Below are 115,343 nucleotides of genomic sequence, written 5' to 3' on the forward strand. Positions count from 1 at the left end.
TTATTGAAATTGCAGGTACTGAGAAAACATGGAAATGTGATTTAGCATTATTAGCTTTAGGTTTTACAGGTCCAGAAAGCACTATTGCAGATAAATTAGGCTTAGATAGAGATGTTCGTTCTAATTATAAAGCAACCTACGGAAAATATCAAACTAATATTCCTAATGTTTTTACTGCAGGAGATATGCGTAGAGGTCAGTCTTTAATCGTTTGGGCAATATCTGAAGGAAGAGAAGCAGCACGTCAAGTAGATATTTATTTAATGGGAAAATCTGATTTGGCAACTAAAAATGAAGAAGGAGATTTAGTAGGTCTTTAAATTGATAGAGAAACTAAATATTTTATAATAAAAAAAGCATCTGATTTTCAGATGCTTTTTTGTGTTTATATTTTTTTAAAAACAATTACTTCGGATATTTCTCAGCAATTTTATCCAAAGATAAATTATGAATGCTACCAACATGAGAATGTTGTTTTCCTAAATCTGGTTTATAAGTTCCTGCTTGTACTTGTCCGCCAATTTGTTGATACGCTTCTCTAAAAGACATGCCTTTAACTACTAAATTATTGATAGAATCTACTGTAAATAAGTATTGGTATTTCTCATCATTCAAATCAATATCTTTTACAATTACTTGCTGAATTGAGTAATTAAAGATGTCTAAAATATCTTTAACATCTTCAAAAGCAGCAATAATATTTTCTTTTAATAATTGAAAATCTCTGTGATATCCTGTTGGTAAATTATTGGTGATTAATAACATTTCTGAATGTAAAGCTTGAATTTTATTGCATTTTCCACGAATCAATTCAAAAACATCAGGGTTTTTCTTGTGTGGCATAATGCTACTTCCTGTTGTTAATTCATCTGGAAAAGAAATAAACCCAAAATTCTGACTCATATACAAACAAACATCCATTGCAAAACGAGACATTGTATTACACAACCCGCCTAAAGTAGCAGCAATAGAGCGTTCACTTTTTCCACGACTTAATTGCGCTGCAACTACATTGTATTTTAGTGTTGCAAACTCTAATTCTTTTGTTGTTAATTCTCTATCAATAGGAAAAGAAGAACCATAACCAGCTGCAGAACCTAAAGGATTTTGGTCTACAACTTTAGAAACTGCATTTAGCATATATACATCATCAATTAACAGTTCTGCGTATGCAGAAAACCATAATCCAAATGATGACGGCATTGCCACTTGTAAATGCGTGTAACCTGGTAAAAGACTTTCTTTGTGAGTTCCTGCTAAACCTAACAGTGTATCAAAAAGTGTTTTTACTTTATCATTAACAATAGCTAAATTCTCTTTATAATACAATTGAAGCGCTACTAAAACTTGATCGTTTCTAGAACGAGCAGTGTGAATTTTCTTACCAACTTCACCTAGTTTATTCGTTAATTCCCATTCAATTTTAGAGTGTACGTCTTCAAAAGAAGGTTCAATAACAAAGGTTCCGTTTTCGATATCAACAGCTAATTCTTGCAAACCTTTTTTAAGGTCTTTTAATTCATCAGTAGTAATAATACCAATAGACTCTAGCATTATTGCGTGCGCCAAAGAAGCCTGAACATCATATTTTGCAATGTGAATATCAATTTCTCTATCATTACCAACTGTAAAGTTTTCTATTTGTTTATCTATTGAAAATCCTTTATCCCAAAGTTTCATAATTCTTGATGTTTAATCGTGTAAATGTTTATTTGTGTAATTGTTTTCGCTTTGTCTTTTAAGCAATTACTCTATTTAACAACTCAACGTATATTTTAATTCCTTCTTCAATTTCAGCTAAATAAATAAATTCATTCGCAGAATGTGAACGTGTGCTGTCTCCAGGACCTAATTTTAAAGATTGACAGGTTAATACTGATTGATCTGATAAGGTTGGAGAACCATAGGTTTCTCTTCCCATTTCAATTCCTGCTTTTACTAAATCGTGTTCTGTAGAAATAGAAGACGAATTTAATCGTAAACTTCTTGGTGTTATTTTGGTGCAAGGTGATTGTTCTTGTAATAAATCTGCAATTTCTTGATTAGAATATGCATCATTTACACGAACGTCCACAACCAAATCTACATGTGCAGGAACAACATTGTGCTGTTTACCAGCGTTAATTTGAGTAACAGTCATTTTTACATCGCCTAAAGCTTCAGAAGTTTTCTCAAACTTAAAATCTTTAAACCATTGTAAAACTTCAATGGTATTGTAAATTGAATTGTTATTATTTGGATGTGCTGCATGACTTGGAGTTCCTTCTACAACAGCATCAAAAACAACTAAACCTTTTTCTGCAACTGCTAAGTTCATTAAAGTGGGTTCTCCAACAATGGCAACATCTACATGCGGAATTATAGAAAGCATACTGTTTAATCCATCTGGACCACTACTTTCTTCTTCCGCAGAAGCCACAATTACCAAATTGTATTTTAGGTTTTCTTGCGCGTAAAAATTGGTAAAAGCTGCAATTAAAGAAACCAAACAACCACCAGCATCATTTGAACCTAAACCATATAATTTACCGTCTTCAACAATCGCTTTTAAAGGATCGTTTGTATAAGCAGAATTAGGTTTTACTGTATCGTGATGAGAGTTTAGTAATAATGTTGGTTTGCTTTCATCAAAATATTTATTGGTTGCCCAAACGTTATTTTTAGTTCTTTTAAACGGAATTTCGTTCTCTATAAACCAAGTTTCAATAAGTTTGGCTGTATTTTCTTCTTCGGAAGAAAATGATTCTGTTTCAATCAAATTCTTTAAAAGTGAAATTGCGTTTTCTGTTAATTTTTCGATATTCATTTTATAATGTAATAGTTGTAAAATTGTCGTTCTCTTTTGTTAACATAGCAGTGTTTCCAATATGTACTTTAGATACTCCATTGTTTAAAGCATCAAAGCAATTATCTATTTTCGGAATCATTCCGTCAGTAATAATTTCAGTCGCTAATAATTCTTTATAGGTGTTAGAATTAATAGTTTTTATAACTGAATTTTTATCATTAAAATCTTTTAAAACACCGTTCAATTCAAAACAATAATAAATTGATGTATCATAAATTTTACTCATTCCAACACCAATTGTACTTGCAATAGTATCTGCATTTGTGTTTAGTAATTGTCCGATTCCATCGTGCGTAATCGCACAAAAAACAGGCGTAAAATCCGCTTTAATTAATTTGTCTATTGAGTTAGTAGCAACCTCTTTCACATCACCAACAAAACCAAAGTCAACCTCTTTTACAGGTCTTTTTTCTGATTTTATACTATTAATATCTGCACCTGTTAAACCAATAGCATCAATGTTTAAAGCTTGTAATTTAGCCACTACATTTTTATTAACCAAACCACCATAAACCATGGTAATTACTTCTAAAGTTTCTGCATCTGTAATGCGTCTACCATTTACCATTTTAGATTCTATGCCCAATTTAGATGCAATGTGAGTTGCACGTTTTCCTCCACCATGAACTAGAATTTTATTTCCTTCTAGATTAGAAAACAATTTAAGAAAAGCATTTAAAGAAGTTTCATCTTCAATAATATTTCCCCCAATTTTTATGATTGATAGTTTTTCCATAAGTGCTGAACTTGTTTCAGTATCTTTTTTTTATTGTTAGATTCTGAATCAAGTTCAGAATTACGAAGACTTTACAAGTCTTCTAGAATTTTTTTCAAAACCAATTGTGCAGCAAAAGTTCTATTATTTGCTTGTTCAATAACCAAAGAAGAATCACTATCTAAAACAGCATCTTCTACAACAACATTTCTTCTAACAGGCAAGCAATGCATAAATTTAGCTTGACTAATTTTTTCTTTAGTAATTAACCAATCTGAATCGGTTTTTAAAACCTTTCCGTATTCATCATAAGAACTCCAATTTTTAGTATACACAAAATCTGCATCTTTAAAAGCTTCTTCTTGATTATGATAAATAGGTATGTCTTTCGTGATTTCTGAATTCAAATTATATCCTTCAGGATTCGCAATTACAAAATCAACATCCATTTTTTGCATTACTTGTGTAAAACTATTGGCAACTGCATGTGGTAAAGCTTTAGTGTGTGGCGCCCAACTTAAAACAACTTTTGGCTTCTTTTTTGTTGAATTTTCAGCAATTGTAAGTGCATCTGTTAAACCTTGTAACGGATGACTTGTTGCGCTTTCCATATTTATAATTGGTACAGAAGCATATTTTACAAAAGAATTTAAAACCTGTTCAGATTCGTCTTTCTCTTTGTCTGTTAAACTAGGAAAAGCCCTTACAGCAATAACATCACAATATTGAGAAACTACAGCTGCAGCTTCTTTAATATGCTCTGCAGTATTTCCATCCATAACGGTTCCATCTCCAAATTCTATTCCCCAAGCATCACCATAAACATTCATAACAATCGGATCCATTCCTAAATTTAAAGCTGCCTTTTGTGTACTTAAACGTGTACGTAAGCTTGAATTAAAGAATAATAAACCTAACGTTTTATTTTCACCTAATTCTTTATCCTTTAAAGGATTTTCTTTTATTTTTTTAGCATCTTCAATCCATGAATTGATGTCGTCAATATCATTTATATGTGTGTATTTTTTCATGATAATTCGATTTTCAAAGCTTTAAAAAATTGATCGATATGTTCTTTTTTAATCGTTAACGGTGGAAGAATTCTTAATAAATTAGGGTTCTTTGCACTTCCTGTAAATATTTTATGCTGAAAAATTAAGTTTTTACGAAGTTCTGCAACTGGAAAATCAAACTCCAATCCTAACATTAAACCACGCCCTTTTATATTTTTTATTTCAGAAATTTCTTTAGCTTTTTCAATAAAATAAGTTGAAATTTCTTTAGCATTTTGCATTAAATTTTCTTCCTCAATTACCTCTAAAACAGTTGAAGAAGCTACACAAGCTAAATGATTTCCACCAAAAGTAGTTCCTAGTAGACCAAAAGAAGCTTTAACATCTGGATGAATTAAAATTCCGCCAATCGGAAAACCATTTCCCATCCCTTTTGCTATAGAAATAATATCTGGAGTAACATTGTATTTTTGAAAGGCAAAGAAATCTCCAGTTCTACCAAAACCAGATTGTACTTCATCTGCAATAAAACACGTACTGTATTTTTTACAAAGCGTGTTTATAGCTTCGTAAAACTCTGAGGTGCTTTCATCTAAACCACCAACACCTTGTATAAATTCTATAATTACTGCACAAACATCGTTTTTAGCTAAAGAATTTTCCAGAGATTTTAAATCTCCTAGTTCTAAAATTTCAACTTCTTGCTGTGCGTTAATTGGTGCAACAATTTTCGGATTATCTGTTGCAGCAACAGCTGCAGATGTTCTACCATGAAATCCGTTTTTAAAAGCAATCACCTTTTTCTTTCCGTTATGAAAAGAAGCTAGTTTCAAAGCATTTTCGTTTGCTTCTGCTCCAGAATTACATAAAAATAATTGATAATCTTTACAACCGGATAGTTTACCAAGCTTAGCTGCTAATGCTACTTGTAACGGATTCTGAATAGAATTACTATAAAACCCAATTTTAGCAACCTGTTCGCTAATGTTTTTTACATATTTTGGATGCGAATGCCCAATAGAAATTACAGCGTGTCCGCCATATAAATCTAAATATTCGGTTTCATTTTCATCAAAAACATACACATCTTCTGCCTTTACAGGAGTAATGTCGAAAAGTGGATACACGTTAAATAAACTCATATTTGTTCTTTTTTGATGTTATTAATTTTATTAAATGAAGCAACCATTCCTTGAATTAAAGAAGAACTTAACCCTTTATGTTCCATTTCATTTAAACCTTCAATAGTACAACCTTGTGGTGTAGTAACTCTGTCAATTTCTTCTTCAGGATGATTTCCATTTGTAATCAACAAATTAGCAGCTCCTTCACTTGTAAACATTGCCAATTCTTGTGCTTCTTTTGCATCAAAACCTAACTGAATTGCAGCTTGTGTGGTTGCTCTAATTAAGCGCATCCAAAAAGCAATTCCACTTGCACAAACCACGGTTGCTGCTTGCATTTGGCTCTCAGGAATACTCAAAGAATGTCCTAAACGATTAAAAATAGCTTCCGCAATCTTAATACGTTTTTTACCTTGCTCATTACTACACAAACACGTCATCGATTTACCAACAGCAATTGCTGTATTTGGCATAGCTCTGATAATAAATTTGTCTGCACCAACTATTCCTTCTATTTTAGGAATTAAGAAACCTGTAATTGTAGAAATTAAAACATGTTTTTCGGTTAAAAAAGACTTTACGTCATTTAAAATTGCTTCAAAATGAACAGGTTGAATTGCAAAAATAATAATGTCAGATTGTTTAACAGCTTCAATATTATCTGTAGTTAAACGCACATTTTTATAACCATCAAACTCCTTTACTCCATCCAAATCTCTTTTGGTTAAGTATAAACTTGTAATTGCATTATTGGTAATTAAACCTTTTGCAATAGATTTACCTAAATTTCCTGTTCCTATAATGGCTATTTTCATAGTTATATTCTTTAAAAATAATTCGCTTTTAATTGCAATCCTTCCGTTTCTTCAAAACCATACATTAAATTTAAATTCTGAATTGCTGCTCCAGAAGCTCCTTTTAAAAGATTGTCTATTGTACTTGTTATTAGTAATTTATTGCCGTGCTTTTCTAATTGCACCAAACATTTGTTTGTGTTTACAACTTGTTTTAAAAAGATGCTTTCATCAGAAACAATGGTAAAAGCAGCATCTTTATAATATTCTTTATAGATTTTTTTAGCGTCTTCAAGAGAACCATCAAATTTTGTGTACGTTGTTGCAAAAATTCCTCTAGAAAAATCTCCTCTATTTGGCATAAAATTAATTTCAGAATTAAAATCACTTTGTAACTGATTTACAGTCTGATTAATTTCTCCTAAATGTTGATGATTGAATGCTTTATAGTGAGAAAAATTATTATCTCTCCACGTAAAATGTGTTGTTGCAGAAAGTGAAGTTCCTGCACCAGTTGCTCCTGTAACTGCATTAATATGAACATCATCTTTTAACAAACCATTTGCTGCTAAAGGTAAAATTGCCAATTGCAAAGCCGTTGCAAAACAACCAGGATTTGCAATGTATTTAGCCTTTTTTATAGCTTCTTTATCTAGTTCAGGTAAACCATACACAAATTCTTTTCCTTCAAAATTCTTATCGGCAAGTAATCTAAAATCGTTACTTAAATCAATGATTTTTGTGTTATCAGAAAAGCTATTTTTTTGTAAAAAAGCAGTTGAATTTCCGTGTCCTAAACATAAGAATAAAACATCTACATCGGCATTTATTTCACTTGTAAAGCTAATTTCCGTTGAACCTACCAAATCTTGATGAACTTTATATAATTTGTTGCCAGCATTAGAAGTACTAAACACAAAATTAATGTTCGTTTCTGGGTGATTTAACAACAATCTAATTAATTCTCCAGCGGTATAACCTGCTCCTCCTATAATTCCTACTTGTAACATAGTTATGAGTTGTTTACTTGTCTATAAATTTTGTTCTGATTTCCTATAATTTTGATAAAACCTTTAGCATCATCTGCTGTCCAAGCTTTATTTTCTTCACCATACGTACTAAATGCGCTAGACATTAAATCGTGTTTTGATACAATACCATCTAAAGTAAAGTGATACGGTTTTAAAGAAACTATAACATTACCAGAAACCATTTTTTGCGAACTTTGTAAAAAAGCTTCCGTATCTCTCATTACAGGATCTAAATATTGACCTTCGTGTAAATGCATTCCGTAAAAACTAGATAAATATTCTTTGTGTTGTAATTGCCATTTTGTTAAGGTATGTTTCTCTAATAAATGATGTGCTTTTACTGTAATTAAAGCAGCTGCAGCTTCAAAACCAACTCTACCTTTTGTACCAACAATAGTATCTCCAACATGAATATCTCTACCAATTGCAAATTTTGATGCAATATTATTTAGGTTTTCTATATTCACTTCTGGTGCATTTTCTTGTCCGTTTAAAGCAACAAACTCACCATTTTTAAATGTCAATGTTACTTTTTCTTCACCTTCTTTTTCTAATTGAGAAGGATATGCTTCACTTGGTAAAGGCTTTTCAGACTTTAAAGTTTCAACGCCACCAACACTTGTTCCCCAAAGGCCTTTATTTACAGAATATTTAGATTTTTCCCAATTCATGTCAATTCCTTCAGATTTTAAGTAATCTATTTCTTCTTGTCTGGCTAGTTTTTGATCTCTAATTGGTGTAATAATTTTAATATTTGGTGCCAATGTTTGAAAAATCATATCAAATCTTACTTGGTCGTTACCAGCTCCAGTACTTCCATGTGCAATATATTCTGCATCTATACTTTTTGCATATTCAATAATTTCAATGGCTTGTATAATTCTTTCTGCACTTACAGAAAGCGGATAGGTACTATTTTTTAATACGTTACCAAAAATTAAATACTTAACTACTTTGTTATAAAATGTTGCAACCGCATCAATATTTTTATAAGTTGTAACACCCATTTTATAAGCGTTACTTTCTATATGTTTAATCTCCTCAGTTGTAAAACCTCCTGTATTTACACTAACAGCGTGTACATCATATTCTTTTGATAAACTTACTGCACAATAAGAAGTGTCTAAACCACCACTGTAAGCTATTACTAATTTTTTCATTTTTTATCTTTTTTAAGGAACATAGATTGTTTAATGTTTTTTAATCTTGTCCATACTTTTTTATCGTGTTTTTTTGTTTCATTACCTGCTTTTTCTTTTTTAGCAGGATCGAACAACATTCCTGTACACAAACACATTTTTTGTTCAGTTCTGGTTAATACATCAAAATTTTTGCACGTTTGACAACCATTCCAAAAGGATTGATCATCTGTTAGCTCCGAAAAAGTTACAGGTTTGTAACCTAAATCACTATTTAATTTCATTACAGCTAAACCTGTGGTAATACTAAACACTTTAGCATTGGGGAATTTAGTTCTAGAGTGTTCAAAAATTTTCTTTTTAATTTTTTTAGCTAAGCCAATATTTCTAAAATCTGGATGAACAATTAAACCAGAATTAGCTACAAATTTTCCATGACTCCATTGTTCTATATAACAAAATCCAGCAAATTTTTCGCCATCTAAAGCAATAACAGCATTACCGTTTTCTATTTTAGTAATAATGTATTCTGGTTTACGTTTTGCAATACCAGTTCCTCTAACTTTTGCTGCGTTTGCTATAGTGTCGCAAATAATTTCTGCGTAAATACTATGTGATTTATTAGCAATAACAATTTCCATTGTAATTGATGTTTTAAATTAATTGTAATTGGTTCTTTTGGGTAGTAGAACTGGACTCGCCTAAGCTCTGTAGATAAAAATACACCCTAAGGGCGGCGGCGAAAAATTGGTCGAATACCTTCTCTGTTATTATTTTTAATAACAGTGTTTAATAATAAGAAGAAGTGTGATGAATTGTTCATTGTGAAAAAATAAAAAATAAAAACTATTAACTAAATTGCATGTAAAGTAGTGCATTAGCGGCGTCGTTTACCTGTTGGTAAATATGCGGGTATTATGTTTTTATTTAATGATTTAATCATGCTGTAAATCTATAACGTTTTTTTTTCTAACAAAAATAAATCTAATTTATTTTTCATAAAACATTGATTTTTACGAATATGAAAAAAAATAACCTCTTTTTTAATTAATTTAAAAATAAGAAATGATATTTAATTATTTTTTTGAGAAATTAAAAATAATTCACTAAAATATTGATATTGGTTAGGATTTTTAAGTTATTTATTTAAATATTTGCCATATCAAATGAAAAATCGAATAATAAATATCATTTCTATTATTGTCTTTGTAATTTTTTTGCAAGGATAGGAAATGTCGTTTTAAATTATGAAAGGCTTCCTGTATTTCAGGAAGTCTTTTTTGTTTATTTAAAAGTATTTTTTACAAAATTAGCAACCTTTTTGTTGTTTTGAGTATTACAATTTATTGATTTTAAGTCACTGTAATATAGTTGTTTAGGTTTTAAAATCAAATAATAGATATCATTTAAAAGTATAATAAGACGAGTTAATAATAAGAGAATAAAATAATTTCGAAAAACCAAAGCTATAAAGCTGTTTAAAAATGAACTTAAATAAACACAGTAAAAGATTAACACAAGATGAGTCTCAACCAGCATCGCAAGCAATGTTGTATGCAGTAGGCTTAACAGATGAAGATATGAGCAAAGCTCAAGTTGGTATTGCAAGTACTGGTTACGATGGTAATCCTTGTAACATGCACTTAAACAATTTGGCTGCAGAAGTAAAAGTGGAATCTAAAATTGCTGGTTTAGTAGGTTTAGGATTTAATACAATTGGAGTTTCAGATGGGATTTCTATGGGAACTTCTGGTATGAATTACTCATTAGCATCTAGAGATATTATTGCAGATTCTATAGAAACAGTAATGAACGCGCAAAGTTACGATGCATTGGTTTCTATAGTTGGTTGCGATAAAAATATGCCAGGAGCAGTAATTGCAATGTTGCGTTTAAATCGTCCGTCAATTATGATGTATGGAGGTACAATTGCATCTGGAAATTACAAAGGAAAAAAATTAAATATTGTTTCTGCTTTTGAAGCTTTAGGCCAAAAAGTAGCAGGAGAAATAGAAGAAGAAGAATATAGAGAAATTATAAAAAGAGCAATTCCAGGAGCTGGAGCTTGTGGAGGAATGTATACAGCAAATACAATGGCTTCTGCTATTGAGTGTATGGGTTTTGCGTTGCCTTATAATTCATCTATACCAGCAGAAAATCCTAATAAATTATCTGAAGCAGAAAGAACCGCTTTAGCAATTAAAAACTTATTAGAATTAGATTTAAAACCTTTAGATATTATTTCTAAAAAATCATTGGAAAATGCAATAGCAATTGTAAATGCTTTAGGAGGATCTACAAATGCAGTATTACACTTTTTAGCAATTGCACATGCAGCAGATATTGAGTTTACATTAGAAGATTTTCAAAAAGTAAGTGATAGAACTCCATTAATTGCAGATTTAAAACCATCAGGTAAATATTTAATGGAAGATGTTCATGGAGTTGGTGGTACACCAGCAATAATGAAATATTTATTAGATAACGGTTATTTACATGGAGATTGTTTAACAGTTACCGGTAAAACTTTAGCAGAAAATTTAGCAAATGTTGAAGCTATGGAGTTTGAAGACCAAGATGTAGTTTTTCCAAAAGATAAAGCTTTAAAATCATCTGGTAATATTCAAATAATTTATGGAAACCTTGCAGAAGAAGGAGCTGTTGCAAAAATTTCTGGAAATGAAGGTTTACTTTTTGAAGGAAAAGCAGTTGTTTACGACGGTGAACAAGCAGCAAATACAGGTATTTCTAACGGAGAAGTAGAAAGAGGAGATGTAGTCGTCATTAGATATGTTGGACCTAAAGGAGGACCAGGAATGCCAGAAATGTTAAAACCAACTTCATTAATTATGGGAGCAGGTTTAGGAAAATCTGTAGCTTTAATTACAGATGGCCGTTTTTCTGGAGGAACTCATGGTTTTGTGGTCGGACATATTACACCAGAAGCACAATCTGGAGGAACTATCGGTATTCTTAAAACAGGTGATAAAATTAGAATTAGTGCAGAAGACAATTCCATAAATGTTTTACTTTCTGAAGAAGAAATTGCAGAAAGAAAAGCAAAATGGGTTGCACCAGCTTTAAAGCATAAAAAAGGAATTTTATATAAATATGCTAAAATGGTAGCATCTGCATCTAAAGGATGTATAACAGACGAATAATAAAAGAAACAAGAAAATAGAGAAAAGCAGAAGATTGTAAAAGTCTTTATTCTATTATCTATATTCTTTCATCTCAAAACATAAAAATATGGAAACACAAACCATAAAAAACAATCAAACGGCAAAAAAAGTTACAGAAAAAATTTCTGGTAGCGAAGCAATTGTAAGGTGTTTAATTGAAGAGGGAGTTAAGATTTTATACGGTTATCCTGGAGGCGCAATTATGCCTGTATATGATGAGTTGTATAAATATCAAGATAAAATTCATCATGTATTAACACGTCATGAGCAAGGTGCAACACATTCTGCACAAGGTTATGCGCGTATTTCTGGTGAAGTAGGAGTTGCAATGGCAACTTCAGGACCTGGAGCAACCAATTTAATTACGGGTATTGCAGATGCGCAAATAGACTCTACACCAATGGTGTGTATTACAGGTCAAGTATTTTCTCATTTATTGGGAAGTGATGCATTTCAAGAAACAGATATTGTAGGTATTTCTACACCAGTTACAAAATGGAATTGCCAAGTAACAAAGGCTTCTGACATTCCTGAAGCTATTGCAAAAGCATTTTACATTGCAAAAAGTGGAAGACCAGGACCCGTTTTAATTGATGTTACTAAAGATGCACAGTTAGAAGAGTTCGATTTTTCTTATGAAAAGTGTACGAAAGTAAGAAGCTATAATCCAATACCAAAGACAGCTATTTCTTCTGTAGAAGAAGCTGCAAAATTAATTAATTCTGCTAAAAAACCATTAGTAGTTTGGGGGCAAGGAGTAATTTTAAGTGAAGCTGAAGAAGCATTTAAAGCAGTAATTGAAAAAGCAGGAATCCCTGCTGCATGGACAATTTTAGGAGCTTCTGCAATACCAACTTCGCATCCATTAAATGTTGGTATGGTTGGTATGCATGGTAATTATGCGCCAAATGTTTTAACAAACCAATGTGATGTTTTAATAGCAATTGGTATGCGTTTTGACGATCGTGTTACAGGAAAGTTAGATACGTATGCTACGCAAGCCAAAGTAATTCACTTTGAAATTGATCCTGCAGAAATAGATAAAAACGTAAAAACAGATGTTGCAGTTTTAGGTGATGCAAAAGCAAGTTTAGAGTTGTTATTACCATTATTAAATGAAAATAAACATCCAGAATGGCGTAAAGAATTTGCAGATTTATACGCTATTGAGTATGAAAAAGTAATTAAAGGCGATATTCATCCAACGAAAGAAGGATTAACAATGGGTGAAGTTCTTCATCAAATTAACGTTCAAAGTAAAGGTAACGCTGCAATTGTAAGTGATGTTGGTCAGCACCAAATGATTGCTTGTAGATATGCAGAATTCAACAAAACCAAAAGTAATATTACTTCTGGTGGATTAGGTACAATGGGCTTTGGATTGCCAGCAGCAATTGGTGCAAAAATGGCAGCTCCAGAACGTGAAGTTGTTTCTATTTCTGGCGATGGTGGTTATCAAATGACAATTCAAGAATTAGGAACTATTTTTCAGCAAAAAGCAGCTGTAAAAGTGGTGGTTTTAAATAACGATTTTTTAGGAATGGTACGTCAATGGCAACAATTGTTTTTTGACAAACGTTATGCGTCAACAGAAATGGTAAACCCTAATTTTGTTGCAATTGCAGAAGGTTATTACATCAAAGCAAAGAAAGTTACTAAAAGAGAAGAATTAGCAGATGCTGTTAAAGAGATGATGGAAAGTAAAGAGGCTTACTTTTTAGAAGTTTGTGTAGAAAAAGAAGGAAATGTTTTTCCAATGATTCCTACAGGAGCAAGTGTTTCAGATATAAGACTAGAATAAGATGAATACAGAAAAACAACTTTATACAATATCAGTTTATACTGAAAATAATATTGGATTGTTGAATAGGATTTCAGCAATTTTTCAAAGAAGACACATTAATATAGAGAGTTTAAATATTTCTCCTTCAGAAATAGATAATGTGTCTAGATTTACCATTGTGGTAAACATGATTGAGGTTAATGTTAAGAAAATTATCGGGCAAATAGAAAAACAAGTAGAAGTAATAAAAGCTTATTATCATACACTAGATCAAGTTATTTATCAAATATCTGGTTTGTTTAAGGTAAAGTCTGAATTGTTATTTGAAGAACCTCAAATTCAAAATATTATTAAAAATAGTCACGCAAGAATTGTAACTGTTAATACAGAATTTTTTGTGTTAGAAAAATCAGGAAAGAAAGAAGAAATAGCAGAATTACATGAGCAATTAAGTGTTTATGGCATTATGCAATATACACGTTCTGGTCTTATCGCAGTAACTAAAGATGAGATGAGAATATCAGAATTATTAGAATCATACAACAACTAAAATAAAATATAGAGCAAAGAAAATAGAGCAAAGAAAAAAGACATATTATCGAACAGAATTAGTCTTTACTCTCTACTCTTTTTTCTCTTTTCGAATTATACACAACTAAATAAAAAAAAATGTCAAATTATTTTAACACATTAACATTAAGAGAAAAATTAGAGCAATTAGGAAAATGCCGTTTTATGGACGCTTCAGAATTTGAAGACGGAGTAGAAGCATTAAAAGGGAAGAAAATTGTTATTGTAGGTTGTGGTGCACAGGGTTTAAACCAAGGATTAAATATGAGAGATTCTGGATTAGATATCTCTTATACATTAAGACAAGCAGCAATAAATGAAAAAAGACAGTCTTATATTAACGCAACGTCTAATAATTTTACAGTTGGTACTTATGAAGAGTTATTGCCAACAGCAGATGTTGTAATTAATTTAGCGCCAGATAAGCAGCATACAAATGTTGTAAATGCTGTAATGCCTTTAATGAAAAAAGGAGCTACTTTATCGTATTCTCACGGTTTTAATATTGTTGAAGAAGGAATGCAAATTCGTGAAGACTTAACAGTAATTATGGTCGCACCAAAGTGTCCTGGTTCTGAAGTTAGAGAAGAATATAAAAGAGGATTTGGAGTACCAACATTAACGGCAGTTCACCCAGAAAATGACCCAGAAGGAAAAGGTTGGGCACAAGCAAAAGCATATGCAGTGGCAACTGGAGGTAACAGAGCAGGAGTTTTAGAATCTTCTTTTGTTGCTGAAGTAAAGTCAGATTTAATGGGAGAACAAACTATTTTATGTGGTTTGTTACAAACAGGAGCAATTTTATCTTTTGATAAAATGGTAGAAGAAGGAATTGAACCAGGTTATGCTGCAAAATTAATTCAGTATGGTTGGGAAACTGTAACGGAAGCTTTAAAGCATGGTGGAATTACAAACATGATGGACAGATTGTCTAATCCTGCAAAAGTAGAAGCGTTTCGTTTATCAGAAGAATTAAAAGACATTATGCGTCCGTTGTTCCAGAAACATATGGATGATATTATGACAGGTCATTTCTCAAAAACCATGATGGAAGATTGGGCTAATGATGACATAAATTTATTAACTTGGAGAGCTGCAACAGGAGAAACTGCTTTTGAAAAACAAGTAATTACTACAGATGAAATTCCTGAACAAGAATATTTCGATCATGGAACTTTATTAGTTGCTTTTGTAAGAGCTGGTGTAGAGTTAGCTTTTGAAGCAATGACAGATTCTGGAATTATAGATGCATCTGCATACTATGAATCTTTACACGAAACTCCGTTAATTGCAAATACAATTGCAAGAATGAAATTAGCAGAAATGAACCGTGTAATTTCTGATACTGCAGAATATGGTTGTTATTTATTTGACCATGCTTGTAAGCCTTTATTAACAGACTTTATGAAGGATGTAAAAACTAATATTATTGGTAAATCATTTAGCTCAGAAAATGGAGTTGATAACCAAGAATTAATTAGAATTAATGCTATTATTAGAAATCATCCAGTAGAAATTGTAGGAGCAAAATTAAGAGCTTCTATGACAGCAATGAAAGTAATAAAAACCGAAGCATAATTCCATTGATGGAAACCAAAACCACTTTTTTTCCGAGTATAAAAAATATAGAAGCTGCTTCTTTAAAATTAAAAGACGTAGCTTCTATTACTCCATTAACTCAAAATTTACAGAATTCAAAAAAGTTTGATTCAAATATTTTGTTTAAAAGAGAAGATTTACAAGTTGTACGTTCTTATAAAATTAGGGGTGCTTACAATAAAATTTCTTCTTTAACTGCTGAAGAAAAAGCAAATGGAATTGTTTGTGCAAGTGCAGGAAACCACGCGCAAGGTGTAGCTTTATCATGTAAATTACTCCAAATAAAAGGTACAATTTACATGCCTTTACCTACTCCAAATCAAAAGATAGAACAAGTAAAAATGTTTGGTGAAGAGTTTGTAAATGTTGTTATTGAAGGAGATACTTTTGATGATGCTTACAATGCTTCAATTATAGAATGCGAAGCAAAAAGTAAAACATTTATTCATCCGTTTAACGATGAAAAAGTAATTGAAGGTCAGGCAACAGTTGGTTTAGAAATACTAAATCAAACTGATAAAAAAATAGATTATGTCTTTGTTCCAGTTGGAGGTGGAGGTTTATCATCTGGTTTATCATCTGTTTTTAAACATTTATCACCAGAAACAAAAATAATTGGTGTAGAACCAGAAGGAGCACCTTCTATGTTAACATCATTAAGAAATAAAAAAAATACTGCCTTAGAAAAAATTAATGCTTTTGTAGATGGAGCAGCGGTTAAGAAAGTGGGCGATTTAAATTTTGCAATTTGTCAACAGAATTTGCATGATATGATTACTGTTCCAGAAGGAAAAATCTGTCAAACAATTTTAGATTTGTATAATAAAGATGCAATTGTTGTAGAACCTGCAGGAGCTTTAAGTATAGCTGCTTTAGATTTTTTTGCTGATGAAATTAAAGGTAAAAACGTAGTTTGTATTGTTAGTGGAAGCAATAATGATATAACAAGAACTGCTGATATAAAAGAGCGAGCACTTTTGTATGCAAACCTAAAACATTACTTTATTATAAAATTCCCTCAAAGAGCAGGTGCTCTTAGAGATTTTGTGGTAAATATTTTAAACCCAACAGATGACATTACACATTTTGAATATACAAAAAAAGTAAATCGAGAAAATGATGTTGCGGTAGTTGGTTTACAACTTAAGTCTCCTGAAGATTTAGATCCTTTAATTTTAAAAATGAAAAAGCACAATTTCTTCGGTGAATATCTAAATGATAAGCCAAATTTATTTGAATTTTTAGTTTAAAAAAAGCAACTCAATCGAGTTGCTTTTTTGTTTTTCTTAACAAAACTTTAAGTTTAAATTTCGCATATTTGTAAACGATGAAAATTTATCCAATAGAAACAGGTAATTTTAAGTTAGATGGAGGTGCAATGTTTGGCGTTGTTCCAAAATCTATTTGGCAAAGAACAAACCCTTCAGACGCTAATAACATGATAGATATGAGTATGCGTTGCATGCTTATTGAAGATGGAGATAGACTTACATTAGTTGATACTGGAATGGGAAATAAACAATCTGAAAAGTTTTTTGGATATTACTATATGTTTGGAGATTTTTCTTTAGATGCTTCTTTGGCAAAACACGGTTTCCATAGAGATGACGTTACTGATGTTTTCTTAACACACTTACATTTTGATCATTGTGGAGGTTCAATACAATTTAATAAAGACAAAACCGGTTACCAACCTGCATTTAAAAACGCAAAATTTTGGTCTAATGATCGTCATTGGAACTGGGCAATTGAGCCAAATCCACGCGAAAAAGCCTCATTTTTAAAGGAAAATATTTTACCTATTGAAGAAAGTGGTCAATTAAACTTTGTACATAGAAATACAAAAGATCAAGTAGGTTTTGATGTGCTTTTTATGGATGGACACACCGAAAAACAAATGCTTCCGAAGATTCAATATCAAGGAAAAACTATTGTTTTTATGGCAGATTTGTTACCAACTGTTGGTCATATTCCTTTACCATATGTAATGGGTTACGATACACGCCCGTTATTAACAATTAAAGAAAAAGCAGATTTTCTAAATGAAGCTGCAGATAGAGACTACTTTCTGTTTTTAGAACACGATGCTTACAATGAAATTTGTACAGTACAACATACAGAAAAAGGAGTTCGACTAAAAGATAGCCATAAATTTACAGATGTTTTCAATTAAAAAATTATATAAATACATAGATTAAATTAAGAATATAAATATGAGAGTTTTAAAACCAATTTTTTATACAGCTATTGCTGCTGTTGCTTTTACTAGTTGTAAATCAGTTAGTAATTTAACTAATGTTGCAGTTCCTGCAGGAATGGAAAATGCAGTATTAATTTCAGCAAAAAAGGCAAAATTAACAGATGCCGAAAAAGACAATTGGCAACATTTAGATTTAGCTACAGATACTATTCCTGGTATGAGTGTAGATAAAGCTTATAAGTTTTTAGCAGGTAAACAAGGAGTTGAAGTTGTAGTTGGAGTTGTCGATTCTGGTACAGATTTAAAGCATGAAGATTTAAAAGATGTTGCTTGGGTAAACAAAGGAGAAATTGCAGGTAACGGTAAAGATGATGACAATAATGGTTATGTAGATGACATTAACGGTTGGAATTTTTTAGGAGATACGTATAAAGAACATTTAGAGTACGAACGTATTTTAATGAATCCTTCTATTGCAGATGCGGCTACACTTGCTGAGGTTAAAGCATATCAAGAAACTAAAGTTGTTGCAGCTAAAGGAGATAAACAACGTTACGGCGGTATGTTAGATAATGTTAATTCTGCAACAGCAGTTTTAACAAAACACTTTGGGAAAGAAGATTTTACTCCTAAAGAAATTGAAGCAATAAATACTACAGATGAAGAATTAAAAGGAGCCATTGGTATTGCAGCATTTGCAAAAAGAAATGGACTTACTTTACAGAGTATTTCAAAAGAATTAAACAAATTAGTTAGTAGTGCAGATGCAACTATCAATGGAGATAATCTAAAAACAGATTATAGAACTCCAGTTGGCGATAATGCGTATGATATTAAAGATAAACCAGGATATGGAAACGGAAATTCTGGTCATTCTATAAAAGATGAAGCACATGGTTCTCACGTATCAGGAATTATTGGAGCTACGCGTAACAATGGTGTTGGAATGAATGGTGTTGCTAATAATGTAAAAATAATGGCAGTTCGTTCAGTTTCTGATGGAGATGAGTATGATAAAGATGTTGCTTTAGGAATTAGATATGCAGTAGATAACGGAGCAAAAGTTATCAATACAAGTTTTGGTAAAGCATTTTCACCAAACAAAGAATGGGTTTACGATGCAATTAAATATGCAGCTTCTAAAGATGTATTAATTGTAAATGCAGCTGGTAATGACGGTAAAAATATAGATGTTGAAAAAACATTTCCTAATGATGCACCAGATTTATTAACTGAAGTTTCTGATAACTTTTTAACAGTAGGTGCAATGAGCGCTAATTATGATGAAAATTTACCAGCAAGTTTTTCTAACTATGGTAAAATAAATGTAGATGTTTTTGCACCAGGAGTTCAAGTACATTCTACAACGCCAGAAGGTGAGTATAAAAAATTCAGTGGAACTTCAATGGCTTCTCCAGCTACAGCAGGTGTTGCAGCATTAGTACGTTCTTACTACCCACAATTATCGGCTAGTCAAGTTAAACGTATCTTAATGAATTCTGGAACTAAAATTGATTTAGAAGTTTTACAACCAGGTTCTAGAAGTAGAGAAACTCCAAAAGGAAAATTAGTTCCTTTTTCTACATTATCTGTTTCTGGACGTGTTGTAAATGCATACAATGCTTTAAAAATGGCAGACCAAATGGTTAACGGTAAATAATAAAAACAGTCCGCAGACTGATTTTTTAAATAAAACGTCATTGTGCACTGAAAACATTCAGCAAACAATGACGTTTTTTATAATAAAAATTTTTAAAAATGAAAAAAACACTTTTCTTCGGATTGTCTTTATTGACAATGCTATCTTGTGCAACTACTACTAAAAATGTAGACAATAGCATACAACAATCTACAGAGCCAAGCTCAACAAATAAAACTGCATCAAGTTATTGGCAACAACACGTAGCTTATAAAATGGATATTGATATGAATGTAAATAACTATCAATATAAAGGAAAACAAGAGTTGGTTTACACCAATAATTCTCCAGATGCATTAAATAAAGTATATTATCATTTATATTTTAATGCGTTTCAGCCAGATTCTCAAATGGATGTTCGTTCTAGAAACATTAAAGATCCAAGTAAAAAAATTGGAGACAGAATTAGTAAATTAAGTCCATCAGAAATTGGATATATTAAAGTAAATACACTTTCTCAAAACGGAACTTCAGTACAACATGAAACTGTAGGAACAATTTTAGAAGTAACATTAAATACGCCAATTCAGCCAGGAGAAAGTGCAACTTTTTCTATGAACTTTGATGCGCAAGTACCTGTTCAAATTCGACGTTCTGGGCGTAATAGTAGCGAAGGTGTTGCTTTATCTATGAGTCAATGGTATCCTAAAATGGCAGAATACGATTTTGAAGGTTGGCATACACCACCTTATATAGCGCGTGAGTTTCACGGAGTTTGGGGAGATTTTGACGTAACACTTCATATTGATAAAAATTATGTAGTTGGAGGAAGTGGATATTTACAAAATCCGCAAGAAGTTGGTCATGGTTATGAAGATAAAAGTAAACCATTAAACCTTCCTTCAGGAGAAAAATTAACATGGAATTTTAAAGCACCAAATGTGCACGATTTTACATGGGCAGCAGATCCAGAATATATTCATGATACTTTTAAAATGGATAATGGTATAGATTTACATTTTTTATACAAGAAAACTTTAGAAGCTAAGTATTTAGAAAACTGGAAAAACTTACAGCCTAAAACAGCTGAATTAATGACTTATTTTAGTGAGCATGTTGGTCAATATCCATATAAGCAATATTCAGTTATACAAGGTGGAGATGGTGGAATGGAATATGCAATGTCTACATTAATTACAGGGGAACGTTCTTTTGGAAGTTTATTGGGAGTAACATCTCATGAATTGGCGCATACGTGGTTTCAATTTTTGTTAGCTACAAATGAAAGCTTACATCCTTGGATGGATGAAGGTTTTACAACGCATATTTCTAACAAAGCAATGAATAAAGTTAGTGGTAGAAATGCTGAAAATCCACAAGTAGGTTCTTACAGACATTATTTTGGTATTGTTGCTAATAATATTGAAGAATCTATGAGTACTCATGCAGATAGGTATAATACAAATGCTGCTTATAGTATGGCAAGTTACTCTAAAGGAAATCTGTTTTTAAGTCAATTAGAATATGTTATTGGAAAAGAAAATGTAGCTAAAGGATTAAAAAAATACTTTACAGATTTTAGTTTTAAACACCCAATACCAAATGATATTAAAAGAAGTATGGAAAAAGTTTCTGGTATTCATTTAGATTGGTATTTAAACGAATGGACGCAAACAACACATACAATAGATTATGGTATTAAAGCTGTAGAAGGAAACAAAGTAACGTTAGAAAGAATTGGTAAAATGCCAATGCCAATTGATGTTTCTGTAACGTATGCAGATGGTTCTTCGGAAGAATTTAATATTCCATTACGTATTATGAGAGGTCAAAAACCAACTACTGCAACTGTTTTAAAAGATTGGACTTGGGCACACCCAACATATACATTTACAACTTCTAAAACAGTAAAATCTGTTGAAATTGACAAATCTAAATTAATGGCAGACGTTAAAATGGATAACAATACTTTTGGAAAGTAAAAACTAATTTACATTTCAAACAAAAAAATAAGCGAAGTGAAAACTTCGCTTATTTTTTTATCTCAACTTTGTCAATCAAGTTGTCTATTTTTTCCTTCGGAATAAAGCCTTTTAGCATTAAAATAGCGCCAAAAACAATGAGCATTATTCCCATTCCGCGTTTTATTCTATAAATAACTAAAGGTGTCATTTTATCTCTAAGTTGTTTTGCTAGTAGTATTTTACCTAGATCTGTAACTGCATAACCTAAAATAACTACAACAAAATACCAAAAAATTGAAACAGGATTCATATCTAAAGTAGGACCAACAATAACCATAATTCCAAGCCAACCTGCTAAAACACCAATATTAATAAAGTTTAAGAAAAACCCTTTAATTATCAACTTAAAGTAGTTGTTTTCTTCTGGGACTTTTACTTCGGATTCATCAACTTCCTTCTTGTTACTTTTATCTAAGTAGGTTATTAAGCCGTAAACAACCAATACCAAACCGCCAATTAAGAATAATCTTGGATCGTCTTTTATTTTCTCTAATAAGCTTCTGCTTCCAAAATATGCAATGGATATAAATGTTATATCACCTAAGATTACTCCTAAATCAAATGCAAAAGCAGCTCTTGCACCTTTTAAAATACTGGTTTTAATCAGCATAAAAAATACAGGGCCAATCATAAAAGCCATAAAGACTCCTACAAAAAAAGCATTTTTAAAATCGTAAATATCCATAGAAAATAATCAAAGAGAATCCAAATATACAACTTATAAAACTCAGGTTTTTACTTACATATTAACCGTTTACTGCTAACTGAAAACTGAATTACACATCATCAAAATCTACCACAATTTTTGGAGTAGTTGGGTGTGCTTGACAAGTAAGTATAAAGCCATCTTCAACTTCATCATCTGTTAAGATTGAGTTCTTAACCATTACAGCTTTTCCTTCAGTAACCTTTCCTAAACAAGAACTACAAACACCACCTTGACAAGAATAAGGAGCATCAACTTTATTACGTAAACTAGCTGCTAAAATATCGTCAGTTTGTTTCATAGTGAAGGTTGTTTCTTCATCATCTAACAAAATAGTAACGGTAGTTTCTCCATCTTTAACTTCGGAAGTGTCTCCTTCATCTGAAGAAGCTGTAAATAATTCAAAATGAATATTTTCTGAAGTAAAGTTGTTTTCCTTTAAAGTTTCGGTAACAGCAGTAATCATTTCTTCTGGACCACATAAATAAGCCGAATCAAAAGAAGTTTCTTTGTACATATTTTTTACAAAATACTTACAAACACTACTGTCAATTCTACCTTGTAAAGCATTTTTAACTTTATCTCTACTAAAGATTGTATGTAGTTTAAAGTTGTTTGGATATGCTGCAACAAGATGTTCTAATTCATCATTAAAAATAACGCTATCTGCCATTTTATTTCCGTAAACCAATGTGAATTTAGATGAAGACTCTTCCTCTAAAACTGTTTTTATCATTGATAAAACAGGTGTAATTCCACTTCCTGCTGCAAACGCAATGTAATTTTTATTTGCTTTTGGTTCTAAGATAAACTTCCCTTCTGGCGGATGTACTTCTAACTTATCACCAGCTTTTAGTTCTGTAGTTGCGTAGACAGAGAACAACCCGTTTTCTACTGCTTTTACAGCAACTTTTAAATCGCCACTTTTTGGCGAAGAACAGATAGAATAAGCTCTACGAACTTCTTCTCCTTTAATTACTTTTTTGATTGTTATGTATTGTCCAGCCTTAAATGAAAAAGTTTCTTTTAATTCCGATGGAACTGAAAATAATATAGAAACCGCATCTTTAGTTTCTTGTATTAGTTCTTTTATTTTTAGTTTGTAAAATGTATTCATTCTTAAATTTTGAATTGCAAAAATAACGAAGTTCTAACAAACCAAGTGTTAGTGTTTTAATAAATGTATACCTAAGAATTTTATACATAAGAAAATTATGTATATATTTGACGGCGAATCGTCGCCGATATTTTATTTATTAGCAAGTTCTAAATATTACTCAAAGTGACAGAACGATTAAACAAATAAACAAATAAACAATTACACGATTAAACATCAGAAAAAAATGGGAAATCAGAAATTATACAAAGGTTCTTTACAAACCATCATTTTAAAGCTTTTGGCACAAAATGATAAAATGTACGGATACGAAATAACACAACACGTAAAAGAATTAACCAAAGGCGAACTAAAAATTACCGAAGGCGCTTTGTATCCTGCATTGCACAAATTAGAAGCCGAAGGTTTGTTAGATGTTGAGGTTGCAAAAGTTGGTAATAGATTACGTAAATATTACAAACTAACCGAAAACGGAACCAAAGAAACTGCCAATAAATTAGCGGAAATGCAAGAGTTTTTAAAAACCATGCAGCATTTAGTAAACCCTAAATTTAGCTTGGAGTAAGATGGAGTTAACAAAAGAACAAGTTTTACAAATTGATAATTATATTTCCGCTTGCGGAATAAAATATTACGATGTAAAAATGGAGATTGTAGACCATTTTGCATCAATCTTAGAGCTCCGTTTAGAAGAAGAACCAGATTTAGATTTTAAAAAAGCAATTGTAGAAGAGCATAAAAAGTTCAGTAATAATGGATTTAAAAAACTATTAGAAATAAAGACAGATTCAGTTCATAAAAGGTTTTTTAAATCATCACTTAAGCATTTGTTTAGTTTTTTTACTCTTCCAAAAGTAATTATAACAATTGCAATATTTTTGGGGTTACAATTTATAATGAACTCTATTTCTGACACAGAAATATTCTTTAATATTTTACAAGGATTTGCGCTTCTTTTATCGTTTAGATTATTGTTTAATGTTAATATGAGAAACAATAATAAAATATCTTTTTTATCATTAAGTATAACTTTAAGGTTCTTTAATGTGTTTCACTTGTTTACTATTTTATTCCAATTTTTAGATAATATAAATGGAGAAGGTTTTAACAATATTCATCTTTTAGCTTATATGGTATTATTTCTTTTTTATTGGTCTGGAGAATATGTGTATTATCAAAACAAAAAAGAAGTACAAGAACAATATCCTAACGTAATAGTTTAGCTATGAAACTAACAGAACAAAACATACAAAATCTATATAAATTTACGCGCCAACATTACGTATATCATTACGATGTGCAAACGGAATTGGTAGATCATTTAGCAAACGATATAGAACAAATTTGGGAAGAAAATCCAACACTTTCATTTGAAAAAGCAAGAGATACATCATTTAAGAAATTCGGTGTTTTTGGTTTTATGGATGTTGTAGAAGCTAAGCAAAAGCAAATGAGTAAAAAGTATTGGAAAATAATTTTACGCTTTGCTAAAGAATGGTTTACGTTTCCTAAAGTTGTAACTACAATAACTATTTTCTTGTTGTTCTTTTTAGTGCTTCAAATTCCGTATTCAGAATATATCTTTTTAACAACTATACTTTCTTTAATTACTGTTGAAATGGTTATTCTGTTTAAATCTAGAAAAGAATATAAAATTAAAGAAAAGAAAAAAGAGAAAATATTTCTGTTAGAAGAAATGCTTGGTGCTACTAAAAACAGTTATACAGGTTTTACAATGGTAAATCTATTTAATTTTGTAAACCTAACAAGGTTCGATTTTAGTAACTTAACTATTTATTGGATTTTCTTTCTTTCAATAACGTTAACCTTATTATGTATTCTGTTTTATATAACAAATTATGTTATTCCACAAAAAGCAGAAGAATTACTAGAAGAAACCTATCCAGAATATAAAATTGTTAAAAATATGTAACAAACTGAACTGGTTTGCTACTTATTAGATAATCAAACTAATTTACTACCAATGATTTCACACTTTTTAAACTTAGAATGGAAACAGTTTTTTAGATCTGCTTCATTTGGAAAAAATGTAGGAATAAAAATCCTAATGGCTTTTTTTGCTATCATTATTTTAATAAACTTTTTATTCTTAGGAGCTGGAGGTTTTTTTATACTAAAAAAAGAATTCCCAGATAAAGATCCATTTGTTTTGGTAAATCAGTTTATGATTTTCATGGTTATTTCCGATTTAATTTTCAGGTACTTAATGCAAAAAATTCCAGTAATGGATATTAAGCCAATGTTGGCTTTGCCAATTAAGAAAAACAAACTGGTAAATTATGTATTAACAAAATCAGTTTTTTCATTTTTTAATTTCGGTTCCTTAGTTTTATACATACCTTTTGCAATTGTATTAATTATGGAAGGTTATACTGTTGCAGGTGTTGTTAGTTGGACTTTTTTTATGATTATGTTGGCAGTTTGCCTCAACTTCACTAATTTTTTAATCAACAAAAACAACATTGCATTAGGTGTTTTAGTTGCTCTTTTAGGTGGTTTGTGGCTCGCTTTTAAATATGAATTAGGAAACGTAACAGGTTTCTTTGGCGATCTGTTTTATGCAGTATATGAAAACCCATTATTATCGATTATAGGAGTAATTTTTGCAGGAATTTTATACTATTTAAATTTTAAACAATTATCTAACGTTATATATTTAGATGGCGCAGTAAAAACAGAAAACCAAGAAGTTAATACTTCGGATTTATCTTTTGTAGATCGTTTAGGTAGCGTTGCTCCGTTTATTAAAAATGATATGCGATTAATTTGGAGAAACAAAAGAACAAAAACCGTTTTTCTTATGTCGTTTTTCTTTCTACTCTTCGGATTAATGTTCTTTACAATGGAAGGTTATAAAGACAAAGAAGTAATGCAATTATACGGAGCTATTTTTGTAACAGCTGGTTTTAGTATGAATTACGGCCAATTTGTTCCCGCTTGGGACAGTGAACATTACAGAATGTTAATGACTCAAAATCTTTCGTACAGAAAATTTCTAGAAAGCAAATGGTATTTAATGATTGTAATGACGGTTATTTTATTCGTTTTATGTACGCCTTATTTATACTTCGGAATACATAAATACTTATTAATTGTTGCCGGTTTTTTCTTCAATTTAGGTTTTACACCTTTAATAATGCTGTATATGGGCGCATTTAATAAAAAACGTATTGAACTTTCTTCAGGAGGATTAACAAATACACAAGGAACAAGTGCAGCACAATTTTTGGTTATGATTCCGGTACTTGTTTTACCAATAATAGTATATGCAGTTGTAAATCATTTCTTAGGTTTTAACGCCGCAATTATTGCAATTGCACTTATTGGAGTTGTTTCTTTACTCTTGAAAAACCCAATTATGAGTTTTATTGAAAAGAAATATCAAGAAAAGAAATACGCAACCATTCACGGATTTAAACAACAAGACTAACCAACTTTAATTCAATATATAAAATGATACAAGCAAATAACATCACCAAAAAATACGGAAAAGCACAAGTTTTAAATATAGAATCGTTAGAAATTCCTAAAGGACAATCTTTTGGATTGGTTGGTAACAACGGAGCAGGAAAAACAACCTTTTTTAATATGTTATTAGATTTAATTAGACCAACATCTGGTGAAATTATTAATAACACAGTTGTTGTAAATAAAAGTGAAGAATGGAAAACGTTTACAAGTTCTTTTATAGATGAAAGTTTTTTAATTGGATACTTAACTCCAGATGAATATTTCGATTTTATTGGCGATTTACGTGGAATGAACAAAGCCGATGTAAAATCATTCTTAAGTCAGTTTGATGAATTTTTTAATGATGAAATCATTGGAAAGAAAAAGTATTTAAGAGATTTAAGTAAAGGAAATCAGAAAAAAGCAGGAATTGTTGGTGCAATGATGGGAAATCCAAAGGTTGTAATTTTAGATGAACCTTTTGCAAATTTAGATCCAACAACGCAAATCCGTTTAAAAGCTATGATTAAAAAGCTAACGGAAGACAAAGAAATTACCGTTTTAGTTTCTAGTCACGATTTAACACATGTAACCGAAGTTTGCGAACGAATTGTAGTTTTAGACAAAGGAAATGTGGTAAAAGATATAGCAACTTCTCAAGAAACTTTAACAGAATTAGAAAGCTATTTTTCTGCGTAAGCAAAAAAATCCTTTTTTATTCCTATTTTTACGCTCTCATTACAATAATAATCATTGATTTTAGTTGTATGTAAGAGCGTAATTTTTTTATGAAAAACCTTAAGAAAACAGTCTTTTTAGTAGTGCTTTTAATTGCAACCTTTTCTTGTAGCACAAGAAAAGATACTCTTGTTAGTCGTAATTTTCACGCATTAACAACAAAATACAACGTGCTTTTTAATGGAGAACAAGCGTTTATTAAAGGCTTGGAAGAAATAAGTAGTAAGCATAAAGATAATTACTGGAAACGCTTACTAATTGAACCAATAACGTTTGAAGAAAATAAAATTCAAGCGCCAAAATTTAATAACGCTTCAAAAGAAGAAGACGAGAATAAAAACCTTACTTCATTTGAATTAGCTGAGGAAAAAGCTATAAAAGCGGTTCAGAAACACTCTATGAATATAAAAGGTAGAGAACGCAATCGTCAAATTGATGATGCCTATTTACTTTTAGGAAAATCACGTTATTATACACAGCGTTTTATTCCGGCTTTAGAAGCCTTAAATTATGTGATAGCAGAATATCCAGATGCTAATTTAATTAACGAGACAAAGATTTGGAGAGCAAAAACTAATATTCGTTTAGAAAATGAAAAATTAGCAATAGAATCTTTAAAACTGTTGTTAGATGTTCAAGAAGGAGATGATAAATTAACTGACGAAATTAAAGAGCAAGCGCACACAGCAATGGCAATGGCGTATGCAAAAACAGATACAATTCAGAAAGTAATAGAGCATTTAACACTAGCAACTAAAACACATGAAAATAGAGAGCAAACTGCTCGTAATTTATTCATTTTAGGGCAAGTTTATAGTGAGTTAGATAGAAAAGATTCTGCAATTGCAGTATTTCAGAAATTGGCAGATTTTAAGAAAATGCCTTATAAATATCGCATTCATTCTAACATAGAATTGGTTAAAAATACATCGGCGGATTCTTCTTCAGTAGCGTTAATAAAACGTTTTGAAAAATTGATTAAGAATAGAGATAATCGTCCTTATTTAGACAAATTGTATTATCACGTAGCGGTTTTACATGAAAATCAAGATAGTATTTCAGATGCAATTTCATATTATCAAAAATCGTTAAGAGCAAAAGATGCAGATGATTATCAGAAAACATATACGTTTGAAAAGTTAGGTGATATTCATTTTAAAAATGCTGAATTTATAAAAGCAAGTGTTTTTTATGACAGTGTTTTACAAGTAGCAACTGAAGATGTTGTAAATGAAAAACGTATTAGAAAAGTAAGAAGAAGGCATAAATCTTTGGCTTCATTAGGTAGATATGAAAACGTTTTAAAAATAAACGATAGTATTTTACATATTGCTAATTTACCAGAAGGTGAACAAAAAACATATTTCGAAAACTATATTGCTAAGATTAAAAAGCAAGATGAAGAAAATGCGCAACAACAATTAAATGCACTTTCTTTTGGAAATTCTTTTGGCGGTGGATCTTCAATAGCAACAACAAACAATAGCGGAAAGTGGTATTTTTATAATACACAAGCAAAGGCTTTTGGCGAAGCTGAATTTCAAAGAGTTTGGGGAACAAGACCTTTAGAAGATAATTGGCGTTGGAGTGATAAAACAACAATTTCATCTGGAGATACTGATGTTGATGCTGATAATCAGATAAATAAACGTTACGAGTTGGCAACATATTTAGAAACAATTCCAACAGATAAAGTAGCTATTGATAGTTTAACGTTTCAACGAAATGATGCATTGTATCAATTAGGATTAATTTATAAAGAGCAATTTAAAAATCCACAATTAGCAATTAAAAACCTAGAACGTTTGCAAACCGTTAACACAGACGAACGATTGAGTTTGCCAATAAATTATCATTTATATCAAATTTATTCTGAGTTAAATAGTTCTAAAGCAAATCAATATAAAAACGTTATTCTTACGAAGTATCCAGATACAAAATACGCTCAGATAATAAAATATCCTACCAAAAAATTAGCACAAGAAAATGAGGTAGATAAGGTTGAAGAAGCTTATAAAGAAGTTTATTATTTATACAAAGAGAATAAGTTTGATGAGGTTTTTGTTAAGATTGATGCGCTTTTACCAAGTATACAAGAATCTAACTTATTGCCAAAATTCGATTTATTAAAAGCTTATGCTATTGGTAAAATAAAAGATAAAGAAACCTACAAAACAGCTATGGAGTTTGTAGCATTAACATATGCAAATACAGAAGAAGGGAAAAAAGCTAAAGAAATAGTAAAACAATTAAATTAACCCTTACAATTATTTAAAATGTTTAAAAAAGACCAAACTACTAACGAACCAAAAAAATCCTCTGAAAGAAATATTTTAGCACAAAACACACAAATTATTGGTAACATAACTTCTGACGGAGATTTTAGAATTGACGGTACATTAGAAGGTAATTTAACTACTGATGGACGCGTTGTAATTGGCGCAAAAGGACTTGTGAAAGGAGCTGTAGTTTGTGCCAATGCAGATATAGAAGGTAGATTTTCTGGAGATTTAAAAGTATCTAAAACCCTAACAGTAAAAAGTACTGCAACTATTTCTGGAGATGTTATTATAGGTAAACTTTCTGTAGAACCAGGAGCAACATTTAATGCAACTTGTAGTATGAAAGGTGCTGTAAAAGAATTAAAAAATGACAAAGAAAAGGCAACCGCTTAATAAATTTGTTCGCTTTACAGGAATTGCTTTTCAAATGGGATTAACAATTTATTTAGGTAATTTGTTAGGTGAATATTTAGATCAAAAATACCCCAATGAAAATGATGCTTACACCAAAGGAGTTACATTACTCGCTGTGTTTGTCTCAATGTTTTCTGTAATTATGCAGGTTTCTAAAATTTCTAAAACTAATGATTAAAAAGACACTTCCTTTTTTAGCGGCTATTATAATTGTATTTTTAATAAGTTATTTAGGTCATAGTAAGTCACTCGATTTATTTAATTCTCATTTATCATATTCACTTTTAAAAGTTTATTTATTTCACCTAATTGCATCTGCAATAGTGTTTACTTTAGTGGTTTTAGTGTTTTTTAAAATACCAAATCAAGCAGGTTATGCTTACTTAGCATCAGTATTTTTAAAACTAGGTTTCTTTGTTTTAATTTTTAAAGCGTCAGTTTTTACGGAAGTAGACTTAACAAAAGTAGAAAGGGTTTCTTTAGTGATTCCGTTATTTATCTTTTTAATTAGTGAAGCAATAGGAGTGTCAAAACTATTGAATAGCAAATAGTTCGCTGTTTTTCTTAGTAATTGTAGGGTGTAAAAAAAAACTCTTAAAACTAACTTAAAAAACCTACCGTATTTTTAATTTATTATGTACCTTTGCACCGAATTTTAGGAAGCATAATTCTATATTTAATTTAAGGTATGGCGATAGCAACAAAATCTATCAAGTTTTTAGTATTATTTACAATAGTGTTTACATCTTTTACAGCTTTTGCTGGAGGGGATTCTCCTTCTTCTGATAAAGATGGTGAAATTAATACTCCAAAAGGTATTAAAGAGTATATAAAGCACCACCTTAAAGACTCTCACGACTTTTCGTTATTTTCATATTCAAATGATGCGGGTGAAAGAAAACATATTGGTTTTCCACTTCCAGTAATTGTTTGGACAAGCAATGGTTTAAAGACGTTTATGTCTTCTGAATTTCATCATAATGATGATGGTCATGTATTAGTTGAAAAAGGTGATACAAAATTAACTAAAATTCACGGTAAAATTTACGAATTAGACGCAGGCGCTTCTATCGTTTCTTTTGATGCGGAACACCACGCAACAAACGCACATAAAGTATTGGATTTCTCAATTACTAAAAGTGTTTTTGGAATTTTATTAGCGGGCTTATTAATGATTTTAGGTTTTGGTTCTTTAGCTAAAGGATACAAAAAAGGAGCAATTCCTACAGGAGTTGGTCGTATACTAGAACCATTAGTACTTTATGTTCGTGATGATATTGCAAAACCAAATATTGGAGAAAAGAAATATAGAAAGTTTATGCCTTATTTATTAACGGTATTTTTCTTTATCTGGATATTAAACTTATTAGGTTTAACTCCGTTAGGTTTTAACGTAACAGGTCAAATTGCAGTAACAGTTTGTTTAGCTGTAATTACAACTATAATATACATAACTAACGGTAGTAAAGATTTCTGGGCACATACATTATGGATGCCAGGTGTACCAATGTTATTAAGACCAATTTTAGCAGTATTAGAATTAGCAGGTTTCTTGTTAATTAAACCGTTTTCATTATTAGTGCGTTTATTTGCAAACATTACAGCAGGTCACTCTGTAGTAATGGGTATTGCAGCATTAATGATTTTGTTAAAAGCGCAGTTTGGAACAGTTGGTGCAACAGGAATATCATTTGTATTAACGTTATTTTTAACAGTAATAGAATTATTAGTAGCTTTCTTACAAGCTTATATCTTCACAATGCTTTCAGCATTATTTATTGGTATGGCAGTAGAAGAGCACGATCATGCACATGATCACTAAGAAATAAAAGAGTAAGTAAAAAGAGTTTGTTTAATTTAATAAAAATCAATTAGTATGTACAATTTAATTGGAGCAGGATTAATCGTAATCGGTGGAGGAATCGGACTAGGTCAAATTGGAGGAAAAGCAATGGAAGGAATTGCTCGTCAACCTGAGGCTGCTGGTAAAATCCAAACAGCGATGATCATTATTGGAGCATTATTAGAAGGTTTAGCATTTGGTGCTTTACTTTTAGGAAAATAATTTTTCAATACACAGAAACAAAAACACACTCTGTAGCGGTTGGTTACAGAGGTGTTTTTTAAAAAATTAAACAGCATAAAAATTTAGTAGTATGGATATTTTTAATGATTTTTCAATAGGATTATTTGCAATGCAACTTGTAATCTTACTTGTATTATTATTTTTATTAGCAAAATTTGCTTGGAAACCAATTATGAATTCTCTTGAAGAAAGAGAATCAGGTATCGAAGATGCATTAGAAGCTGCAGCAAATGCACGTAAAGAAATGCAAAACTTACAAGCAGATAACGAAAAATTAATCAAAGAAGCACGTGCAGAAAGAGACGCAATGATGAAAGATGCTCGTGAGATTAAAGAAAAAATGATTGCAGATGCAAAAGAAGATGCAAAAGAAGTAACTTCTAAATTAATTGCAAGTGCACAAGCATCTATAGAACAGGAAAAACAAGCTGCTTTAGCTGAGATAAAGAAGAATGTAGCTGATTTATCTATAGGTATAGCAGAAACAGTAATCAAAAAAGAATTAGCTTCTAAAGACGAACAAATTAAGTTAGTAGAAGGTATGTTAAAAGAGGTTACTTTAAACTAAGAAGCGGTAATGAAACAATCTAGACCAGCATTAAGATACGCAAAAGCTATATTAAATATTGCTAAAGATCATTCTAGCGAAGCAGAAGTAAATGATAACATGAAAGTTATTGCTGCAACTATAGATGAAAGCAAAGATTTAGCAACAATGCTTGCAAGTCCAGTTATTAAAGCTTCAGATAAAAAGAAAGTATTAGACGCATTATTTTCAGAAAACTCTAATAGTGTTATAGCAGGTTTGTTTAATTTATTAGAAGAAAACAAACGTTTGTCAATGTTACAGTCAATTGCAAAGCAGTATACTGTAATTTTTGAGCACTTTAGAAGCACGCAAGTAGCTAAAGTTACAACAGCAGTTGCTTTAACTCCAGAGATGGAGGCTAAAGTACATGCTAAAATAGAAGAACTTACAGGTAATAAGTCTAGTTTAGAAAATACTATAGATCCAAATATTTTAGGTGGATTTATACTAAGAGTAGGAGATGTGCAGTATGATGCAAGTATCTCTAATCATTTAAACGAATTAAGAAAGGAATTTGACAACAGTCATTATATTCCAAAAATTTAATTATACATCAAATTATAACAGATGGCGGCAATTAAACCAGCTGAAGTATCAGCAATTTTAAAACAACAATTAACAAACTTCGAAGCAAAAGCTACGTTAAATGAAGTTGGAACTGTATTACAAGTAGGTGATGGTATCGCACGTGTATATGGTTTATCTAATGTTCAATATGGTGAATTAGTAGATTTCGGAAACGGACTTGAAGGTATCGTATTAAACTTAGAAGAAGACAACGTTGGAGTTGTATTATTAGGTGCTTCTACAGGAGTTAGTGAAGGATCAACAGTAAAGCGTACAGAACGTATTGCCTCTTTAAGAGCAGGTGAAGGAATTGTAGGTAGAGTTGTAGATACTTTAGGAAGTCCAATTGATGGAAAAGGTCCTATTGAAGGAACAACTTACGAAATGCCATTAGAGCGTAGAGCTCCAGGTGTAATTTATCGTGAGCCTGTTACAGAACCATTACAAACTGGTATTAAATCTATTGATGCAATGATTCCTGTTGGTCGTGGTCAACGTGAGTTGATTATTGGAGACCGTCAAACTGGTAAATCTACAGTTGCTATTGATACCATTTTAAATCAAAAAGAATTTTACGATGCTGGTGCGCCAGTATACTGTATATATGTAGCTATTGGTCAAAAAGCTTCTACAGTTGCAGCAATTGCAAACATGTTAGAAGAAAGAGGAGCCTTAGCATACACAACAATTGTAGCAGCAAATGCATCTGACCCAGCAGCAATGCAAGTTTATGCACCATTTGCAGGAGCAGCAATTGGAGAGTACTTTAGAGATTCAGGAAGACCAGCTTTAATTATTTATGATGATTTATCTAAACAAGCTGTTGCCTACCGTGAAATTTCTTTATTATTAAGAAGACCACCGGGACGTGAGGCATATCCTGGAGATGTATTTTACTTACACTCAAGATTATTAGAACGTTCTGCAAAAGTTATTAATGATGACAAGATTGCAAGTGAAATGAACGATTTACCAGATTCTTTAAAAGGAATTGTAAAAGGTGGAGGTTCTTTAACTGCATTACCAATTATTGAAACACAAGCAGGAGACGTTTCAGCATATATCCCAACAAACGTGATTTCTATTACAGATGGGCAAATCTTCTTAGATGGAGATTTATTTAACTCTGGTGTACGTCCAGCAATTAACGTAGGTATTTCTGTATCTCGTGTTGGTGGTAACGCTCAGATTAAATCAATGAAAAAAGTATCTGGTACTTTAAAATTAGATCAAGCTCAGTTCCGTGAATTAGAAGCGTTTGCTAAGTTTGGTTCTGATTTAGATGCAGCAACTATGAACGTAATTTCTAAAGGACAGCGTAACGTTGAAATTTTGAAACAAGCACAAAACGATCCTTTTTCAGTAGAAGATCAAGTTGCAATTATCTATGCAGGTTCTAAAAACTTGTTAAAAGATGTACCAGTAAACAAAGTAAAAGAGTTTGAAAAAGATTTTATTTCTTACTTAAATGCTAAACATAGAGATGCTTTAGATACTTTAAAATCAGGTAAATTAACTGATGAAGTTACTGATACATTAACAGCAGTAGCAAAAGAAATTTCAAGTAAATATTAAATTAGACTTTAGTCGTTAGTCTATAGTTTTCTAGACTATAGACTAACAACTACTAATCACTAAAGACTAAACAATGGCAAACTTAAAAGAAATACGTAACAGAATTACTTCTATTGGTTCAACAATGCAAATTACAAGTGCTATGAAAATGGTGTCTGCTGCAAAGTTGAAAAAAGCCCAAGACGCTATTACGGCAATGCGCCCTTATTCTTCTAAGCTTACCGAATTGTTACAGAACTTAAGCGCAACATTAGACTCTGATGCTAGTGGGGCTTACTCTGAACAAAGAGAAGTAAATAAAGTGTTATTAGTTGCAATTACCTCTAATAGAGGTTTATGTGGTGGTTTTAATTCTTCTATTGTTAAGAAAACAGTTAATACGATTAACGAAAAGTATGCAAATACAGCTGTAGATATTTTTACCATTGGTAAAAAAGGAAATGACATTTTATCAAAAGAACACAATGTAATCGAAAATAGAAACGATATTTTTGATAACTTAACTTTTGATAATGTTGCTGAAATAGCAGAAAAGTTAATGGCTTTATATGTAGATGGAACCTATGATAAAATAGAAATCATTTACAATCAATTTAAAAATGCCGCTACTCAAATTACACAGGTAGAGCAGTTTTTACCTATAAAACCTATTGAAGGAGGAGAAGCAATTACAAATTCAGATTATATTTTTGAGCCGTCTAAAGAAGAAATAGTATTAGCATTAATACCAAAATCTTTAAAGACTCAATTATACAAAGGAATTAGAGATAGTTTCGCTTCAGAACACGGTGCTCGTATGACTGCAATGCACAAAGCAACAGACAACGCAACAGATTTACGTGATGAGTTATTATTAACATATAATAAAGCACGTCAAGCAGCAATTACCAATGAAATTCTTGAAATTGTTGGTGGAGCAGAAGCTTTGAATAACTAAAAAAAATATTTTTATATATAGAAAAGCGAACCATCTGGTTCGCTTTTTTTATTTTTGAATATGTCAATTAACAAAAAACTAAACGAAGATTATTTTAGAACAAAGAAAGTTCATAAAGAAAATAATGATAGGGGGAAAACATATAAAAGAATGGTAAAGAGAGATCTTATAGCTTTTATTGTTTTAATTTTAGTCTTGATTGTTATAAATTTATTCAAGTAAACCTTCTATTTCTTCTTGAATAGAATCCACATCCAAACCACAAATTTCTTGTAATTCTTCAACAGTTCCATGTTCAATAAAAATATCAGGAACACCTAATAACTTTATTGTGTTTGAATAGTTGTTTTCTGAAGCAAACTCTAAAACTCCAGAACCAAATCCACCTTTTATGGTTCCGTCTTCAACAGTAAGTATAGTTTTGTGTTTTTTGAAAATAGTATGCAATAATTTCTCATCTAAAGGTTTAATAAAACGCATGTCATAATGTGACACTTCAATTGTGTTATTTAGCTTTAAAATAGCTTTAGAAACGTTATCAGACATAGTTCCAATAGATAAAACAGCAAGAGAATTCCCTTCTTTTAAACAAACACCTGTTCCGATCTCAATTTTTTGAAAAGGTTGTTGCCAATTCGCAATATTTCCCTTTCCACGTGGATATCGAATTGCAATTGGTTTTTTTAAACCTAATTGAGCAGTGTACATTATATTACGTAGTTCAACTTCATTTCTTGGTGCAAAAACTATTAAATTTGGAATACAACGTAAATAGGTAATATCAAAAACACCATGATGCGTTGCGCCATCTTGCCCAACCAAACCAGCTCTGTCTAAACAAAATATAACAGGCAAATTTTGCAAGGCAACATCATGTATAATTTGATCGTAAGCACGTTGTAAAAAAGTAGAATACACATTACAAAATGGAACTAAACCTTGGGTTACCATTCCTGCAGAAAGTGTAACAGCGTGTTGCTCTGCTATACCAACATCAAAAGTTCTATTAGGAAACTCTTGCAACATTAATTTTAATGAGCTTCCTGTTAACATTGCTGGTGTAATGCCAACAATTTTATCATTCTCTTTAGCTAATTCAACAATCGTTTTTCCAAATATATCTTGATACTTTGTAAATTCACTTGCTGTTTTTGGTAATACATCACCAGAAATTTTATCGAACTTTCCTGGAGCGTGATAGGTGACTTGGTCTTTTTCCGCTTGCGGTAAACCTTTCCCTTTTGTAGTAATTATATGTAAAAACTTAGGTCCTTTTACCGATTTTAGGCGTGTTAATTCAGCAATTAATTCATCAAAATTATGACCATCAATTGGGCCAGAATAATCAAAATTTAAAGCTTTTATAATATTATTTTGAACTGCTAACCTTTTATTGGTTTTAACCTTTGTTAAATATTCTTTTAACGCACCAACCGAAGGGTCAATTCCAATGGCATTATCATTTAAAATAATTAACAAGTTTGCATCACTAACGCCAGCATGATTTAAGGCTTCAAAAGCCATTCCGCTTGCAATAGAAGCATCTCCAATAACTGCAATATGTTGTTTTTCCGTTTCACCTTTTAAGGCGGAAGCAATTGCCATTCCTAAAGTTGCAGAAATTGAAGTTGAAGAATGTCCAACGCCAAAAGCATCGTATTCACTTTCATTTCTGTTAGGAAAACCAGCAATACCGTTTAATTGTCTGTTTGTATGAAAAACTTCTTTTCTTCCTGTTAAAATTTTATGTCCGTATGCTTGGTGCCCAACATCCCAAACTAATAAATCTTTAGGTGTGTTAAACAAATAATGCAATGCAATAGTCAATTCTACAACACCTAAACTAGCTCCTAAATGACCTTCTTTTGTGGCAACAATGTCAATAATAAATTCGCGTAATTCTTTTGCCAATTGTGGCAATTGTTCAGGTTGTAATTGGCGTACATCTGAAGGAAAAGAAATAGTATTTAATAAGTTCTTCATTCGAAAACAAAAATACAACATCAAATTTTGTAATATTGATTTTTATATTCAAAAATATGATACAACCTTTTGACGATACTTATTTTATGAAAAAAGCTTATCAAGAAGCAGAAATTGCTTTTGATAAAGGTGAAGTTCCCGTTGGCGCAATTGTGGTTTTTAAAGATCAAATTATAGCAAGAGCTCATAATCTTACAGAAACTCTAACTGATGTTACAGCACATGCAGAAATGCAAGCTTTTACTGCTGCCGCAGATTTTTTAGGCGGAAAATATTTAAAAGATTGCACGTTGTATGTAACGTTAGAGCCTTGCCAAATGTGTGCAGGCGCAAGTTATTGGACTCAAATTGGTAAAATAGTTTATGGAGCTTCTGAACTAGAACGTGGTTTTAAGAATCTAGGAACAACTCTTCATCCGAAGACAAAAGTTGTTTCTGGTATTTTAGAGACTGAATGCTCTCAATTATTAAAACGCTTTTTTATAGAAAAACGAAATTTAAATTAATACAAAAAGCCAACTATTTAGTTGGCTTTTTAGTTTCCAAAAGAAGAATTTTAGTGTCCTGTAACGTTTACATTATCAATTTGAAAAGTTGTAGTAACACCACCATCTGCGCCTAAATATTTAAAGGCAACGTGTACGTTTCCAGACAAGCAAGAAATGTTTAATTCTCCCGAATGTGTATTATTAGCTTGATAATCATTGGAAGGACCATCTGCAAGTTCTGCATCTAATTGAACCCAAGTTGCTGTGCTAAAATTTCCTGTAAAATCTGAAGAAATCCACACAGACAATGCTGCTCCGTTATTATAACCAGTTCTTGTGTCAAAAGATAATATTTCATCTGAAGAAGTATCTAAATTAATAGCTGGTGTTACCAACCAAACTTCCATTGGATCTTCACCAGAATTATAAGCGGATATTTCTACATATTTATTTCCGCTTCGTGTTCTTACATTATAAGAATTACTTCCACCATTTGTGTTAGTATTTGTCCAACCAGCACTTGATAAAGCCGAAGTAGAAGAAATACCATCAAAATTTTCATCATAAACAATTAAACTTCCATTAGGGTTTACCATTCCACATTCTAAAACAGGAGGATCACATCTATCAGGATTTGAAAAATCTAAATCTGCAGGATTAGCAGCAATTAATACAAACAATTCTGCTCTATAATCTTTTGATAAAATTGCAGTAGCTTTTCCTTTTCCAGACGGAATTGTGTTGGAATTAAAACTAGCAAATGTGCTTGTTTGTAAAAATATTGTTGCTTGAGATTCACATTCAAAAATGGTTCTAAATCCGTCAAAAGTATCGTTTAGTTCATTAGAAAAAGTTTTTCCTATTTGGCTTTTTTCAAACTGAGCGTTTTCTAATGTAACCAAGGTATTTATATGTTTTTGCTCAATCTCTTCTAGTTTTATTGAAGTTGGAATGATCGTTTCAATTATTGGTGATTTAACAACATAATCTCGATAGGTTGTTGAAGGAATACTTTCAACTTGACCTGTATGATCTATTAAACCCAAAGAGAATTTTCCTGGAACATTAGAACTTCCTGTTGCACCAAATAGATTTGGATCAGCCTCAAATTCGCCATCATCATAACTTACAGATAATCCGTCTAGTTTAATGTATACTTTTTGCCCAAAAGAGTAAGTTTCGCTTAAGGTATTGCTGCTTATCATAATTTCTATTCCAGCAGTTGGATTTTCAATTTTATCTTGTACAATTAGAGTTTGATAAAAATTACCTGCTGCAGAATTAGAAACTACGTAACCACTAATAAAAGTTGGTGTATCGTTTTCTCGATAGGTGTAAATAATACTTCCGTTTAAGTTATATTCTTGAATTAAATCTGTTTGAATTTTTGAAATGGAACCATTTAAAGCTGCATTTGCTGCAATTTCAGTTGGTTCTGTTATTGTTATTTCTGGATTGGTAAAATTATCATCTTTAACACAGTTGGTAAAAGTGATTATTAGAATTGAAAGTACGATATATAATTTTTGAGTTTTCATGTTGAATTTTTTAAATTGTTGATGTTGTTTTATTAAAATCGGTAGTTAACATTTAAGAAATAGGTAGTTCCTCTTCCGTACCAGTATTTGTTTCCAAAGACTTGTTTTTCGAGCGCTTTATCATCCCTTAGTTGTCTGTAATTCGCATTTCTGCCTTGTTCAAATCCGCCAGACTTGTATTTGGTGTCAAAAATATTACCAATGCTTGCAAAAAAGCCAATATACTTTTGGTTACCAACTCTCCAAGATTTCCCTCCAACAGCATTTATTACTGTGTAATCCTCAAACTTTTCTTGTTGCAATAATTGTCTAGCAATTGTTTCATCATAATCATTAAAAGGAGTTCCGCCATCATCTGCAAAGTTGCTAGTTCTTGTTAGTGGAGCAACATCTACATAGGTATTACTTAATAAATTTGCCGTTGCGCCAAAGAACCAATAATCTGGATCTCGATAATCAAAACCTATGGAATATGCGCGTTGCGGACCAACGGCTAATTTGTAATCTTTTAAGTTTGCCTTTCCTAAATCTTTTCTTCCGTTAATAAAACCTGCTGATTTTGAGTCTTCATTATTTTCGGTAGTTAAATATAAATTAGGATTATTATCATACGTATATTGACCAAAATTTGCGGCACCTTTTAAGGTAATAGTTGGTGTTATATTTACTTCAATACCTAATTCTGCTCCAAAACGTTTTTTACTAATGTCAGATAATATTTCTTGTACAAAAGCAGTATTGTCTCCACCAATTCCATCAGCAAAAAAGAAGGAAATTTCAGTTGCATCATCCGTTTTAGCATAAAAACCTGTAAGTTTTGCTTGTACAATTGGAGTTCTTAAAATATAACTAGCATCTACAGAAATAAGTTTTTCACTTTGTAAATTATCTACAACATTGTTGTTTTCTCTAGAGTTAGAAAATGTGTTTTGTAAAGTTGGTGCTTTACTAATAAAAGCTGCGTTAAAGTCAATTAAATGGCGACCCGTAATTTTATAGGTTAAACCTCCTTTTACTCCAAAATTGGTGAAAGATTGTTCTTCAGATTTACCCAAAGAGTTTTTTGAAAATCCGCCGTTTTGGAATAATCCTTCTCGTTGATGTTTGGTTTGAGAAACATTTCCTGCAACATAATAATCTATCTTATTGTATTTAAATTGCGCTTGCCCAAAAGCACTTAACACGCTTGAAGTAAGGTTGAAATTGTATTTAAATGTATCTCCAACTTCAGCAATATGTAATGGATTTAGTAAGTTGTTTTGTTTGCCATCAAATGAATCTGCAAAAGTATCAACATCTAAATATCCATTTCCTCCTAATAAATCTAAGACATTTGCAAAGTTTTCAGATTTTAGTTTTTTGTAATTTACAGCACCATTAAACGTAATATTATCGGACAATTCTGTGCTAAATATTGTGTTTATAGTAATTTGTTTATCATCATTTCTGTCTTCATAAAGCACATAAGCCGAATTACCGTTTGCATTTGCTGCATATAAATCGTTCCAGTTTATTTGTCCGTTGTTAAGAAATTCCTGTTCCATTTCATAGACATTAGAAAAACTTTCGCGCAAGCCATAACTTGGTAGTTTTTGATAATAGGTTGGATCTGGATTTGCGCCGCCTAAATCGAGAATATAAGGATCTCCATTTCCATCAACAATATTAGAATCGAAAGTACTTCCGTTATAATCTAGTCGGCTATTTCCTATTTCTCCAAACTGATAAGAAATGTTTGTATTTAGTGTGGTTTTATCAGAAATTTTCCAATAATGATTCAACATTAAAATAGGTTCTTCAATTCTTTTTAAACGAGAATTTCTTTTTTCTCCATTCTGAAAGCCCCAATATGCGTTGTATTTTATACCTCTTAAATCGAAAACTTCTTGTGTATTTGGAGACGATTTTCCTCTTTTGTTTTGAGCATAAATTCCTGTGAAATTTATACTATGTTTCTCGTTTAGCTTCTTTTCAACTGAAGCAAAAAATGAGTTTGCATTATAAGAAGTAGCGTCTACAAAACCGTCGTTTCCAAATCTTCTTCCGGCCGAAAATGTAAACGCCCAACCGTTTTTATTTACACCAGAAGCATAAGAAGCCATAATTCTGTTACTGTAACTTCTGTTGGAAGAAGAATAGGTAATTCTACTTCCTGGCCTTGCTTCTGAAGCTCGAACATTAATGTTGGTTGTACCCAAAACGCCTCCAAATGTATGCGAAGAAGGCGTTAAGAAATTACTCAATTCTTGGTTACGTAAAACATCGTTTAAACCACCCCAATTACTCCATTGCGGTCTTCCGTTGTAGAGTTTGTTCATTTCTAAACCGTTTATTAGAAGTTTTCCGTTTTCGGAACCTAAACCACGAACTTTATAAAAGGAGGAAGACCATTCAAAAGCAGCTGTTTTTAAATAGACATCTCGAGATGATTGTAGTAAACCAGAAATATTATCAGCAGCACTTGCGTCATCATTTAGTTCATCATCAGAAATTGTAATTGTGCTTAAATCTTGTACTTCTAATACATCTAAATAGAGCATAATTGTACCTAAATCTATTGTTTTACCAGATAATTTTATAGGATATTTTTGAGTTTCGTATCCTTTTTTGGTAATTACTAGTAAGTGTTCGCCGTTGGGTAAATTTTGAAGTTGAAAAATACCATTTGTAGTTTTTATAGTATTTTCATTAATACGAACAAGAACATCTTGTAGTGGTTTTTCTGAATTATTATCTAAAATAATTCCTTTAACAGTGTTTTGGGCAGTTGCGCTTAAACATAAGGCACCCAAAAACACTGAGAACATAAATTTTCTCATAGTTTTTTCTTTTTTATAGCACTCTAAATATAGTTAAAAAATAATAATGTTTAGTTAATGTGCTTATTATGTGAATTTTAAAAATGGTCTAAAATTTGTTTTATCTTTGTTATCCTATAATTGAAAAAATGAAAAAAATACTTTTATTTTCTATAGCATTTTTAACAGTGTTTACTACTCTTTCTCAAGAAAAGAAAGACAAAAAATATACTATAAGAACTGTTGGTTTTTATAATCTTGAAAACTTATTTGATACAGTAAATGACACTTTAAAAAATGATGAAGCAAGTCCGATAATGAAGATTAAAGGAGATAAAACAACTGTTTATAAAGATAAATTAAACAAGTTGGCTTCAGTAATTGAACAATTGGGTAAAGAAAAGGCTAATACAAGTCCTGCTATATTAGGTGTTGCTGAAGTTGAAAACAAGCAAGTTTTAGAAGATTTAACAAAGACCGATTTCATAAAGGAAAAAGGATATGAAGTAATTCATTTCGATTCTCCTGATGAGAGAGGAATTGATGTTGCTTTATTATATCAATCAAAATATTTTAAGCCAATTCATTATGAGGCTTTTAATCCGAATATTTATGCAGATAATTTTAAGAAGAACACAAGAGATATTTTATTGGTTACTGGTTATTTAGATGAAGAATTGATACATGTAATTGTAAATCATTGGCCATCTCGTAGAAGCGGACAAGCAAAAAGTAATCCGTATCGTGAAAAAGCAGCCTATAAAGTTTCTCAAATAATAGAAAAGATTAAAGAGAAAGAAGAAAACCCGAAGATTATAATAATGGGAGATTTTAACGATGATCCAACAAACTCTAGTTTTAAATCGGTTTTAAAAACAAAAACTAAAAAGAGTAATGTAAATGAAGGAGATATTTACAATCCTTACGAAGACATGCTTCGCAGAGGTTTTGGTACTTTAAGTTTTAGAGATAAAGTTTATTTATTTGATCAAATTATGTTTACTTCTCCGTTATTAGATAAAGGAGAAAAAGATTTTTCTAGTTATAAAATGTTTAAATCGGGCATTTTTAACAAACAGTTTTTAACCACTAACAGCGGAAAATATAAAGGCTATCCAAAAAGAAGTTTTTCTTACGGAACTTACACAGGCGGTTATTCAGATCATTATCCTGTTTATATGTATTTAATTAAAGAAGCTAAGTAGTTTAAGATTGTATAAAATTAAAAAATATATCATTCTGAACTTGTTTCAGAATCTAAAATAATGAGAAGCTGAAACAAGTTCAGCTTGACAGTAAATAAGAGCTTTTTTGACTCTTATTTACTGTAAATCTTTTAGCATTAATTGAATAGATTTTCTGCCTTGCCATTCGTTTTCATCTAAGGTATAAACAATATCAAAGTCGTTTTGTACTTCGGATATTTTTTTGCCTAAACCAAAACCAATTGCATTAAAAGTGTGCTTATTATCACCTTGAAAAACATTTAATTTTAAATGACTTTTATCTGCGCCAACTTGTTTTCCATAACCATTATCTCTTACAGCTGAAGTTTTAAAAACTGGTTTCATATTTTGAGGACCAAAAGGTGCCATTTGACTAACAATGTTAAAAAATTTCTGATTTATTTCTGATAAATCGATCTCTGCTGCAATTAAAATTTCTGGAGATAATAATTTTTTATCAATGGTATTGGCAACAACTTCTTCGAACTTATTTTTAAAATTCTCGTAGTTTTCTGGTAATAATGTTAAACCTGCAGCATATTTATGTCCGCCAAATTGTTCAATAAATTCAGCACATTGTTCTAATGCATTATAAACATCAAATCCTTTTACAGAACGTGCAGAAGCGGCTAATTTATCGCCACTTTTAGTAAAAACTAATGTTGGTCTGTAATAGTTTTCTATTAATCTAGAAGCAACAATTCCAATAACACCTTTGTGCCAGTTTTCATCAAAAACAACACTTGTAAAACCTTCTTGTTCGTTGTTTTCTTCAATTTGAAGCAATGCTTCTTGTGTTATTTTTTTATCTAAATCTTTTCTGTCTGAATTAAATTTTTCAATATCACCAGCAAATTTTACGGCAGATTCAAAATCTAATTCCGTTAGTAATTCAACAGCGTAATTTCCATGTTTCATTCTTCCTGCGGCATTAATCCGCGGAGCGATAATAAAAACCACATCTGTTATGGTTAATTCTTCTTTTTTAACTTGGTTGATAATGGCTTTTATTCCATTTCTTGGTTCCGAATTTATAACTTCTAATCCAAAATACGTTAAGGTTCTATTTTCACCAGTCATGGGAACAATATCTGCTGCAATTGCTGTGGCAACCAAATCTAAATACGGAATAAAATCTTCAATAGTTTGGTTTCTTGTTGTACCTAAAGCTTGTATTAATTTAAAACCAACTCCGCAACCACATAACTCATCATAAGGATAAGAACAATCTGTTCTTTTTGCATTTAAAATTGCCACAGCTTTTGGCAATTCTGCTCCAGGTTTATGGTGATCGCAAATAATAAAATCTATATTTTTCTCTGTTGCATAGGCAACTTTGTCAATAGCTTTTATACCGCAATCTAAGGCAATAATTAAAGAGAAATCATTGTCTTGAGCAAAATCAATTCCTGCATAAGAAACACCATAACCTTCTTTGTATCTGTCAGGAATATAGGTTGCAATATTGCCGTAAATAGTTTTTAAATAGGATGAAACTAAGGAAACTGCCGTTGTTCCGTCTACATCATAATCGCCATAAATTAAAATATTTTCATTGTTTGCAATTGCCTTTTCAATACGCGCAACCGCAAGATCCATGTCTTTCATTAAAAACGGATCGTGAATGTTTTCTAAACTTGGGCGAAAGTAGTTTTTAGCTTCAGCAAAAGAAGTAATACCGCGTTGTGCAATTAATTTTGCTAACGTTGGGTTTATATTTAATTCTTTAGATAAAAGTGAAACAGTTTCTTTGTTTGGTTCGGGTTTTAAAGTCCATCTCATAGCAATTGAGAGTTTTATTTTTTGTGTAAATGAATCGCAGTTTTTACATCAGCAAATTGGCGAAACATTTCCATTACACCACAATATTTTTCTACAGACAAATTAACTGCTTTTTCTATTTTTTCAGCTTGTAAATCGCTTCCTGTAAAATGATAATCAACCTGTACTTTGTTGTAAAATTTAGGATGTTCATCTGTTAATTCTGCGGTAATTTCAATTTTAAATTCTTCTGCTTCAGCTCGCATTTTTTTCAATAAAGAAACAACGTCTAATCCAGAACAACCTGCAAGAGAAGATAACATTAATGCTTTTGGCCCAAAACCAACTGTGTTATCATTTTCTTCATCTGAAGTAGAAAACATGGTTAGTTTATGTCCACTTGGATTGTCAGATTCAAATTGTACTTTTTCTGTCCAAACGGTAGTTACTGTATTTGTATTCATAATTGCTGTTAAATTCTCGGTTATTAAAAATTGATGTATTAAATTGTGCTTTCATACAAAAATAAGATAATTAAAAATATAAAATATGGCATTAGTAACACCATTATCAGCAGAACACGATTTAGAAACAAAAGAATTAGCAGAATTTTTTAATGAAACCTTGGGTTTTTGTCCAAATTCGGTTTTAACTATGCAAAGAAGACCTGCCATTTCTAAAGCTTTTATCAATTTGAATAAAGCCGTTATGGCAAATGAAGGAAAAGTAACTTCGGCTTTAAAACGTATGATTGCTTGGGTTTCTAGTAACGCAACAGGTTGCAGATATTGCCAAGCACACGCAATTAGAGCAGCCGAACGTTATGGAGCAGAACAAGAGCAATTAGATAATATTTGGGAATACAAAACACACGCAGCATTTTCTGATGCAGAGAGAGCTGCTTTAGACTTTTCTTTAGCAGCTTCTATGGTTCCTAATGCTGTTGATGCAAAAATTAAAGAGGAATTGTATAAATATTGGGATGAAGGAGAGATTGTAGAAATGTTAGGTGTAATTTCTCTTTTCGGATATTTAAACCGTTGGAATGATTCTATGGGAACAACGATGGAAGAAGGAGCAATTGAAAGTGGAAATCAATATCTAGGAAAGCATGGTTTTGAAGTTGGAAAACACGATGGTTCTAAGTATTAATTTACTTTTTTAAATAACTTATAAGCCTTGCCTTTTGGTGAGGTTTTTATTTTAAAACTGAAGCAACTTTTTTTTGTAATTCCGGAATTACATTTTTCTCAAACCAAGGGTTTTTAGTTAGCCAAAAACGGTTTCTTGGACTTGGATGCGGCAGTGTAAAGTACTTTGGTAAATACTCAGGATAATTATCTACAGTTTCTGTAAGTGTTCTTTTTGCGTTGTCTTTTAAATAATAGTTTTGTGCATACATTCCTATTAAAATTATCAATTCTAAATTTGGCATGTTGTCGAATAATTGCTTGTGCCACTGTGGAGCACATTCTTTACGTGGCGGTTTATCTCCACTTTTTCCTTTTCCGGGATAACAAAAACCCATTGGTACAATGGCAAACTTTTCTACATCGTAAAAATCTTCATTAGAAACATTTAGCCATTTACGTAATTGTTTTCCACTTGCATCATCCCACGGAATTCCAGATTTGTGAACTTTTGTTCCTGGAGCTTGCCCAATAATTACAATTTTAGAATTTTTATGACCTGTAATAACAGGATTTGCGCCCAAATCTAAATGAGGTTCGCAAATGGTACATTGTTTTATTTCTAATAATAGGTTTTGCATTTTTATTTCAACGCCAAAGCTTCACCATTAAAAGATAAACCTTCGAAACCAGACTTCATAAAGTTTCTAATATTCTGATGAGAATCTCCATTTTTATCTTCTAATACACTTTTATAATGTTCGCCAAAACAAAATAAGGTTTCTTCTTTTTGTAGTTTTTGAAGCTTTGCAAACGCAAATAATTTACAAGAACCAGAATTTTCTCCAGCGTTGTTTTTAATGTCTCCGTTTGTAAAAGCTGTTGGCGTAAACGTATAGTTGTTTTCAATTACTTGCATGGTTTCTACAAAATTAATTGATGTTGGATTCGCTTTTAATTTTGTTTTGAATTCTTGGATTATCATTGTTATTTTTTAAACATTAACAAAAATAGTGAATTCACGTTATATAAGTATGAAGAATTAATTATCTAAAGAACAGTTTAAATCTGTAAGCATTGTTTTTAAAGGGAATTAGGTGAAACTACAGATTTACGGTTTCAAAAAAAGAATAAATAAGTAAAGTTGAAATTACTTTAGTAAAAAAAAATTATAAATTATGGAATTCTGGCAAATATTGATGATACTTTTTATATTATTAGGTTTTTATTTGTACAATAAACAGCTTAATCAAAATCATGAAATTAGTGTAATAGAAGCTTTACAAAAAGAAAAATCTAAAAAAACAATTGCAATTTCCCAGTATATGGATAAAACTAAAAGTTATAACGGTTCTTTTTCAAAGTTTATAAAAAAAGTTTTGCCCTTTTTATTTTGAAGACTTCCCTTCAACCACAACAACAATTTCACCTTTTGGTGGTTTGTTTGTGTAATACGCTAAAACCTCAGTTGCAGTTCCTCTAATAGTTTCTTCAAACATTTTTGTGAGTTCTCTAGAAACAGAAACTTGCCTATCTGCTCCAAAATATTCAATAAAATGCCCTAAAGTTTTTATCAATTTATGTGGAGATTCGTAAAAAATCATGGTTCTGGTTTCTTCTGCTAACAATAAAAAACGCGTTTGTCTTCCTTTTTTAACGGGTAAAAAACCTTCAAAAACAAATTTATCATTCGGTAAACCAGAGTTTACCAAAGCTGGCACAAATGCCGTTGCACCAGGTAAACATTCCACTTCAATATTATTTTGAACACAAGCTCTGGTTAGTAAAAAACCAGGGTCAGAAATTGCGGGAGTTCCAGCATCAGAAATTAGGGCGCAAGTTTCTCCGTTTTTTAATCGGTTTAAAACACCATCAATAGATTTATGTTCGTTGTGCATATGATGACTATGCATTTGCGTAGCAATCTCAAAATGTTTTAAGAGTTTTCCGCTTGTACGTGTGTCTTCAGCTAAAATAAAATCTACTTCTTTTAAAACTCTAATAGCTCTAAAAGTAATGTCTTCTAAATTACCAATTGGTGTTGGTACTAAATATAATTTACTCATAATTAAATAGATTCATAAGTTTCCACGGTAATATCAGCAATTATATCGCCAGTATGTTTTATGGAAAGTGGTTCAAACAGCATAATATGTACTTCTTCTTTTGCAATAGGTTTGTGTTCTACTCCTTTTGGAACAATATAGAACTCACCTTCGTTTAAAGTTACTGTTTTATCGCGCAATTCTATATCTAAAGTACCTTTTATTACCATAAAAAGTTCGTCTTCATTATCGTGTTTATGAAAAACGAATTCTCCTTTTAGTTTAGCTAATAATATTTGTTGTCCATTTAATTCACCTACTTTTTTAGGCGACCAATGGTCTTGAAACAACTTAAATTTCTCTTGAAAATTAATTACACTCATAAAGACAAATTTACAAAGATTTAGACGGATTTTGCGTTACCGATTGCAGCAATTGTTTGAGCTCTTTTGAGGAACGAAAAAAGCGAGTGCGAAAAGCGGGACATTTCTGAGAAGAAATGAACGCCCAAAAAATAATTATTCTACTTAATTTACGTAATTTTGCACTTCAATTTTTTAACAATGTATAGAAGTCATTCTTGTGGCGAATTAAGAGCGTCACACATAAATAACGAAGTTACTTTAGCAGGTTGGGTACAAAAAAGCCGCGATAAAGGTTTTATGATTTGGGTAGATTTACGTGATAGATACGGAATTACACAATTAATTTTTGATGAAGAACGTACTCCAAAAGAAATGATGGAAAAGGCGAAATCTTTAGGAAGAGAATTTGTTATTCAGGTAACCGGAACTGTTATTGAGCGCGAATCTAAAAACGCAAAAATGTCTACTGGAGATGTTGAGGTGTTGGTTTCTAAATTAGAAATTTTAAACGAAGCAAAATTACCGCCGTTTACTATTGAAGATGAAACGGATGGAGGAGAAGATATTAGGATGAAATACAGGTATTTAGATATTAGAAGAAATCCTGTTAAAGACAGCTTAATCTTCCGTTCTAAAGTTTCTATGGAGGTTAGAAAATACTTAACTGATAAAGGTTTTATTGATGTGGAAACACCATATTTAATTAAATCTACGCCAGAAGGAGCACGAGATTTTGTGGTGCCTTCACGTATGAATTCGGGTCAGTTTTACGCATTACCACAATCGCCACAAACCTTTAAACAACTCTTAATGGTTGGTGGAATGGATAAATATTTTCAGATTGTAAAATGTTTTAGAGATGAAGATTTAAGAGCAGACAGACAACCAGAATTTACACAGATTGACTGTGAAATGGCGTTTGTTGAACAAGAAGATATTTTAGAAATTTTTGAAGGATTAACACGTTACTTATTAAAAGAAGTGAATAATGTTGAGGTAGAGAAATTTCCAAGAATGTTATACGATGATGCTATGCGTTTGTATGGAAATGACAAACCAGACATCCGTTTTGGAATGGAATTTGGCGAGTTAAACGCGGTTACACAACATAAAGATTTTGGCGTTTTTAATAGTGCTGAATTGGTTGTTGGTATTGCTGTTCCTGGCGGAAATGCATACACAAGAAAAGAAATAGACAATATTATTAAGTGGGTAAAACGTCCTCAAGTTGGTGCTTTAGGAATGATTTATGCGCGTGTAAACGAAGACGGAACATTCAAATCTTCTGTAGATAAATTCTACGATCAAGAGGATTTAGCAAAATGGGCAGAAATTACAGGTGCAAAACCAGGTGATTTAGTATGTGTTTTATCTGGAGACACAAATAAAGTTAGAGCACAAATGTCTGCTTTACGTATGGAATTGGCAGAACGCTTAGGATTAAGAGATCCTAAAGTATTTGCTCCACTTTGGGTAATAGATTTTCCATTATTAGAATTAGACGAAGAAACGGGTCATTACCATGCAATGCACCATCCATTTACATCACCAAAACCAGGTCAATTAGAATTGTTAGATACAAATCCTGGAGACGTAAAAGCAAACGCGTACGATTTAGTTTTAAACGGAAACGAAATTGGTGGAGGTTCTATAAGAATTCACGATAAAGAAACGCAGGCCATAATGTTTAAGCATTTAGGTTTTACGGAACAAGAAGCTAAAGAACAATTTGGTTTCTTAATGGATGCTTTTGAATATGGAGCGCCACCTCACGGAGGTTTAGCTTTTGGATTGGATAGATTGGTTGCTATTTTGGGAGGTCAGGAAACTATTAGAGACTTTATTGCGTTTCCAAAAAACAACTCAGGACGTGATGTTATGATTGATGCTCCAGCAGTTTTAGATAACGCACAATTAAAAGAATTGAGTCTTCAGTTAGATATTGAAGATAAAGAGTAAACATAAAGTTGAGCTTGTTTCAACTTCTTAGTATATATTAAAATCCCAATCTTTTTAGGTTGGGATTTTTTGTTATTTTTATGGAATGAAAAAATTAATCACAATTTTACTTTTAGCATTTGCTTTTCAAGGGTTTTCACAAGAATTAACAGGAGAACAATTATTAGAAAAAGCGATTGAATATCACGATCCGAATGGAAACTGGAACACTTTTAATGGCGAACTTTTTGTTACCATGAAAACTCCAAAAAGTGATGCGCGAAAAAGCCAAATTAAAATAAATCTTCCGCAGGAATACTTTTATGTAAAAGCATCAAGAGGAGAAAATACTACAGAATATACGGTTGAAAAAGAAAACTGTACAATTGGTTTTAATGGAGAAGTTCCTTCTGCAGCACTTAAAAAAGAGCATAAATTAAGTTGCGAACGCGCTAATTTGTTTAAGAATTATTATACATATTTGTACGGTTTACCAATGAAGTTAAAAGACAACGGAACTATAATTCACCCAAAAACCGAACGTAAAACCTTTAAAGGAAAGGAATATTTGGTTTTAAAGGTATCGTATGAAAAGGAAGTAGGTAAAGATACTTGGTACTTTTATTTCAATCCGAAGAATTACGCAATGGAAATCTATCAGTTTTTTAAAGACGAATCTAAAAACGATGGAGAATATATTTTATTAACTGAAGAAGAAACTATAAACGGAATAAAATTCCCAAAGAACAGAGCGTGGTATTATAATAAAGATGATGGTTATTTAGGAACCGATTTTCTGACTAAGAAATAAGAATTCAAAAGAGAAAATAAAAAATCCGTTCTAAGTTTTAGAACGGATTTTTTATGTTTTATAAATATACTTGAATCGTTAAAACGATCATTGTAAAAATGGTAAGAATTAGCACTAAAGGCAATACAAATTTCAGCCATTTATCATAGCCAATTTTAACAATTGCTAAAGAAGCTAATATTAATCCGGTTGGATTTATAAATGCAAATAAACCCATTCCGTATTGATATGCGTTTACAATAACTTCTCTACCAACGCCAACAGTATCTGCTAATGGAGACATAATTGGCATTGTTAAAACGGCCATTCCTGAAGAACTTGGAATAAAAAACGACAATCCAGAATAGATAAAAAGCATAACGTTTGCAAAAATTCCTTTTGGCATTCCTTCCGTAATTGTACTTGCGTTGTACAAAAGTGTGTCGCTAATTAATCCGCTTTCCATAATTACTGAAACGCCTCTTGCTATACCAATAATAAAGGCAACACTTAATAAGTCTGTAGCTCCTTTTATAAATGTATTTACAAATGCAGTTTCTTTAATTTTAGCTAAAATTCCAATTATAATTGCACCAACTAAAAAGACAGCGGTCATTTCTTCGAACCACCAACCTAAACTAGAAACTCCGTAAATCATTACTACAAAGCATAGCGCAAAAATTACTAAGATTAAACGTAAACGTCCGTTTAATTTTTGATTAGCATCTGTTGAGCTTCCAAATAAATTTTCAATCATTTCCTTTTGATCAAAAATGATAGATTTCGATGCATCTTTTTGAACCTTATTTGCATATCTAATAATGTAAATTAAGCAAATTATTACGCCACCAATTAACATTAATAATCTTCCTGTAAAACCAGTTGTCCAATTTATTCCTGCGGAATCAGAAGCTATAATTACACTAAACGGATTTACAGTTGAGCACATTGTACCAATACTAGAACCAATATAAATACAAGCTAATGCTACAATAGCGTCGTATTTTGCGGCGAGAAAAACGGGAATTAAAATAGGATAAAAAGCAATGGTTTCTTCCGCCAAACCAAAAGTTGTTCCACCTAAAGCAACCAATGTTGTAACCACAATAATCAACCAATATTCTCGTCCTTTTAAAGAGGAAGCTAAACTTGCAATTCCGGCGTCAAAAGCTCCTGAAAAGTTCATAATTGCTATCATTCCGCCTAAAATTAAAACAAATAGAATAATGTCAGACGAAGCTATAATTCCTTTAATAGGTGCTTTTACCAAATCAATAAAACCTTGTGAATTGGCTTCTAATTGGTTGTATGTTCCAGGAATACTAATGGGTTTGTAAATTCCGCCTGAAACAAATTTGTCTAACGGAATTTTAATATTTAAACTTTCCAAGGTTTCTTGCGTTCCGGGTAAGTTTTCGGTTACTTCTAAATGTGTTTTTTCAAACTGTTTAGAAGTTGCGTTGTATTTTAAAGTATCATACTTACCAGCAGGTACAAACCATGTTAACAGAGTAACAGCAGCAGTAATTATTAGTAGAATTGTATGTGGCGTTGGAAGTGATAATTTTTTAAGCATAAAAATATTTTATAACCATAAAAGTAAATAAAAGATTTTATAGAATGTTAACTTACCACTTGTAAGTTTATATTTGCATAGATGTTATCAATTAAAAGCATATTTAGAAAAATTTTAGTTTGGAGATATAAACATATTTCTGAACATCAATTTATGTATGTTTTAAGCATTCTGGTAGGTTTTTTAGCGGGTTTAGGAACTTTGGTTTTAAAGAACTTAACCTTTTTCTTTCAAGATGTTTTAGAAGGAAACTTAATTAAAGAATACCATTACTCTTTGTATTTTATATTTCCAATTATTGGTTTGTTTCTAGTCTTTTACATCAAAAAATACGTCATCAAAAAAGAAATTGGTCATGGTATTTCTACAACTTTACATTCCATTTCTAAACGCAGCGGAATTATAGAAAAGTATAAAATTTACGCATCTTTAATTACTGCGCCAATTACGGTTGGTTTTGGAGGTTCTGCCGGTTTACAAGGTCCAGCAGTTAGTACAGGAGCCGCTTTAGGTTCTACTGTTGCACAATTGTTTCACATGAATACCAAAACACGTATGTTGTTAATTGGTTGTGCAACTGCAGGCGCAATGTCTTCTATGTTTAAAGCACCCGTTGCTGCCATTATTTTTGCTGTAGAAATCTTTAGTTTAGACTTAGCTTTTGCAAGTTTGGTTCCGTTATTATTAGCATCGGTTTCCGCCGTAGTTACTTCGTATTTTTTCTTAGGAAAGGATGTTTTATTAGGTGTAGATTTACAAGAAGGTTTTGCAATTCAAGACATATTATTTTATGTTTTATTGGGTATTGGAACTGGATTTGCATCAGTATATTTTTCTAGAATATATTTTAAAATCACACATTTTTTTGAACGATTTAAAAACCCTTTTCACAGATTAGTTTTTGGTGGAATTGTAATTGGATTGTTGTTATTTTTAATTCCGCCTTTATACGGTGAAGGTTACGGTTTAATAAATAATTTACTAGAAGGTAATGCAGCCGCCGGATTAGAAGATATTCCGTACAATATAGATTTTTCTAACGTTTGGATGGTTATAATTTTTCTGTTAATAGTTACACTGTTTAAAGCAATTGCAATGACAACAACCTTTGCTGCAGGAGGAGTTGGAGGTATTTTTATCCCAACTTTAGTAATGGGAAGTGCGCTTGGAAACGTATTTGCAAAAATTATAAATCAATTTGGTTTCAATGTTTCCGAAACTAATTTTACCTTAATTGGAATGACTGGTTTAATGGCAGGAGTTTTACACGCGCCCTTAACAGCCATTTTTTTAATAGCAGAAATTACTGGAGGTTACGATTTATTTGTGCCCTTAATGTTAGTAGCTGCAATATCTTTTGCACTTACAAAATACTTTGTTTCCAACTCAATTTATACCGTAGAATTAGCTAAAAAAGGAGAGCTTATAACACATAATAAAGATAAAAACGTGTTAATGATGATGCGTTTAGAAACTTTAATAGAAACCAATTTTAAAGTAGTACATCCAGAAATGAAACTTGGTGAAATGCTTAAAAAAGCAGTTGCAAATTCCACTAGAAATATTTTTCCAGTTATAAATAATGAGCAACAATTTTTAGGAATCGTCTTGTTAGATGACATTAGACCCGTAATGTTTGAACAAGAAATGTACAATAGTTTAACTGTAGAAACCTTAATGAAAAGCGCACCAGCAATCATTAACTATAACGATACTCCAGAAAAAGTAATGCAAAAATTTAAGCAAAGTGATGCTTGGAATTTACCTGTTTTAAAAGACAGTAAGTATGTAGGTTTTATCTCAAAATCAAAGCTATTAACTGCATACAGAAATAAATTAATCGAAGTAACAAGTTAGTTTTTTAGAAGCTATTTCCTGCTTTTGCTACTCGCTTTTTTTCTTTCCTCAAAAGAGCTCAAACAAGCCGCTCAATCAGGGCTAAACCTGTTTGCTAACTAATTGTCTTTTCGAGGCACAAAACAATTACTTACTTAAAAATGCAACCATCTTATCAGGGAAATCTGTAAAACCTCCATCAGCATTTGCATCAAAAAGGATTTTTTGCATCATTTCATCAAAAGAAGAAAACTCGTCTAAACTATCTGCTCTAAACGTATATGGATGCACAACTAAATCCAATTTATGCGCATCAGAAACTAAAGAAGTAAATGTCCATTTATTTTCAACTTTATTATTTAATATTTGTTTGTACCAAGGTCCAATTCCATCAGCGTAGGTTGCAAAATGCTTCAATTGTTTTGTTTCTTCAGGAAATTCTATTAATTGCACTAAGAATAATTCCGAATTATATGTCTTTCTAATTTTCTCTAATTCTTTAGCATCAAAACATTGTAAAATACACTTATCTTTTTTGGTTTTGTAACCATATTCAGAAAGTATATTTAAAACAATTTTAGAAATATCTTTTCCTTCAGAAAGGTGAAAAGCAGGGTTTTTAATTTCAGGGTATATTCCAATATTTTTTTCAGTAGCGGAATTTAAACCCTGTATCAATTCAATTTCTTCTTGTAAAGAGTGTAGTTTAAAGTTTCCTTTCCCTTTCGGAAACCGATCTTTATAAACTTGTTCGCCAGTTTTTGGATTAAAACGCTCACTAACTTGTAGTGTTTTTAGTTCTTCAAACGTAAAATCAATTACATAAAACCGGTTGTCTTTTCTACTTCTATTAGAAAATTTTAGCGCAACGTCTGTTACGTCATCTAAGTAAATATCATGTATTACAATAGGTACATTATCTTTACTTAATACCAAATCTTGCTCAAGATAATTAGGATTCATAGCAAAAGCCATCGCTTTAGAAGCTAGTGTATGTTCAGGTAAATAACCGGATGCACCACGATGTGCAATTACAGTTTTTGGTGTCATATCCGTTTCTTTTTTAGGTTGTTTACAAGCGCAAATTAGCAATAATGTTAAAAGTAATTTTATTTTCATCATCTAAAAGTATAACTTTTGTAGCTTTGCAATATGAAGTTACTATTAAAAATTTTATTTGTCATTTTTATTCTTTGGATGTGTACAGGTTTCTATTTAATAAAAACCGAACATGAAAAAGCGCAAATTGTAATGGGTTTAGGAGTATTCTTTTTATCGTTTATTCTAATGCCTTTGTTTATTTACTATCGTTATAGAGATAATAAATACAAGAAATACATTCTAAACGATCAGAAAATCAAAGAATGGATTGATAATAGCAATAAATAAAATCACAAAAAAAAGGCTTCATTTTAAAATGAAGCCTTTTTAGTTTTATAAAAATGTACTCTTAGTTATTAATTGTCCAAGAAACAAAGTATTGAGAACCAATAGCTCCAACACCTGGTGCACTAAAGTATTCTTTACCACCAATATTAGCAGCACCTACTTTTAATACAGATTTCCAAGAAGGAATTCTATAGTTAATTTGAGCATCAACTACAGTTCTAGCATCTACAATTCCGTCATAGAAAGCAGATTGCCATAAGAATTCATCTTGCCATCTTAAGTTTACATTGAAACCTAAGTTTTCAATTACACTAGTTTTACCAAATTGTAATTTTACCTTGTGCTCTGGAGTGTTAAATCCAGCTTCAAAATCAGAAGCTTCATCAATATTAAGTTTAGAGTATGTATAGTTTAAACCTAAGTCAAAACCGTTTAATACTTTTGTATTTAAACCAATTGTAGCTCCGTATGAACTTACATCTTCTTCTGAGTTACTATCTAAAGCTACACCTTTAAAGTCACCATTTTGTAAAGCTACTAAACTAATTGGTGTACCAGCAGCTCCACCTAAAGGAGTTAAATCTACTTGATCCGCTAATGTAACACTACCATATAATGGAGCTACAACATTTTGAGAAGCAATAAAGTCTTTGTAGTTGTTATAATACACGTTTAAATCTACAGTAACACCTTCTATAACGCCTCTATAACCAACTTCAAAAGCAGTTACATGTTCTGGTTTTACAAACTCTACGTCAGATTTAACTAAGTCAGCAGGATTTCCACTTGCAACAAATGCACCTACAGAAGCTGCTGTCCAAGAATTGTCATAAGCCATTCTACCTGTTAATGTACCAGTTGCTCCAATAGAAGAACCAGTTGTTCCATTAATATAACCCGCTAAACCAGCAGGAATTCCTAAATTATAAGGATTAGAAGTATATCTATCAATATTATCTGGAGCAGTACCTAATAAAATACCACTACCTGCATCTAAACCAATGTATTGATCTTGTGTTGTTGGGTTTCTAAAACCTGTTTGTACAGAAGCTCTAAAGTTATGGTTTTTGTCCTCACCAGCAGCATAGGCTAAAGATAAACGAGGAGAAATATTTCCATCAAAATTTTGAGCTTTGTCATAACGAGCAGAAGCTGTAATCTTTAAACGGTCATCTAATACTTTCTTTTGTAATTGCGTATATACACCATATTCATCATAATCAATAGGACCATCATAATCTGTAAAGATTGTACCATTAGAATTTAAAACATATTGTCTATAAGAAGCACCAACTTGTATTTCTGCCCAATCGATGTAATCTTGTAAGTTTAAGTTAGCATCTGCGTGGTATAATTTTGTTTGGTCTTGAAACTTAGAACCAGTAGCTAAAGACGGGTCTTGTTTTACTTCACTAAAAGCCTTTGAAAAACCTCCAGTACCAGGAATTAATCTTCCTGTATCTGCAACTGATCTTGAAATTGAGTGTGCTACATCTGCATTTCCAGCTGGAACACCAGGGATGGCACCTGCAATTGCTTGAGCATATGTACCTACATACTGTCCAAACCAATTTGAATCAGATTTCCATCTTCTATTAATGTTAATTGCAGCAAAACGAGTATCATAAGAATCTCCAGCATCTTCAGAAGTAACGTAACCACGTACCATAAAGCTTTTACCTTTTAATTCTAATTTATGTTGCTCCATAAAGAAGTTTTGGATGTTGTATCTGTTTTGTCCTTGATAAATTGTGTTACCAATACCAAACTTAGAATTCCAAATAATTTCTAAACGATCGTTACCCCAAGGTCTATAATGTAATGAACCTCCAAATTTTACACTTTTAGCTTCATTTGTCATTAAGTCTACATCATTATATCCTGTTCTACTAACTGCTTGGTTAGGTATAAATGGTAGTAACGCTGCTGGTAATACATTTGCATCTACTAATGCTTGACCAACTGAAGCCATATTTGTAGAAACTTCATCACCATAAACATTTAAACCGTTATAGTTTGGATTTGTAGAATGATCTAAAGATGTCATGTCTGTTTCATCTCTATAATCAGTTGCATGCCATTCTTCACCTTTTAAGAAAGATAAAGTAGCTTTTGCAGCAAACTTATCATCAAAAGCATACGCCATTCTTAAACTAGAATCATAAAAAGTATTATTTCCAGCTGCTTCCTGGCTAGTCATTCCTGTTTTAAAAGAAAAACTAATTCCACCGTCATCAAAAGGGTTTTTACTTCTCATAAACATAATACCGTTAAAAGCATTTGCTCCATATAATGCAGAAGATGCTCCTGGTAATAACTCTACTGTTTGTACATCTAATTCAGACATACCAAGTAAATTACCTAATGCAAAGTTTAAGGCTGGAGATGAATTATCCATTCCATCAACTAATTGCATGAAGCGTTCGTTTGCAAATGTTGCAAAACCACGTGTGTTTACAGATTTAAATGTTAAACTATTAGAGTTAATGTCTACACCTTTTAAGTTTTCTAATCCATCATAAAATGAAGGAGAAGAGGTGTTTCTAATTGCTCTAACATCCATTCTTTCTACTGTAACCGGAGACTCCATAATACGTTCTGGAGTTCTAGATGCAGAAATTACAACTTCATCTAAAGCTGTTGCATTTTCTTTTAAAGTAACAGTAACAACTTGGTTGTTTTTAGTTATTTCAACAGAACTTGTTTGGAACCCAATAGAAGAAACTTCTAATATAAAAGGTGGAGTATCCGTAACTTTTAATGTAAACTTACCATCAAAATCTGTAGATGTTCCAACAGCTTTTCTGGCAACCTTAATGTTAGCTCCTGGTAAAGGACCAGTAGCATCACTAACAACTCCTGTAATAGTAGTCTGTGCAAACATTGCAGCACTACCAAAAAGGACAAATGCAATCAATAATATTTTTTTCATCATAATGTTTAATAATTTGTTAACTATTGCGCAAAATACAATTTTTTTTCATTTAAGAAATATTTAAGACATTATTTTGTTTTTTTAACAGTTTTGAGGGGGTATTTTTATCAGAATGACAGATTGATAATAAATGTATATTATTCTTTTTAGTTGTATTTTTGTAGAAAATATACTCCGGATTTGGAAATTATTCATTCAGTTTTTGATTATAAATCTACCCAAAAAACCTTTGTTACCATTGGTACTTTTGATGGTGTACATATTGGGCATCAGAAAATTATTGAGAATTTAGTTGCAGAAGCTAAAGAAAAAGGACACAAATCTGTTGTGTTAACTTTTTTTCCGCATCCAAGAATGGTGCTACAAAAAGACGTTTCTATAGAGCTTATTAATTCTATAGATGAACGTGCTAAGTTTTTAGAAAAAACAGGTTTAGATTGTTTAATTATTCACCCATTTAGTAAAGAATTTTCTCGTTTAACAGCGTTAGATTTTGTACGTGATGTATTGGTGAATCAACTTAATATTTCTAAACTAGTTATTGGTTACGATCATCATTTTGGAAAAAATAGGGAAGGAAATATTACTCAACTTACAGAATATAGCCATTTATATAATTTTACGGTTGAAGAAATTCCGGCTCAAGATATAGATTCTGTTTCGGTGAGTTCTACTAAAATAAGAAAAGCATTGGTTAGCGGAAACCTTAAAACGGCGAATAAATACTTAGGATACAATTTCTCAATTTTCGGAAAAGTAGTAAATGGTAAGCAATTAGGTGGTAAAATAGGTTTTCCTACAGCTAATATTAGTGTTGCTGAAACTTATAAATTAATACCTAAAACTGGTGTTTATGTGGTAAAATCAGTAATTGGAGGTGAAACTGTTTTCGGGATGATGAATATTGGAACAAGACCAACTGTAAACGGAATACACCAAACAATTGAAGTCCATTTTTTTGATTTTAATGAAGATTTGTACGGCGAAAATTTAAACATAGAACTACTTTATTTTTTACGTGACGAGCAAAAGTTTGACTCCGTTGAAACGTTAATTATTCAGCTTAAAGAAGATGAAGAAACTTCTTTATTATATATTAAGGACAATTTTTAGCATTGCTCGGATTGCGTTAAGGATTGCAGTGAAAAGCCCACAGTGAGGAACGAACGAGGACTTACAACGAAAAGCCTGACCCTTGTGGTAACGCCAAAAAAATAATTCTAAAATTTAGAAACACCTTTTTATTTATAATTTGGTGGTAAAACAGCGTTACAATTTCTATCTTTGCCTTCTTAAAATTTGAACAAAAATGTTACAAGTACAATTTATTAGAGACCACAAACAAACGGTTTTAGACGGATTAGCAAAACGTAATTTTGCAAATGCCGAACAAATTATTAACGCTGTTTTAACTGCTGATGAAAATCGTAGAGCAACGCAAGTTTCTCTAGACAATGTGTTGGCAGAATCTAATAAATTATCGAAAGAGATTGGTGGTTTTTTTAAGTCTGGTGAAGTGCAAAAAGCTAACTTATTAAAAGAAAGAACAAGTCTTTTAAAAGAGCAATCTAAAGAGTTTACGGAGACATTAAATAAAATTTCTGAAGAGTTACAAGACTTATTGTATCAGATTCCGAATGTGCCACATGCTTCTGTAAAAGCGGGTAAAAATGAAGAGGATAATGAAGAGGTTTATAAAGAAGGTACAATACCAGATTTAGGAGAAAATGCCTTGCCTCATTGGGAATTGGCTAAGAAATACGATATAATCGATTTTGAGTTAGGAACTAAAATTACGGGTGCAGGTTTTCCTGTTTATAAAGGAAAAGGAGCAAGATTACAACGAGCATTAATCAACTATTTTTTAGATAAAAATATTAAAGCGGGTTATACGGAAGTACAAGTTCCGCATTTAGTAAATACAGCATCGGCAACTGCTACTGGACAATTACCAGACAAAGAAGGACAAATGTATCACGCGGAAGTAGATGATTTATATTTAATTCCAACTGCCGAAGTTCCAATAACAAATATGTTTAGAGGAGATTTAAAGCAAGAAAGTGATTTGCCAATTTCTGTAACAGGTTACACACCATGTTTTCGTCGCGAAGCGGGAAGTTATGGTGCGCATGTTCGTGGATTAAATCGTTTACATCAATTTGATAAAGTGGAAATTGTGCGTGTAGAGCGTCCAGAAAATTCTTACCAAGCCTTAAACGGAATGGTAGAACATATTAAAGATATTTTACGTGAGTTAAAATTACCGTACAGAATTTTACGTTTGTGTGGTGGCGATACTGGTTTTACTGCAGCTTTAACGTTTGATTTTGAACTGTATTCTACAGCACAAGAGCGTTGGTTAGAAATAAGTTCTGCGTCTAATTTTGAAACTTTTCAAGCAAATAGATTAAAACTTCGTTATAAAAATAAAGATGGAAAAACGCAATTAGTACACACCTTAAATGGTAGTTCTTTAGCGTTGCCAAGAGTTTTAGCGGGTATTTTAGAAAATTATCAAACAGCAGACGGAATTAAAATCCCTGAGGTTTTAGTGCCTTATTGTGGGTTCGATGTTATAGATTAATGCAATAAGCTATAGCTTTTTTAATTTGCCACAATAGCAACCATTAATTGCTTGTATTTTTTCATTTCTAAAAGTGCATTGAAATAAGCGGTTATTTGTCCGTTTTTCATAAATTCTATTGAATTTCTCTTAGCGGTTTCGTATTGTTTAGTTAGGTTTTTCATAATAAAATTGTTAGTTATAGTATATGAAAGACAATTTCCATGCCAAAATGTTACAAGAGTTTTTAAAAACGGAGTTGTTTTAGTAGAAATTTAACATTTTTGTTACCTATCTTTGATTTGATGATGAAACGATTTTTAATACTTTTTTTTCTGATAATTAGCCAAATAGCATTGGCTCAATCCGACTATCCGTTGGCCGAAAACTATTATCGAAATAATGAATATGAAAAAGCGCTTCAGATCTTTCAAAAATTAGCAGATAAAAGTCCATATAACACAACTTATATTCAAAGATTGGTGGATTGTTATCAAGAATTAAACAGGTTTTCTTCAGTAGATAGTTTGTTAACGTTAAAACAAAAGAAAAATAAAAGACTTACCTTTTATAATGTTTTGTTAGGTTATAATTATGAAAGACAACAACAACCAGAAAAAGCAATTAAATTATATAAAAAGGCAATAAAATCTATTGATAAAAATGCAAATTATGGTACTACAATTGCTGGTTTATTAAAGAATTACAATCAGTTAGATTTAGCAATTGAAGCCTATAATGCAACTGCTAAAAAAAGACCAAAATCCAGTTATGGATTTCAAATTGCACAAGTTTATGGGGAAAAAGGAGATTTTCCTAAGATGTTTGAATCCTATATAGATTTGGTAGATAAAATTCCGAGTCGATTAAAAACGGTAAAAAGATATACAGCAAAATATATTACTGACGATAGTGAAAGCGAAATAAATATTGCGTTTAAAAAAGCATTGTTGCGCAAGTCTGCCAGTAATCCAAAAGCAATTTGGAATAGCTTATTAAGCTGGTTGTTTGTACAGCAAAAAGAGTATAATAAAGCTTTAATACAAGAAAAAGCACTGTTTGCAAGAAACGCAGATGAATTGGCTAATGTTGTAAGTTTAGGAGAAATTACATTCTTTAATAATGATTTTGAAACAGCTCAAAAATGTTTCAACTTCATCTTAGAAAAAACAAATTATCCAGATGAAAAAGTAAATGCTCATTTGTATTTATTAAAAATAGCAATTAAGCAAGAGCAACCAAAAATTGAAGACGAATTTCAAGCAGTTTTTAGTGAATTTGGCAAAAATGAAAACACGCTTCCTATTCAAGTTGAATATGCAAATTATGTAACATTTGTTAAAAATGAACCTGCAAAAGCGCAAGAAATTTTAGAAGAAGCAATGCGTTATGCAAAATCTAAATTTCAACAAGCACGTATAAAATTAAAGTTGGCTGATGTTCTAGTGTTTACAGGGAAATTTAATAAAGCGTTGATTTATTATACTCAAATACAAAGTAAGTTAAAAAGTCATCCGTTAGCACAACAAGCACGTTTTAAAGTGGCACAAACTAGTTATTTTAAAGGAGATTTTGCTTGGGCAAAAGCACAATTAAAAGTATTAAAAGGTTCTGCAACACAACTAATTGCTAATGATGCGGTAGCTTTGTTTTTAACAATTTCAGACAATGAACCTAAAGATTCAATTCCATCTGGATTAAAACAAATTGCACAGTCAGATTTGCTTAGTTTTCAGAATAAAAACGCAGAGGCATTAGCTGTTTTAGAACAAGTATTTGTAGATTTTGGAGGACAACCAATAGAATACGAAGCCTTGTTTAAAAAAGGAAAACTGTTGGTAAAGCTAAAAAAATACGATGAAGCTATTTTAACTTTTGCAGAAGTAGTAGCAAATGATGCAGAAGGTATTTATAATGATGACGTCTATTATGAAGTTGCGGAGTTATTCAATAAATTAAATAAACCCGAAAAAGCTCAAGAATACTATCAAAAGATTATTTTTGAACATCCAAGTAGTATTTATTTGGTAGATGCTCGTAAGAAATTTAGAAAATTACGCGGAGACGATATTTAGTAAGCAGTATTCAGTTATAAACCTGTCATTTAGAGTAAAGTTGATAACTAAACAAATAAACGCATACACATTAAACAATTACACAGTAAAATGTACATATACAACGTAACAATAAATATAGACGAAAGTGTTCATCAAGAATGGTTACAGTGGATTCAAAACCATATTCCAGAAGTTTTAGATACTGGAAAATTTTTATCAGCAAAACTAACACAGGTTTTGGTTGATGAAGAAATGGGCGGCGTAACTTATTCGGTACAATATACAGCAGCAACAAGAGAAGATTTAGATGCATATTATAATGAACATGCAGATAAACTTCGTGGAGACGGATTTAAAAAGTTTGCCGATAAAATGTTAGCTTTTAGAACCGAATTAAAAATAATTAACGAGTATTTTCCAACAGCAGTAAGTAATTAATATGACTGTACGTGCCAAAAAACATTTAGGACAACATTTTCTTAAAGATGAAGATATTGCAAAAAAAATTGCAGATGCTTTAATTGGAGAAAACTATAATAATGTATTAGAAATTGGTCCAGGAATGGGTGTTTTAACAAAGTATCTGTTAGAAAAAAAACCAAAAGTAACTGTTATGGAACTCGATCGAGAATCTGTAGCTTATTTACAAGAAACATTTCCATTAGAGCATATAAAATTAGATACAACTTCAGATAAATTTAAAATTATTGAAGGCGATTTTTTAAAGAAAGATTTAACCGAAGTATTTAACCAAGAACCAGTTGCTATTATCGGTAATTTCCCTTACAATATTTCTACACAAATTGTTTTTAAAGCAATTGAAAATAGAGAATTTGTGCCAGAATTTGCAGGTATGTTTCAGAAAGAAGTAGCCATGCGAATTGCAGAAAAAGAAGGCTCTAAAGTCTACGGAATTCTATCAGTATTAACACAAGCATTTTTTGATGTAGAATATTTATTTACGGTTCCGCCAACGGTTTTTGATCCGCCACCAAAGGTAGATTCTGGCGTTATTCGATTAATCAGAAAAGAAGATTATTCACTTCCAGTTGATGAAAAATTATTCTTTAGAGTTGTAAAAACTGCATTTCAGCAACGTAGAAAAATGTTGCGTTCAAGTTTAAAATCTTTCAATCTTTCGGATTCTTTAAAAGAAGAACCTATATTTGCGAAGCGACCAGAACAATTATCTGTAAATCAGTTTATAGAATTAACAAAAAAATTGTCTGAACTAAGTGCTGATTAATAATATATAAGAACAAATCTCAATTACCGAGAAAAATAGCTAACCATGGCATTTGAAATTTCAGATCTATTTCTAGAAAATCTTACAAGTTTTATCTTAAATAAAGATGATAAAGCAATATCATTGGTGTTTGAAGATGTCCATTTTGCAGATATTGCAGAGGTTTTAGATGAAGTAAATTTTGATGAAGCTATTTATATTATTAAACTTTTAGACAGCGAAAAAACATCTGAAATTCTAACAGAATTAGACGAAGATATTCGTGAAAAAATTCTTGAAAACTTATCTGCTAAAGAAATTGCAGAAGAAGTAGAAGAGATGGATTCTGATGATGCTGCAGATATTATTGGAGAACTTTCAGAAGAGCGTCAAGAGCGTGTAATGAACGCTTTAGAAGATGATGACTTAGCTGCAGATATTAAAGAATTACTGTCTTATGAAGACAATACAGCAGGTGCTTTAATGGCAAAAGAATTAGTAAAAGTCTATGAAACTTGGACTGTTGCTGGTTGTATGCGTAGAATTAGAGGGCAAGCAAAAGAAGTAACAAGAGTACACTCTATTTACGTTGTAGATAAAGAAGATAAATTGGTTGGTAGGTTGTCTTTAAAAGATTTAATCATAGCCAAATCAGACCAAAAAATTGCTGACATTTCTAAATCAAAAGTAGACGCGGTAAATGTAAACGAAGACGATGAGGAAGTTGCCAAAATCATGGCAAAATACGATTTAGAAGCAATTCCTGTAGTAGATGATAATATGGTTTTATTAGGTAGAATTACTATTGATGATATTGTAGATGTCTTAAAAGAAGAAGCCGACAAAGATTACCAAATGGCGGCAGGTTTAACACAAGATGTAGATTCAGATGATAGTATTTTACAACTAACCAAAGCGCGTTTGCCTTGGTTATTTTTAGGTTTATTGGGTGGAATTGGCGCTTTTTTAATCATGGAAGGCTTTCACGGAGTATTTGCAAAATATGCAGCATTATTTTTCTTTACGCCTTTAATTGCGGCAATGGCAGGTAATGTTGGTGTACAATCTTCGGCAATTATTGTGCAAGGTTTAGCAAATGATGACGTAAAAGGAAGTGTAAATAGTAGGTTGATAAAAGAAATGCTGTTAGCACTTTTAAACGGAGTGATTTTAGCGCTATTTTTATTCGTTTTTGTTTGGATTATTAAAGGAAAAGTAGACCTTGCTTTAGCAGTTTCAGTCTCACTAGTCGCCGTAATTGTCATAGCCGGTTTAATAGGAACCTTTGTACCGTTATTTTTAAACAAACGCGGTATAGATCCAGCAATAGCAACAGGACCATTTATAACAACATCTAACGATATTTTCGGAATTCTTATCTATTTTATGATTGCAAAAATGATTTTAGGAATATAATTTTCTGAAGCTATTTCCTGCTTTCACTACTCGCTGTTTCGTTCCTCAACGAGCTCAAACAAACCGTTCAATCAGGGCTAAACTTGTTTGCTAACTTTCTGTAATTCTCGAGAAATTTGGGTATAAAAAAAGACTGTCTTTTCAGACAGCCTAACTTTTTCTTTTAGCATTAAGAGTATTATCCCCTACAGTAACACTCTTAATTATTTTTTGTCAAAAGTACTATTACTTTAAGGTCGTCTTTTTGTAAAAACCACAATTTAAAATGTGGGTTTCCGAAAAGATGTTAATCTATAATACCTAGTTCTTTGGCTTTTAGTACTAAATCTGTATTATTATTGGCATTTAAATCAATTCTAAGAGACGATAATTTATTCTCAATTGAACGAAGTTTTAAATGCGTTCCATTGTTTTTTGTTATCAATCCTTCTAAATTATTAATTTTTGGATGTTTAGGTAATTCTTTTAAAATTTGAATAGCAACATCATCCATTTGAATTTGAATAATGTTTCTACGCATAATTTTTTGATGAATTTCATGCGTATAATAATAATCGTTAGTTAACATTTTCTGAATAGCAAAACCAATTTCTTTGGCATCGCATTTACTTTTTAATAAATACGCATTTGGGTTTAAGTTACTAATAACATTATAAACTCTATTGGTTTCTGCATGGCCAGTAATAATAGCTATTTTAATGTCAAAATTGTTATTTCTAATGGCTTTTATTAATTCTTCGCCACCGTCTAAATTGGTGTCTTCAGTAGCATTATCAAAACTTAAATCTGTAAACAATAAGTGAAAAGGATTGTTGTTTTGATGTGTTTTTATCAACTGAAATGCATCGTCGCAATTATTAGTTGTAAGCACATCAAAATCACCAATTTCTTTTAAAGAAGATAAAATTCCTTGAATTACAAGTTGATGATCGTCAGCAATTAACACTCTTATTTTACTTTCCATTTTTAGGTATTTCAATTTTTATAGTTGTTCCTTTTTCTAACTCACTTTCAATAGAAAAAACACCATTAATTTCTTCCGTACGTTCTTTTATGTTTTTTAGGCCAATTCCGTTTTTCTTGTCATCAACATTAAACCCTTTTCCGTTATCAGAAATTGTTAAAAAAACGGCCTTTTTTGTTTCACTAAAATGCAAAGTAACCTTTTTTGCAGTTGCGTGTTTTTTTGCATTTTGAATACTTTCTCTTATTGTTAAAAACAAAGTTCTTTTAATGGCATTGTTAATGTTTTTCCAATTTACACTATCTATTTTTTCTGCTTTAATTCTAAAATCGCTGTCAAAAAAATCTGATATTAAATTAATTATTTGATCTTTAAAAAACACTTCATTAAAGCTTTCACTACTTAATTGATGCGATAAGTTTCGTACTTTTTCATTAATTACATCTAATTTTTTAGTTTCGTCTAATAGATTTGTTTTTGCCAGTTTTAAATGCAACATTCTTATATCTCCAGCAACTTCATCATGTAAAGATTTTGCAATTTGCTGGCGTTCTTTTTCTCTTGCTTCTATCTTTTGTAATTTAGAATCAAATAATAACTTCTTTCTTCTATTGGAAGCTATTGTAAAACCAAAAGCTAAAAACAAAATACTCGCTCCGGCAATTAGCCAACCTATAATTTTTTGTTGTTGTTCACTTTCTAATAATAACTGTTTTTCAGTATTTTCCTGCTTTAAATCAGCATTTTCTTTATCTTTTTTATCAGTTTCGTATCTAACTTTTGCAAATTGGTTTTTTAAGTTTCTCTCTTTAGTAAGTAAACTGTCGCTTAATTTTATATATTCTTCTAAATACTTCTTAGCGGTTTTCTCATTAGTAAGCTCCGATAAAATTTTCAAGCACCCTAAAACTTGTTCATTATTTCTTGTTTTTTTACCTAATTCTAAACCTGTTTTTGCATGTTTTTTTGCCAATTCATATTGTTTGTTTTTTAAATAGGCTTCTGCTAAAAGACCATTTGAAACACTTTGTGCATATAAATTTTTAGTTTTTATTCTGCTTTTTAAAACGGTTTTATAACCTTCTATTGCTTTTTTTGTGTATCCTTGCCTAAATGATATAGAAGATAAATTCCCTAAAAGATTTTGGTATTGAGTAGGATGTTTTGTTTCTATACTATCAAAGTTTAAACCCTCTTTAAATAAAGATGCTGCTTTTTTAAACTTTCTTTCATCTTTAAAAGTTATTCCAATATTACTTAATAAGTTAAGGTAGTTTCTTTCTCTTCTACTTTTTACATTATTGAACTTAACAATTTCCTGTGCTTTTGTGTAGTAATTTCTTGCCTCTTTGGGTTTTTTTAAATGACCTAAAGCGTTTCCTAGGGTTTGGTATAAAGAAATTAAAGTTCTATATTCTTTAGTAGGTTCTATGTATTTTAAACCTTCAATCGTAGTAATTTGACAACCTAAATAGTCTAATTCTTTTACTTGAAGAATAGCCATAGATAGTAGCCTTCGTCCAATTTCAATAGAATCTTTTAGTGCAATAGAAACATTTTTTGATTTATGATGATAATAAAAAGTACTATCTAAATTATTCTTTATCTTATGATTTAAAGCTTCTAAATGATATGCTTTTGCTAGAGAAAAAGAATCTTTTTTAAGTTGAAAGTGTTTTAGTAATTTGTTTGTAGAAAATGTTAAGCCTAGTGTGTCTTTGGCAAAATAACTATGTTTTGCATACTCAAGGTTTGTTTGCTTTATAAGAGAGTCTATTTTTAATTCTTCAGAGAGTAGCACCGCTCTTTTTAAATATGAAAACTTGTTTGCTCCTTTTGCGTTCTTTAAATAGAAAGTAATAGAGTCTTGTTGTTTTTGAGAAAAAACAATAAATGCAGAAAAAAATAAAAATAGGAAGAGGGTTTTTTTCATAGAGTAAAAAAAGTATAAACTTTTTAGGGCCTTTAAGTTTATAAAAATAGGGATTCTATTTTTTTTAAAAAAGGTTTCTACATCATTTTTTGAAACAAATCCCATAAAACAACTCCTGTTGTTACAGAAATATTTAAGGAATGTTTAGTCCCTAATTGCGGAATTTCAATACAACCATCAGCAGCAGAAACCACTTCTTGTTGTACGCCTTTTACTTCATTTCCCATTACAATTGCATACTTCTGATTTTCTTCAGGAAAAAATGTATTCAATTTCGTGCTGTTTTCAGCTTGTTCAATAGCCAAAACTTTAATATTTGAATCTTTTAATTTTTGAATAAGCGTAAGCGTATCTTCCACATATTCCCAGTCTACAGATTCAGTTGCGCCCAAGGCAGTTCTATGAATGTCTTTGTTTGGAGGCGTTGCGGTAATTCCGCAGAGATAAATTTTTTCAATTAGAAAAGCATCTGAAGTTCTAAAAACAGAACCTACATTATTTAAACTTCTGATATTGTCTAAGACAACAATTATAGGTGTTTTTTCAACAACCTTAAATTCATCAACTGTAATTCTCCCTAATTCGTTATTTTTTAACTTTCTCATATCTTGTGAATAAGTTCACTGTAAACTGCTACTGATTACTGCTTACTAATTTTTATCTTCGCAAAACTAACTGAAAATTTCCGAAAACTTGGCAAAAGCGAAACCAAAAAAGGTAACTCCTTTAATGAAACAATACAATGCAATCAAGAATAAATATCCTGATGCAATGTTGCTATTTCGTGTTGGAGATTTTTATGAAACCTTTGGAGAAGACGCCAAAAAAGCGGCGCAAGTTTTAGGAATTACATTAACTAAACGTGGTGCAGGTAGCGATAGCGAAACGGCTTTAGCGGGTTTTCCTCATCATTCTTTAAATACGTATTTACCAAAGTTGGTAAAGTCGGGTTTACGTGTTGCAATTTGCGATCAGTTAGAAGATCCAAAAATGACCAAAACTATTGTAAAACGTGGTGTTACAGAGTTGGTAACTCCTGGAGTTTCGTTAAATGACGAGGTTTTACAAAGTAAAACAAACAACTTTTTAGCGTCGGTTCATTTTGGTAAAAAGTTACTTGGAGTTTCATTTTTAGATGTTTCTACAGGTGAGTTTTTAACAGCACAAGGAAACGAAGAATATATAGATAAGTTGTTGCAAAATTTTAATCCAAGTGAAGTTTTGGTACAAAAACAAAACAAGCAACGCTTTTTAGAACTTTTTACAGATAGGTTTCACACATTTTATTTAGAAGATTGGGTTTTTCAATCGGAATATGCGAATGAAACATTACAAAATCATTTTGAAGTAAAAAACTTGAAAGGTTTTGGTGTTGAAGAGTTGAATTATGGAATTGTAGCTTCGGGCGCAATTTTATTTTATTTATCAGAAACACAACATAAAAAGCTATCTCACATACAAACTATTAGTAGAATTGCTGAAGATAATTACGTGTGGATGGATCGTTTTACGGTCAGAAACTTAGAATTGTACAATCCCAATTCGGTAAACGCAGTTACACTATTAAATGTAATTGATAAAACCATTTCGCCAATGGGCGGACGTTTATTAAAACGTTGGTTGGCGCTTCCGTTAAAAGATATTGAAGCTATAAAAAATCGTCATGAAATGGTGAAGTTTTTTATAGATTCAGACGAGTTTTTTGAGACTGTAACCTATCAGTTAAACCAAATTTCAGACATAGAACGTTTAATTTCTAAAGTAGCAACAGGTAAAGTATCACCAAGAGAAGTAGTTAATTTAAAAAACTCACTCAAAGCAATTTTACCGATTAAAAATTCCGCAGAAAACAGTAAGAATGTAGCTGTTCAACAAATTGGAAAAGCATTACATGAATGTGATGATTTAATTACCAAAATTACAGAGACTTTAGTAGAAGATTCACCTGTAAACATCAATAAAGGAAACGCAATTGCCAACGGAGTTTTACAAGAATTAGACGATTTACGAGCAATTTCTAACTCAGGAAAAGAATATTTAGATAATATGTTAAAGCGTGAAACGGAACGAACTGGAATTACCAGTTTAAAAATTTCGTTTAACAACGTTTTTGGCTATTATATTGAAGTTAGAAACTCGCATAAAGACAAAGTTCCAGAAGAATGGATCAGGAAGCAAACACTTGTAAATGCTGAGCGTTATATTACTGAAGAATTAAAAGAATACGAAACAAAAATATTAGGAGCAGAAGAGAAAATTCAAGTTTTAGAGCAAGAAATTTTTGCCAAACTGATTCAATATATCGTTGGTTTTGTAAAACCTGTGCAGCAAAATGCACAAAATATAGCGCAAATAGATTGCTTGTTGTCATTCGCAAAATTAGCGATGGACAATAATTATGTGCGCCCAATGATGGATGAAAGTACCGATATTGAAATTAAAAATGGTCGTCATCCAGTAATTGAAAAGCAATTACCAATTAGTGAAGATTATATTGCAAATGATGTTGTTTTAAATAGAAATCAGCAGCAAATAATTATGATTACGGGACCAAATATGTCTGGTAAATCTGCAATTTTACGTCAAACTGCATTAATTGTTTTGTTGGCGCAAATGGGAAGTTATGTTCCGGCTCAAAATGCAAGAATTGGAATTGTAGATAAGATTTTTACCCGTGTTGGCGCAAGTGATAATATTTCTATGGGCGAATCTACTTTTATGGTAGAAATGAACGAAACTGCTTCTATTCTAAACAACATATCTGAACGTAGTTTGGTGTTGTTAGATGAAATTGGGAGAGGAACTTCAACCTATGATGGAATTTCAATTGCTTGGGCAATATCTGAATATTTACACGAACATCCTTCAAAAGCAAAAACGTTGTTTGCTACTCATTATCATGAGTTAAACGAAATGACAACCACTTTTGAGCGCATTAAAAACTTTAATGTTTCGGTAAAAGAACTAAAAGATTCTATTATTTTTCTTAGAAAATTAGTTGCTGGCGGAAGTAACCATAGTTTTGGAATTCATGTTGCAAAATTAGCAGGAATGCCAAGTATGGTAATTCATAGAGCAAATAAAATATTAAAGCAATTAGAAGAAAATCATTCACATTCCGAAGTAAAAGAAACCTTAAAAGAGGTTCAGAATGAAGAAATGCAGATGAGCTTTTTTCAGTTAGATGATCCTTTGTTAGAAGATATTAGAGAAGAAATTTTAGCAACTAATATAGATACGTTAACGCCAATTGAAGCCTTAATGAAGTTGAACGAAATTAAGAGAATGTTGATTAAAAAGTAGAAACAATAGGAAAAGAACTAAACTTTATTTCTTTTCCTATTGTTGGATATTAATTATTTTTTATAATCTTTAACTGAAAATATTAATAGGATTAAAATAAATAATAAAACTATAATTAATCCAAACTTATGATATAAATTCATATCACTAAAACCGTTTTTGATTAGTGAATAAATTGAACCAATTAATAAAAATAAATATAATAAAAATCTATATTTTGTAAGTTTTAAACTTTTCATAATTATTTTTTTAATACCAGCCCATACAATCTCCAAATTCATAAGCAGCCCAAGCTGCACCAATAGGTCCTAAAGCTCTTTTTGCTAATTTTCTTACCAATTTAGAAACTGCTGCTTTACTAATCCTTCCTTTTACCATATCTACAACAGCATCAATACCAACAGACCTTATTAAACAATCAAATGTATCTTGCGCATACATAGATGAGGCAAAAAATGAATCAATATTCATAGAAACTTCATTATTTTTAGTTTCTGCTTTTAAAATTGCAAGTGCAATTATAACCAATTTAGGGTCATTAACAGTTCCCATTTCTGCTGTTAGTTCATCATTTGTGAAACCATAATTTTGTAACAGTTCTACACTGCTATTTACTAATGGGTTTAGTTTATTTATAAGTATTTCAATACTTTCATTATTCATTTCAGAATTCGAAGACTTGTTAGATAAACTCATTTTTTCAAGACTTATCTTTAAGTCTGGTAAAACTTCTTTAGACATATTTTCAAACCTCTCTAAAGCTAATTCTTTTTCAGATGTAGAAAAGATATTATCATCTGTTTGACAAGATTGATTTAGAAACATCATTCCAAAGAATAATAATTTAATTGTAAAGATTGCAAACATTCCTTTTGCAAATTTATTTAAACCTTTTTTCATTTTAATTTGTTTTGAGAGTTTGTTTATTTTTTATGAAACTCTCAGTTAATATATTGTATTTTGTTTATTCTACAAGGTGTATTAACTTTGTAATACTTACCTCTACTTATTTATTGTTTATATTCTTATAAGCTATGGGTTTAAATTATACATCGATTTTAGACAAGTTTTTGTTATTTAAATTTTAAGTAGAGGTTTTTTTAGTAATTTACAGCTGCAAACATATAAAGAGATAAAGTAGTATACAATGGTCTTTTTACGCTACGTAATTGCGGTTTTACCGCAATTGATCTTCGGTAAAACTGTAGTTAAATTGATAATATATTATTTATTAAGCAGTTATAAAAAATAAGTATTTGTAATAAAAATTCTTATTTTTTTTGAAGTTATTTAAAACTTCTTTGTTTCAACAACAATCTTTATCTTTGCAGTAATGAACACAACTTTTTTATTTATTGGAGGTCCAGAAATATTTGTAATTCTATTAATAGTAGTTATGTTTTTTGGTGCAGATAAAATCCCTGAGATCGCTCGTGGTTTGGGTAAAGGAATTCGTCAAGTTAAAGACGCAACCAACGATATTAAAAGGGAAATTAATGACAGCGCAAAAAAGCAAGGTCTTGACACCGATTTTGTAAAAGACATTAATAAAGAAGTGAACAAAGTAAAAGACAATATTGACGATTTTACTGGACCAATAAAACGTAACCTTTAATTATTTCACTCTACTAATTGTTAAGCCATCTCTAATTGGCAACAATACAGTTTCCACTCTTTCATCAGTATTTAAAAGCGCATTGTATTCCAAAAGTACTTTTGTGTCTACATCTTTAGGGTTTAATTCTTCAACAACTTTTCCGCTCCACAAAACGTTATCTGATAAAATTACGCCTCCAGGATTCATTTTATCAATAATTAAGTTGAAGTAATTAACGTAGTTAGATTTGTCTGCATCAATAAAAACTAAATCAAATTTCTCTTCAATCTTAGGAATAATTTCAATCGCATTTCCTGAATATTGCTTTATCTGATTGTTATAATCCGATTTTTGAAAATATGTATGTTGTAACGTTTCTAATTCTTCGTTTTTGTCAATAGTATGTAACGTTCCGTTTTTAGCTAAACCTTCTGCTAAACACAAGGCAGAATAGCCAGTATATGTTCCTATTTCTAAAATTGTTTTTGGTTGAATTAATTTAGAAATCATTGATAAAACTCGTCCTTGAAAAGCACCGCTTAACATACGCGGATTCAATACTTTTTGCCAAGTCTCTTTACTTAACTCTTGTAAAAGTTGAGGTTCTTGTTGCGAGTGTGCAACAACATAATTGTCAATATTTTCAGGTAAAAAGTGCATCAATAATAAATTTAAAACAAATGTATAAAAAACGGAGTTCACTTACAGCAAACTCCGTTTCAATCTAACAAAAAATCAAAAATTCGGTTTAACACCGAAAATCTTCTATGCTTTCATTTTTTCTAACTCCCTTTTAAATGCTTCTTTATCCGCATTAGAAAGGCATTTATTATCTTCTTTACAATCTGAGGCTTTCATTTTTAAAACCTTTGTCATTGTACGATTTTGTTTTACATATTTACTGCAAATTTTACAGACGAATATGTGCCAGTTTAATTTCAATTTTTCTGAAAATGAAGCTTCTCCATATTGACTTTTGTCGCAAATTGTAGTTGCTTCGTCGCAGCTTATTATAAAGTTCTTAAACATAATATTAATTATTAAACCAATTCTCTTCCATGCATTTTCTTAACTGAGTTCTGGCTCTATGGATTATTACCCAAAGGTTTGACGCAGTAATATCTAGCTCCTTACAAATTTCTTCAGTTTCAAATTCTTGTATAGTTTTCATTCTAAAGACCATTGCGTATTTTTCAGGCAAAGCATCTATACACTTATCTATTTGAGTTTTTAATTCTTGAGTTTCAATAATCTTTTCAGACTCATTTTCCCAAGATTGTGGTACACGTTCTTCTATCCAATTACCTTCATTTTCTCCACTATCATAAAAATTCATTCTAACTTCGGCTTGTCCTTTTTTAGAATTTATTTTTCTATAATGATCAATTATTTTTCTCTTTAAAATTGAGATAAGCCAAGTTCTTTCCGTTGATTTTCCTTGAAAATTCTTAGCCGATTTTAATCCAGCAAAAAACGTTTCTTGAACCAAATCTTTAGCAATATCACTATCATTAACTCTAACAACAGTATAGTTAAATAGGTAATCGGCATATTTATCTATCCAAGTATCTGGCGATAAAGTAGGTTTGTTGTTAGTAGAATTCATTGATGCCAAATATACGCTATTTTTTAACTTTTAAAGCATCGCAATTTTCACGTCTTCTCATATCAACAAGGTAAATTATTTCCCATTTACCGTTATTATTAAATAGCTGAAAAGAATTTGCTCCACAATGGCTAAATTTATCATTAAGATAAAATTCATAAGGCGTCCAAACAGAAGCTAAATTTCCATCAATTTTTATATCCCAAGATAATAGTTTTTCAAAATATTTGTTTTCTGGCTTTTTATTTGCAATTCCTGTAAGTATTTTTTCTCTACTATCAGTTACTATGTCTTTTTCACCTTTTCTGTTAAATGTGGTTTGAATTTTTATAGATGAATGCATTGTAGCGCTAACAATTGTGCTATCACCTTTATGTAAACCATCAAAAAAAGTTTCTATTGTTTGTTTTATGGCTTTTTCTTCGGAAGAATTTTGAGCTGTAAGAATTGAACTTAAGCCTAAAGTAACAAGTAAAATAATTATTTTATTCATCTTAAAAAGTTTGGTTGAAAGGTGAAATTATACAAAAGTTGATACAATAAAATGAAATAAAAGAAGATTAACACAAGATTAACTTGGTAAAAATCTATTGAAATTGTCTATTTTTACCCAATTCTAAAATTAAAATTGATGTCAGTAGCAAAAAAAGAATATAAAAGAGTTACCGTAAAATCGTTAGTAGAAATGAAAGCTAACGGAGAAAAAATATCTATGCTTACAGCGTATGATTATACAATGGCAAAAATTGTAGACAACGCAGGTATAGATGTAATATTAGTTGGTGATTCTGCATCAAATGTTATGGCTGGTCACGAAACTACGCTACCAATAACTTTAGATCAAATGATTTACCACGCAAGTTCTGTTGTAAGAGGTATAGATCGTTGTTTGGTTGTGGTAGATTTACCTTTTGGTAGTTACCAATCCGACCCAAAAGAAGCATTGCGTTCTGCCATTAGAATAATGAAAGAAAGTGGAGGACACTCAATAAAATTAGAAGGAGGAAAAGAAATAAAAGAATCTATAAAGCGTATTTTAAATGCGGGAATTCCTGTTATGGGACATTTAGGTTTAACACCACAATCTATCTATAAATTTGGAACTTACACTGTAAGAGCAAAAGAAGAAGAAGAAGCGGAGCAATTAATGGAAGATGCATTATTACTAGAAAGATTAGGTTGTTTTGCATTGGTTTTAGAAAAAGTTCCTGCAAAATTAGCTCAAAAAGTAGCAGAAGCTTTAACAATACCAGTAATTGGAATTGGAGCTGGTGGAGGTGTTGATGGGCAAGTTTTAGTTACGCATGATATGTTAGGAATGACACATGAATTTAATCCGCGTTTTTTACGTAGATATTTAGACTTATATACTGAAATGACAGGAGCTTTTGAGCAATATATTACCGACGTAAAATCTAGAGATTTTCCAAGTAATAAAGAGCAGTATTAAAAGTTAATGTATCAATTATTTAATTTAAAAATGTAGCAATGCGCATTTTACATCTCGATACAAATCATTCACTTTTACTAAGTCAATTAAACGGTTTGGGTTATAAAAATGAAGAAGATTTTACTTCTTCAAAAAGTGAAGTTGAAGCAAAAATTCATCAATACGATGGAATAATTATTAGAAGTCGTTTTTCTATTGACAAAACCTTTCTAGATAAAGCAACAAATCTAAAATTTATTGGAAGAGTTGGCGCAGGTTTAGAAAATATTGACTGCGATTATGCCGAACAAAAAGGAGTGTATTTAATTGCAGCTCCAGAAGGTAATAGAAATGCTGTTGGAGAACATTCTTTAGGAATGCTTTTATCACTTTTTAATAAACTAAACAAAGCAGATAACGAAGTTAGAAGCGGTAAATGGTTGCGCGAAGAAAACCGCGGAATTGAACTTGACGGTAAAACGGTTGGTTTAATTGGTTACGGAAATATGGGGAAATCCTTTGCCAAAAAACTACGTGGTTTTGATGTTGAAGTACTTTGTTACGATTTAAAACCAAATATTGGAGACGAAAATTGCAAACAAGTTTCCTTAGAAGAATTACAAAAAAAAGCAGATATTTTAAGTTTACATACACCACAAACATCATTAACTATTAATATGGTTAACGAAGCTTTCATTAACAAATTCAAGAAAAATTTCTGGTTGATTAATACAGCAAGAGGAAAATCGGTTGTTACAGCAGATTTGGTTTCAGCTTTAAAATCTGGTAAAATTTTAGGAGCAGGTTTAGACGTTTTAGAATATGAGAAAAAATCATTTGAAAACTTATTTACCGAATCAGAAATACCAGCAGCTTTTCAATATTTAATTAATTCAGAAAATGTAATTTTATCTCCACATGTTGCAGGTTGGACAGTTGAAAGTAAAGAAAAACTGGCCCAAACCATTGTAGATAAAATTAAAGTAAAATTTTGTTAACTTGTAGGCATTAAAACATCTACAATGCAATACAAAGCCACTTCACCAGAAGACTATATTAGTCAAGTTCCAGAAGAACGTAAAGAAACGCTACATAAATTACGTAAAACCATAAAAGATAATTTACCAAAAGGTTTTGAGGAAGGCATGCAATATAGCTTTCCTAGCTATTTTGTGCCGCATTCAATGTATCCAAATGGCTATCATTGCAAACCAGAAGAACCGCTTCCTTTTATGAGTTTTGCTTCTCAAAAAAACTCAATAAATTTATATCATATGGGTATTTATGCAAAACCAGCATTGTTAGATTGGTTTGTAGCTGAATATCCAAAACATTGTAAACGCAAGTTAGATATGGGGAAAAGCTGTATTCGATTTAAGAAGATGGAGGAAATTCCGTTTGATTTAATTGCAGAATTATGTACAAAAATGACGGTTGAAGAATGGATAGCTATTTACGAAACTAATACAAAGAAGTAAGATGAAAAAAGGTAAAGTAACAGGAATTGGTGGTGTTTTCTTTAAAACCGAAGACCCAAAAGCAACAAAAGATTGGTATAAAAATCATTTAGGTTTTAATACAGACGATTGGGGTTGTTCATTTTGGTGGAAAGATGAAAACGGAAAAAAAGCAATGACACAATGGAGTCCTTTTGCAAAAGATACAAAACATTTTGAGCCTTCAAAAAAAGACTTTATGTTTAACTATCGTGTAGAAAACTTAGTTGAATTATTGGAGGAGTTAAAAGCCCAAGGCGTTACTGTAATTGATAAAATTGATGAATATGACTACGGAAAATTTGGTTGGATTGTAGATTTAGATGGAAATAAAATTGAACTTTGGGAACCAAAAGATGAAGCTTTTTAGTATTGAAAAATTTAGTATTTTTGAAGCTATCTAATTAAAAATCAATATTAAATGTCTGAAGAAAAGAATAATTTAGAAGAAAACCTTAATGAAGGAGTAGAAAACGCAAAAGATATGGCAAGCGATGCCGCAGAAAATGTAAAAGAAATAGTATCTGAAGCTTCTGATAAGGCTAAAGAAATTGCAGGCAATGTAGCTGAAGAAGCAAAAGAGGCTTTAAATACAGCAAAAGAAAAATTAAGCGAAGTAGTTTCTGAAGAAACTATCGATAATGTAAAAGCTAAAGCAGGTGAGTTTGCAGATGATGCAAAAGAAGCACTTTCTGGAGCTGCAGACAAAGCCACTGAATTAGCAGGAGATGCAAAAGAAAAAATTGCGGAAGTTTTATCTAGTGAAAGTGTTGAAAACATTAAAGATAAAGCTACAGAATTAGCAGGAGATGCAAAAGAAGCTTTAGGAGATTTAGGAGAAAAAGCGAGTGAGTTTGCAGAAGATGCAGAAGAGGTAGCAGAAGAAGTAGTTAAAAAAACTAAAAACTTTTTTCAACGTTTATTTGGTAAATAAACATTCTTATAAAATAAAAAAAAGCGACCAATTGGTCGCTTTTTTTTATTTACTATATTCATTTTTCAGCAAAGAAATATCATCAATAATTTTTTGCATATTTTCTTTCTCGGTTCCGTCATACATTCCACGAATACGACGCTCTTTGTCTATTAAAACAAAGTTTTCTGTGTGTATAAAATCGTTTTCATCTCCATTTCCTTCATCTAAAACAGCAAAATAACTTTTACGAGCTAACGCATAAATATGTTTTTTACTTCCAGTAGTAACGTGCCATTTTTTATCAATTACTCCTTTTTTATCAGCATAATCTCTTAATACAGAAACACTATCAATTGTTGGTGTTACCGAGTGTGATAAGAACATAATATCAGTATCATTTTTATAGTGTTCTTGTAATTCACTCATGTTGTAAGCCATTGCAATACATATGGTTTGGCATCGTGTAAAAAAGAAATCTGCTACATAAATTTTGCCATCAAAATCTTTGTTGGTAATAGTTTCTCCATTTTGATTTATCAATGAGAAGTCTGCAACTTTATGATTCTTCTTTTTGTTTCTAATTGAAGCATCAACTAGTTTCGGATTTATATCAGCAGGACTGTAAACAGGTAGTTTTTCATCAACTTTTACTAAATGATAAAAAATTGGAATTGTAATTGCTGAAAAGACCAACAAAAAGAATAAAGTGTATTTAGATTTCTTGAAAAATTTTGCTTCCATAAAGCAAAAATACGGCTAAAAACACATCTTTAAAACAGATTTTCTAAATTCTTTGTTAAAAGAGTTTTGTCAGTAAAAACAATACTTTTACAACTGTTTCTAAAAGCGTACATTTGCGGGATTATAAATTTTAGATTGATTACGTAGATGGAAATTTTAATAAAAGCATCACAGTTTATTTTAAGCCTTTCTTTATTGATTGTGTTGCACGAATTGGGGCATTTTATCCCCGCAAAATTGTTTAAAACAAGAGTAGAAAAATTCTACTTATTTTTTGATTATAAGTTCTCACTTTTTAAAAAGAAAGTAGGAGAAACTGTGTATGGTATTGGTTGGATTCCGTTAGGTGGTTATGTTAAAATCTCTGGAATGATTGACGAAAGTATGGATACCGAACAAATGGCTTTACCGCCACAACCTTGGGAATTTAGGTCTAAACCAGCTTGGCAGCGTTTAATAATTATGTTAGGTGGTGTTATTGTAAATTTTGTGCTTGGAATACTAATTTACATCTGCCTAATGTGGGCTTATGGAGAGCGTTTTTTACCAAATGAAAATGTAAAAGATGGTGTTTGGGTAGAAAATCAATTAGCTACAGATTTAGGTTTGCAAACTGGAGATAAAATATTAACTGTTGATGGAGAAAAGGTTCTAAAATTTAATCAATTACCTATAGAGTTTATCAATGGAAATAACTATACGATTGAAAGAGATGGTGAAGTTCTTGAAAAAGAAATTCCAATTGATTTTATTTCAAAATTAGTAGATAGAGGTAAAAACGCAGGAAACTTTATAAATACTCGTTATCCATTTTTAATTAGTGGAGTGCAACAAGATTCTTTAAATGCATCTTCAGGTTTAAAAGCAAAAGATATGGTTGTTGCTATAAATGGAGCTCCTATTAAGTATTACGATCAAGCTAAAGTAGAATTTCATAAGTTAAAAGGACAAGATATTTCTCTTACCGTAAAAAGGGGTGAAGAAACTAAAGAGGTTCCTGTAAAAGTTTCTGATTTCGGAAATATAGGTGTTGTTTTTGGTGGAGCATCTTATAACGATTTAGAAAAACTTGGATATTACGATCTAGAAAGAATAGATTATTCATTTACAGAAGCTATTCCTGCAGGTTTAAATAAATCTTGGGATACTTTAACGAGTTATGTAAAACAACTTAAAAAGATATTTAATCCAAGTACTGGAGCTTATAAAGGTTTAGGTGGTTTTATTTCAATCGGAAGTATTTTTCCTTCAGAATTTAGCTGGGAAACGTTTTGGAACATTACAGCATTCTTGTCAATAATGTTAGGGTTTATGAATTTATTACCAATTCCTGCCTTAGATGGAGGTCACGTATTGTTTACCCTTTGGGAAATGATTACAGGTAAAAAACCAAGTGATAAATTTTTAGAACATGCACAAGTAGTTGGTTTTATTCTATTACTAGCATTATTAATATTTGCGAATGGTAACGATATATTTAGATTGTTTAAATAACGTTAGTATTTAAAACATAAAAAAAAGAGCAACCAATTTGGTTGCTCTTTTTTTTATGATGTTATTTTTTGTCGTTAATCTCTAGACATAAATATTTGTAACACATACCAAAATAGTAGCATTAAAGAAGCAAATAAGCCTAAAGCAGCAGGAATATAATCTTCTGTTCCAAATTTGTGAACTAAGTTAGAAGTTTGATATAAAATAGAACCTCCGGCTAATAAACACATTCCTACAGAAAACCATAAACCTAAGTTAAATCCAAATAAGGTTCCTGCAATAATTAAACCTATCGCAATAAAAAATCCTATTGTTAAAGCAGATCTTAAAAAAGAGAAATCTTTTTTAGTTAGCAAAACTACAGCAGATAAACCAGCAAATAAAGTAAGTGTAACTATACCAGCTTGTTGAATTAAATCGAAATTTCCTGTAAACGAAATTGCTATATAAATTAATGGAATAAAAATAAAAGCTTCCGCAAAAATGTAACCTGCATAGGCTAAATATTGTAAGTTTTTATCTGTAGTTCTTAAGGCAGTACTTTCTGCATAATTGGTAATTAGCATAAACCCGCCTAATAATAATAGCCATTTATAGCCTTCTGTCATAGAAAGCATAAAATTTACTATTGTAGCGCTTTGTAATAATAAGTATTCAAAAAGAATAAATAATAGAACGCCACCAGCAACATGTGCATACGTTTTCTTGTAAAATACAACTCTTTGTACATCTGTTCCTTCAGCTAAAAGTACGTTGTTGTTTAATGTGTTTTCCATAGTTTTATTTGTTTTTAAGCAATTTTATTTTCTTTATTAGTTCTAACAATAGCTTGTTCGTTTTTCCAATCAATCCATTTTTGACCTTTAATTCTACGCATTAAATTATCATAATTACGCATTATAAAAATATTGTACATCGCTTTTCCAAATCTACTAGGATTTCTTGCTAAAGCACGTAAACTCATTGAGAAACCAGGTGTTATATAACGCATGTAATGCCAATAACCTTCTGGCATATACAATACATTTCCGTGTTCAAGATGTGTAATATGTCCTTTTGCTTTTTTTAATGCTGGCCATTTTTCAAAATCTGGATTCGAAAAATCAATGTCTTCTCTTACAATTAAAGAATGTGGAATTTTATATAAATACCTATTCTGTTTTTGATCAAAGAGAATTACCTCTTTTTTCCCTTCAAAATGAAAGTGAAAAATATTAGCTAAATCAATATCGTAGTGCATAAACGTGTACGAATCTGTTCCGCCAAAAAACAACATTGGCAACCCTTTTAGTAAACGCAGGCCAAAGTCAGGAAACGTAAAGTCTTTCTGTAAAATAGGGACTTCTTTTAAGACATTCCATAGAAAAATTCTGAATTTAGTAGGTTCACGTTTCAATAAATCTACATATTCACCCATTTTCATGGTTGCATGTGGTTCGTTAAAACCATCTTTAAAATCTACCGGTCTATCGTCGTATAAAGGCACCGTTTTATCACCTGCAACCTCTTTCATATATTCTAAAGACCATTTAGAATGTGCAGGCCAATCATTAACAAAATTCTCTATAACCACAGGTTTTTGTGGTTTAAAGTAGTTTTTGATAAAGTCTTCTTTGGTAATCGTTTTTACGCGATCAATTGTGGTAAGATCTAATCCCATTTTTCAATTTTAAAGTACAAAGTTAAGAAAATGGAACGACATTATTTTTAAAACCAAAACCATTAGAATTCTAATGGTTTTGGTTTTAAAATTATAAGTGGTTTATTTTTTATCTAGAAACCATAACGCAAGCCAAATAAAATGTTGCTTGGTGGCATTGGTACAAAACCAGATTCTATATATTCTGCATCAAAAATATTGTTTGCAGTAACTGTAAAACTGAATTTATTAACATCTACAATTACAGAAGCATCCCAAACGTTGTAGCTTGCTCCAACAGTTCTTTCAGCATGTTTGTAAATAATATTTTGTCTTACGTTTTTAAATAATTTACTTGTAAAACGAGTTATAAATTGGTGTTTTAAAGTATTTAAAGAATAACGAGATAAATCTTTATCTTGATCTAAAATATCATCATCTAAAAAATTATAACCAAAAGATAAAGTCTGGTTATAGTCTTTTATTTTAAAATTATAATCTGCATTTAACTCAAAACCTTTTGTATTTACTTTTGCAATGTTAGTTGCTACATATTTTGTTGCTGTTGCATCTGGTTTTACAAAATCAATTAAATTAGTTGCATTCCTATTAAAGATTGCTACAGAAGTTGTAAAATTACCTGAGTTATATTTTAACCCTATTTCTTGTGCAAAAGCTTCTTCTGGTTTTAAATTAGGATTTCCGCTTGTACTACTATCATTGTAATATAAATCTGTATAAGTAGGTATTCTATAAGTAATTCCTAAATTTCCATAAGCTTTTAATTTATCAGAAAATTGATACCCAATATCTAATCCTGGAAAGGCATGAAATTTAAAATCAGAGAAATAAGTAACTGCAATTCCTGGAGTTATGTCTAGTTTCTCATTTGCTAATTTAAAACGATGTTCTAAAAACAAATTTGCCATTGTTCTATCTCTTTTTCCTAAATTATTACTGCTAATAAAAACTCTAGAAATATCGATACCAAAACCTGTAATTCCTAAGTTAGAAGTATATGAAGCATTTGTTTCTACACCAACTTTATTTGTAATGTGTAAGTTTCTATAAAAACTAGGGTCATCTCTTTTTAATAAAAAAAGATCTTGACCTCTTTTCCAATATACTCTTGGTGTAATTTTTAAATCTCCTTTTTTGAATGTAGATGAAACTCCTACTAAACTACTCTGTGTTTCTTCATATTCATTAAAACCCCAAGAAGGTGGTGTGTAAAAATTTTGTGCTCCAAACTTCTTATCAAAAAAACTAGCTAGTACTTCTATAGGTTGTTTTTTCTTATTAAAAACACCTTTTATAAAGTAATTGTAGTTAGTATAATCAGAATTATCTCTGTAACCATCTGAACTTAATGCACCAACATGTGCAATTATTGTTGAATTTTTAAATTCTTTACCAACAGTTACTGAACCGTTTAATTGTCCAAAAGAACCTGCTTCAATATTTGCTGAAACTGTATCTGATAATTTCTTTTTAGTAACAATGTTTATAGCTCCAGTAAATGCATTTTGTCCAAAAACTCTTGCTGCTGGTCCTTTAATAATTTCTATTCTTTCAATTACTTCAATTGGTAAAGCAGCATTTAAAGTATGATGACCTGTTTGTGCGTCATCCATTTTTATACCATCAATTAACAATAATGTTTGGTCAAAACCACCACCTCTAATATATAAATCTGCTTGACTTCCAGCAGTTCCTCTTCTTCTAATATCTACACCTGCAACTTGTTGTAATAAGTCAGCAACATTTGTTGCAGCACTATTCTTAATGTCTTTTGATGAAATAACATCGATAGTTCTAGAGTTTTCTTTAAAAGGTAAATCTATTCTAGACGAAGTAATAATAACTTCTTTTAAAGTATCTTTTTTTATTGTATTGTCTTGTGCTTTCAACTGAAAAATAGTTGAAAATATGATAAGTATTAACGTGATTTTAATTTTCATAAATAGTGATTTTATTATGTTGCAAAAATCGTAACTTTCCGGACGATTAAACTAGTCCAGTTTTAAAATGAAAGATAGTCCGGTTAGTGCGCTTTTTAAACAATTAATAGATTTTGATAAATCTACATCACAACCTGTTTACATACAGGTTGCGCAACAAATTATAAATGCTATACAGCGTGGTTATTTAACTAAAGGAACTCTTTTACCAGGAACACGCGTTTTAAGTCAGATTTTAAAAGTTCACAGAAATACCGCAGTTGCAATTTATGAAGAATTAGCATCGCAAGATTGGGTAGAAATAATTCCTAATAAAGGAACATTTGTTATAGAACCTGCATTAAAAACCACTAAAATAAAAGCAAGTTCTCAAAAAGTTAATGAAGCGTATAATTATGCTAGCACAACTGGATTTCCGTTTCAAAAGTCGTTTCATCTAGCATCTACAACACAATTAACTACATCAAAATATACTATTAATGATGGTAAACCAGATTTACGTTTGCACCCTGTTCATCAATTTTCCAGATGGTATAGTGCTGCTATGAAACGTAAAACACTCATCAAAAAATGGAATAGACCAAATGAGTCTTTTTATTCGTTATTTGAAACACAATTGTGTAATTATTTAAATGCTACCAGAAATTTCCATATAAAACCTAACAATTTAATAAGTACAAGAAGTACAGAAATGAGCTTGTACATTGTTTCTCAGCTATTAATTAAACAAAATGACGTTGTTTTAGTTGGAAGTTTAAGTAATTATGCTGCAAATATGATTTTTCAAGAAGCAGGTGCAAGTATTAAAACAATTCCGGTTGATGCTGATGGTTTAGATGTAGATTATATTAGAAAACATTTTATTAAAAAAAGCATTCGTTGCATTTATATTTGTGCACATAGAGATTATCCAACAACGGTAACCTTAAGTACAGAGCGTCGTTTAGCATTGTTGCAATTGGCAAAAGAATACGGTTTTGCAATTATTGAAGATGATTACGATTACGATTTTCAGTACGAAGGTTCTGCCATGTTGCCAATGGCAAGTGCAGACGCTAACGGAATGGTTATTTATTTAGGTAAATTAGGGCAATCTTTATTTCCAAGTTTTCAAACTGGATTTATGGTTGCACCAGAAAATTTAATTTCTGAAGCGCAAAATTACTTACAATTGTTAGATGAACAAGGCGATTTAATTCAGCAACAAATGTTGTCTGAATTGATTAATGAAGGTGAAATTCATCGTTTAATGAAAAAAAACATTGTTGTTTATAAACAAAGAAGAGATTATTTGTGCGAGCTTTTAAACGAACATTTTTCTAAGATTGCTAAATGGAAAACACCTTCTGGAGGATTAGCAATCTGGTTAGAATTTCAACAACAAATATCTTTAGTTAAACTCGCTTCAGCAGCAGAGAAAAACGATTTATTTTTACCAAAAACAATTTTATATCAAGATAAAAATACTTGTGCAATTCGTTTAGGTTTTGGCCATTTAGAAATGGAAGAACTCACGTTAGTAATCAAAAAAATGAAAAACGCTTACAACAAGGTAGTTTCTATTTAAAGATTGTTTTGCAATCATTACAAATTAGCTTTCTACTTTCAAAAAAAGGAAAGAGCATATAAAAGATGTTTTTTCGCTGAGGTGGAGCAACTAAAATTTTGTTAGATTTACATTTAGGACAAGAAATTTCATTTCCTTTTTCATCTGTTTGATAGACTCTTATTTCATTGTAAACTTCAACAGCTTTTTCAAAATAATTTTTATGAACTAATAGTTTTACACCACCAATTGCATTGCTAATTAAAGGGTCAGAATCAATGGTTTTTTCATCCATTAACATGGTTTTAAAACCGTCAGCATCTAATCTAGATTTTATTACATGTGCTTCTGTTGAATACTCAAAAACAGCTAAAATTTTATAATTATCGTTCATAATAAGAGGTTAAAATATAATTGAATCAATTATCAATATGTGTAAAAATACTTAACAATTATATCACTTTACTAATATCTTCAAAAGAATTATAACTGTCGAGAAAATGTACCAAATTAATAGAAATATATATTTTGTTTAGAATCATTCTAATTTAGTATCTTTGTGCTCCTAAAAATAGATTTTTGAACACTATTGCATCTTTACATATCGGCGAAGTTGGTTACATTTCTGAAGACACTTTAGAGAATATTCCGCTTAAATTATTAGAAATGGGCTGTATTCCTGGAGCAGAAGTAGAACTCATTCAAATTGCACCTTTAAAAGACCCAATGTACATTTGCGTAAACGGAAGTCATTTGGCAATTAGAAAAGAAACTGCACAACAAATTGAAATTTTAAAAGCAAATTAATAATGTCTAAAAACGCTATAAAAGTTGCTTTAATTGGGAACCCAAACACAGGAAAAACCTCACTTTTTAATCAATTAACAGGTTTAACACAAAAGGTAGGAAACTATCCTGGAGTTACTGTAGATAAAAAAGAAGGTGTTTGTAAATTATCGGAAAAACAAACTGCTATTATTACAGATTTACCTGGAACGTATAGTATAAATCCTACTTCCTTAGACGAAAGTATTGTTTTAAAAACCTTGTTAAAAAAGGATATTAAAGAATCTCCAGATGTAATTTTAGTAGTTGCAGATGTAGAAAATTTAAAGAGAAATTTACTGCTTTTTTCACAAATAAAAGATTTAGAAATCCCGACTGTTTTGGCTATCAATATGGTAGATCAAATGCATAAAAAAGGAATTTCGATAGATTTAACCGCTTTAAAAGAGGAGTTAAATTCAGAAATTGTTTTAATAAGTGCAAGGAAAAACGAAGGAATTGATGCTGTAAAGGCAGCAATTATAAAAAGCTATGTTTCTGCAAAAGCATTACCAATGTGTGCGGTAAATCATAAAATTGATCCAGCTTATTTTGATAAATTAAAAGAAATAAGTTCAGAACATTCTTTGTATGAATTATGGTTAATGGTAACTCAGAAAAACTTTCCAAATTCAATTTCTGAAGATCAAAAACAACAATTATTAGCGTTTAATAAAGACGTTTCTAAGTTGAAAAAATACCAACATAAAGAAACCATTTATCGTTATCAAGAAATTAATAAAATTCTTAAAAAAACCTATATAGTTGATAAAACTAAAGCTACAGATTTACGTAGCAGATTAGATAGAATTTTTACACATAAAATATTTGGGTACGTTATTTTCTTTGGAATTTTATTGTTGATATTTCAATCAATTTTTGATTGGGCGTCTGTTCCAATGGACTTTATTGATGGCGTATTTGCTGGTATAAGTCAAGGTTTAAAAGATTCTTTAGCACCTGGAGTTTTTACAGATTTATTAACGGATGGAATAATTCCTGGAATTGGTGGAGTTGTTATTTTTATTCCGCAGATAGCCATTTTATTTATGTTTATTGCAATCCTTGAAGAAACAGGTTACATGAGTCGTGTAGTGTTTTTAATGGATAAAATTATGCGAAAATTTGGAATGAGCGGTAAAAGTGTAATTCCGTTAATTTCTGGTACAGCATGTGCAATTCCTGCAGTTATGGCAACAAGAACCATTGCTAATTGGAAAGAAAGATTAATAACCATTTTAGTAACGCCTTTTACAACCTGTTCTGCACGTTTACCGGTTTATGCAATATTAATTGCATTGATAATTCCTGACAAAAAAATCTTTGGATTCTTAAATTTACAAGGATTAACCTTATTACTTCTGTACGCTTTAGGTTTTGCTACGGCAATAATTTCTGCCTATATTTTACATAAAACCTTAAAGATAAAAAACACTTCGTTTTTTGTAATTGAAATGCCAGATTATAAAAAACCATCTCTTAAAAATGTGTTTTTTGATGTTTGGGAAAAAACAAAAGCATTTGTTTTTGGAGCAGGAAAAATAATTTTAGCAATCTCAATTGTGTTGTGGTTTTTGGCTTCAAGTGGGCCAACAGCGTATAAGAATGCTGAAAAAAATGTGATTGAAAATGTAGAGAATCAACAACTTTCTGAAAAAGAACTGTCGCAAAAAGTAGCTTCAGCAAAATTAGAAAACTCATACATTGGTATCGCAGGAAAAACTATTGAACCAGTAGTAAAACCGTTGGGTTACGATTGGAAAATAGGAATTGCATTAATAACATCTTTCGCTGCGCGTGAAGTTTTTGTAGGAACTTTAGCAACAATTTATAGTGTGGAAGCAGATGATGAAAATACAACTACCATTAAGCAAAAAATGGCATCAGAAATAAATCCAACTACTGGAGAAAAACGATTCAATTTTGCAACAGGAATGTCGTTGTTAGTTTTTTACGCTTTTGCGATGCAATGTATGGCAACTTTAGCCATTGTAAAACGAGAAACTAAAAGTTGGAAATGGCCTTTAATTCAGTTGTTTGGTATGACTTTTTTAGCGTACATAACGGCATTTATAACCTATCAAATTTTGAGCTAATGCAAGAAGTTTTAATGTACATAACCGTAATTTTGGCAATTGCTTTTTTGGTAAAAAAGTTCTTTTTTAAACCAAAAGATAAAAAAGGTTGCAGTACAGATTGTGGCTGTTAATAATTTTAACAAAGCATTAATACAATTTCCTGTAAGGAAACTTGTTTTAATAGAACTAATCGGAAATAATTAAAATCAATATAAAATGAAAAAATCAATATTTACAATTGCAATCTTAGTAATTGCTTTAGTGTTTACAAATGAAACTTTTGCACAAAAATTCTCTCCTTTAGATAAAAGTCCAATGGATGCAGCTTCTTTTCCAAGTAGTTATAGAGATTCAGATAAGTTAGTGAAAGTTGTATACAGTCGTCCACAATTAAAAGGAAGAGCTTTAGATAAATTAGCGCCAAAAGATAAAGTTTGGAGAACAGGAGCAAACGAAGCAGCAGAAATTACTTTTTATAAAGATGTAACTTTTGGAGGTAAAGAAGTAAAAGCAGGTACATATACTTTATTTACGATTCCAGGAGAAAAAGAATGGACAGTAATTTTAAGTAGTGCAAGTAATGTTTGGGGTTCTTATTTTTATAAGCAAGAAGAAGATGTTGTTAGAGTTAAGGCTGGTACAACAAATTCTCCAACAAGTATAGAGTCTTTTTCATTAGTTTTTGAAGGAGATGATTTAAAAGCAGTAATGTATTTAGGTTGGGGAAATGTTATAGTTAATGTTCCAATTCAAGGGTAATAATTAATAATTACATTTGTATCTAATTTTTTAAGCTAATAAACAGTTGTTTAGTAGGCGTAAAATCAATAATTATGAGAAACTATATTAAGAATATTTTTATCTGCTTAACTCTAATAAGCGCAATCGCATTTACAAGTTGTGATAATTCAGAAGATGGTCTTCCTGTAGAACTTACAATTGAAGAAAAAGTACAAGTATTAGAAAGTGATGAGTGGCTTTTAAAAGGTTTTGAAGATAGGGTAATGCATACTTACGCTGACGGAAAACAATTTACATTTTATGGTACAGATAGCGTATTTGGGCAAGCAATTCCTGTTACAGAAGCATATGTTATTGAAGGAGATCTTTTAACGTTCGATTTTAATTTTGGTAATATTTTTACATATGATTTAAAAGTTTCTTGCGATAATAATATTGTTGAGTTTTTTAAAGATGGGGAGTTAAATAAAACTTTGTACAAAAGAGGTTCTAATTACGAGGAATGCTTATAAAAATAAAAAAATAATTTTAAAAAGAGGCTTGCAAAAAAAATGTAAGCCTCTTTTATTTTAGGAGAATTACACTTTTTGCTTAAAAAGATTAAACGTAAATTTGCAACTTAAATTTTAGAAGTTAGAGATGCAATACAATCACCAAGAGATAGAAAAGAAATGGCAAGAATTTTGGGCAAAGAACCAAACATTTAAAGCCAGTAATGAAAGTGAAAAACCTAAATATTATGTACTAGATATGTTTCCTTATCCTTCTGGAGCAGGTTTACACGTTGGGCATCCATTGGGTTATATTGCAAGTGATATTTATGCGCGTTACAAACGTCATAAAGGGTTTAACGTATTGCATCCGCAAGGATATGATTCTTTTGGTTTGCCAGCAGAACAGTATGCAATTCAAACTGGGCAACATCCAGCAAAAACTACCGAAGCAAACATTGCAACGTATAGAAAGCAATTAGACAAAATTGGTTTTTCTTTTGATTGGAGTAGAGAAGTAAGGACTTCAAGTCCAGAATATTATAAATGGACACAGTGGATTTTTATTCAATTATTTAATTCTTGGTACAATAAAGATACAGACAAAGCAGAAGATATTGTTACTTTAGAAAAAATCTTCAAAAAAGAAGGTAATGCAACAGTAAATGCTGTTTCAGATGAAGATATTACCATCTTTTCTGCGGAAGAATGGAAAGTATTTTCAAAAGCTGAACAAGAAGAAGTTTTATTACAGTACCGTTTAACATTTTTGTCGGATACAGAAGTAAACTGGTGTCCTGCTTTAGGAACTGTTTTAGCAAATGATGAGATTGTAAACGGAGTTTCAGAACGTGGAGGTCATCCTGTAATTCGTAAGAAAATGACACAATGGTCTATGCGAATTTCTGCATACGCACAACGTTTATTAGATGGTTTAGAAACTATAGATTGGCCACAACCTTTAAAAGATTCTCAAACCAATTGGATTGGGCGTTCGCAAGGAGCAATGGTTACTTTTAAAGTTGAAGGAAACGCTACAAAATCTACTTCTGAAGTAAAATTATCATACAAAGAATTAGAAGCATTAAAAGAATTAAGACAAAATTTATCGAAAGCGGAAACTACGCTTTGGAATGAAATTAAAAATAAAAAAGGCGCATCAAAATTCAGAAAAAAATATACAATTGGTACATTTTTGGTCGATTATGTGTGTTTAGCAAAGAATTTAATTGTTGAGTTTTCTGGAAAAGAAGATGAAGCAGCAAGAACGGAATTTTTCCATAAAGAAGGATTTAACGTTATTCGTTTTACAAATGAAGAGGTTTTACAAAATGTTGTAAAAGTAGTTTCTGAAATTAATTTTGCTATTCAATTTCCTAAAGTAATTGAAAAATCAGAAGATAATAAAAATGTCACTTCGAGCGCAGTCGAGAAGTCATATAAAATAGACGTTTTTACAACGCGTCCAGACACAATTTACGGAGTTTCGTTTATGACGTTGGCTCCAGAACACGAGTTGGTTTCTAAAATTACAACAGACGCGCAAAAAGCAGAAGTTGAAGCGTATGTTACTGCAACAGCAAAACGTTCTGAACGTGATAGAATGGCAGATGTAAAAACCATTTCAGGTGCATTTACAGGTGCGTATGCAATTCATCCTTTTTCTGGTGAAAAGGTCCAAATTTGGATTGGAGATTACGTATTAGCAAGCTACGGAACAGGAGCAGTTATGGCAGTTCCTTGTGGAGATCAACGTGATTATGATTTCGCAAAACACTTTGGAATTGACATTCCAAATATTTTTGAAAATGTAGATATTTCTGAAGCTGCACATGCAGATAAAGACGGAACTGTAATTGCAAATTCAGACTTTTTAAGCGGATTAAAATATAAGAAAGCATTAAAATTAGCCATTTACGAAATGGAAAAACGTGGCTTTGGTTACGGAAAAATAAACTACCGTTTGCGTGATGCTGTTTTTAGCAGACAACGTTATTGGGGAGAACCTTTTCCAGTGTATTACAAAGACGGGATGCCACAAATGATAGACGCAGAACACTTGCCAATTGTGTTGCCAGAAGTAGAAAAATACTTACCTACCGAAGATGGAAAACCACCTTTAGGAAACGCAACCGAATGGGCTTGGGATTCTCGTGCAAAGAAAGTTGTTTCTAACGATAAGTTAAAAAACAAAACGGTGTATCCGTTAGAATTAAACACAATGCCAGGTTGGGCAGGAAGTTCATATTACTTTAACCGTTATATGGATCCAAACAACGAAAATGAAATTGCGTCTAAAGAAAATTTAGACTATTGGGAAAACATCGATTTATATATTGGTGGTTCTGAACACGCAACCGGACATTTATTATACGCACGTTTTTGGCAAAAATTCTTGTTTGATAAAGGAATTGTACCTGTAGATGAGTTTGCAAAAAAACTGATTAATCAAGGAATGATTTTGGGAACTTCTGCTTTTGTATATAGAGAAGAAGGGACTAATAAATTTTTATCAAAAGGTTTAATTGAAGGAAAGAAAGTACAGCCAATACACTCTGATGTCTCTTTAGTAAATGCTTCAGATGAATTAGATATTGAAGGATTTAAGAATCATGCTTTAAATGCTGATTATAAAAACGCAGAATTCATTTTAGAAGATGGTGTTTATAAAGTTGGCCGCGAAGTAGAAAAAATGTCTAAATCTAAATACAATGTTGTAAATCCAGATGATATTGTTGCAGAATATGGAGCAGATAGTTTACGATTATTCGAAATGTTTTTAGGACCTTTAGAACAAGCTAAACCTTGGAAAACTTCTGGTATTTCTGGTGTTTCATCTTTCTTAAAGAAATTATGGAAACTATATCTTAACGGAGAAACGTTTGAAGTTTCAGACGCTGAGCCAACAAAAGACGAGCTTAAAACATTACATAAAACCATCAAAAAAGTAGAAGAAGATATAGAGAATTTCTCTTTTAATACTTCAGTTTCTACTTTTATGATTGCTGTAAACGAGTTAACAGCTTTAAAATGTAACAAACGTGCAATTTTAGAACCGTTAGCTGTATTAGTTTCTCCTTATGCGCCACATATTGCAGAAGAGTTATGGAGTTTGTTAGGAAATAAAGAAAGTATTTCTACAGCAGATTTCCCTGTTTTTGATGCTAAACATTTGGTTGAAAGTGCTAAGAATTATCCTATTTCATTTAATGGAAAAATGCGTTTTACGTTAGAACTTCCGTTAGATTTATCTAAAGATGAAATAGAGAAAACTGTAATGGCGCACGAAAAAACAATTGCACAATTAGATGGTAGAACACCTAAAAAAGTAATTGTAGTTCCAGGAAAAATCATCAATATTGTTGGGTAAACTGTAATTATAAACGAAAATATTTTCTAACTAAATTAACAAAATTTGATCTGTTGTAACCATACAAATACATCATTATATTTTTCTTCAGTAGAAGAAATTTCTGATACTATTTGGGAACAATTAGGTTGTACAAAAGAGGTTTATTTTAGTAAGAAATACCTTTCCGCTTTAGCAGAAAATAATCCACAAATTACATTTGCTTATCTTGTTTTGGTTGATGAGAATAAACTACCAACAGCATTTGCTACGTTACAAGTTGTAGATTTTTTCTTAGACAGCGTTCGTAACGATTTGGAATTGGCTGTAAGAAGAATTAAAAATATTGGTAGAAAACTTGGTGTAATTCCTGATAAAAAACCGTTTAAATTATTGACTTGCGGTAATACGTTTGTAAGTGGCGAACACGGTATTTTTATCAAAGAAAATCAAGATAAAAAGAAGGTTGTAAAAGAATTGGCAAAAGCCATTTTACACTTTGTAAGTTCTAATGCAGTTTTGAATAAGGAAATCAACGCATTTATGTTGAAAGATTTTATTAAAGAATCGCTTTTTATTACGGATGAATTACACGATTATAATTATTCGTCTTTTAATGTAGAGCCGAATATGGTTTTAAATTTAGATAAAAATTGGAGCTCTTTTGATGATTATTTAGCCGCCATGAAAACTAAGTTTCGTGTTAAAGCTAAAAAAGCACTTAAAGTAAGTTCAGATATTAAAATTGAAGAGGTTACTACTAAAAATATAGCAGCGTTATTGCCAAAAATGACTGAACTTTATAAGAAGGTTTCAGCAAATGCAGGTTTTAATTTAGGTGATTTTAACCTACAAACATATAAAACTTTAAAAGAGAATTTAGGCGATGCATATATTTTAAGAGCCTATTTAGTAGACAATAAATTGGTTGGTTTTTTATCAGGAATGATAAATCAGCATACACTAGACGCGCATTTTGTTGGAATTGACTATTCAAAAAATAGAGAATACGCCATTTATCAACGTATGTTGTATGATTATATACAAATTGCATTAGATAATAAACTTTCAACTATAAACTTCGGAAGAACCGCAAGTGATATTAAAAGTTCGGTTGGTGCCATTCCGCAAGATTTAACTATTTATTTACGACATAAAAACTCAATTCCAAATAGATTATTAAGCATCTTTTTAAAACGAATTGAACCAACACCATTTCACCAAAAACATCCATTTAAAACGGAAAAAGTTACCCTTTCATAATGAAAAATATAAACGATTTAATAGCCATTCTAGATTTAGAACAACTGTCTGAAAATACTTTTAAAGGTATAAGTAAAACCATTGGAAGCCCAAATGTTTTTGGAGGACAAGTTGCGGCGCAAGCGCTAAATGCTGCTTATAGAACTGTAGAAGACAATAGGTTTGTACATTCGTTACATTCGTATTTTTTGCGTCCAGGAAACTTGTTAAAACCTATTCTTTTTGAAGTTGAAAACTTAAGAGATGGACGTAGTTTTTCTACAAGAAGAGTAACTGCTTTACAAGATGATAAAGCTATTTTTATTATGGCAGCTTCATTTCAAATTGTAGAAGATGGTCATGATTATCAGAAAGAAATAATTACAGATATTGCTGAGCCAGAAGATTTATTAAGTTGGACAGAAATGGTAGATAAATATGAAGATATTTTACCAAAACCAATGCTTTCTTATTTAAGCATTGATAGACCTGTAGAATTTAAACCAACGCAAATTTTAAATCCGTTTGAACAAAAAGATTTACCAGCAGAAGAAAATGTTTGGTTTAAATTGAAAGGAACTATTCCTTCAGATATTTCTTTACCTTTAAAGCATCAATTATTAGCTTATATTTCTGATTACCCAATACTAAATGCAGTTTTAAAACCTCACGGAAGTAAAGCGCATTATGGAAATACACAAATGGCGAGTTTAGACCATTCTATGTGGTTTTACAGAGATTTTAACTTTGATGATTGGATGTTGTTTACTGCAGAAGCTCCAAACACTTTTGGTGCAAGAGGTTTCTCTAGAGGAAATATTTTTTCTCGTGACGGAAAACTTATAGCATCAGTAGCGCAAGAAGGTTTAATGCGACCAAAAACTTATTAATTATGAACCCATTTGTTTACGTTTTATCTATAAACGGATTATTATTTTTATTAAGTATTGTCTTTTATTTTTTTCCGCCCAAAAAAATAAATGCATTGTATGGATATAGAACTCAAAAGGCAATATTAAATGAAGATATTTGGCAATTTGCTAACTCATTTTTCACAAAACAGTTTGTGAAATTCTCTGCAATTTCTTTTGCTTTCGCTATGTTTTTAGTGTACTTAAAACCATTAATTTCTTGGCAACCAATGGCGTTAATGATTTTGTCTTTAGCTGTTTCTGTTATTAAAACAGAACAAGCTATCTCAAAAAACTTTGATGATGAAGGGAAACGAAAGTAGCTTAAAAATTAGCTAAAAAACTAATTGATAAATTACGTCCTGGAGCAGAAACACCTGAAGCAAATTCTCGATAATGTTGATCAAAAATATTGTCTAAACGTGCCATCAAAGAAAAGTTTTCACTCATAGTATAACTTCCGTTTAAACCTAAGGTAAACCAACTTGGTGAACCATAATATTTATCTGTGTCTTCTGTGGCATTTGCATCTACAATTGGCGTTAAATCGTGATTATCTATTCCTTCTGTAATATTAAAATCTGAAATATCTTTTTTGCTGTTAAATCGAATTCTAGCTCCTAAAGATAGTTTGTCTCTTTTGTAACTTACATCAAATTGACCAAATAATGGCGGAATTGAAGACATAGGTTCTTCTGTGTCATAAGTTCTACCTTTGGTATACGTAATAAAACCAGATGTTTTAAAGTTGTTGGTTATTCTTCCTTCATAGCTAGCAGTAATTCCGGTAATATAAGCAGTTCCTTTATTTTGGTTGTTAACTGCATTTCCAAACTCGCCATCAAATTCTACTTGTTGTATTGTTCCATCAGTATTATAAACGAAATCTCTTTGAATGTAATTGTCTAATAATGTGTAATACATATTTGCGCCAAAACGGAATCTTCTATCATTAAAATATTTTTGAATACCAATTTCTGCATTATATGCAAACTCTGGTTTTACATCAATATTTGGTATGGTAACATTGCCGCTTTTTTCTCTAATTCTACCAACATCATCAATATTTGGAGAGCGAAATCCAGAAGAAATTACACTATTTAGTTGCCAATTTTTATTCGGTTTATACACATAACCAATAGTTGCAGTTACTGCAGAATTGTTTGTTTCTACCTCTTTCTTAGGTATAGTAATAAAGGTTTCATCTATCCACTTTGCATTTAGTTGTGTGTTTGTAAAACGTAAACCAGTGTTTAACGTTGAAGTTTTACTTAGATCTTGTCTATAATCTATGTAAGCCGCAGAGCTAAAGTAACTACTTCCACCATCTGGATAACGAGATTGCACTTTAAAGTCATCTGAAAAACCATCAATTTTTTGGTTAGAAATATTTAAGGTTTTTCCGTAAGAACTAGAGGCAACATCATTGTATGCAAATTCAAAACCGTATCCTAAATTTCTGCTTTTCGCAAGCGGAACAGTAAAATCTCCATTTACACTAAATACATTTACAGTTTCTTCTCTGTAAGATCTATCTAGACTTCCAAATTTACGTTGAATTCTACTTTCTTTTAAGTTTTGATAAGCAAAAGTAATAGTTCCTTTATCTAACCAATTCTTCTCTGGATTTATGACTAATTGAGGTGAAATTAACAAACGTTGTTGTGGTCCGTAATACCATTCAGCAAATTTTAATGAAGAGTTATCGGTTTCGTCTGTTAACTCTGTTAACCTATCAAAACGAGGAATGTTTGATGAAGTAGAGTATTGTAGATTGATGTTTAAATCTGTCTTTTTAGATAATGGAACAAAGAATTTTTGCAACACATCTGTTTGAGAATAGCCAGTGTTTTTTTGTAGATTTACATCAGTATTTTCTGTTGGATTTTCAGCGTAATTTCCGTTTATGTTTTCTGAATAAAAGTGCACTTTTCCCCAGTTATCAAAACCATGAGATCTGTTTTTACCCATTTGTAAATCGCCAAATTCGCTATAAGAAACACTTGTTAAGCTTGCCCAATTATCAAAGCTCAATTCTGCAGTAACATTGGTTGTTGTTTCTTGATTTACTGTTGAATATCTAGAAAATAATTGACTCGATATTTCTGTTTTGTCAGATAATTTTGGAGTTTTAGTGTAATAATGAATTACGCCACCTAAAGCATCTGAGCCATAAATTACAGAAGAAGGGCCAAAAATAACTTCGGTTCTTTTTAATAAATTAGGGCTTACAGTTATAGCACTTTGTAAATGCCCTTTTCTATAAATTGCATTATTCATTCTAACACCATCTACAACCAACAAAACACGGTTGCTTTCCATTCCTCTCAGCACTGGACTACCGCCACCAAATTGAGATTTTTGAACTTTAATTCCAGGAACGGAAGCTAATAAATCTGCCGATGTTTGTGGAGATTCACTTTGAATATCTTTAAGTGAAATTACTGCAATCTGTTCAGCTATTCTGTTGGCTTTTTCTTTGTTTTTAAATACAGATAAAACAATTTCATTTAATTGTTCAGATTCTTTATTTAGATAAACAAGGTAATTATTAGCTTTTAATGTTGCTTTTTTTAGCTTGAATTCAGCATAAGAAATATGTGAAAAAAAGATAATTTCATTTGCGTTAAATGAAGTAATATCTATAAAACCATTATCGTCAGAAATCGAAGACTTTGTCTTGTTTTCGTTGAAAATAGATACATTTTTAATAATTTTACCTGTTTCTTGATCTAAAATCTTCGCTTTTTGCGAAAATCCAACAAAAGAAAAAAGTATAAAAAAAGTAATAAATAAGGTTCTCATTTAACTAAAAACTGTTTCTAAAATTGCTAAAGATTTTGGTGTTCTAAAACCGTCCAAATGTAGTTCAAAATATTGAATAATCATTTGTAGAATTACTTGTCTTTCTTGTTTGCTAAAAGACACGTTTTCTATAGCATCAAAATTTATGCCTAAAAGCTTTTTAAAGAGTGTTAATTTGTCTCCAGAAATGGTTAGTTTTTCGTGAGTTGCATCTGTAAAATTTCCTTCAAGTAAATTAAAGCCATCTCTATGTTTATTAGAAACATCTGGGTAAAATCCTAAAAAGTGCGATAAATTTAATAAAAATAACAAATGAAAATTAGAGACAGTATCATGGGTGTCTAACCATAAAAGGGCATTTTCTAAATAAGAAAAAAAACGATTGTTTTTTTCTTCTTCTTGAATACAGCTAGATAGAACTTCAGATAGGAATAAAACAATAGATTGCTTTACAATATCTTGATAAATAGTATTGTATTGGTGTAAAACCGTAGCGTCTTTTAGGGTGTGTAAAGTAGTTTTTTGTTTGTGTGTAGCTTCTATTTTTAATTGGGTAAGTGGTTGAAAATAAGCAGGTTTTAGTTTTCCTTTTTTAGATTTTAAAACACCTCTAATTAAATAAGATTTTAATCCTTCTTGTTCAGTAAAACATTTTACAATAAGACTAGAATCAGAATATTTTAGTGCACTTATAACAATTGCTTTGGTTGAAATTACAGCCATTTAATTAATAATTGCAATTTTTGTTGTGGTTGTTTCTGAACTATCATCATTAGAAAGTAAAACAATGTAAACACCAGAAGCAACTTTATTTCCTGCTAAATTTCGTTTGCTCCAAACTACTTTTCCACCCTGTAGTTCTTGTCCCTCAACAACATTAGTCTCGTAAACTAAATTACCAGCAACGTCTAAAATTTTAACATTAGTTCCTTTAGGTAAATGAGTTCCATTTCTACCATCAATTGTTACGGTACTATGAATATTTAATGCAGGATTTGGATAAGCATAGACTTCTCCTAATTCATCACCAAAAGGAGAAACATTACTATTGTAAACTACAATACCTTTATCTGTAGCAAAATATACTTTTCCAGTACTATCATCTACAGCAATTTTTAATATTTTGTTTGAAGGTAATGGTGAGTTACTTGAGTTAAAATTAGCTAAAGTGGTTTGCCCATTTGGATTTGTGTATAATGCACCAGCATTTTCGGTTCCAAACCATTTGTTGTCTACACCGTCTACAACAATGCTGTTTATGGTTTCTTCTCCTAATAATTTTTTGGCAATCCCATCATCTAAAATAATAACAGGTTCAGCATCGTAAATGTCAGCATCAAATAAACCTGCTGCGTTATTAAAAAGTGTTAAGCCTGTAAGAGTACCAATCCAAATTCTATTGCTTGCATCAACGGCAATTGTTCTAACGTTTGCGTTTGGTAAACTACCTTTTGTTGGCTCTGTAATTAAAGCTCTTTTTCTATCACCATTTTCGTTATAAACTAACGCGCCATTTCTTCTTGTAGCTATCCAGATAGAATTTGTTTTGTCTATAACCATTTCACCCAAACCAAAGGCTCCTGTTGTTAAAATGTCATTTATATTAAAACCAGTCCATTGACCAGTTGATGATAATTTTTTTAATCTATTATCAACACCAATATTTGTCAGCCAAAAATTTCCATCACGGTCAAAAATAGTTCCAACAACTCTAATTGTAACAATAGCTGGATTTGTTGCTAGAATATCTTGTATTGGGCTATTATTATGATTGTAAAAATTTATTACTTCGTCATTTTTTATTTCCAATAACCCCCCTGTTGAAACTGAGTTAACACTTCTAGTTGACCCCATTGAACTTATAAAAACATGTTGAAGGTCATTTGGGTTGATTGATATATAATTTAAATCAATAACAGGAAAATCTCTATTAAAACGAGTGTTTATCCATTCCCCTTCTTTAAAGTGGCTATAACCTTTTTCTGCTCTGTTTGGAGTGAAAGTTGCATCGTAACCTCCGTAAACAATCCATAAATTATCTTCTTTTACAGCGATTGAAAAAGGAGAATTGTTTAGCGGGCCTTCTGGATGAATTTCTTCAAAACTAGTTAAGTTATTTAGTGTTGTTTCTAAAATACCAAATTCTGTTGTACCTAAATAAACATTGTTATTTTCTGTAAAAGCGGTGTTTAAAATAAAGTTAAAATCTGTTGCTTGGTTTATTTGTGCTATTTCAACTAAAGAATCATTTAATACAAAAGCACTATTGTTAACTGCAATAGAAATATTGGTTGCAGAACTTTTTAAATCATTTATGTTTTCAAAAAAGTCTCGTATTAAAGTAATGTTATTTCCTTCTAATTTATATAAACTTGTACCAATAACGGTATAAATTGCATTATTGAAAATAGAAATATTTTTAAAAGTATTGGTTGATGAAATTTGTTGCCAATTATTAAAATCAATTAAATTAGGGTTATTAACATCAGCAAAATAGATACCTGAATTTGTTGCAGCATAAATTGTATTATTTAAAACCGAGGTCTGATTTATATTAACTTCAGATGAATTTTGACCTATAAAAAAAGTGTCTCCAAATTCTACACGTTCAATATCATATTCGATTAAAGCAAAAGGAGTTGAAATGTAAAGTTTATTATCATGTTCATAAATATCATTTATTCTTTTAGAACCGGTTTGATTAAAACCAACAATGTCTGCCGAAACCGTAATGTTACCATCTGCATCTACAACTTCTATTAATCCGTTTTCATAACCAATTACCAATCTATCAAAAGTTTTGTTATAATGAATTGCAGAAGTGGTTTCTCCAGATAAACCTTGTACAGAAGAAAGTTTATTGGTTTCTTGAGTTTGCGTATTATAAATAAAAACAGCATTATCTGCCATTGCATAAATTACGTCATCTACTTTTATAAAATCTTTTACATTATTGTAAGAAAAAAAATCTTCCCAACGATCGCTATAATCAGTTTGAGCGCTGGCTAGAAAGCTAAAGGATAGGAATATAAATAGTACTAATTTCTTCATAAAGTATTCAAAGATATTTAATATTAACGATAAAAAAGGATACATTCGTACAAATTTGATTTGCATTTTTATGGCGTTAGAAATAGAACGAAAATTTTTAGTTAATTCAGATAGATTCAAAGAAGAAGCCTATCAAAAAAACTACATAAAACAAGGGTTTTTAAATTCTAATAAAAACCGAACCGTTCGTATAAGAATTATGGATGATAAAGGTTTTTTAACCATAAAAGGAAAGTCTAATAAAAGCGGAACTTCTCGATTTGAATGGGAAAAAGAAATTTCTAAAACCGAAGCAGTTGAACTTTTTCTATTATGCGAAAAAGGAATTATTGAAAAGTATCGATATTTAGTAAAATCTGAAAAGCACACCTTTGAAGTTGATGAGTTTTTAGGTGAAAACGATGGTTTAGTGGTTGCTGAAATAGAATTATCTTCGGAAGAAGAAAGTTTTAAAAAACCAAGTTGGTTAGGAAAAGAAGTAACAGGGAAAAAGAAATATTACAACTCAAACCTTTCTAAAAAACCATTTTGTAATTGGTAATTAAAGATGAAAATAGATTGCCATAAAGTGAAAAAAGCTTCCGCCTAAAACAAAAACATGAAATATTGCATGGTTATATGGCAATTTGTTAATTGAATATAAAATTGCTCCAATTGTATACGAAATTCCACCTGCAACTAAATAAAAAAAGGCACTTTCAGAAAGACTCACCATTAATGGCTTTATAAAGAACATAACTTGCCAACCCATTAAAATATACAATGCTGTAGAAATTTTGTCAAATTTCCCTGTAAAAAACAGTTTTAAAATTACGCCAGATAAAGCAAAAATCCAAACAGCAATGAACATTTGCCAACCTAGTTTTTCAGGCAACGCTATTAAACAAAAGGGCGAATAACTTCCAGCTATTAAAACATAAATTGCTGCATGGTCAAAGATATTTAGTTTTCTTCTTACGTTAGGCTTCTTAGCTGCATGATAAAATGTTGATGCTGCATATAAAACAATTAAACTTAGACCATAAATAACTAAACTTAAATGTTGCCATACTGTAGGATAATTAAAAGATTTTAGCACCAAAAAAGGTAATGCAATTACACTAAGTAATAAACCAAAACCATGTGTAAGAATATTTAAAAATTCTTCCTTTTTACTATAAAGGTGATTTAATTTCTCGCTCATTATTAGGTCTATTTGTATCTTTCATATAAGCTTTGTTGTTTTTTAATTCATTAAAAATTAAACCAAACACTTGTTGTTTTAAAGCTTCTTTATCTTCGGTTGTTAAACCTTTAGTTTCTATCGTATTAAATTGTTTTACTCTAAAAGTTCCTGGACGCCCTTTAAAAAAATTCCAAGAAAATAAGCGTTTTGCATCGAAGTAAACTTGTGTTACAATTGGCATTTGATATTCTATAGATAAACTAAAAGCACCATTTGTAAAAGGAGCTAAGATCACATTTTCTGTTGGTACCAAACCTTCAGGAAAAATTGCAATACTTAAACCAGATTCTAATCGTTTTTTAATTCTAGCATACACTTGTTTTCTGCTTTTAGGATCATTTCTATCAACCATAACAACAGCTTTTTTATAGAAAAAACCAAAAATTGGAAGTTTTACCAATTCCTTTTTTCCAACAAATAAAAGTGGGTTTTTATTCATAGCAATCATAATCCAAGGATCTAATAAAGAAGCATGATTTGCAACAAACATATAACTTTTTTTAGGGTCAATTTTATCAGGTTTATCCATTTTTAAACGAAAACCCATTCCGTAGATTAAGAAAAAAGACCAAATCCTTATCATTTTCCAAAACGAATTATAGTACTTTTCATCAGATAAAAGCACTAATAAAAATGGAATCATTACAAGAACTGAGACAATCATAAGTAAGTAAAACCAAATTCGCCAAATTAATCGAAAAGGATAAAGTAAATATTTCATAAATGCGAATGTAGTAATTTCTTTTGTTTGATTACTTTTGCTATTCAAAATAACAGAAATGGCAAGAATATTAACAGGAGTTCAAAGTACAGGAACACCACATTTAGGAAATTTATTAGGCGCTATTTTGCCAGCCATAAAAATGGCTAATGAATCTAGCGATCAATCTTTTTTGTTTATTGCAAATTTGCATACATTAACACAAATAAAAGATGGAGATGTTTTAAGAGAAAACACTTACAGTACTGCTGCAGCTTGGCTTGCTTGTGGTTTAGATATAAATAAAACTGTTTTTTATCGTCAAAGTGATATTCCAGAAGTTACCGAATTAACATGGTATTTAAGCTGTTTTTTTCCATACCAAAGATTAACGTTAGCGCATAGTTTTAAAGATAAAGCAGACAGGTTGCAAGATGTAAACGCAGGTTTATTTTCGTACCCAATGTTAATGGCAGCAGACATCTTATTGTACGACGCAGAAATTATTCCGGTTGGTAAAGATCAATTACAACATATAGAAATGGCACGTGATGTTGCTGGTAGATTAAATAATATTGTAGGAGAAACGTTGATTTTGCCACAAGGTAAAATAGAAGAAAACGTAATGTTAGTTCCTGGAACAAACGGCGGAAAAATGAGTAAATCTGCAAATAATACTATCAATATTTTTCTTTCCGATAAAAAGTTGCGTAAACAAATAATGGGAATTCAAACTGATAGTTTAGCGCTAGAAGATCCTAAAAATCCTGATACCGATAATGTGTTTGCATTGTATAAATTATTAGCTTCAGAAGCACAAATTGCTGAAATGAGAGTTAAATATGAAGCAGGAAACTACGGTTATGGTCATGCAAAACAAGAATTGTATGAGCTAATTGTAGATAAATTTGCAATTGTTAGAGAACGTTACAATCATTTTATGGAAAATAGAAATGAAATTGATGAAGCTCTAGCTGTTGGCGCAAAAAAAGCAAGAGTTGTAGCGCAAGATGTTTTACAAAGAACTAGAGCTAAATTGGGTTATTAATTTAAAAAATAGACAATGAAAAAACTACTTTTTATATTTTTCTTCGCAGTAATAGCTTGCTCACAAAATAATAGTAAAACGCAAGTTGTTGAGGTTTCTTGTGGTCAATGTAAATTTGGATTAGATTCACAAAAAGGATGTGATTTAGCGGTAAGAATTAACGATACAGCTTATTTTGTTGATGGAGCACATATAGATGAATTTGGAGATGCACACGATATAAATATGGGTTTTTGTAATGTAATTAGAAAAGCAGAGGTTACTGGAGAAATAGTTGAAAATAGATTTATTGCCAGCAAAGTAAAACTGATAGATTAATCTAAAATTAAAATAGTAAGTATAAAAAATCCGAAGTAAAATTTTACTTCGGATTTTTTTTATACTATAAATTGCTACTGAGTACTGCAAACTTTTTAAGGAGCAGGATTTGGCATTGCGCTATGTACCGCTTCAATTTCTTTTAAAATCTCATCAGATAAATCTATATTTATAGAATTGATATTCTCTTTTAATTGACTCATTTTTGTAGCACCAATAATATTACTGGTAACAAATGGTAATTGGTTAATAAACGCCAATGATAACTCAGTTAATGTAATTCCGTGTTTTTTTGCAATTTTTTGATATTCAACAACTGCTTTTAGAGAACCTTCAGTCATATAACGAGCAATAAAGCGAGGAAATAAAGTCCCTCTTGCTCCTTCAGGTAAATTACCGTCTAAATATTTTCCAGATAAAACACCTTGTGCTAATGGAGAATATACTAATAAACCAATATTTTCTCTCATAGAAACTTCACTCATACCAACTTCATAACCACGATGAATTAATGAATACGAATTCTGAATTGTACTCATCCTTGGCAGTTTGTGTTGCTCAGAAGTATGCATGTATTTCATGGTTCCCCAAGGAGTTTCATTAGATAAACCAATGTGTTTTATTTTTCCTTGTTGAATTAAATTTTGCAGCGTTTCTAAAATCTCTAAATGATTTTCTGCTTCCTTAGTTGAATATTTATAAGGATAGTCTCTAACACCAAAACAATTTACGCCTCTATCTGGCCAGTGTAATTGATACAAATCTATATAATCGGTTTGTAGGCGTTTTAAACTTCCTTCTACAGCATCAATAATGTTTTGTTTCGAGAATCCGCCAGTTCTAATATGTTTTGTGTAATCGCCACCACCTGCAATTTTAGACGCTAAAACAACTTTGTCTCTGTTTCCTGTTTTTTTAAACCAAGAACCTATAATTTTTTCGGTTGCTCCGTACGTTTCTGGAGTTGCAGGAACCGAATATAATTCTGCTGTATCCCAAAAATTCACACCTTGTTCAATAGCATAATCCATTTGTTGGTGTCCTTCTGCTTCTGTATTTTGATTTCCCCAAGTCATGGTTCCTAAACATATTTTAGAAACTTTTACATCTGTATTTGGTAATGTTGTGTATTTCATTTTTTTTGATGTGTATACGTTTTTGTTTAATCGAGTAGTTGTTTTTACAATTGAGTGCTAAATTAAAACTTATTGGTCTTTAAAACAATAAGCGCATAATTTTTTAAATTATACGCTTAAAAGATATTTTTATTTGAAGTCTTAATTATCAAACGAACAAAGCGTTAAACAATTAAACTTTTTTAATTAAGAATTGCTTCAATTCCTGGTAATGTTTTTCCTTCTAACATTTCTAACATTGCGCCTCCACCAGTAGAAACATAACTCACTTTGTTACCAAAACCAAATTGTTTAACTGCGGCAACAGAATCTCCACCACCAACAAGAGAAAAGGCTCCGTTTTGTGTTGCTTTATCAATAGAATGACCAAGAGCAATTGTACCGTTTGCAAAATTTTCTAATTCAAAAACACCTAATGGTCCGTTCCATAAAATGGTTTTACATTTATTTACAACAGCATCAAAGTTTTCTCTAGATTTTGGCCCAGCATCTAAACCTTGCCATCCACTTGGAATTTTTGTTACATCCATTACTTGTGTATTTGCATCGTTAGAAAAAGAATCTGCAGCAATTACATCTACAGGAATATGAATTTCTACGTTTTTCTCTTTAGCTTTCTTTAAAATTTCTAAAGCCAATTCCATTTTATCATCTTCACAAATAGAATCTCCAACAGATCCACCTAATGCTTTTACAAAGGTAAAAGTCATACCACCACCAACAATTAAATGATCTACTTTATCTAAGATATTTTCAATTACAGTTATCTTAGAAGATACTTTTGCACCTCCTAAAACTGCTAAAACAGGTTTCTCAGAATTATTTAAAACTTTATCAATACTTTCAATTTCTTTAGCTAATAAGTTTCCAAAGCACTTGTTTTCTGGAAAAAATTGTGCAATAATAGTTGTTGAAGCATGTGCTCTGTGTGCAGTTCCAAATGCATCATTCACATAAATATCTCCTAATTTAGAAAGCTGGTTTGCAAAAGCTACATCGCCAGATTTTTCTTCTGGATGAAAACGTAAGTTTTCTAATAATAAAACTTCACCATTTTGCAAATTAGCAACAGCTTCTTCAGCAGATTTTCCAACACAATCAGTTGCAAATTTTACCTTAACACCAATAACATTGGTAACTTCTTCTACAATATGTAGTAGCGAAAATTTATTTTCAACTCCTTTTGGTCTTCCTAAATGCGACATTAAAACGCAACTACCGCCATCTTCTAAAATCTTAATAATAGTTGACTTTGCAGATTGAATTCGAGTATTATCTGTAACCTCAAATTTATCATTCAAAGGCACATTAAAATCTACTCTAATTAATGCTTTTTTGTTTTCGAAGTTAAAATTGTTAAGTGTTTTCATTTAATTGGTGTGTTTTCAACAAAAATACTTTTTTATTTAGGTTTATTGAAATTGAAATCCTAAAATTTAAAATATCGATTTCGTAATTTTATCTCTTATATTTGTTGCTATGTTATTTAGTGAAATTATAGGTCAAGAACACATAAAGAAACATTTGCAAACTTCTGCTGAAAATGGAAGAATTCCGCATGCACAATTATTTGTAGGTAAAGAAGGAAGCGGTACTTTGCCAATGGCAATTGCATATGCACAATTTTTATTGTGTAATTCTTCTGAAAATAATGAAGCTTGTAATATTAAATGTAACAAATTACAACATCCAGATTTGCATTTTGCTTTTCCTGTTACCACAAACGATTCTGTAAAAAAACATCCTGTTAGCAATCTTTTTTTAGAAAATTGGCGCACTTTTATAGCAGAAAAGCCTTACGGAAGTCTATTTAGTTGGTTGCAACATATTGGTGTAGAAAATAAACAAGGTATAATTGGTGTTGATGAAGCACAAGACATTGTAAAAAAATTAACACTAAAAAGTTACGAAGGAGGTTTTAAAGTGATGATAATTTGGATGGCAGAAAAAATGAACATTGCTGCCGCAAATAAATTATTAAAACTAATTGAAGAGCCACCAAAAGACACGGTTTTTATTTTAATTACGGAAGATGAAGAGCAGATTATAAATACCATAAAATCTCGTTGCCAAGCATTATATTTTTCTGCTTTAAGTGAAGAAAATATTGTTTCAACCTTAATAAGTAAAGAGCAAGTTGAAGAAAACGAAGCAATAAGAATAGCGCATCAAGCTAACGGAAATTATAATAAAGCATTACAATTATTAAACGAAAACTCTAACGATTTACAATTTGAACAATGGTTTATAACCTGGATTAGAGCAGCATTTAAAGCAAAAGGAAACGCAGCGGTAATACAAGAATTAATTGCATGGTCTAACGAAATAGCAGGAACGGGAAGAGAAACGCAAAAACAGTTTTTACAATATTGTTTGCAGTTTTTTAGACAAGCAATGTTGCTGAATTACGCTTCTGAAGAATTGGTTTTTTTAGAGACTAAAACGCCAAAATTCAATTTAAAAAATTTCGCGCCTTTTGTACACAGTGGAAATATTTTATTGATAGAAAAAGAACTAAACGACGCGCAATATCATATAGAAAGAAACGGAAATGCAAAAATTATTCTACTAGATCTTTCTATGAAATTAACGCGTTTTTTGCATAAAAAAGAAGAAAAAGTTAACTAATACTAAGTAATTATGAAGTTAAAAGTAATACTTGTAGTTTTATTCGGTACACTTTTTGTTGGGTGTAAGAAAGAAAAAACGTTATCGGAGTATATGGTAAACAGTTGGGAAACTTCCTATTTAAAAATAGAAATGCCAACGGTTAATAAAACAGATTCTTTATCTGTTTTTGAAGATAAATTCGATAATAATCCTGAAAGATTGGCGCAATCTAAATACAATAAAGACGGTACATTTTCTGCTTGGTTTATTAATCCGAAGGAAAATAATATACAGAAACAAGGAGAATCTAAAGGTAAGTGGAGCGTAGAAAAAGATTCTTTATTTATAGAATATTTTTATGGAGGTAGAGATGTAAAAGTTGCTTATCATATTTCAAAAACTGAAGAAGGTTTCCTTGGTAAAAGTAAATATGATTGGGATAATGATGGAGAATTTGATGATGTATTAATTATGAAAACTAAAAAAATTACAACTAAATAATTGCTTAATTTTAAAAACATATCATTACGAATTCGCATATTTCTTGCGATGATTCTATTGGTTTTACTGGCATCTATATTAATTGCGGCTGTTACAATTTATCAATATGACGAGCAAACAAAAGAGTATAACGAAAAACGTTTTGAACGTAAAGAAGATGCAACAAAACAAGATATAGAAATTGAGTTAACAAGAAGAACAACTTTTGCTGTAAACACGGAAAATCTTCAACATATTTTTCAGAATAGAATTTACGAAATTTCTCAAGTACATAAGTTAAACATAACAATGTACAACATGAATGGAGAGTTGCTAAAATCTTCTAAACCAATTGCCTTTGAAAAAGTTGATGAGAAACCACTTTCAACTGAAATAATAAACGAATTAGCGAATAGTTCTAACCATAGAATTTTAAAGGATGATACACGAGAAGAGGTTAATTATCAATCTTCTTATACGTACATAAACGATCCAAAATTTAAAAGGATTGGTATTTTAGAATTACAAATAGCGCAAGACAATACTGAGCAGCAAAGAGAACTCGAAGAATTTATGTCGCGTTTAGGTTTTGTGTACGTTTTTATGTTTTTAATAGCTATTGCGTTAGCCTATTTCTTGTCGAGTTACATAACACGTTCTATTCAAACAATATCTGAAAAAATTAAAGAGACACGTTTAAACAAACGAAACGAAAAAATAACTTTAGGATCTGCGAGTTCTGAGATTAATTCTTTGGTTGATGCATATAACAATATGATAGATCAATTGGAAGATAGTGCTGTAAAATTAGCCCAAAGTGAGCGTGAACAGGCTTGGCGAGAAATGGCAAAACAAGTAGCACATGAAATTAAAAATCCGCTTACTCCAATGCGATTAACAGTGCAAAGTTTTGAGCGAAAATTTAATCCAGAAGATCCTGAAATAAAAGGAAAAATGGCCGAATATAGTGAAACCCTTATTCAGCAAATAGATGTAATGAGTTCTATTGCATCTGCTTTTTCAGATTTTGCCAAAATGCCAACGCAAAGACGCGAGCAATTAGATGTTATTGACGTAGTTAAACATGCTTTAGATATCTTTACTGAAGATTATATCGAGTATATTCCTAAGGAAACAAAAATAGAAGCCAACTTAGATAAAACACAATTAATTAGAATAGTAACTAATTTGGTTAAAAATGCTACGCAAGCTATAAATATTGATAAAAACCCAAAAATAGAAGTACAAGTTTACTCAAAAGAAAATAATGTATTAATTGTGGTTTCTGATAATGGAAAAGGAATTTCTGAAGCTAATAAAAAACTTATTTTTGAGCCAAAATTTACGACGAAGACAAGCGGAATGGGCTTAGGTTTAGCAATGATAAAAAACATAATTGAAGCTTATAATGGAAGTATTTCTTTTACTTCAACAGAAGAAATAGGAACTGTATTTACCGTAATTTTACCCAAAACATAACAAAATGAATTTCGAAAACATCTTAGTATCAAATAACAATGGTCTAGCAACAGTAACAATTAATAGACCAAGTAAATTAAATGCTTTAAACAAAGCAACTATACACGATTTACATACAGCTTTCGAGGCTTTAGAAGATGATGAAACTATAAAAGTAATTGTAGTTACAGGAAGTGGAGAAAAAGCATTTGTTGCAGGAGCAGACATTTCTGAATTTGCAAATTTCTCAGTAGAAAATGGAGGTAAATTAGCAGCTTTAGGGCAAGATATGTTATTCGATTTTGTAGAAAATCTTTCAACTCCAGTTATTGCAGCAGTTAATGGCTTTGCTTTAGGTGGTGGATTAGAATTAGCAATGGCGTGTCATTTTAGAATTGCCTCAGACAATGCAAAAATGGGCTTGCCAGAAGTTTCTTTGGGTGTAATTCCTGGTTATGGAGGTACACAGCGTTTACCGCAATTAGTAGGTAAAGGAAAAGCAATGGAACTTATTATGACTGCCGGAATGATTTCTGCTGAAGAAGCTAAGGCTTGCGGATTAGTAAATCACGTAGTTTCTTTAGAAGAACTAATGCCACTTGCAGAAAAAATAGCAAGTAAAATAATGCGTAATTCCTCAGTTGCAATTACTGCCGCAATTAAAGCCGTAAACGCAAATTTTGAAGATGGTGTAAACGGATTTGAAGTAGAAATTTCTGAATTCGGAAACTGTTTTGGTACCGAAGATTTTAAAGAAGGAACAACTGCATTTTTAGAAAAGCGAAAAGCTAATTTTCCAGGAGCTTAGTATGAAAGAGATTCTCAAAAAAATAGTTCTTTCTTTTTTCTTAATTTTAATTGTTGCCAACTCTTTTGCGCAACAATTTAAAGATAGTGTGTATAAGAAAGAGTTTTTAAAACTGGTAGATTCTGTTAATAAATATCAAGACAATACAAGAGAGTCTTTACAATATATTAAAGGTCTTTTAGATTTATCAGAAAAGAACAAAGATACTTTGAGAATTATTCTAATGTTGCATAATTATGCAAGACAAAGCCAGTTTGTTAATGAGAATTACCAATCAATCAAATCATTTCAAAGAGAAATAGAATTACTTAATAATAACAGTTTATCTGAAGAAGAAAAGGCTTTTTTAAATAGAGCAGGAATTGCTCCTATTGAAGTATATGCTCAACAAGGAAATAATTACGCTGCAATTGGAGAAACAAAAATTGCGTTAGATTATTTTTATAAAAGTACTGACATAGCAAAAGAAGAAAATTTACCATTTTATAAAGCAGTACTTCCTGTTTTAATTGGTGGAATGAAATATGAAGCAGGAGAATACAAAGAAGCTTTAAAATACTATAAGAAAGGATATTCTTTATTACAAAGCACTCAAGAAATAGATGAATTAAATAGAAAGTTTAATAGTTCTCTTACAATTATTAGTATGAGTAATGTGTATTTTAAGTTAAATGAAATTGACTCTGCAAAATATATTTTAAACCTTGGTTTTAAACAAAAATTAGATACAATTTCTGGGATAACAAAGATTAATTTTCAAACTCAAAAAGCAAAAATATTAGTTGAAGAAGGTAAGTTTAATGAAGCTTTAAAACAGTTTGAATATATAAAGAAAGTGTCTAAAGAGTATGATTCCAAATCTGGAGTTTCCTACTATTATAATGACTTAGCAACGTATTATAGTAAAATTGAAAATTATGAAGAAGCTGCTAAAATAATGGAAAAAGGAATTCTTGCTGCAAAGAACAAAACCAAAGAATTTAACTTGGTTGATGATTATAAAAAGCTAGCTAAAATTTATAAAAAAGCTGGAGATATAGAAAAATCTAATGAGTATTTCGAAAAGTATGTTTTAAATCAAAAAGGATTAGAAAAGAGCAAAAACAACATAATAGATTCTTTTCATAACAAAGAAGTTTTGGATTTAGAGTTAGAAAAAAAGGCGCAAAAGAAAACTACATTATATCTTTTGTTAGGTTGTGGTTTTTTAATATCAATATTAGCTTTTTACACATTTAGTATTTCTGTAAAAAGAAAGAAAGAGACTTTAAATTTTAAACAATTACTTGCTAAAATAGAATCTGCCAAAGAAGAGGTTATAGACACAAAAGATACTATTCTAGAAGAAAAAATTACAACAGACATTGCTAAAGAAACTTTTGAAGAAATTTTAATTGGTTTAAAAAAAATAGAACAACAACATTATTATTTAAAACAAGAGTGTAGTTCTTATAATATGGCTAAAAAAATTAACACTAATACAACCTATTTATCTAAAGTGATTAATGCACATTATCAGAAAAACTTTAATACTTATATTAATGATTTGCGTATTAATTATTCAGTTTTAAAACTAAAAGAAGATACTAGGTTTAGATCCTATTCTATTCAATCTATTTCGGAAGAAATTGGTTATAAGAGCACAGACTCTTTTACAAAATACTTTAAAAGAAGAACAGGATTATTGCCTTCTGTTTATATTAAAAAATTGAATTCTCTTTCTTAAGAAAACTCTTTAAAAACGTAATAAATACTATTTTAAACCCTAAATTCAAAAATTTAGGGTTTCTCTTTTTCTCTTTTTTTAAACTCAATAAAATAAATTTAAATAACTGAATATTAGTGATTTAAACTTAATTTATTGAACCCTATTTTCTTAAAAATAGCCCAGCTTTGCTTGTAGTGTTTTTTTAAAAGTGAAATCTTTGTAGGAGAAATTTAAAATCTTAATCATGAGAAAAACAAAAAAAACCGCAGTAATTATAATTCTATTTTTATGTCTTGGAGGTTTGGTTGGTTACACAGTTGGTTCTGTAGTAAAAAGTTCAGACCGATCAACTACTATTTTACAAGTTCTAAAAGATAATTGTAATTGTAAAGAAGTAAATCAAATTATATATGCACAAGGAATTCAATTTGGCGCAAACGGATTAAGTACTGAAAAAGGAGAATTTCAATTAATAGATTGTGAATATATATCTGTAAAAGATGAGGTAACAAAAATTCAGAAATTATTACAA

106 protein-coding genes (2 of these 106 running past the window's edge) are annotated in these 115,343 nt (G+C 30.9%); 63 read left to right on the forward strand and 43 right to left on the reverse strand.

The window, feature by feature from the left end; genetic code table 11:
- On the forward strand, positions 1–320 hold the end of the coding sequence (locus tag L1S33_RS03525; RefSeq protein ID WP_240561255.1) for a glutamate synthase subunit beta. Its footprint begins 1,144 nt before the window's first position; the window shows 320 of its 1,464 coding nt (coding positions 1,145–1,464); its start codon lies beyond the left edge, outside the window; the stop codon is at positions 318–320.
- Positions 321–405: 85 nt separating this feature from the next.
- Here the strand turns inward: L1S33_RS03525 and argH are convergent, their stop codons facing one another.
- The 9 genes from argH to L1S33_RS03570 form a co-directional block, all read right to left on the reverse strand.
- Positions 406–1,680 carry an argininosuccinate lyase gene (gene argH, locus L1S33_RS03530; RefSeq protein WP_240561256.1) on the reverse strand — a complete coding sequence of 425 codons (1,275 nt, stop codon included), beginning with the start codon at positions 1,678–1,680 and terminating at the stop codon, positions 406–408.
- 58 nt (positions 1,681–1,738) lie between these two features.
- The gene (locus L1S33_RS03535) at positions 1,739–2,806 is read right to left on the reverse strand and encodes a M20 family metallo-hydrolase (protein WP_240561257.1); all 1,068 of its coding nucleotides are present in this window, start codon (positions 2,804–2,806) and stop codon (positions 1,739–1,741) included.
- Position 2,807: 1 nt separating this feature from the next.
- Entirely contained in the window at positions 2,808–3,584 is a 777-nt protein-coding gene (gene argB / locus L1S33_RS03540) for an acetylglutamate kinase (RefSeq protein ID WP_240550930.1), read from the reverse strand.
- Between the two features lie 71 nt (positions 3,585–3,655).
- Entirely contained in the window at positions 3,656–4,594 is a 939-nt protein-coding gene (locus L1S33_RS03545) for an N-acetylornithine carbamoyltransferase (protein WP_240561258.1), read from the reverse strand.
- Positions 4,591–5,718, reverse strand: coding sequence for an aspartate aminotransferase family protein (locus L1S33_RS03550; RefSeq protein ID WP_240550929.1), 1,128 nt, complete (start codon positions 5,716–5,718; stop codon positions 4,591–4,593). The genes L1S33_RS03545 and L1S33_RS03550 overlap by 4 nt, the downstream gene beginning before the upstream one ends.
- A complete protein-coding gene (gene proC, locus L1S33_RS03555) occupies positions 5,715–6,515 on the reverse strand; it encodes a pyrroline-5-carboxylate reductase (protein WP_240561259.1) in 801 nt (266 codons plus the stop codon). The genes L1S33_RS03550 and proC overlap by 4 nt, the downstream gene beginning before the upstream one ends.
- A gap of 11 nt (positions 6,516–6,526) precedes the next feature.
- Entirely contained in the window at positions 6,527–7,504 is a 978-nt protein-coding gene (argC, locus tag L1S33_RS03560; RefSeq protein ID WP_240550927.1) for an N-acetyl-gamma-glutamyl-phosphate reductase, read from the reverse strand.
- Positions 7,505–7,506: 2 nt separating this feature from the next.
- Positions 7,507–8,685, reverse strand: coding sequence for an argininosuccinate synthase (locus L1S33_RS03565; RefSeq protein WP_240550926.1), 1,179 nt, complete (start codon positions 8,683–8,685; stop codon positions 7,507–7,509).
- Positions 8,682–9,305, reverse strand: a complete 624-nt coding sequence (locus L1S33_RS03570) for a GNAT family N-acetyltransferase (protein ID WP_240550925.1) — start codon at positions 9,303–9,305, stop codon at positions 8,682–8,684. Before L1S33_RS03570 ends, L1S33_RS03565 begins: the two co-directional genes overlap by 4 nt.
- A gap of 843 nt (positions 9,306–10,148) precedes the next feature.
- Here L1S33_RS03570 and ilvD point away from each other — a divergent pair.
- From ilvD to L1S33_RS03610, 8 genes are all read left to right on the forward strand, one after another.
- Entirely contained in the window at positions 10,149–11,825 is a 1,677-nt protein-coding gene (gene ilvD, locus L1S33_RS03575) for a dihydroxy-acid dehydratase (protein ID WP_240561260.1), read from the forward strand.
- An 88-nt stretch (positions 11,826–11,913) separates the two neighbouring features.
- On the forward strand, positions 11,914–13,647 hold the full coding sequence (gene ilvB / locus L1S33_RS03580) for a biosynthetic-type acetolactate synthase large subunit (RefSeq protein ID WP_240561261.1): 1,734 nt from the start codon (positions 11,914–11,916) through the stop codon (positions 13,645–13,647).
- Between the two features lies 1 nt (position 13,648).
- Complete coding sequence (gene ilvN, locus L1S33_RS03585) at positions 13,649–14,179, forward strand: acetolactate synthase small subunit (protein WP_240561262.1); 531 nt, start codon at positions 13,649–13,651, stop codon at positions 14,177–14,179.
- Positions 14,180–14,298: 119 nt separating this feature from the next.
- A complete protein-coding gene (gene ilvC, locus L1S33_RS03590; protein ID WP_240550922.1) occupies positions 14,299–15,777 on the forward strand; it encodes a ketol-acid reductoisomerase in 1,479 nt (492 codons plus the stop codon).
- Between the two features lie 8 nt (positions 15,778–15,785).
- Positions 15,786–17,048, forward strand: coding sequence for a threonine ammonia-lyase IlvA (gene ilvA, locus L1S33_RS03595; RefSeq protein WP_240561263.1), 1,263 nt, complete (start codon positions 15,786–15,788; stop codon positions 17,046–17,048).
- Positions 17,049–17,125: 77 nt separating this feature from the next.
- Positions 17,126–17,971: an MBL fold metallo-hydrolase gene (locus L1S33_RS03600; RefSeq protein WP_240561264.1), complete on the forward strand. Its 846-nt coding sequence runs from the start codon at positions 17,126–17,128 to the stop codon at positions 17,969–17,971.
- Between the two features lie 40 nt (positions 17,972–18,011).
- Entirely contained in the window at positions 18,012–19,658 is a 1,647-nt protein-coding gene (locus tag L1S33_RS03605) for a S8 family peptidase (protein ID WP_240550920.1), read from the forward strand.
- 98 nt (positions 19,659–19,756) lie between these two features.
- On the forward strand, positions 19,757–21,619 hold the full coding sequence (locus tag L1S33_RS03610) for a M1 family metallopeptidase (protein ID WP_240561265.1): 1,863 nt from the start codon (positions 19,757–19,759) through the stop codon (positions 21,617–21,619).
- Positions 21,620–21,668: 49 nt separating this feature from the next.
- Here the strand turns inward: L1S33_RS03610 and L1S33_RS03615 are convergent, their stop codons facing one another.
- Both L1S33_RS03615 and L1S33_RS03620 read right to left on the reverse strand, forming a co-directional pair.
- Positions 21,669–22,346, reverse strand: a complete 678-nt coding sequence (locus tag L1S33_RS03615; RefSeq protein ID WP_240550918.1) for a LysE family translocator — start codon at positions 22,344–22,346, stop codon at positions 21,669–21,671.
- A 91-nt stretch (positions 22,347–22,437) separates the two neighbouring features.
- Positions 22,438–23,484: a 2Fe-2S iron-sulfur cluster-binding protein gene (locus L1S33_RS03620; protein WP_240561266.1), complete on the reverse strand. Its 1,047-nt coding sequence runs from the start codon at positions 23,482–23,484 to the stop codon at positions 22,438–22,440.
- A gap of 226 nt (positions 23,485–23,710) precedes the next feature.
- On the opposite strand from L1S33_RS03620, the gene L1S33_RS03625 reads away from it, so the two are divergent.
- From L1S33_RS03625 to atpG, 15 genes are all read left to right on the forward strand, one after another.
- Positions 23,711–24,049 carry a PadR family transcriptional regulator gene (locus L1S33_RS03625; protein WP_240550916.1) on the forward strand — a complete coding sequence of 113 codons (339 nt, stop codon included), beginning with the start codon at positions 23,711–23,713 and terminating at the stop codon, positions 24,047–24,049.
- A gap of 1 nt (position 24,050) precedes the next feature.
- On the forward strand, positions 24,051–24,707 hold the full coding sequence (locus L1S33_RS03630) for a hypothetical protein (protein WP_240561267.1): 657 nt from the start codon (positions 24,051–24,053) through the stop codon (positions 24,705–24,707).
- Positions 24,708–24,709: 2 nt separating this feature from the next.
- Positions 24,710–25,417 (forward strand): hypothetical protein, encoded by a 708-nt coding sequence (locus L1S33_RS03635; RefSeq protein ID WP_240550914.1) that lies wholly within the window; start codon positions 24,710–24,712, stop codon positions 25,415–25,417.
- A gap of 51 nt (positions 25,418–25,468) precedes the next feature.
- Positions 25,469–26,935 carry a DUF5687 family protein gene (locus L1S33_RS03640; RefSeq protein WP_240561268.1) on the forward strand — a complete coding sequence of 489 codons (1,467 nt, stop codon included), beginning with the start codon at positions 25,469–25,471 and terminating at the stop codon, positions 26,933–26,935.
- Between the two features lie 23 nt (positions 26,936–26,958).
- Complete coding sequence (locus L1S33_RS03645; protein ID WP_240550912.1) at positions 26,959–27,654, forward strand: ABC transporter ATP-binding protein; 696 nt, start codon at positions 26,959–26,961, stop codon at positions 27,652–27,654.
- Between the two features lie 89 nt (positions 27,655–27,743).
- On the forward strand, positions 27,744–29,951 hold the full coding sequence (porW, locus tag L1S33_RS03650) for a type IX secretion system periplasmic lipoprotein PorW/SprE (RefSeq protein WP_240561269.1): 2,208 nt from the start codon (positions 27,744–27,746) through the stop codon (positions 29,949–29,951).
- Positions 29,952–29,969: 18 nt separating this feature from the next.
- Positions 29,970–30,368 carry a bactofilin family protein gene (locus L1S33_RS03655; protein ID WP_240561270.1) on the forward strand — a complete coding sequence of 133 codons (399 nt, stop codon included), beginning with the start codon at positions 29,970–29,972 and terminating at the stop codon, positions 30,366–30,368.
- The gene (locus L1S33_RS03660) at positions 30,343–30,567 is read left to right on the forward strand and encodes an AtpZ/AtpI family protein (RefSeq protein WP_072556488.1); all 225 of its coding nucleotides are present in this window, start codon (positions 30,343–30,345) and stop codon (positions 30,565–30,567) included. Before L1S33_RS03655 ends, L1S33_RS03660 begins: the two co-directional genes overlap by 26 nt.
- Positions 30,560–30,940: a DUF6168 family protein gene (locus L1S33_RS03665; RefSeq protein ID WP_240550910.1), complete on the forward strand. Its 381-nt coding sequence runs from the start codon at positions 30,560–30,562 to the stop codon at positions 30,938–30,940. The genes L1S33_RS03660 and L1S33_RS03665 overlap by 8 nt, the downstream gene beginning before the upstream one ends.
- Before the next feature lie 137 nt (positions 30,941–31,077).
- The gene (gene atpB, locus L1S33_RS03670; protein WP_240550909.1) at positions 31,078–32,211 is read left to right on the forward strand and encodes a F0F1 ATP synthase subunit A; all 1,134 of its coding nucleotides are present in this window, start codon (positions 31,078–31,080) and stop codon (positions 32,209–32,211) included.
- Positions 32,212–32,265: 54 nt separating this feature from the next.
- Positions 32,266–32,454: an ATP synthase F0 subunit C gene (gene atpE / locus L1S33_RS03675; protein WP_053973883.1), complete on the forward strand. Its 189-nt coding sequence runs from the start codon at positions 32,266–32,268 to the stop codon at positions 32,452–32,454.
- A gap of 91 nt (positions 32,455–32,545) precedes the next feature.
- Positions 32,546–33,043 carry a F0F1 ATP synthase subunit B gene (locus L1S33_RS03680; protein ID WP_240550908.1) on the forward strand — a complete coding sequence of 166 codons (498 nt, stop codon included), beginning with the start codon at positions 32,546–32,548 and terminating at the stop codon, positions 33,041–33,043.
- Positions 33,044–33,052: 9 nt separating this feature from the next.
- The gene (atpH, locus tag L1S33_RS03685) at positions 33,053–33,610 is read left to right on the forward strand and encodes an ATP synthase F1 subunit delta (RefSeq protein ID WP_240550907.1); all 558 of its coding nucleotides are present in this window, start codon (positions 33,053–33,055) and stop codon (positions 33,608–33,610) included.
- Between the two features lie 21 nt (positions 33,611–33,631).
- On the forward strand, positions 33,632–35,206 hold the full coding sequence (gene atpA / locus L1S33_RS03690) for a F0F1 ATP synthase subunit alpha (protein ID WP_240550906.1): 1,575 nt from the start codon (positions 33,632–33,634) through the stop codon (positions 35,204–35,206).
- A 73-nt stretch (positions 35,207–35,279) separates the two neighbouring features.
- Complete coding sequence (gene atpG / locus L1S33_RS03695) at positions 35,280–36,143, forward strand: ATP synthase F1 subunit gamma (RefSeq protein WP_240561271.1); 864 nt, start codon at positions 35,280–35,282, stop codon at positions 36,141–36,143.
- Positions 36,144–36,353: 210 nt separating this feature from the next.
- Here the strand turns inward: atpG and dxs are convergent, their stop codons facing one another.
- Positions 36,354–38,126 carry a 1-deoxy-D-xylulose-5-phosphate synthase gene (gene dxs, locus L1S33_RS03700; RefSeq protein WP_240561272.1) on the reverse strand — a complete coding sequence of 591 codons (1,773 nt, stop codon included), beginning with the start codon at positions 38,124–38,126 and terminating at the stop codon, positions 36,354–36,356.
- 56 nt (positions 38,127–38,182) lie between these two features.
- Between dxs and L1S33_RS03705 the strand changes: the two genes are divergently transcribed.
- Positions 38,183–38,632 (forward strand): nucleoside deaminase, encoded by a 450-nt coding sequence (locus L1S33_RS03705; RefSeq protein ID WP_240561273.1) that lies wholly within the window; start codon positions 38,183–38,185, stop codon positions 38,630–38,632.
- 50 nt (positions 38,633–38,682) lie between these two features.
- Here the strand turns inward: L1S33_RS03705 and L1S33_RS03710 are convergent, their stop codons facing one another.
- Positions 38,683–40,152: a DUF5689 domain-containing protein gene (locus tag L1S33_RS03710; protein ID WP_240561274.1), complete on the reverse strand. Its 1,470-nt coding sequence runs from the start codon at positions 40,150–40,152 to the stop codon at positions 38,683–38,685.
- Between the two features lie 32 nt (positions 40,153–40,184).
- On the reverse strand, positions 40,185–42,971 hold the full coding sequence (locus L1S33_RS03715) for a carboxypeptidase-like regulatory domain-containing protein (RefSeq protein ID WP_240561275.1): 2,787 nt from the start codon (positions 42,969–42,971) through the stop codon (positions 40,185–40,187).
- A gap of 128 nt (positions 42,972–43,099) precedes the next feature.
- Between L1S33_RS03715 and L1S33_RS03720 the strand changes: the two genes are divergently transcribed.
- Positions 43,100–44,155 carry an endonuclease/exonuclease/phosphatase family protein gene (locus L1S33_RS03720; RefSeq protein ID WP_240550900.1) on the forward strand — a complete coding sequence of 352 codons (1,056 nt, stop codon included), beginning with the start codon at positions 43,100–43,102 and terminating at the stop codon, positions 44,153–44,155.
- A gap of 117 nt (positions 44,156–44,272) precedes the next feature.
- Here L1S33_RS03720 and recJ read toward each other — a convergent pair whose 3' ends face one another.
- Together recJ and L1S33_RS03730 are read right to left on the reverse strand one after the other, a co-directional pair.
- Entirely contained in the window at positions 44,273–45,958 is a 1,686-nt protein-coding gene (recJ, locus tag L1S33_RS03725; RefSeq protein ID WP_240561276.1) for a single-stranded-DNA-specific exonuclease RecJ, read from the reverse strand.
- A gap of 14 nt (positions 45,959–45,972) precedes the next feature.
- A complete protein-coding gene (locus L1S33_RS03730) occupies positions 45,973–46,401 on the reverse strand; it encodes an OsmC family protein (RefSeq protein ID WP_240550898.1) in 429 nt (142 codons plus the stop codon).
- An 85-nt stretch (positions 46,402–46,486) separates the two neighbouring features.
- Between L1S33_RS03730 and L1S33_RS03735 the strand changes: the two genes are divergently transcribed.
- Positions 46,487–47,089 carry a carboxymuconolactone decarboxylase family protein gene (locus L1S33_RS03735; RefSeq protein ID WP_240550897.1) on the forward strand — a complete coding sequence of 201 codons (603 nt, stop codon included), beginning with the start codon at positions 46,487–46,489 and terminating at the stop codon, positions 47,087–47,089.
- 46 nt (positions 47,090–47,135) lie between these two features.
- Here L1S33_RS03735 and L1S33_RS03740 read toward each other — a convergent pair whose 3' ends face one another.
- The 4 genes from L1S33_RS03740 to L1S33_RS03755 form a co-directional block, all read right to left on the reverse strand.
- Positions 47,136–47,708 carry a uracil-DNA glycosylase family protein gene (locus tag L1S33_RS03740; protein ID WP_240561277.1) on the reverse strand — a complete coding sequence of 191 codons (573 nt, stop codon included), beginning with the start codon at positions 47,706–47,708 and terminating at the stop codon, positions 47,136–47,138.
- A gap of 2 nt (positions 47,709–47,710) precedes the next feature.
- Positions 47,711–48,052, reverse strand: coding sequence for a HopJ type III effector protein (locus L1S33_RS03745; RefSeq protein WP_240561278.1), 342 nt, complete (start codon positions 48,050–48,052; stop codon positions 47,711–47,713).
- A 403-nt stretch (positions 48,053–48,455) separates the two neighbouring features.
- Entirely contained in the window at positions 48,456–49,133 is a 678-nt protein-coding gene (gene rsmI / locus L1S33_RS03750) for a 16S rRNA (cytidine(1402)-2'-O)-methyltransferase (protein WP_240561279.1), read from the reverse strand.
- Between the two features lie 2 nt (positions 49,134–49,135).
- Positions 49,136–49,495: a cupin domain-containing protein gene (locus L1S33_RS03755; protein WP_240561280.1), complete on the reverse strand. Its 360-nt coding sequence runs from the start codon at positions 49,493–49,495 to the stop codon at positions 49,136–49,138.
- A gap of 180 nt (positions 49,496–49,675) precedes the next feature.
- On the opposite strand from L1S33_RS03755, the gene aspS reads away from it, so the two are divergent.
- Entirely contained in the window at positions 49,676–51,436 is a 1,761-nt protein-coding gene (aspS, locus tag L1S33_RS03760; RefSeq protein ID WP_240561281.1) for an aspartate--tRNA ligase, read from the forward strand.
- 85 nt (positions 51,437–51,521) lie between these two features.
- On the forward strand, positions 51,522–52,226 hold the full coding sequence (locus L1S33_RS03765; protein ID WP_240561282.1) for a DUF6503 family protein: 705 nt from the start codon (positions 51,522–51,524) through the stop codon (positions 52,224–52,226).
- Between the two features lie 58 nt (positions 52,227–52,284).
- On the opposite strand, the gene L1S33_RS03770 is transcribed toward L1S33_RS03765, so the two are convergent.
- Positions 52,285–53,781, reverse strand: a complete 1,497-nt coding sequence (locus L1S33_RS03770; RefSeq protein WP_240561283.1) for a YfcC family protein — start codon at positions 53,779–53,781, stop codon at positions 52,285–52,287.
- Between the two features lie 81 nt (positions 53,782–53,862).
- Between L1S33_RS03770 and L1S33_RS03775 the strand changes: the two genes are divergently transcribed.
- Positions 53,863–55,638 (forward strand): chloride channel protein, encoded by a 1,776-nt coding sequence (locus tag L1S33_RS03775; RefSeq protein ID WP_240561284.1) that lies wholly within the window; start codon positions 53,863–53,865, stop codon positions 55,636–55,638.
- Between the two features lie 126 nt (positions 55,639–55,764).
- Here the strand turns inward: L1S33_RS03775 and glpQ are convergent, their stop codons facing one another.
- On the reverse strand, positions 55,765–56,739 hold the full coding sequence (glpQ, locus tag L1S33_RS03780) for a glycerophosphodiester phosphodiesterase (RefSeq protein WP_240561285.1): 975 nt from the start codon (positions 56,737–56,739) through the stop codon (positions 55,765–55,767).
- Between the two features lie 30 nt (positions 56,740–56,769).
- On the opposite strand from glpQ, the gene L1S33_RS03785 reads away from it, so the two are divergent.
- Complete coding sequence (locus L1S33_RS03785) at positions 56,770–57,006, forward strand: hypothetical protein (protein WP_240561286.1); 237 nt, start codon at positions 56,770–56,772, stop codon at positions 57,004–57,006.
- Between the two features lie 61 nt (positions 57,007–57,067).
- Here L1S33_RS03785 and L1S33_RS03790 read toward each other — a convergent pair whose 3' ends face one another.
- The gene (locus tag L1S33_RS03790) at positions 57,068–59,941 is read right to left on the reverse strand and encodes a TonB-dependent receptor (RefSeq protein ID WP_240561287.1); all 2,874 of its coding nucleotides are present in this window, start codon (positions 59,939–59,941) and stop codon (positions 57,068–57,070) included.
- A 180-nt stretch (positions 59,942–60,121) separates the two neighbouring features.
- On the opposite strand from L1S33_RS03790, the gene L1S33_RS03795 reads away from it, so the two are divergent.
- Together L1S33_RS03795 and serS are read left to right on the forward strand one after the other, a co-directional pair.
- Positions 60,122–61,054, forward strand: coding sequence for a bifunctional riboflavin kinase/FAD synthetase (locus tag L1S33_RS03795; protein ID WP_240561288.1), 933 nt, complete (start codon positions 60,122–60,124; stop codon positions 61,052–61,054).
- Between the two features lie 196 nt (positions 61,055–61,250).
- The gene (gene serS, locus L1S33_RS03800; protein ID WP_240561289.1) at positions 61,251–62,525 is read left to right on the forward strand and encodes a serine--tRNA ligase; all 1,275 of its coding nucleotides are present in this window, start codon (positions 61,251–61,253) and stop codon (positions 62,523–62,525) included.
- 20 nt (positions 62,526–62,545) lie between these two features.
- On the opposite strand, the gene L1S33_RS03805 is transcribed toward serS, so the two are convergent.
- A complete protein-coding gene (locus L1S33_RS03805) occupies positions 62,546–62,689 on the reverse strand; it encodes a hypothetical protein (protein WP_240550883.1) in 144 nt (47 codons plus the stop codon).
- 171 nt (positions 62,690–62,860) lie between these two features.
- Here L1S33_RS03805 and L1S33_RS03810 point away from each other — a divergent pair, with 171 nt between their 5' ends.
- The 4 genes from L1S33_RS03810 (at position 62,861) to mgtE (ending at position 67,202) form a co-directional block, all read left to right on the forward strand.
- Positions 62,861–64,579 carry a tetratricopeptide repeat protein gene (locus tag L1S33_RS03810; RefSeq protein ID WP_240561290.1) on the forward strand — a complete coding sequence of 573 codons (1,719 nt, stop codon included), beginning with the start codon at positions 62,861–62,863 and terminating at the stop codon, positions 64,577–64,579.
- A 90-nt stretch (positions 64,580–64,669) separates the two neighbouring features.
- Positions 64,670–64,999, forward strand: coding sequence for a DUF4286 family protein (locus L1S33_RS03815; protein ID WP_240561291.1), 330 nt, complete (start codon positions 64,670–64,672; stop codon positions 64,997–64,999).
- A 1-nt stretch (position 65,000) separates the two neighbouring features.
- Positions 65,001–65,807: a 16S rRNA (adenine(1518)-N(6)/adenine(1519)-N(6))-dimethyltransferase RsmA gene (rsmA, locus tag L1S33_RS03820; protein ID WP_240561292.1), complete on the forward strand. Its 807-nt coding sequence runs from the start codon at positions 65,001–65,003 to the stop codon at positions 65,805–65,807.
- Between the two features lie 45 nt (positions 65,808–65,852).
- Complete coding sequence (gene mgtE / locus L1S33_RS03825) at positions 65,853–67,202, forward strand: magnesium transporter (protein WP_240550879.1); 1,350 nt, start codon at positions 65,853–65,855, stop codon at positions 67,200–67,202.
- 286 nt (positions 67,203–67,488) lie between these two features.
- Here the strand turns inward: mgtE and L1S33_RS03830 are convergent, their stop codons facing one another.
- The 3 genes from L1S33_RS03830 to L1S33_RS03840 all read right to left on the reverse strand — a co-directional run bounded on the left by L1S33_RS03830 (position 67,489) and on the right by L1S33_RS03840 (position 70,704).
- Complete coding sequence (locus L1S33_RS03830; RefSeq protein ID WP_240561293.1) at positions 67,489–68,166, reverse strand: response regulator transcription factor; 678 nt, start codon at positions 68,164–68,166, stop codon at positions 67,489–67,491.
- Positions 68,156–70,099 (reverse strand): tetratricopeptide repeat-containing sensor histidine kinase, encoded by a 1,944-nt coding sequence (locus L1S33_RS03835; RefSeq protein ID WP_240561294.1) that lies wholly within the window; start codon positions 70,097–70,099, stop codon positions 68,156–68,158. The genes L1S33_RS03830 and L1S33_RS03835 overlap by 11 nt, the downstream gene beginning before the upstream one ends.
- A gap of 77 nt (positions 70,100–70,176) precedes the next feature.
- Positions 70,177–70,704: an RNA methyltransferase gene (locus L1S33_RS03840; RefSeq protein ID WP_240550876.1), complete on the reverse strand. Its 528-nt coding sequence runs from the start codon at positions 70,702–70,704 to the stop codon at positions 70,177–70,179.
- A gap of 88 nt (positions 70,705–70,792) precedes the next feature.
- Between L1S33_RS03840 and mutS the strand changes: the two genes are divergently transcribed.
- Entirely contained in the window at positions 70,793–73,402 is a 2,610-nt protein-coding gene (gene mutS, locus L1S33_RS03845) for a DNA mismatch repair protein MutS (RefSeq protein ID WP_240561295.1), read from the forward strand.
- Between the two features lie 249 nt (positions 73,403–73,651).
- Here the strand turns inward: mutS and L1S33_RS03850 are convergent, their stop codons facing one another.
- On the reverse strand, positions 73,652–74,302 hold the full coding sequence (locus tag L1S33_RS03850) for a hypothetical protein (RefSeq protein ID WP_240561296.1): 651 nt from the start codon (positions 74,300–74,302) through the stop codon (positions 73,652–73,654).
- 433 nt (positions 74,303–74,735) lie between these two features.
- Between L1S33_RS03850 and L1S33_RS03855 the strand changes: the two genes are divergently transcribed.
- Entirely contained in the window at positions 74,736–75,017 is a 282-nt protein-coding gene (locus L1S33_RS03855) for a Sec-independent protein translocase subunit TatA/TatB (RefSeq protein WP_240561297.1), read from the forward strand.
- Here the strand turns inward: L1S33_RS03855 and L1S33_RS03860 are convergent, their stop codons facing one another.
- The 3 genes from L1S33_RS03860 to L1S33_RS03870 all read right to left on the reverse strand — a co-directional run bounded on the left by L1S33_RS03860 (position 75,018) and on the right by L1S33_RS03870 (position 77,098).
- Positions 75,018–75,659 carry an O-methyltransferase gene (locus L1S33_RS03860; protein WP_240561298.1) on the reverse strand — a complete coding sequence of 214 codons (642 nt, stop codon included), beginning with the start codon at positions 75,657–75,659 and terminating at the stop codon, positions 75,018–75,020.
- Positions 75,660–76,032: 373 nt separating this feature from the next.
- Positions 76,033–76,605 (reverse strand): sigma-70 family RNA polymerase sigma factor, encoded by a 573-nt coding sequence (locus L1S33_RS03865; protein ID WP_240550874.1) that lies wholly within the window; start codon positions 76,603–76,605, stop codon positions 76,033–76,035.
- A gap of 16 nt (positions 76,606–76,621) precedes the next feature.
- A complete protein-coding gene (locus L1S33_RS03870; RefSeq protein WP_240561299.1) occupies positions 76,622–77,098 on the reverse strand; it encodes a nuclear transport factor 2 family protein in 477 nt (158 codons plus the stop codon).
- Positions 77,099–77,236: 138 nt separating this feature from the next.
- On the opposite strand from L1S33_RS03870, the gene panB reads away from it, so the two are divergent.
- Genes panB through L1S33_RS03895 form a run of 5 tightly spaced genes read left to right on the forward strand, consistent with a single transcriptional unit; the run spans position 77,237 to position 80,464 of the window.
- Positions 77,237–78,055 (forward strand): 3-methyl-2-oxobutanoate hydroxymethyltransferase, encoded by an 819-nt coding sequence (gene panB / locus L1S33_RS03875; RefSeq protein ID WP_240550873.1) that lies wholly within the window; start codon positions 77,237–77,239, stop codon positions 78,053–78,055.
- 38 nt (positions 78,056–78,093) lie between these two features.
- Positions 78,094–79,032 carry a 2-hydroxyacid dehydrogenase gene (locus L1S33_RS03880; protein WP_240561300.1) on the forward strand — a complete coding sequence of 313 codons (939 nt, stop codon included), beginning with the start codon at positions 78,094–78,096 and terminating at the stop codon, positions 79,030–79,032.
- A gap of 24 nt (positions 79,033–79,056) precedes the next feature.
- Complete coding sequence (locus L1S33_RS03885; RefSeq protein WP_240561301.1) at positions 79,057–79,512, forward strand: DUF1801 domain-containing protein; 456 nt, start codon at positions 79,057–79,059, stop codon at positions 79,510–79,512.
- Between the two features lies 1 nt (position 79,513).
- Positions 79,514–79,900 (forward strand): VOC family protein, encoded by a 387-nt coding sequence (locus tag L1S33_RS03890; RefSeq protein ID WP_240550870.1) that lies wholly within the window; start codon positions 79,514–79,516, stop codon positions 79,898–79,900.
- Positions 79,901–79,951: 51 nt separating this feature from the next.
- Positions 79,952–80,464 (forward strand): hypothetical protein, encoded by a 513-nt coding sequence (locus tag L1S33_RS03895; RefSeq protein WP_240550869.1) that lies wholly within the window; start codon positions 79,952–79,954, stop codon positions 80,462–80,464.
- Positions 80,465–80,509: 45 nt separating this feature from the next.
- Here L1S33_RS03895 and L1S33_RS03900 read toward each other — a convergent pair whose 3' ends face one another.
- Complete coding sequence (locus L1S33_RS03900; protein ID WP_240561302.1) at positions 80,510–81,187, reverse strand: SCO family protein; 678 nt, start codon at positions 81,185–81,187, stop codon at positions 80,510–80,512.
- A gap of 147 nt (positions 81,188–81,334) precedes the next feature.
- Here L1S33_RS03900 and rseP point away from each other — a divergent pair, with 147 nt between their 5' ends.
- Positions 81,335–82,681 (forward strand): RIP metalloprotease RseP, encoded by a 1,347-nt coding sequence (gene rseP / locus L1S33_RS03905; protein ID WP_240561303.1) that lies wholly within the window; start codon positions 81,335–81,337, stop codon positions 82,679–82,681.
- A gap of 74 nt (positions 82,682–82,755) precedes the next feature.
- On the opposite strand, the gene L1S33_RS03910 is transcribed toward rseP, so the two are convergent.
- From L1S33_RS03910 to L1S33_RS03920, 3 genes are all read right to left on the reverse strand, one after another.
- Entirely contained in the window at positions 82,756–83,457 is a 702-nt protein-coding gene (locus L1S33_RS03910; protein ID WP_240561304.1) for a Bax inhibitor-1/YccA family protein, read from the reverse strand.
- A 14-nt stretch (positions 83,458–83,471) separates the two neighbouring features.
- Positions 83,472–84,341, reverse strand: a complete 870-nt coding sequence (locus L1S33_RS03915) for a cupin-like domain-containing protein (RefSeq protein ID WP_240561305.1) — start codon at positions 84,339–84,341, stop codon at positions 83,472–83,474.
- A 113-nt stretch (positions 84,342–84,454) separates the two neighbouring features.
- Positions 84,455–86,281 carry a TonB-dependent receptor plug domain-containing protein gene (locus tag L1S33_RS03920; RefSeq protein WP_240561306.1) on the reverse strand — a complete coding sequence of 609 codons (1,827 nt, stop codon included), beginning with the start codon at positions 86,279–86,281 and terminating at the stop codon, positions 84,455–84,457.
- A 67-nt stretch (positions 86,282–86,348) separates the two neighbouring features.
- Here L1S33_RS03920 and L1S33_RS03925 point away from each other — a divergent pair, with 67 nt between their 5' ends.
- A complete protein-coding gene (locus L1S33_RS03925; RefSeq protein WP_240561307.1) occupies positions 86,349–87,848 on the forward strand; it encodes an aminotransferase-like domain-containing protein in 1,500 nt (499 codons plus the stop codon).
- Here the strand turns inward: L1S33_RS03925 and L1S33_RS03930 are convergent.
- The gene (locus tag L1S33_RS03930; RefSeq protein ID WP_240561308.1) at positions 87,841–88,221 is read right to left on the reverse strand and encodes a putative signal transducing protein; all 381 of its coding nucleotides are present in this window, start codon (positions 88,219–88,221) and stop codon (positions 87,841–87,843) included. The two genes, L1S33_RS03925 and L1S33_RS03930, sit on opposite strands and share 8 nt — an antisense overlap.
- Positions 88,222–88,406: 185 nt before the next feature.
- Here L1S33_RS03930 and L1S33_RS03935 point away from each other — a divergent pair, with 185 nt between their 5' ends.
- The 8 genes from L1S33_RS03935 to L1S33_RS03975 all read left to right on the forward strand — a co-directional run bounded on the left by L1S33_RS03935 (position 88,407) and on the right by L1S33_RS03975 (position 97,787).
- Positions 88,407–88,634 (forward strand): FeoA family protein, encoded by a 228-nt coding sequence (locus L1S33_RS03935; RefSeq protein WP_072556549.1) that lies wholly within the window; start codon positions 88,407–88,409, stop codon positions 88,632–88,634.
- A gap of 2 nt (positions 88,635–88,636) precedes the next feature.
- Positions 88,637–90,748, forward strand: a complete 2,112-nt coding sequence (feoB, locus tag L1S33_RS03940; RefSeq protein ID WP_240561309.1) for a ferrous iron transport protein B — start codon at positions 88,637–88,639, stop codon at positions 90,746–90,748.
- Positions 90,749–90,946: 198 nt separating this feature from the next.
- Positions 90,947–91,489, forward strand: a complete 543-nt coding sequence (locus L1S33_RS03950; RefSeq protein WP_240550860.1) for a DUF2911 domain-containing protein — start codon at positions 90,947–90,949, stop codon at positions 91,487–91,489.
- A gap of 74 nt (positions 91,490–91,563) precedes the next feature.
- Positions 91,564–91,983: a hypothetical protein gene (locus L1S33_RS03955; protein WP_240550859.1), complete on the forward strand. Its 420-nt coding sequence runs from the start codon at positions 91,564–91,566 to the stop codon at positions 91,981–91,983.
- A gap of 127 nt (positions 91,984–92,110) precedes the next feature.
- A complete protein-coding gene (locus L1S33_RS03960; RefSeq protein WP_240561310.1) occupies positions 92,111–95,332 on the forward strand; it encodes a leucine--tRNA ligase in 3,222 nt (1,073 codons plus the stop codon).
- A 45-nt stretch (positions 95,333–95,377) separates the two neighbouring features.
- Positions 95,378–96,574 carry a peptidogalycan biosysnthesis protein gene (locus L1S33_RS03965; RefSeq protein WP_240561311.1) on the forward strand — a complete coding sequence of 399 codons (1,197 nt, stop codon included), beginning with the start codon at positions 95,378–95,380 and terminating at the stop codon, positions 96,572–96,574.
- Positions 96,574–97,443 (forward strand): acyl-CoA thioesterase, encoded by an 870-nt coding sequence (locus tag L1S33_RS03970; protein ID WP_240561312.1) that lies wholly within the window; start codon positions 96,574–96,576, stop codon positions 97,441–97,443. The genes L1S33_RS03965 and L1S33_RS03970 overlap by 1 nt, the downstream gene beginning before the upstream one ends.
- 2 nt (positions 97,444–97,445) lie before the next feature.
- Positions 97,446–97,787, forward strand: a complete 342-nt coding sequence (locus L1S33_RS03975; protein ID WP_240550856.1) for an SdpI family protein — start codon at positions 97,446–97,448, stop codon at positions 97,785–97,787.
- A 1-nt stretch (position 97,788) separates the two neighbouring features.
- Here L1S33_RS03975 and L1S33_RS03980 read toward each other — a convergent pair whose 3' ends face one another.
- The 3 genes from L1S33_RS03980 to porZ are packed head-to-tail and all read right to left on the reverse strand — an operon-like array spanning position 97,789 to position 103,320.
- Positions 97,789–100,269, reverse strand: a complete 2,481-nt coding sequence (locus L1S33_RS03980; protein ID WP_240561313.1) for a TonB-dependent receptor plug domain-containing protein — start codon at positions 100,267–100,269, stop codon at positions 97,789–97,791.
- Complete coding sequence (gene recO / locus L1S33_RS03985) at positions 100,270–100,992, reverse strand: DNA repair protein RecO (protein WP_240550854.1); 723 nt, start codon at positions 100,990–100,992, stop codon at positions 100,270–100,272.
- Positions 100,993–103,320, reverse strand: a complete 2,328-nt coding sequence (gene porZ, locus L1S33_RS03990) for a type IX secretion system anionic LPS delivery protein PorZ (RefSeq protein WP_240561314.1) — start codon at positions 103,318–103,320, stop codon at positions 100,993–100,995.
- Between the two features lie 70 nt (positions 103,321–103,390).
- Between porZ and L1S33_RS03995 the strand changes: the two genes are divergently transcribed.
- Positions 103,391–103,861: a CYTH domain-containing protein gene (locus tag L1S33_RS03995; protein ID WP_240561315.1), complete on the forward strand. Its 471-nt coding sequence runs from the start codon at positions 103,391–103,393 to the stop codon at positions 103,859–103,861.
- Here the strand turns inward: L1S33_RS03995 and trhA are convergent, their stop codons facing one another.
- Positions 103,862–104,503 carry a PAQR family membrane homeostasis protein TrhA gene (trhA, locus tag L1S33_RS04000; RefSeq protein WP_240561316.1) on the reverse strand — a complete coding sequence of 214 codons (642 nt, stop codon included), beginning with the start codon at positions 104,501–104,503 and terminating at the stop codon, positions 103,862–103,864. It lies immediately after the preceding gene.
- A complete protein-coding gene (locus tag L1S33_RS04005) occupies positions 104,475–105,266 on the reverse strand; it encodes a lysophospholipid acyltransferase family protein (protein ID WP_240561317.1) in 792 nt (263 codons plus the stop codon). Before L1S33_RS04005 ends, trhA begins: the two co-directional genes overlap by 29 nt.
- 58 nt (positions 105,267–105,324) lie before the next feature.
- Here L1S33_RS04005 and trpS point away from each other — a divergent pair, with 58 nt between their 5' ends.
- Both trpS and L1S33_RS04015 read left to right on the forward strand, forming a co-directional pair.
- Positions 105,325–106,293: a tryptophan--tRNA ligase gene (gene trpS / locus L1S33_RS04010; RefSeq protein ID WP_240550849.1), complete on the forward strand. Its 969-nt coding sequence runs from the start codon at positions 105,325–105,327 to the stop codon at positions 106,291–106,293.
- A 15-nt stretch (positions 106,294–106,308) separates the two neighbouring features.
- Complete coding sequence (locus tag L1S33_RS04015; RefSeq protein WP_240550848.1) at positions 106,309–106,611, forward strand: DUF6370 family protein; 303 nt, start codon at positions 106,309–106,311, stop codon at positions 106,609–106,611.
- 95 nt (positions 106,612–106,706) lie between these two features.
- On the opposite strand, the gene L1S33_RS04020 is transcribed toward L1S33_RS04015, so the two are convergent.
- Positions 106,707–107,747: an NADP(H)-dependent aldo-keto reductase gene (locus tag L1S33_RS04020; RefSeq protein ID WP_240561318.1), complete on the reverse strand. Its 1,041-nt coding sequence runs from the start codon at positions 107,745–107,747 to the stop codon at positions 106,707–106,709.
- 182 nt (positions 107,748–107,929) lie between these two features.
- The gene (locus tag L1S33_RS04025; RefSeq protein WP_240561319.1) at positions 107,930–109,117 is read right to left on the reverse strand and encodes a phosphoglycerate kinase; all 1,188 of its coding nucleotides are present in this window, start codon (positions 109,115–109,117) and stop codon (positions 107,930–107,932) included.
- Positions 109,118–109,226: 109 nt separating this feature from the next.
- Between L1S33_RS04025 and L1S33_RS04030 the strand changes: the two genes are divergently transcribed.
- The 6 genes from L1S33_RS04030 to L1S33_RS04055 form a co-directional block, all read left to right on the forward strand.
- Positions 109,227–110,375 (forward strand): DNA polymerase III subunit, encoded by a 1,149-nt coding sequence (locus L1S33_RS04030; protein ID WP_240561320.1) that lies wholly within the window; start codon positions 109,227–109,229, stop codon positions 110,373–110,375.
- 12 nt (positions 110,376–110,387) lie between these two features.
- The gene (locus tag L1S33_RS04035) at positions 110,388–110,858 is read left to right on the forward strand and encodes a hypothetical protein (protein ID WP_240561321.1); all 471 of its coding nucleotides are present in this window, start codon (positions 110,388–110,390) and stop codon (positions 110,856–110,858) included.
- Between the two features lie 48 nt (positions 110,859–110,906).
- Positions 110,907–112,316, forward strand: coding sequence for a sensor histidine kinase (locus L1S33_RS04040; protein ID WP_240561322.1), 1,410 nt, complete (start codon positions 110,907–110,909; stop codon positions 112,314–112,316).
- Positions 112,317–112,320: 4 nt separating this feature from the next.
- The gene (locus L1S33_RS04045) at positions 112,321–113,103 is read left to right on the forward strand and encodes an enoyl-CoA hydratase/isomerase family protein (protein ID WP_240561323.1); all 783 of its coding nucleotides are present in this window, start codon (positions 112,321–112,323) and stop codon (positions 113,101–113,103) included.
- Position 113,104: 1 nt separating this feature from the next.
- Positions 113,105–114,829, forward strand: coding sequence for an AraC family transcriptional regulator (locus L1S33_RS04050; RefSeq protein WP_240561324.1), 1,725 nt, complete (start codon positions 113,105–113,107; stop codon positions 114,827–114,829).
- Positions 114,830–115,055: 226 nt separating this feature from the next.
- Positions 115,056–115,343, forward strand: partial view of a hypothetical protein gene (locus L1S33_RS04055; protein WP_240550841.1) — the 5' portion only. 102 nt of this gene lie beyond the right edge of the window; only the first 288 of its 390 coding nucleotides appear in the window; its start codon is at positions 115,056–115,058; its stop codon lies off the right edge, out of view.

The organism is Tenacibaculum aquimarinum, from assembly GCF_022478115.1.
Lineage (GTDB): Bacteria > Bacteroidota > Bacteroidia > Flavobacteriales > Flavobacteriaceae > Polaribacter > Polaribacter aquimarinum_A.

Coding starts and splice junctions, on each gene's coding strand:
- L1S33_RS04050 (WP_240561324.1), top strand. CDS start 113,105: ATGAAAGAGATTCTCAAAAAAATAGTTCTTTCTTTTTTCTTAATTTTA.
- L1S33_RS03680 (WP_240550908.1), top strand. CDS start 32,546: ATGGATATTTTTAATGATTTTTCAATAGGATTATTTGCAATGCAACTT.
- L1S33_RS03715 (WP_240561275.1), bottom strand. CDS start 42,971: ATGAGAAAATTTATGTTCTCAGTGTTTTTGGGTGCCTTATGTTTAAGC.
- L1S33_RS03550 (WP_240550929.1), bottom strand. CDS start 5,718: ATGAGTTTATTTAACGTGTATCCACTTTTCGACATTACTCCTGTAAAG.
- L1S33_RS03865 (WP_240550874.1), bottom strand. CDS start 76,605: ATGAATTCTACTAACAACAAACCTACTTTATCGCCAGATACTTGGATA.
- L1S33_RS03910 (WP_240561304.1), bottom strand. CDS start 83,457: ATGGAAAACACATTAAACAACAACGTACTTTTAGCTGAAGGAACAGAT.
- atpH (WP_240550907.1), top strand. CDS start 33,053: ATGAAACAATCTAGACCAGCATTAAGATACGCAAAAGCTATATTAAAT.
- L1S33_RS03930 (WP_240561308.1), bottom strand. CDS start 88,221: ATGAACGATAATTATAAAATTTTAGCTGTTTTTGAGTATTCAACAGAA.
- L1S33_RS03860 (WP_240561298.1), bottom strand. CDS start 75,659: ATGCACTTTTTACCTGAAAATATTGACAATTATGTTGTTGCACACTCG.
- L1S33_RS03570 (WP_240550925.1), bottom strand. CDS start 9,305: ATGGAAATTGTTATTGCTAATAAATCACATAGTATTTACGCAGAAATT.
- L1S33_RS03785 (WP_240561286.1), top strand. CDS start 56,770: ATGAAGTTACTATTAAAAATTTTATTTGTCATTTTTATTCTTTGGATG.
- L1S33_RS03790 (WP_240561287.1), bottom strand. CDS start 59,941: ATGATGAAAAAAATATTATTGATTGCATTTGTCCTTTTTGGTAGTGCT.
- glpQ (WP_240561285.1), bottom strand. CDS start 56,739: ATGATGAAAATAAAATTACTTTTAACATTATTGCTAATTTGCGCTTGT.
- L1S33_RS03620 (WP_240561266.1), bottom strand. CDS start 23,484: ATGAATACATTTTACAAACTAAAAATAAAAGAACTAATACAAGAAACT.
- feoB (WP_240561309.1), top strand. CDS start 88,637: ATGTCTAAAAACGCTATAAAAGTTGCTTTAATTGGGAACCCAAACACA.
- L1S33_RS03955 (WP_240550859.1), top strand. CDS start 91,564: ATGAGAAACTATATTAAGAATATTTTTATCTGCTTAACTCTAATAAGC.
- serS (WP_240561289.1), top strand. CDS start 61,251: ATGTTACAAGTACAATTTATTAGAGACCACAAACAAACGGTTTTAGAC.
- L1S33_RS03625 (WP_240550916.1), top strand. CDS start 23,711: ATGGGAAATCAGAAATTATACAAAGGTTCTTTACAAACCATCATTTTA.
- L1S33_RS03755 (WP_240561280.1), bottom strand. CDS start 49,495: ATGAGTGTAATTAATTTTCAAGAGAAATTTAAGTTGTTTCAAGACCAT.
- proC (WP_240561259.1), bottom strand. CDS start 6,515: ATGAAAATAGCCATTATAGGAACAGGAAATTTAGGTAAATCTATTGCA.
- L1S33_RS03660 (WP_072556488.1), top strand. CDS start 30,343: ATGACAAAGAAAAGGCAACCGCTTAATAAATTTGTTCGCTTTACAGGA.
- L1S33_RS03815 (WP_240561291.1), top strand. CDS start 64,670: ATGTACATATACAACGTAACAATAAATATAGACGAAAGTGTTCATCAA.
- L1S33_RS03840 (WP_240550876.1), bottom strand. CDS start 70,704: ATGAGAAAGTTAAAAAATAACGAATTAGGGAGAATTACAGTTGATGAA.
- L1S33_RS03895 (WP_240550869.1), top strand. CDS start 79,952: ATGTCTGAAGAAAAGAATAATTTAGAAGAAAACCTTAATGAAGGAGTA.
- L1S33_RS04025 (WP_240561319.1), bottom strand. CDS start 109,117: ATGAAAACACTTAACAATTTTAACTTCGAAAACAAAAAAGCATTAATT.
- L1S33_RS03665 (WP_240550910.1), top strand. CDS start 30,560: ATGATTAAAAAGACACTTCCTTTTTTAGCGGCTATTATAATTGTATTT.
- L1S33_RS03640 (WP_240561268.1), top strand. CDS start 25,469: ATGATTTCACACTTTTTAAACTTAGAATGGAAACAGTTTTTTAGATCT.
- panB (WP_240550873.1), top strand. CDS start 77,237: ATGTCAGTAGCAAAAAAAGAATATAAAAGAGTTACCGTAAAATCGTTA.
- L1S33_RS03630 (WP_240561267.1), top strand. CDS start 24,051: ATGGAGTTAACAAAAGAACAAGTTTTACAAATTGATAATTATATTTCC.
- L1S33_RS03880 (WP_240561300.1), top strand. CDS start 78,094: ATGCGCATTTTACATCTCGATACAAATCATTCACTTTTACTAAGTCAA.
- L1S33_RS04005 (WP_240561317.1), bottom strand. CDS start 105,266: ATGAAATATTTACTTTATCCTTTTCGATTAATTTGGCGAATTTGGTTT.
- L1S33_RS03970 (WP_240561312.1), top strand. CDS start 96,574: ATGAAAAATATAAACGATTTAATAGCCATTCTAGATTTAGAACAACTG.
- L1S33_RS03900 (WP_240561302.1), bottom strand. CDS start 81,187: ATGGAAGCAAAATTTTTCAAGAAATCTAAATACACTTTATTCTTTTTG.
- L1S33_RS03535 (WP_240561257.1), bottom strand. CDS start 2,806: ATGAATATCGAAAAATTAACAGAAAACGCAATTTCACTTTTAAAGAAT.
- atpA (WP_240550906.1), top strand. CDS start 33,632: ATGGCGGCAATTAAACCAGCTGAAGTATCAGCAATTTTAAAACAACAA.
- L1S33_RS03615 (WP_240550918.1), bottom strand. CDS start 22,346: ATGGATATTTACGATTTTAAAAATGCTTTTTTTGTAGGAGTCTTTATG.
- ilvD (WP_240561260.1), top strand. CDS start 10,149: ATGAACTTAAATAAACACAGTAAAAGATTAACACAAGATGAGTCTCAA.
- ilvN (WP_240561262.1), top strand. CDS start 13,649: ATGAATACAGAAAAACAACTTTATACAATATCAGTTTATACTGAAAAT.
- L1S33_RS04020 (WP_240561318.1), bottom strand. CDS start 107,747: ATGAAATACACAACATTACCAAATACAGATGTAAAAGTTTCTAAAATA.
- L1S33_RS03830 (WP_240561293.1), bottom strand. CDS start 68,166: ATGGAAAGTAAAATAAGAGTGTTAATTGCTGACGATCATCAACTTGTA.
- L1S33_RS03635 (WP_240550914.1), top strand. CDS start 24,710: ATGAAACTAACAGAACAAAACATACAAAATCTATATAAATTTACGCGC.
- L1S33_RS03805 (WP_240550883.1), bottom strand. CDS start 62,689: ATGAAAAACCTAACTAAACAATACGAAACCGCTAAGAGAAATTCAATA.
- L1S33_RS03735 (WP_240550897.1), top strand. CDS start 46,487: ATGGCATTAGTAACACCATTATCAGCAGAACACGATTTAGAAACAAAA.
- porZ (WP_240561314.1), bottom strand. CDS start 103,320: ATGAAGAAATTAGTACTATTTATATTCCTATCCTTTAGCTTTCTAGCC.
- rseP (WP_240561303.1), top strand. CDS start 81,335: ATGGAAATTTTAATAAAAGCATCACAGTTTATTTTAAGCCTTTCTTTA.
- L1S33_RS04045 (WP_240561323.1), top strand. CDS start 112,321: ATGAATTTCGAAAACATCTTAGTATCAAATAACAATGGTCTAGCAACA.
- L1S33_RS03705 (WP_240561273.1), top strand. CDS start 38,183: ATGATACAACCTTTTGACGATACTTATTTTATGAAAAAAGCTTATCAA.
- atpB (WP_240550909.1), top strand. CDS start 31,078: ATGGCGATAGCAACAAAATCTATCAAGTTTTTAGTATTATTTACAATA.
- L1S33_RS03885 (WP_240561301.1), top strand. CDS start 79,057: ATGCAATACAAAGCCACTTCACCAGAAGACTATATTAGTCAAGTTCCA.
- L1S33_RS03655 (WP_240561270.1), top strand. CDS start 29,970: ATGTTTAAAAAAGACCAAACTACTAACGAACCAAAAAAATCCTCTGAA.
- ilvC (WP_240550922.1), top strand. CDS start 14,299: ATGTCAAATTATTTTAACACATTAACATTAAGAGAAAAATTAGAGCAA.
- L1S33_RS03850 (WP_240561296.1), bottom strand. CDS start 74,302: ATGAAAAAAGGTTTAAATAAATTTGCAAAAGGAATGTTTGCAATCTTT.
- trpS (WP_240550849.1), top strand. CDS start 105,325: ATGGCAAGAATATTAACAGGAGTTCAAAGTACAGGAACACCACATTTA.
- L1S33_RS03610 (WP_240561265.1), top strand. CDS start 19,757: ATGAAAAAAACACTTTTCTTCGGATTGTCTTTATTGACAATGCTATCT.
- rsmA (WP_240561292.1), top strand. CDS start 65,001: ATGACTGTACGTGCCAAAAAACATTTAGGACAACATTTTCTTAAAGAT.
- argC (WP_240550927.1), bottom strand. CDS start 7,504: ATGTTACAAGTAGGAATTATAGGAGGAGCAGGTTATACCGCTGGAGAA.
- L1S33_RS03545 (WP_240561258.1), bottom strand. CDS start 4,594: ATGAAAAAATACACACATATAAATGATATTGACGACATCAATTCATGG.
- L1S33_RS03775 (WP_240561284.1), top strand. CDS start 53,863: ATGTTATCAATTAAAAGCATATTTAGAAAAATTTTAGTTTGGAGATAT.
- argH (WP_240561256.1), bottom strand. CDS start 1,680: ATGAAACTTTGGGATAAAGGATTTTCAATAGATAAACAAATAGAAAAC.
- ilvA (WP_240561263.1), top strand. CDS start 15,786: ATGGAAACCAAAACCACTTTTTTTCCGAGTATAAAAAATATAGAAGCT.
- L1S33_RS03950 (WP_240550860.1), top strand. CDS start 90,947: ATGAAAAAATCAATATTTACAATTGCAATCTTAGTAATTGCTTTAGTG.
- L1S33_RS03600 (WP_240561264.1), top strand. CDS start 17,126: ATGAAAATTTATCCAATAGAAACAGGTAATTTTAAGTTAGATGGAGGT.
- L1S33_RS03720 (WP_240550900.1), top strand. CDS start 43,100: ATGAAAAAAATACTTTTATTTTCTATAGCATTTTTAACAGTGTTTACT.
- L1S33_RS03975 (WP_240550856.1), top strand. CDS start 97,446: ATGAACCCATTTGTTTACGTTTTATCTATAAACGGATTATTATTTTTA.
- recJ (WP_240561276.1), bottom strand. CDS start 45,958: ATGAGATGGACTTTAAAACCCGAACCAAACAAAGAAACTGTTTCACTT.
- L1S33_RS03645 (WP_240550912.1), top strand. CDS start 26,959: ATGATACAAGCAAATAACATCACCAAAAAATACGGAAAAGCACAAGTT.
- L1S33_RS03870 (WP_240561299.1), bottom strand. CDS start 77,098: ATGAATAAAATAATTATTTTACTTGTTACTTTAGGCTTAAGTTCAATT.
- rsmI (WP_240561279.1), bottom strand. CDS start 49,133: ATGAGTAAATTATATTTAGTACCAACACCAATTGGTAATTTAGAAGAC.
- L1S33_RS03745 (WP_240561278.1), bottom strand. CDS start 48,052: ATGATAATCCAAGAATTCAAAACAAAATTAAAAGCGAATCCAACATCA.
- L1S33_RS04015 (WP_240550848.1), top strand. CDS start 106,309: ATGAAAAAACTACTTTTTATATTTTTCTTCGCAGTAATAGCTTGCTCA.
- L1S33_RS04030 (WP_240561320.1), top strand. CDS start 109,227: ATGTTATTTAGTGAAATTATAGGTCAAGAACACATAAAGAAACATTTG.
- L1S33_RS03920 (WP_240561306.1), bottom strand. CDS start 86,281: ATGAAAATTAAAATCACGTTAATACTTATCATATTTTCAACTATTTTT.
- L1S33_RS03915 (WP_240561305.1), bottom strand. CDS start 84,341: ATGGGATTAGATCTTACCACAATTGATCGCGTAAAAACGATTACCAAA.
- L1S33_RS03765 (WP_240561282.1), top strand. CDS start 51,522: ATGAAAAAATTAATCACAATTTTACTTTTAGCATTTGCTTTTCAAGGG.
- L1S33_RS03565 (WP_240550926.1), bottom strand. CDS start 8,685: ATGAAAAAATTAGTAATAGCTTACAGTGGTGGTTTAGACACTTCTTAT.
- aspS (WP_240561281.1), top strand. CDS start 49,676: ATGTATAGAAGTCATTCTTGTGGCGAATTAAGAGCGTCACACATAAAT.
- L1S33_RS03855 (WP_240561297.1), top strand. CDS start 74,736: ATGAACACAACTTTTTTATTTATTGGAGGTCCAGAAATATTTGTAATT.
- argB (WP_240550930.1), bottom strand. CDS start 3,584: ATGGAAAAACTATCAATCATAAAAATTGGGGGAAATATTATTGAAGAT.
- L1S33_RS03770 (WP_240561283.1), bottom strand. CDS start 53,781: ATGCTTAAAAAATTATCACTTCCAACGCCACATACAATTCTACTAATA.
- L1S33_RS04035 (WP_240561321.1), top strand. CDS start 110,388: ATGAAGTTAAAAGTAATACTTGTAGTTTTATTCGGTACACTTTTTGTT.
- L1S33_RS03710 (WP_240561274.1), bottom strand. CDS start 40,152: ATGAAAACTCAAAAATTATATATCGTACTTTCAATTCTAATAATCACT.
- L1S33_RS03980 (WP_240561313.1), bottom strand. CDS start 100,269: ATGAGAACCTTATTTATTACTTTTTTTATACTTTTTTCTTTTGTTGGA.
- L1S33_RS03925 (WP_240561307.1), top strand. CDS start 86,349: ATGAAAGATAGTCCGGTTAGTGCGCTTTTTAAACAATTAATAGATTTT.
- L1S33_RS03835 (WP_240561294.1), bottom strand. CDS start 70,099: ATGAAAAAAACCCTCTTCCTATTTTTATTTTTTTCTGCATTTATTGTT.
- porW (WP_240561269.1), top strand. CDS start 27,744: ATGAAAAACCTTAAGAAAACAGTCTTTTTAGTAGTGCTTTTAATTGCA.
- trhA (WP_240561316.1), bottom strand. CDS start 104,503: ATGAGCGAGAAATTAAATCACCTTTATAGTAAAAAGGAAGAATTTTTA.
- recO (WP_240550854.1), bottom strand. CDS start 100,992: ATGGCTGTAATTTCAACCAAAGCAATTGTTATAAGTGCACTAAAATAT.
- L1S33_RS03730 (WP_240550898.1), bottom strand. CDS start 46,401: ATGAATACAAATACAGTAACTACCGTTTGGACAGAAAAAGTACAATTT.
- L1S33_RS03605 (WP_240550920.1), top strand. CDS start 18,012: ATGAGAGTTTTAAAACCAATTTTTTATACAGCTATTGCTGCTGTTGCT.
- L1S33_RS03995 (WP_240561315.1), top strand. CDS start 103,391: ATGGCGTTAGAAATAGAACGAAAATTTTTAGTTAATTCAGATAGATTC.
- dxs (WP_240561272.1), bottom strand. CDS start 38,126: ATGAAGAACTTATTAAATACTATTTCTTTTCCTTCAGATGTACGCCAA.
- L1S33_RS04040 (WP_240561322.1), top strand. CDS start 110,907: ATGATTCTATTGGTTTTACTGGCATCTATATTAATTGCGGCTGTTACA.
- atpG (WP_240561271.1), top strand. CDS start 35,280: ATGGCAAACTTAAAAGAAATACGTAACAGAATTACTTCTATTGGTTCA.
- L1S33_RS03740 (WP_240561277.1), bottom strand. CDS start 47,708: ATGCAAAACCTATTATTAGAAATAAAACAATGTACCATTTGCGAACCT.
- L1S33_RS03960 (WP_240561310.1), top strand. CDS start 92,111: ATGCAATACAATCACCAAGAGATAGAAAAGAAATGGCAAGAATTTTGG.
- mgtE (WP_240550879.1), top strand. CDS start 65,853: ATGGCATTTGAAATTTCAGATCTATTTCTAGAAAATCTTACAAGTTTT.
- ilvB (WP_240561261.1), top strand. CDS start 11,914: ATGGAAACACAAACCATAAAAAACAATCAAACGGCAAAAAAAGTTACA.
- L1S33_RS03890 (WP_240550870.1), top strand. CDS start 79,514: ATGAAAAAAGGTAAAGTAACAGGAATTGGTGGTGTTTTCTTTAAAACC.
- atpE (WP_053973883.1), top strand. CDS start 32,266: ATGTACAATTTAATTGGAGCAGGATTAATCGTAATCGGTGGAGGAATC.